Source organism: Nocardia sp. NPDC050412 (genome assembly GCF_044458825.1).
Classification (GTDB): Bacteria; Actinomycetota; Actinomycetes; order Mycobacteriales; family Mycobacteriaceae; genus Nocardia.
The window spans coordinates 623,812-739,154 of sequence record NZ_JBITIJ010000001.1 but is presented as its reverse complement, the minus strand read 5'-3'; the positions used below and the strand labels follow the sequence as shown (position 1 = coordinate 739,154).

The window sequence follows — 115,343 nt, the reverse complement described above, 5'->3', positions numbered from 1 at the left end:
GAAACCAACCCGAGCGCGGGTGTCCACCCAGGATCGGTAAACCGAGTTACGAGGATGTCTCCCTCGCGCAGCTGGTCGATATCGGCCAGCGAAGTGATCACTCGCGCGGTGCCCTCCGCGATGCCGGGACTGCAGCCGAGTCCGGTCAGATCGCCCTCGCCGATCTCGCGAACCGCGCCCACGGTGACTCCGCCGCCGAGCTCATGCGGTGGTACCAGGTCCCGGTAGCCCGCGTACACCGCACGGCGATACACGATCTGCGGTGCGAGCGTCGAGATATCCACCCGCCCGGCCGTGAAATCGCACAGCTCATGGATCGACAGCTGGAACACATCATCGGCCTGCTCGAGCGTGCCGGCCGCAGCCAGGCGTACCCCCGCCTCCACGACATACGCGCGCACGACCGCGTAGCACTGCGACGAGAACTCCCGCATGCGCTCGCGCGCGACGAGATACCGGCGCATCCGCTCGACCTGCTTATCCAAAGCCTTGGCGTGCTTCACCCGTGCGAGCGGCTTGGCCCGTACCCGCGCGCGCACCCCGGCGAGTTCGTCTTCGTAGCGTTTGCGCTGATCCACCAGCGTCACATCCGGATCCGCGGGCGGGTTGCCGTGTTCGAGCATGACCGCGATCATCGAGCGCACCCGCTCGGGCGCCTCCGACCAGCGCGGGCTGGTGAGGTCCAGCTCCGCGTCGGCATGGAAGCCCTGCTCGTCGAGGAAGGCACCGAGCGCCTCAACCCACTCGGGACTGTCGAGGCCGTGATCGCTTGCTACCCGGTGCAATTCGACGATGCCGCGCTGCAACTGCATATGGCTGATATCGGCGAGCCCGCCCATCAGGTCGATGGCCGAGGTGGTCGCGCCGGTCGCGGCATCCACCTTGTCGAGCAGTTGCTTGAAGTCGGTCTGGACGCTGGAGTTGTTGTAGATGGTGGTGAAGTAGGTGCGCTCGGTGGCGGCATGGAAGGTGAGCAGGCAGTCCGCCAGATCCGCGACGAAGGTGGCCTGGTCGGTCTGTGGCAGTTCGCGTACTCGCTCGCGCCACACCGCGTATTTCGCGGGCCATTCCGCTGCGAATGCGTCGACCGCAGCCAGTTGATCCTGGTAGCTCTTCTGCACGGCCAGCGCCGCGGGCAGCGCCCTGGCGATCGTCTTCGCATTCGTCGGGGTGCGGTGCGGACCGTTGGGACCGTAGTCGTTGAGCACACCGAGGTCGTCATCGAAATGCTGTTCGTCGAAGCCGGGGATGCGGAAGAAGCACTTCTTCACCGCACTGACATTCCAGTAGGCGCGGCCGTAGTACATGGCCATCCAGTCCGGTTCCACGCCCGGTTCGGCGAGCTTCAACCGCTCGAAGAACCGCTGCATCGAGTACTGGAAAGCGTTGTCGTACAACGAGAACATCATCGGCGTGCAGACCCGCGCCGAGACGCCGCCATCGCGTAGATCGGCATCGGAGAACTGGTCGATATCGGTACGCCAGGTGATCGCGGTAATGGCCCGCGCCTGCAGCAGCCACAGTTTCCCGTCGCCGTCGATGGCCCATTCGATATCCTGCGGGCGGTGCCGGTGCGCCTGCACCGCGAGCATGAGGGCGGCGAGTTCGGCTGTGGCGGTGGCATTCAGCTCGACATCCTCATCACCCGCCGCCCGCTCGACCACCGCGCCGTCGAACAGTCGCAGTGTGTATCTGGTCGGCGTGACATGTCCGGAGACGAGTCGTTCGCCGAGTCCGCGGCAGGCTTCGACCACCGCGTGGTCCTCGATGCCAGTGAGCGCGTCGATGCTGAAACCGACACCGGCACAACGCGCGTCGACCATACGCTGCACCAGAACGGCGACCGGGGCGCCGGCCTCGTGATAGCCGCGCCTGGCCAGATAGGTGCGAACTCGCTCGTTGTGCACCGACTCTCGGCACTGCTCGATATGTTTGCGCAGGGTCGTGACATCGGTGATATCGAGGTACGACTCGTACTGACCGGCGAAACTCGCGTCATCGAGATCTTCGAGCACACCACTCGAACGCGCGGCGACCGGGAAGCCGCCCAGCGCCCGGACCCAGCCTTTCAGGTCGTCATCGGATACCTCGGCCAGATCGAGATCGGCCGTGACGACGAAGCCGGGCGGCACCTCGAATCCGGCCACGATCAGTTCGTGCAGAGTCCCTGCCTTGCCGCCGGCGTGGTCCGGTGCGAAATCGGCCGCGCCGAGGAACATCGGGGCGAATGGAGCTGCGGTGGGAGTTTCGGACACGGTGGAAGCTCCTGTCGGAAGCAGAACCGGGCGCACATCGTGACGGGCGGCCAGGTCGCGGGCGGCGCGTACGCCTGCCACGGTCAGGCCGCCATAGGACGGACTCGCCGTGCGCGGTTCGAAACCGAGCAGTACGGTTTCGGCCATACACGCGTAGACGACCCCGGCGGGCAGCCCGGTTTCGGGAAACGGGGGTGTCTGGCCCAGCGGCAGCGCCATGCGGCCGCCTGAGACCAGGGTGATATTCGGTTGCTGGGACACCGCGGGTGCCACATCGCCGGGGACCGCGAGATCGACCACGAGCACCGGATGGTCGTCGGCCAGTGCTTCGGCGGTGACCACGGGCACGGCCGAATTCGTGGCGGTGAGGACAATGCGACAGGTACGCAGGGCGGTCAGGTCCTCACTGACCGTCACCACGCCGGGCAGACTCGCGGCCACCCGCTCGAGCCGGGACGCCGACCCGGCACGCCCGACCAGGGTCACCGAATCAGCCAGCGGCACAAGCAGTTCCGCCATCACCGCGCCGATATTGCCGAGCGCACCGAGAACACCGATCCGGCGCTGCCCCGGTTCGAGGCGGGCTAGTTCGGCGCGAACCATTTCGTAGGCACAGGCCGCGGTGAGCGAATTACCAGAAGTCACCTTGACGGCGTCCTCCACGACATCGCGCGAGGCATTGGTGACGATGGAGGTGTACCCACCGAGACCGATTACGCTGGCGCCCAACGTGATTGCATGCTCCACCGCCTCCAGCACCAGATCGCGCAGCCAGGCGCGATGTCCGGCGCGCTGGCATTCGATGATCTGTTCGGCCGAAATCGGCACCGCGATCAGGCATACCTCGACCGCTGCGCCCGTCGGCGACGTGACGATCTGTCTGGTCAGTTCGAAGGGTTCAGCCACCCCGCGCAACCGTTCGAACAGGGCGGCGAATTGGCCGTCGGACCATTCGGACAGTTCCGGTGCGAATCTGCGCAGATCCGCGGCGTCGGGCAGATTGGCCAGGAACACGACCCTGGTCGGGGCGTTCCAGTCGCGGGCGACCTCGTTGGTGCGCCGCCGCGATGGCGACCTGCGTTCCGGCACCGGCCAATTCGTGCTGACCGGTGCGGCCAAGTGTGCGAGCAGTCGGGCGTAGTCGCCGCGGTGCAGCAGTGCGGCGAGATCGTCGAGCGCCGCTGTCAGCCGGTCCAGCTCGGCGGCGGCGAGGAACGCCGAGGGCTGAATGCGCAGTGTGGTCGGCGCGGAAAGTGTTGGCAGCATGCGAATTCGGTGGGCATGCAGCAGATAACCCGCCACCACATACCCGAACATTTCCGGATCGCAGATCTCGCGCAGCAGTGCGGATGTCGGTTCCGGTGGCGACAATTCGATGCCCTGCAACAGCCCGCGCCCCCGCACGGCGACGATCTCCTCGGGCCAGCGCCGCGCCACCGCGTCGAGCCGCGATCGCAGCCGCGCGCCGGTATCGGCGATCCGGAGCTGGTTGTCCCGCAACAGGTCCAGTGCCGCGTCGGCGACCGCGCAGGACAGATCGTCATCGGCGAAGGTCGAGGTGTGGTACCGGCCGAAGTCGGCAATCGAGCGTTGCCGGTCGACCAGCAGGGCGGAGATCTTCACCAGCCCACCGCCCAGCGATTTCGAGAGCAGGTAGTAGTCCGCGCTCACCTGCGACGGTGATGAGGCGAGGAATGTTCCGGTGCGGCCCATGCCCGACTGGATCTCATCGAATACCAAGGCCGCCGTGTGCCGATCGGCCAACTCGCGCAGTGCCAGCAGCGTCGCGGCCGGAACCTCCCGGACACCGCCCTCACCCTGGATCGGCTCGGTGAATACCGCGGCGATCGGCGAGATCGTGGTCCACGATCGCACCGGCCGACCCGCGCCATCGAAGGTAATCCGGCATACCGGCCGCAGTTCCTCGGCGAACGCATTGGCCACCGCGTCCGGGTCCCAGGTGTCGAGCCTGCGCCGCTCCGGGCCGGGCACCACCAGGTCCGCGGGCGTATCGGCCTGCTCGGTCAGGGCGAAGGCACCGGCTGTCTTGCCATGGAAGGCACCGGTCAGCGAGACGAAAACCGGTCCGCACCGCCGCAATTCGTCTATCTCCCGCAGCGATTCGGTGAGAATCTCGGCGACCGAGCGGCCATCGTCGTCGGATCCGTTGTCGGCCGCGGCAATCGGACGAACATCGTGCAGGCCGTCGCGCCGAACCCGGCGCAGGCCGCGCCGCAGTTCGGTCTCCAGATCGTCGAGGGCGCGGGCATGCGCCACCGCCGCGTGCCGGATCGCCGCCTCCACCGCATCGGCGCCGGTGGACCCGAAGGTCACCACGTGCTCGCGACCGCTCTCGGCGGCCACCGCCTCCGAAAGTCTTCGGGCAAGTCGGGCGGCCCCCGGCCGGACACTGCCCTGGGAGACGAACGGCATCTGCTGATTGAGTTGCGCGGTCGCCACCCGCACCAACGCCGGATGGTTGTGCCCGAACAGCGCCGCACCGAAACCGCCGACAAGATCCAGAACCCGGGTCCCATCCGGCCGGATCAGGTAGTCACTTTCGGCGCCCGCGTACACGACATCCAGATGGCAGGCGCGTAGCAGCCGAGCCAGTCCAGGACGGTTGTGCCGGGCGAAGTCATCGAATAATTCGTCTTCGGAAACAATGGCGGAGGAATTTATTTGTTTCGAAAACAGAACGCCTGCCGACACGACTTATGCTCCGATTCCAGAGTTCCGGTCGGCTGCACACTTGGCGACCACACAGTCGATTACGTCGCGCGCGGTATGCAGGGTCGTGGCCTCGGCATCGGAGATCTCGATACCGAACGCACGCTCGAGTTCGATGACGAGTTCCGCTGAGCGGACCGAGTCCAAGCCATAATCCAGCAACGGCGTATTCACATCGATCGACGGCACCTGCAATCCCCGTGAAAAGAGTTCACGCACCCGTGTACCGACATCATGCAACCCGGTCATCGCACGTCCTCCGACGCGCTCGAACCTGCCGCGTACACCCTGCGCGCAACGCGGGTGCAAACCATCGAATCCGTCGCGTTTGCCAGTAATATTCGCTGGTCAGCGCGGAATTCTCGGTCAGCCGAGACTGCGATCACTTGCCCTCCGATACGGCAATCAGGACTGTCACGTCCGATATTTCGTCCATATGCACAACTGTCAGCAATCACAGTGGTGCATGCACACATCTGTACACCGCCGATTTCCGACTGGCAATGTGAATAGCGCCGACTCAGAGCGCGGTCGAACTTTCAGCAACTGTTTCGCTAATTCGGTCATGCGACATGCGAAGCACTCGGCTAGGTCGCCCAAAAATGGGACCCGACGAGGCTGCGTCTGAGACAATACATTCCGCGGTTCACCGTCACAGATAATTCGTCAATTCGCCCACCCGCCGCGGTGCGGAATCATCTGTCAATAAATGCGCTGTTCACACCCGGTTCACCGAGTGGAATGCAGAGTTTCCGAACCGACCCATCGGTACTTTTGTTTTGCACTGGGCTCTAGCACATTTCGCGCGGAATACAAAGTCACGTAACGCCTTTTTTACCTCGGGTAACCGGTCCTGCGTCATGCCCGAACTTCCGGCTAACTTCTGGTCCCGGCGGCAGATGTGACGGCTCTCATTACCGGCCGGTAGCTCCTCTGACGCACTGTGACCGGTCACAAGCGCCCGACCGCCCGGATAGCGCACTCTCACAGAACCATGCGAACCAGTCCACACGCCCCTTCGGGCAGTTAGTGTGAATGCTCCACACAGCTACACCCGTGGCCGAATAGGAGTCGCCAATGCCCGTCGACCACTCGATCAGGCCGACCCTGACCCTTTCGGGCAAGCCGATGTCGTCCCCACTCAAGGATGTCCGCGCGCTGTCCCGACAGATGGTCGGCCACTTCGTGGACAACGTCATCCCCTGCTCGACGATGCCAGGTGATGCCATTACCGGCGATTTCACCGCCAGCACCCGCGTCTGCCTCGAAATCGCGGTCAGCATGCTCGACGGCAAGGACATCCCGGAGAAGGTGCAGCGGCTCGAGGACCATGCCGCGGGCTGGGCCCGCGAAGGCGTGCCCATCGACACCATCCTGCATTCCATCCACGAGGGCTTCCAGATGGGCCTCCAGCTGGTGGTGTCCAGTGCGACGATCAAGGACTACGACAATCTCGTCGACGGCGCCAAGATGGTCATCGAACTGCTCGATAAGCTCACCTCGGCGATCTCGGTGGCCTACATCCGCGAGCTGCGTGCCGTCGTCAGCGAGCACCACACTGCCGTGCACACGCTCACTTCCGCGCTGCTCGGCGGGCACAGCACCTCGACCATGGCCCGCGAATGCGGTATTGCCATCGCGGAGTCGTATGACGTTCTCGCCGTTGCCATTCCAGCGCATCGCGACGAGCACAATCCGATGCTCGACGCCCAGGTGGTGGCCCGGCGCAAGTTACGTCGGCTGCAGGCCGAACTCGCCACGCAATGTGGAGCGAGCGCGCTGTCGCTGCTGAGCGTGGACGGCGGCACCGTGCTGATCCCCTCGGCCCAATTCGACAACGACGAACTCGACGCGGTGGTGGTCAGGCTCGCGCACGCCGCGCAGGTCGGCATTACCGCGACCATGGTCGTGGCCACGCCGGAACAGATTCCGAACGCCGCCGACCAGGCCCACGAACTCCTGGACATGGTGCAGCGGCTGCAGGCGGTGGCCGGGCTCTACCGCTTCGACGAACTCGCCCTCGAATATCAGCTCACCCGGCCGGGCCCAGGCCGCGAATACCTCGGTTCGCTGCTGGACCCCCTGGACGAACACCCCGAACTGCTGGAGACGCTGCAGCGCCACATCGCCAATAACCTCAACCGCCAGCGCACCGCCCGGGTGCTGCACGTGCACACCAATACGGTCGATTACCGGCTCAAGCGCATCGGACAACTCACCGGCTTCGACCCGTCACAGCCGTCCGGGCTGTGGTACCTGCGCTCTGCTCTGGTCGCGCGCACGTACCGCACCTGATAAAGACGCCCGTACACTCGTGATACCGAAAGGCCCGCCGGAGGATCGCCCGGCGGGCCTTTCAGTGTCAGGCGGGTGCGCCGATCACGAAGGTAGGCCGAGCCCCGCGGCCAGCACCGGCCACGAAGTCTTCAGTGCCTCTTGCCAATACCCCCACGAGTGGGTCCCAGTGGGCTGGAAGTCGTAGGTGGCCGGGATGCCCAGTTGATCGAGTCTGGTGCGCAGGTTCTGGGTGCACCAGCTCACCGCGGATTCGATGACACCGCCGATCACCAGCTGATTGAAGAACCCACGCGGCCCGGGCTGCATGTGGGTACCGTCGTAGACGTCGTACATGCCGGGCACGCCCGTACCGGTAGAGATGAACAGGTGGATGCCGCGCAACCGCTCTGCATGCAGGTACGGATCGTTGGCCGCCCACATCGGATCATTCGACGGCCCATACATATTCATCGTATCGCCGCCGCCCCAACCCTCCACCGCGAGCTTCACGAACTGCTGCCCGATCGGATCACTGATCTGCGCACAACCGCTGTAAGCCGCAACCGCCTGGTACAAACCAGGTTTCGCGATCGGCAACTGCAAAACCGAAGTGCCCGAAGTGGACAGCCCCGCGATCGCATTGACGCCGGTGGTATCGAGTTCGGCATCGATCAGCGGCGGCAACTCCTCGGTGAGGAACGTCTTCCACTTGTACAGACCAAGTTTCGGATCCGGCGCACGCCAGTCTGTGTAGTAGCTCCACTTACCACCCACCGGCTGCACCACATTCACGTCTTTGTCGGCGAGAAACCTCAGCACATCGGTGTTCTTCTGCCAGGTCGCACTGTCCTGCCCACCCCCACCCCCATTCAGCAGATACAACGTCGGCCGCGGTGTCGACCGATCCGCCGGACGCAACACCTTCACCATGATGTCCTGTTGCATCGCAGCGGAATACACCCGCAACTGCACCGTACGATCATCCTCAGCCCACGACCCGGTGATCGACGACGGCGCATCAGCATTCGCGACCGACGGCACCACGACCACACCCGCGGCAACGGCAACCACCGCCAGCGCATGCACCCAACGACCACACAGTATTTCCAAGCCGCTCATGGCCGATCGTTCCCACCTGGGTCCCATTGCTTTCCTTCCTGCAGAAGCGCGCTATTCCTCGGCAGCCGCCACTCATGTTGATCAACGGCGCCGAAACTGCGCCAACGCTAGAACCGCAGAACTCCGCGGCAAATGCGGACCGACAGGGTCTGGACACCTCATGACTGGGCTCCGCACTGCTAGGGGTACGACATAACGAGCCGGGACGGCTCTAGCCGCTACGACCAGACCGAAATGTCAGCCACGCCGCACCGAGAACGGGATCTCGAGGCAGTCCGGTTTCAGCGTTCGAGAGGACGGAGTTTCACCACCCTCTACTTCGCGCAGCTCACGGCCCGACAGAGCACACTGGAGCTTTGGTATGCCGAGGATGCGCAACTCACAGTCGGGGACACTCCGTACGTGGGCACGACGGCGATCTTCGAGCAGCTCGTCCGATTCCCGCAGGCTGGGTACAACGTCAACGCGATCGATGTCCAGTCAGACATCGCTTCCTCTACGCTTCTTCGGGCGACTGGAAATCTCATGCTGGACGGAACTCCAGATGCTCGTCCGTTCGAGACATCATTCACGCTGAACAGCTCCTCGATGATCGCCGACCAGACCTTCCAAGGCATCTAGATCGCGATTGGACGATCCCGCCAGACCTTCGTGTCACGCGATGCCACAAATTGGCTTCAGCTGAAGCGTGCGTTCTCAGGTCGCGCGCTTCTGCCCGGCAGGACCGGACATACCGATGCTGATGAAGCTGTCCGGGTACACGGCGGTTCGCAGCCTCGCGGAGTACGCGCGGGTGTCCGATGAAGGTCTCCTGAACTTCCAGGCCGACACCGATCCCGCCGCGCGTCGCCATGGCCGGCGGCCGGGCGAATAGTCCGTGGCCGGAGACGAACATGATGAGCATTGAGACATCTATCCCGTTGTGCGAAGCGGAATTTCATGTCCTGTGCTAGTGGAGTTGGCCCACTGCCGACGCTGTGACCTGGGGTGGACCGTCCTCGATGGCACAACGAGTGCGTGACTTCACCAATGCAGGTAGTCCGTTCGACTTTCCCGTTGTGCGAAGCGGCATTTTATGTCCTCCGCCGCAGGCCAATAACGTCGGATTCATGGAGTGGAATTTTCAGTCGGCCGAAGAGCTTTCAGCTGCCTTGCGTGCCGGTGCGGTGACCTCGGAGGAACTGACCGACGAGGCGATCGCCCGGATCGAGCGCGACGACAAGGCGATCAACGCGATCTGTGTACCGGACTTCGACAATGCGCGGGCCGCCGCACGCGCTGCCGACCAGGCGCGCGCCCGCGGCGAGGACCGGCCGCTGCTCGGCATTCCGGTAACGGTCAAGGAGTCCTACGACATCGCCGGGCTGCCCACGACCTGGGGCATCCCAGCGCAGCGGGACTATATACCGGCCGAGGACGCGGTACAGGTGTCGCGGTTGAAGGCCGCCGGCGCGGTGATCCTCGGTAAGACCAATGTGCCGTTGACGCTGCGAGATATCCAGAGCTTCAACGAGATCTACGGCACCACCAACAATCCGTGGGATCACGGCCGCACGTCGGGTGGGTCGTCCGGCGGTTCGGCGGCGGCCCTGGCGTGCGGATTCGGCGCGCTGTCCATCGGCTCCGACCTCGCCGGTTCGCTGCGCACCCCCGCGCATTTCTGCGGCATCTACGCACACAAGCCGACACTCGGGCTGGCGCCGACCCGCGGCATGGTCGCGCCGCCCGCACCGGCAATGCCGATCGACCTCGACCTCGCCGTCGTCGGCCCGATGGCGCGCACCGCCCGCGACCTGACGCTGCTGTTGGACGTAATGGCCGGACCGGACCCGCTGACCCACGGCGTCGCCTACGACGTCGCACTGCCGCCCGCGCGCCACGAGCGGCTGGCCGACTTCCGTGTCCTGATCATCGAGGACCATCCGCTCATTCCGACCGGATCGGCGGTGCGGGCGGGCGTGAACAGGGTCGCCGAGGCGCTCGTCGACGCGGGCGCCCGCGTCGAACGGCGCAGTCCGCTGCTGCCCGATCCGACCGAAGCGGCGACGCTCTACATGCTGCTGATGCTGTCGAACGCCGCCACAAGTCTTTCCGTCGACGTGTACGAACAGCTGCAGACCCACGCCGCCGCCCTGAGCGCGGACGACCGGAGTCTCGATGCGGCGCGGCTGCGCGGCATGGTGCTCAGCCACCGCGACTGGGTCGAGGCGAACAACCGTCGCGAACTCCACCGCCACGGCTGGCGGCAGCTCTTCGCCGAGTTCGACGCCGTGGTGTGCCCCATCACGCCCACTCCCGCCTTCCCACACGACCACAACGGAGGTCTGGAGAACCGGCACATCGACATCGACGGCGTCGAGTACCCGTACTTCGACCAGCTCGTCTGGGCCGGTGTGGCGACCATGCCCGGCCTGCCCGCCACCGCCATACCCGCGGGCCGGTCCCCCGAGGGGCTGCCGGTGGGCGTGCAGCTCATCGGTCCGATGTTCGAGGACCGCACCCCACTGCGGCTGGCCGAACTACTCGAGCACAAGATCGGCGGCTTCCAGGCACCGAAGTAACCCGCACCACCGGGTGTCCACCCAGGACGAGGCGCCGTAGAAATCGCAACCGACCACGACGACCCGAGAATCGTTGCAGAAGTCGACATCCGCCATTGCCACGGGGCGTTCGCGGCAACGCACGGTATTGCCGCATTCAGGGCGGTTTGCGACACGAAATACACTGCGGTGCAGCATCGATCGCAGATCGACGCACGAACATGGGTATGGCCGCCCGTCCAGGTCGTCGACCGGGATCCCGCCGAGCCCCCGCTTCCGGGTCCGTCATACGGGCTGAACGAGCACAGAGGCCTAGCCGCCCAGCAGGCGGCGGATCTCCTCGTCCGGATACGGGGTGTTCCGGCTCCCCTGCTGGAACGCACGCATGAACGCGGACATCGCCGCGGCGATCGGCGCGTGCCGGGTGAGGACCGTGGCGGCCTCCTCAGGGATGCCCTCCGGCGGCTTGCCCTCGGCGAAGGCGCGCACCATCGTGGCGCGCGCCTCCCGGTCCTCCCTCCGGAGCCCGTACAGGGCGGTGACCAGCCAGTTCACCAGGTAGGTGGCGGTATAGCCGCGGTCGTAGCTCTGGTTCCGGTCGAAGAACGCGGCCTCCTCCGGCGAGAGATCGAACCCCGAGGAGAGCGCGAGGCCGTAGTCGCCGAAGTAGAGGCGTTGACCGTCGGTCAGGATGTTCTCGAAGTGCGCGTCGAGGTGCAGCAGCCCACGGCTGTTCATGAACGCGATGCCAGCGGCCAGTTCCCGCTCCACCACGGCGCAGGCCCGGTCGGTGGCCTCGTCGCCCGCCTCGATCTGGACGTTCAGCCACTCGTGCAGGGTCTGCGGGATGTACTCCAGGAACAGCGCGATGCTCGCCGAAGAGTCTCGGAGGGCCTCGATTCGGTGACGTACCTGCGGTCGGCCGTCCCAGTAGGCGACGACGCGATCGATGTCGGCGAGCTCCTCCGGCAGCGGCGTCGTGTCCGGCAACACCCGCCAGTGATACATCAGCGGGAAGCCCTCGTGTTCGGCGGCGAGCACCCAGTTCGTCGTCATGGTGTGCACGGCGAGCTCGCGCCAAGCCCCGAAGCCCGCCCCGCCGATGAGGCCAACGCCGTAATGGTAGAACAGCGGCACATCGAACAGGTTCGCCGTGGACCGGACATGCTCCGGCTGTCGTTCCAGATCGGTGAGGGGCACTCGCTTCACGAAAACCGGGGTTCCGGCGACCTCCAGCAGCACCGACTTCCCGCCGATACCGACGCCGATCGGCACGGCCGCATCCACGAGCTCACGCAACGCATGATCGCTGTGCAACGCCAGGGCCGTGGAGACAGCGCTGTGAGCGCGCAGGCGCGCCGGGCGCGACATGTCACGGCTCGTCGCCGCGTCGCCGGATATCGCCGCGTCAGGTGAACAGGACGTCACTGCAGCATCGATCACGATACTGGCATACCGGTGACGACGCAGAAGCGCGAAATCGTCGACACCGAGCACCCTCGGCACCTCACGCACCGACACATGGTGACCTCAGTTGCTTGGCGTTACCACCGAGCGTGAGACAGAGTCGAAAGTGGGACAGAGCCGTTGCGTTTACAGTCCCCGCCGTCGTCAGTCGACTCCTCAACGTCAGCATCGAAGCAGCGCGCTTGGCGGAGCGACGAATTCGGAGCGACGTGCGTACGCAGCCGAACCGATAGGGTGGCAATGAGGTGGAGGCGGCGAAATCGGTACCCCGGTTTCGCTGGCAGCCAGGGGGCGAAATGCGATCGATGATGGTACCGGCCGATGACGGGACCTTGCTGCACGTCGGTGTCACTGGACGTGGTCCGGATGTCGTGGTTCTGTCCGGTGGACCCGGTTGTGTCCATTACCTCGAGGATGACGGGCTGGCACCTCGCGGGATGCGGGCGTGGTATCCAGAGCCCAGGGGTGTCGGACGCTCCGAGGGTGGGCCACACGACCTCGGTCGGGCAGTCGCCGATATCGAAGCGGTGCGGCGAGCCGAAGGTATCGACAGCTGGGTAGTGCTCGGCCATTCCTGGGGCTCGGACCTGGCGGTGCGTTATGCGCTGGATCATCCCGACCGAGTCAAATCCGTCATCGGCGTCGCCGGTCACGGATTACACAAGGACCGCACCTGGTCTCAGGCATACGAGTCCGCGCGGCATCTGGAAGCCGACATCGAGATCGACTGGGAACCAGGCGTTCACGCCGCACTGAGCGCGTCGTTCGTGCAGTGGATTCACGAACCCGACCTGCTCCGCCGACTCGCCGACTCCGTCGTCGCCATGACATTCATTTCCCCGCAGCACGACATCCGCCCGTCATGGCCACTGCGGCAACTCGCCGCATTGATCCCGCACGGCAGGTTCGAGGAACTACCCGGAGTTGCCCACAACCTGTGGTCGACCGATCCACGCGTGTGGGTCGACCTCGTCACAACAGCATGCCGCGCCCCCACATGATCACCCGCCTCTGGGTGAAAGGAACGTTTTTGCTCCAGTGCCAACTGCCTATCACCGGTTCGAGCAGTGCTGGCGCCACTAAAAAAACATACGGCCGACCCGGCGGCCTCACGACTGGCAGTAGCTCCGAGGCAACATCGACACCGCGCAACGCAACATTATCCCTTGCAACACAGCACTTTTCCGGGGAACAGCACGAACACGCATGTATCCGGTGTTCGCTCCTGAGACCGGACCCGGCCCAACGAGCCAGGCTCGAAGAGATCCGCGACAACCTCGAAGCCCGCATCATCGAGGCCAAACGCGAGGGCTGGCTCGGCGAAGTCGAGGGCCTCCTGCAAGTCAGCTACAGCGGTGTCGAGGACAAGCTCAGCCAGATCGACGCTTCGCTCCAACGGCGGTCGGCGGGAACCGATCTCGGTATGCCCGCGCTCGGGTCCATTGCTGGAAGGTCTTGTGCACCATGAGAACACAAGAGTTTGTCCGTCGCGGCGGATCAGCGGAATGAACGCACGAAGACAGCGGGCGCGGCCGGTTCCGACGCCGGCGGCGCCGACGCCGGCCCGAGAGGACCCGAACGTGCCGCGCTCGTTACTGCGGCATATCCCCGACCGTCACGTTGGTATCGATGAGTCCGAACACCTCGCCCTGTGGCGCCGCGACCATCGCCATCCGGCCGGCCGGCGAGTCGGAGGCGGGCATCAGGACCCTCGCGCCGAGCTCGGAAGCCCGCGCCACCCCGGCGTCGACGTCGTCGAACTGGAACCAGGTCAGCCAGTAGCTGGGCATGGGATCGCCGGGCATCACGGTGTCGTCGTTCATACCGCCGGCGGGCTGTTCGCCGCCGCGCGGGGTGAACATCGCGTAGATCATGTTCTTACCGTCGCCGATGTCGGCGTAGGTGAAGCCGAAGACGTCGGCGTAGAACTTCTTCGCGGTGTCGAGCTGGCGGGTGTGCAGTTCATTCCAACAGTAGGCACCGTGCTCGTTGTGGACGGCGGCGCCGTTGTGCGCACGCGCCTGCCAGACGCCGAAGGCCGCGCCGACGGTGTCGATTCCGATGAACATGCGCCCGGCGTCGAGCACGTCGAGCGGGGGCATGACCACCTGACCACCGGCCGCGCCCACCTTCTTTGCGATCGCGTCGGCATTGTCGGCGGCGAGGTAGGTCGTCCACACCGAGGGCATCTCGGCCTGCGGTTTCGGGCCGATTCCGGCGACCGCATCCGTGCCCTTCATCCCCATCAGATATCCGCCCGCATCGTCCCCACCGCCGTCGATGGTCCAGCCGAACAGATCGGCGTAGAACTCGCTCGCCTTCACCGGGTCGTCGACCTGGCAATCGACCCAACACGGGGTGCCCTCGGACCAAGGTGTGCTTCGAACAGGCATCGATATCTCCGTTCACTCGTCGGTTGCCACAGGTCGCGGGCGGGCGTACCGAGCCCACCCGAGAAGGTGCCGATCACACTGCCTTCTAGTAGTGAACCAGCATCTCCTTGCCGGTGTCTGGAGTTTGCTGAACGTTTACCGTCACCGCAACGGGTCACGACAACCGAATGCCCACCGGGCCGATTGTGCGGAATCGGCCCGGTGGGCACGCCGCCACGCGCCTGCACCGACCGGGAAACGGAGGCGGGATAGGAATCCGTTTCAACGGGACGGGATCGCGTCGCGGTGGGCGCACCCGCCGAACAGGCTCGGGAGTCGGGGTTCGTCCTGTTCGGCCGCGGTGCACGCCTACTCGGATGTCACAGCTTGCCGCCACCGCCGATCAACCACGGGTTGAAGGCGCAGTCCAGATTCGGATGAGCGGCCGGGTCGAGCGCGTTGAGCGCGATCGACAGCGCGCGCGGCGAGTACATCATCGTCAGGTGATCGGACAGGTCCTGTTCGCAACCGTCCTGCAAGGTGATGTTGTGGACGGTCGAGCCCGGACCCGCCTTCAGGAAAGTCAGGTCGTAGGGGTTGGTGACCTCGTCGTAGCGAGTTCCGACCACGGTGTAGTCGACACCGGGAACGGTGTCGCCGTTCGCGTTGAGCTGGTTCACGAAATCGGAGCCGATGGTCTGCTGGATGCCCGCGTGACCGACGAAGATCTCGATGAAGCCGAGAATGTCGATACCGAAGTTGTTGATGGCCCGGCCCAATGCGCCGATGCCGTCGAGGCTGGTGCCGTGGTGGGTGGCACCGAAGGTGACCAGATTCTTCACCTTGGCCGCACCACCCTCGAACTTGGTGTACCAGTTGGCCAACGAACCGCCCTGCGAGTGGGCGACGATATCGACCTCCGACGCGCCGGTCGCGGCGAGTACTCGATCGACGAAGGCTGCGACCTGTTTGGCCGAATCCTGGATGTAGCCGGTGCCCATCACACCGGGCAGCACCGATCCGAGACCGCCGCCTTCCAGCAGATTCGAACGTCCGTAGTTGAAGGTGAAGACGCAGAAGCCCGCATCCTTCATCGGCTGGCCCATGTAGGCGAACCCGTTGTAGGCGTTCATCCAGGTGCCGTGCAGTGCGACTACTGGGCGCGGATGTTCGGCGGTCGGCTTGCAGTTCCAGTCGTTGGTGCCGGGCGGTGCGACATCGGGATTCAGCAGACCGTAGCCGAACGCGGCCAGCCACGCTGTGCTCGGCGGGCCGTAACCCACTGTGTCACTGGCGTATCCGCCCGATGATCCCGAGCTGCTGCCGGAGCCACCGTAGCAATCACCGGAGCCATTGCCCGATCCCGCACCGCTGCCCGAGGTGCAGGCCGAACCCGAACTGCCCGCGCTGCCGGAGTCGGCCACCGGCGCCGCCTTCCGGCCCGCGGCGATGTAGTCGGCCAGAGTCTGCTCCGTTGGCGCCGGATCGGGATTCGCATTGGCTGCGACCCCGGTCACACTCATGGCGAGCACCGAGACGCCCATCATCACCGCGGCGCTGACCGACCGACCGCATCTACTTCGTTTCATGACATGCCTTCCTGGAGAACGTCAGCGTTCGAGTCGCAGCGCCGAGGTAAGTCGGTCAACGGCACTGAAACTGCGGCAACGCTAAAGCCGGGTGCTGGTGAAACCCATGCGGCGGCAACGTAACTGGACACCTCACCAAACGGCTTTGCCCCTATTAGGGGTGCGGCACAATCGCGGTTTCCGGTGTCGCGGCGACGGCCACAATTCAGACGATCGAATTCGGTGAATTCTCCAGATCACCAACGGATTACGAGGAATTCAGAACATTCGAGAAGACCATGGTTCCACGTTTTCCCCGCCGTCGGCGGCCACCCGACGGCTAATGAGTGGAGCTGCCATGTTCGATCCGATCGAATCCACCGTCCGCTTCGGCCGCGGCATCGCGCGGTTGACCGCGGGGACGCTGCTCGGCGCCGCGACGGTGGCGTCGGCATTGCTGCACAGCCCGCCAGCGGTCGCCGATGCCGGCGGCGCGGCCGAGCAGCCACGGGGGATGCTATTCGGTTGGCCGCCAACCGAACCCGCGCCCTCGACACAGCCGCTCGGCTTCCGCGGACCGCAGACCGCGATCGTGGTGCTCGGCTACGGACTGCTACCCGATGGCGAGATGCGACCGGAATTGGTCAGCCGGCTGCACGCCGGATATGCGCAGGCCCTGCTGGCTCCGCTGTCACCGATCATCGTGACCGGCGGGAATCCGCGCAACGGTGTCACCGAGGCGCAGGCGATGGCGGATTGGCTTATCGGACACGGCATTCCGGCCGAGCGCATCCATATCGAGCCCGAAGCGGTGTCCACCGCGCAGAATGCCGAACGTTCGGCTCGGGTCATGCACGATATCGGCATGCGTGACGCCGTTGTAGTGACCTCCGCCGACCATATCGACCGAGCCGCAGCTCTTTTCGGCGATGCGGGCGTAGCCGTCGTCGCCACGCTCACTCCGGAAAAGGTACCGCCACTCGTTTGGGAGTTCGGGCCCAGATTCTGAACCACAGCAATACAGGAGCGAATATGAACAATGGCGCCGTTGATGCCGCTACAGATCCTGCGGACCAGGCCCGCACGTTACTCGACCATCGATATCGATCCGCCGCCACCTACGAGGTCGGGCGGGAAAAGATCCGCGAATTCGCACGCGCGACAAAGAATTTCCACCCCGCGCATTGGAGTGAGGAGGCGGCCGCGCAGCTCGGCTTCGGCGGGTTGATCGCCCCGCCGACATTCGCCTCGATAATCCTGCTGCGGGCCCACCGCGAAATACTCGATACCCTCATCACCGGGTACGATTCACACCGGATTCTGCATGCGGACCAGGTGCTCGATATCGGCAGGCCGCTGGTCGCCGGTGACCGGATCACCTGTGATGTCTATTTCGAATCATTCCATCATTTCGCCGATTACGACGTGCTCGCGGTCAAGAGCGTACTGACCGATCAGCACGGCGAGGTGGTGCAGACCGGTTCCACGGCCCTGCTGACGCGCGGCCCCCAGAGTGCCGGGTTGGCGCAGCGGGTCGGCCGGATCGCCATGGATTCCCTCGATGCGCCATATACGCCTGAGATCGTTGTTCCGGCCGAAGGCGACGGTCTCGTGGCACCGATCTCATCTCGGATACCTTGCACCACGGTCGATTTCGAATCGCTATCGGTCGGTACGGAGTTACCGGCCCGGGTCGTTCAGCTGTCGCGCGGTGATCTGGTCGATTACGCCGGGGTGACCGGTGATGCCGATCCGGGGTTGTTCACCGAGCAGGCCGCCACCGCGAACGGTCTGCCGACCGTCGTCGTCCCCGGCATGCTCAAACTCGGTCTGGCCGCTGGATATCTCGGCGGCTGGCTCGGCGATCCGGCGGCCGCCAGCCGATTCCGCGCCCAGTTCGCGCATTACACGCACTATCTGCGTATTCCGCCGTGGCAGGCCAGCGCCATCGAATTCCGTGGCCGGATAACTTCACTCGATACGCATCACCGCAAGGCCACCGTCGCACTGGACGCAAGGTCGCATGGCCGTCGGCTTTTCGGCTACGCCGCCGCGGAAGTCCTGTTCCCCGAACGGGGTTGAAGTCCGGTCCCGGTGACGGCAGCCGGCGGGCTGGAGCGCAGCCGCGCGAGTCTGCGATGCGAGTCCAGCCGCGCGGCGCGGTCGTAAGTGCTGGTGTGGACCAGGATTTCGTCCGCGCCGGTGCGCGCGACCAAGGCCGCCAATGCGTCGGCGACCTCGTCCTCGGTGCCGTGGATATGGTCGCGCAGCGCCTCGTCGAAGATCCGTCGTTCCCGGTCGGTGATCGTCATGGATTCGATCTCCGCAGGTGGAATCAGCACCGGAAATTCGCCGCGCGTCCGGGAATACGCGCTCGACCACGCCTCGGGTAGCAATAGCCGATAGGCTTCCTCGGTGGTGTCGGCGATCACGACCGCGCCGGAAACGACGACATACGGTTCGGTTCCCCATGGCGTCGGGCGGAACCCCGCGCGGTAGCGCTCGATCGCCTCGGCCATGCGGTCCGGTCCAGCGATCGAGGCGATAACCAGCGGCAAACCGAAACGCGCTGCCCGTTCCGCGCCGGATCCGGTCGCCAACAGGAATGCGGGTACCCGCAGCCCCTCCGCGGGCCAAGCGTGCACACCCGACTTGCCGCGCGTGAAGTATTCGAGGACATCGGTGAGTTGCTGATCGAAATCGTCGGCATCGCTCTTGCTGTGTCCGAGTGCCCGCCGCACGCCGTCGGTGAAGCCGACCGAGCGGCCGAGCCCCATATCGATCCGTCCCGGATACAGCGATTCCAAGACCCCGAATTGCTCGGCGACGACCAATGGTTGATGGTTCGGCAGCATCACCCCGCCGGTGCCGATCCGGATCCGCGAGGTCGCCGCCGCCGCGGCCGCGGCCAGCACGGTCGGCGCCGAGCCCGCGACCCCGGGCACACTGTGGTGCTCAGAGACCCAGAACCGGTGATATCCCCAGTCCTCGGCCAAGCGCGCGAACTCCACGGTCTCCCGCAGTGCCTCCGGATGGCTCTGACCGCGTCGGACGCGCGAGCGATCCAGGATCGAAAACCGCACCTGATCGAGTTCCGAAGTCATACCTGTGTCAACACCCCGGGCCCCGCCGCATTCCAACGCACGGATGGTTCTGGATGAAAGAATGGAAATCACACCTGCGTAAACTGGTAGCCGGTCCTGCGGTCGTCGACGCGTATCGCGGCTCGGCACGAACGTCGAGCTCGACGTGGAGGCGCGAATGTCGCGGATCGGCCAGTCATTCCAACGTGCGCGCCGTCGCACCACCATCCTGTGGGGCATCACGCTCGCGGCTGTCATCGTATTGGCGGCAACAGCGGTGCTGGTCGCGGTGCGTCACACCGGTCGGGTGGCGAGTGGTGCGTGTCCGGATGATCCGTTGGCGTCGGCTCCCGGCTGGGCGCCGTCGAACGATCGGGTGGACGTGCCGATCGATGTGCATCCGTTCGTCGGCAACGGCTATCTCGGCTTGCGCGTACCGCCGCGCGGCATGGGATACACCGCGACCGATGAGATGACCGGCTGGCCGCTCTACACGCCCGCATACGACGGCGCTTTCGTCGCCGGACTCTATGCGCATACTCCGGGTGTGGCCGATAACCGCGAGGTCGCGGCGGCCATTCCGAACTGGTCCGGATTGTCGGTCGGTGTCGGTACGCACACCTATTCACCCGCCACGCCCGCTGCCCAGATCTCGAACTTCGCACAAACGCTGCACCTGCGTTGTGGACTGGTGCGGACCCGGCTGACCTGGACCGCGCCCGATGGCAAGGCCACCGATCTGGTCTACGACGTACTCACCGACCAGTCGGATCAGCATGTCGGCGCGGTGCACGTCACGTTGGCGCCGCACTGGTCGGGCGAGATGGTCGTCTCCGATCTCGTCGACGGCGCCGGTGCCCGACGAGTCAGCCAGTCCGAGGTGGGCGCTCGCGATGACGACACGATTCGAGTCGGATTCCGTACCGACGGCACCGATGTCGACGGCGATATCGCCTCCGTGCTACGCCCGGGGGCGGGTATCGCTTCGAACGCGATCGAGCCGACACCACCGGGCCGCGATCTCAGTGCGCGCCAGGATGTTCGGTTTCCGGTGCGCGACGGCGGCACGTATCAGGTGACGAAGTTCGTCGGGGTCGACACCACCCGTACCTCGCCTGATCCGGCGGCGACCGCGTTCGAGGCGGCACAGCGCGCCGTGCGGACGGGATGGGCGAACCTGCTCGCGGAAACAGCCGCGGCATGGCGGGTGCGGTGGCGCGGTGATATCGAGGTGCCCGGCCAGCCCGATATGCAGACCTGGGCGCGCGGTGCGTTGTATTCGCTGTACTCCAGCACGAATCCGAAACAGGACAACAGCATTTCGCCCGTCGGGCTCAGCAGCGACAACTATGGCGGCGCGGTGTTCTGGGATGCGGATATCTGGTCGTTCCCCGGATTGCTGCAGCTCGCACCGGAACTGGCGAAATCCGTGGTGGACTACCGCTTTCGGACGTTGCCCGCCGCGCGCGCGAACGCTCAGCGGCTCGGCTACCGCGGTGCGTTCTACCCCTGGACCAGCGCGAGCCGTGGCGATCTCGACGAATGCCACAGCTGGGATCCGCCGCACTGCCTGACCCAGATCCATCTGCAAGGCGATGTGTCCCTGGCGGCCTGGCAGTACTACACGGCTACCGGCGACACCGGCTACCTGCGCGAACGCGGCTGGCCGGTGCTGCGCGCACTCGCCGAATTCTGGGCCTCGCGGGTGACGCGCAACGAGGACGGCAGCTATTCGATTCGCAATGTCGCTGGTCCCGACGAGTACAGCAACGGGGTGAACGACGCGGTCTACACCAATGCCGTCGCTGCCCTGGCCCTGCGCAATGCCGCACATGCGGCTGAGATTCTGGGTGTACCGCGCCCGCCCGAGTGGACCGTTATCGCCGATGGTCTGCGCATGCCGTTCGATGGCAACCAGCGGATATTCGAACAATTCGACGGCTACACCGGCACTCCCATCAAACAGGCCGACACCGTGCTGCTCATCTACCCCCTGGACTGGCCGATGCCGCCGGATGTCGCGGCCAATGTGCTCGAATACTATTCGGAGCGAACGGATCCCGACGGCCCGGCGATGACCGATTCGGTGCATGCTATCGACGCGGCGAAAATCGGCGTCCCCGGTTGCGCCACCGACACCTTCCTCGAACGCGCCGTCCGCCCGTTCGTCCGCGCCCCCTTCGGCCAATTCGCGGAGGCTCGCGGCGCCAAGGTCGGAGCCGAAGACCCGCTCGCCGGTGCGCCCGCCTTCACGTTCGTCACCGCGGCGGGCGGCTTTTTGCAAACCTTCACCAACGGCCTGCTCGGACTGCGCTTCGACACCGACGAAATCCGCATCGCTCCCACGCTTCCACCAGAGCTCCGCGACGGTCTCAGCATCCATGGAATCCATTGGCAGGGCCGAACTTTCGACGCAACCATCGGCGCCGACAAAACCGAACTGACCCTGACCGACGGCCAACCGCTACAAGTCCGAACCGATACCGAAACCCACCGTCTCGATAGCGAACTGACCATCCCGACCCGCCGCCCCGACCGCACCCCCACCGACAACCTCGCCCGCTGCAAACCAGTCACCACCAGCTCCGACGAGCCGGGCAAATACGCCGAAGCCGCCGTCGACGGCACCCCTGCCACCGGCTGGTCCCCCAACGCCCCCACCGCAACCGTCACCGTCGACCTAGGCCAGGAAACTCACGTCGACCGAATCCTCCCCCACTGGACCACCCCCACCCCGACCACCTTCACCACCTCCCCCGACAACCAAACCTGGACACCCATTACCCCCGACCCAACCACCGGTTCCCTCCCCACTCCCCTCTCAACCCGCTACATCCGTCTAGAACTCACCACCCCAACCCCAACCCCCCACCCCATCCTCCAAGAACTCGAAATCACCGGCCCCCGAACCTGACTCGCAACGACCGGTTTTGCGCACCTCACGGCGGGTCGGGCAGGCCGAGCGCCGGTGCGAGCACGCGCCAGGCCCGCGGCAGTTGGGCCTCGAAATCAGGCCAGGTGTGCATGCCCGTCGGGGCGTAATCGACGGTGGCCGGGATATTCAGCTCCGCCAGTCGTGCGGCGAAGCGTTCGGTACACGAGCGCGCCCCGGCTTCGAGGGCCAGACCACCGCCCGCCGTCTTCAGGGCTTCGACAAGCTCCGGGGAGTGCGATACCGCGACGAGGTCGGCGTCGGTCGGCAGGCCGGTCGCCGCGGACAGGTAGATGGTGGTGCCGCGCAACTGCGGAGCGCCGAGCAGGCTGTCATGCGCATTCCACTCCGGTGATCCAGGTGGGCCCCAAAGGTTTTCGACATTGCCGCCGCGCGACGCGACGGTGATCGTGGTGACGGCGCGGCCGAGATCGTCTGCGGTGGAATAACATCCACTCATCCCCGCGACCGCACGGTAGCGCCCTGGATACCGCTGGGCCAGCATCATGGCCGCCTGCGCCCCCATCGACACACCCGCGATCGCCCGCCGCCCATCGGTTTTCAGATACGACTCGATAATCGGCGGCAGCTCGGCGGTGAGAAAAGTTTCCCACCGATTGAGTCCGAGAGTGGCGTCACGCCGCATCCAGTCGCTGTACATGCTCCCGGTACCACCGCTGGTCAACACCACATCGACCGGCTTGTCCGCGAAGAACTCCGCCGCACGCCCCTTGGTCAGCCATCCGGAGACCGCCTCGCCGTCGACGCCATCGAGCAGATACAGCAATGGACGCGGCCCGGAACCGCTGCCGCGCAACACATCCACCGTAATGACCCGACGCATGGCGGCCGAGGCGATGGCGAAACGTTCGTGGCGCGGCCCGACCGTCTCGATGCTGATCGTTCCGGTCCGTGTCATGGCCGGATCAGTGGCGGGCGGCGGATCCGCGAGTGCGGGCACGGACGCCAGCGCGGCGATGAGGGCCATCGCCGCCGCGGTGATCGGTGCTCGAAAACTCATAATACGACGGCGGCTCGCTCTGCCTGTCTGGCCGCGGCGCGGTCGCGCTGCTCCTCGAAACGTGTTGCCTTGATCGCCAACTCGTCGAGAAAGGCGCCGAGTTCGTCGCGGGCGCGTTCGCCGACGTCGGACAGATCGGTGCGTTCGAAGACATTCCAGGCGCGCAGCACCGGCCGCAGCACGACATCCAGGTGCTGGCGTAAGTCGTAGATGCCGTTCTTGGCCAGGATGACCGCATTTCGCCGGAAGTTGGGCTGGGTGAGTCCGGGCATCTGGAACCGCGTGACGATATCGGTTATCGCACGCAGGGCCTCGTCGGGTGCGAGGTCGAGGGCGGCGGCACTGAGGTTGCGGTAGAAGATCATATGCAGGTTCTCGTCGGCGGCAATCCGTTGCAGCATACGCTCTGCGATGGGCTCATCGCAGGCGGCTCCGGTATTTCTGTGACTTATTCTGGTCGCCAGTTCCTGCAGTGTCACATATGCGACCGAGCGAAGGAACTGCGGCCCCTTCTCCGGTTTCTCGACACCCAATGTCATATGCGCCATTCGGGCCTGTTCGAGTGCCACCGGGTCCACCGCGCGGGTGACCACCAGATAATCGCGCATGACGATCGCATGCCGGTTTTCCTCCGCGGTCCAGCGCCCGACCCAGGTGCCCCAGACTCCGTCCAATGAGAACGACTCCGAGATCTCCCGGTGATAGGAGGGCAGATTGTCCTCGGTGAGCAGGTTGGTCACCATGGCGGTCCGCGCGACCTCCGATAGCTTCGATTGTTCCGGATCCCAGTCGAGGCCGCCCATGGCCGCGAAATTCCGGCCGTCATCCCACGGCACATAATCGTGTGGATTCCACGCCTTGGCCTTGTGCAGATGCTCGTCGAGCTGACGTTCGGCGATAGGCTCCAGTTCGCGCAGAATAGCGAGATCGGTCAACGCGTTCGTCACACGTACTCCTTTGTTCACCCCCGAATCGAAGATAGGTGGACTAGTTCAGGCCGAACGAGTGATCAGTCGATCGTTGGGTGAGATGACGACAGGCCGATGACCAGGCTGGAAGCCATCACAACCCGGCAGATCGGCCAGCCGATAGAGCCCCGGCGGGCGCCCCTCGGCGAGGTGCCGGGCGAGCAGTTCCTGCGCCGACCCGGCCAGTTCGGGAATCCGGGCGGTCTCACCGGAGGCCACCACCGCGGTCAGCGGTACCTCAGCGGCATCGCTGACCAGCTCGAGCACATCCGGGGTGAGCGCGAGGGGTGTCATGGCGGATATCTCGTCGATCGGCACCAGGACCGTGCCGCCCTCATCGGACAGCAGCGACAGCGCTCGGGAACCGAGTGGCATCGCCAACGCCGCCTGGACCCGGCGCAGCTTGCGGCGGGCCGCGGACGCAGCACCGAGTCCGGGTCTTCGCTCGTCCGGATGCGCGGGAATCGCGAGGGCGACCACCTGGTAGGACGCGGCGACACTGATACCGGCGCGCCCGGCCAACCGTGCGACGCCATGCCCGCTGAGCAGGGCCGATACCAGGGTTTGCGCGGCGGTCTGCTGTTCCCGAGCGACCTGGCGGTGTTCGTCCAGATAGGCCGTCGACGTCGCCGTCGTCACCATTTCCAGCACGCGCACGATCAATCCCGCCGCGGCCGCCACCTGATCGGCATCCTCGTCCGCCGCCTGTTCGGCGAGAAATTCCAGCCCGACGCGCACCCCGTCGTGATAGGCGTCCAGCACAGTTTCCAGCGCTACCCCCTCACGCGCCCACCGTGCGGCCGATCCGGTGATCATCGCGGGCTGCTCGGCAACCGGAGCCAACTGCGGTTCGAGTACTTGCGCAGCCTCGGCCACGCAGGTCCGTGTGATAGTACCGAGATCTCCGCGCTGCGTGGCTCGGGCCTGAAAAGTCAAATATTCGACCAGTTTCGATTCCAGACTCGTACTTCCCGAGCCAGCCTGTTTGCCCACCATGACTCTGAAAGGCTAGCGGCGTTCGGACGGAAATCGAATGCCTGGTCCGGTAATTAGGAAAGTCATCACACCGCACCGACAAGCTTGGGCGAAATCACAAGCAGCTGAGCGATTCTCATCGGAATATTTCGGTAATTCGGATGATCGGATATGCTCGGTGAGACCGGAGTGCACCCCCGGGACACTGACGTGAGTGCGCCACCCTGGTACGACGGCTGTAACACCGGGCGACAATCCACCGACGGCATCGAGGACAGCCACCGGCGAACCCACAAGCTGTCCCGTGACCAAATTTGAATCCCTGTGCTGCGGGTCGTGTGCCCGATAGCACCGAGCGCCTTGTACCGTTCCGTTCGGTGAACCCGGACAGTGCAAGGCGACGAGTCGAAGGATGGCATCAGACCATATGAGCGGCACGCGAGAAAAGCTGGAGGAACTCCGGGACATCCTGGAGATCGCCGAGGAACCCGCTGGCGAGACCGGTATCGCGAAACGCAAGACCAAGGGCATACCGAGTGCACGCGAGCGCGTACGCATGCTGCTGGACCAGGGCTCCTTTGTGGAAATGGGCGCGCTGGTGCGCCAGCCGGGCAGCACTGAAGGCATGTACGGCGACGGTGTGGTCACCGGCCGCGGTTACATCGACGGCCGGCCGGTCGTCGTGATCGCCCACGACCAGACCGTGTACGGCGGCTCGGTCGGCGAGATGTTCGGCCGAAAGGTCGCCGCCGCAATGGAATTCGCGCAGGAGAACGCCTGCCCGGTGGTGTCGATCAACGATTCCGGCGGCGCCCGTATCCAGGAGGCGGTCACCTCGCTGGCCTGGTACGCATTGATGTGCCGACGCCAGGAGGATCTGTCCGGCTTCGTGCCGATGGTCGCGGTCATGCTCGGCAAATGCGCGGCCGGTTCGGTATACGGCCCGGTCAATATGGATGTGCTGGTCGCGACCGAGAAATCGTATATGTTCGTCACCGGCCCGGAGGTGATCAAGGGCGTGACGGGCGAGGTGGTCAGCGCCGACGATCTCGGCGGCGCCGCCGCCCTGCAGGCCAACGGCACGGTGCACCATGTCGCCGCCGACGAGCAGGCCGCCTTCGATTGGGTCCGCGGCTATCTGAGCTACCTGCCGTCGAGCTGCCTCGAACAGGCTCCGGTGGTGAATCCGGGACTGGAACCGGAGATCACCGCCCACGACCTCGAGTTGAACTCGATCATTCCGGATTCCGACCGGTCCGGTTATGACATGCACGAGGTGCTACTGCGCATCTTCGATGACGGTGATTTCCACGAGATCAGCGCTGGTACCGCCCAGAACCTGATCACCGGATTCGCCAGGGTCGACGGTCGCAGTGTTGGCGTGGTCGCCAATCAGCCGCAGGTACTCGGCGGCGCACTGGACGGACTGTGCTCGGATAAGGCCGCATATTTCATCCGCCTGTGCGATGCCTTCGGCCTGCCGCTGATCTTCGTCGTCGACACCCCCGGTGTGCTGCCCGGTCTCGAAGAGGAACGCAACGGCGTCATCAAGCGCGGCGGCCGGTTCTTCCGCGCGGTGATCGAGGCCACCGTGCCGATCGTCTCGATCGTGACGCGCAAGGCCTACGGCGGCGGCTATGCGGTGATGGGCTGCAAGCCGCTGGGCGCGGACCTGGCTCTGGCCTGGCCGACGGCACAGATCGCGGTCATGGGCGCCGAGAGCATGGTCGGCATCATCGGCCGCAGGCAGCTGGAGGCGACCCCGCCCGAACAGCGCGCCACCGTGCGTCAGCAGATGATCGATTTCTACAATGCCACCGTGGCCACCCCGTGGACGGCAGCCGAACGCGGCTACATCGATGCCGTGGTCGAGCCGTCGCAGACCCGGCTGGAGATCCGCAGGGCGCTGCGCCTGCTGCGCGAGAAGGGCGCGGTCAGGAAGCACAACCCGCGCAAGCACAGCCTCTTCCCCGTCTAGGCCCAGTTTGTGTTGTGTCACAGTGCAAACGTGCATCGGTCGTGTGATATCCGAGGTTCGTTCGCACGCCGCGCGGCCCGATAGCGCTGTGTCCTAACGTCATCCGTGCCCGACCCGTGTTCGCCGCACGACAGCCGGGCGCGCGGCGTGCCCACCGAGAGTGTCCCTACCCATTCCGAGTGGGTGCGCCGCACTTGCGCACTAGGCTTGATCCGGACGTGTCCCGTGATTGCCCCAAATGCGTTCCACCGTGGCCCATTCGGCCTCCCACAACCGGGCCCTGCGTCGGTCGAGCGCGCGGCGCAGCAGTGCATAGCCGCAGCCGAAGCAGACCGCTATCCCGAAGACCATGCCGGTGCTGATCAGCAGTGCCTTGCTCAGTGCCCGGGTATCCGACGGCGGCTCGGTGACCTTGCCCGAACCGTCGAGCCAAATCTTCACCGTGGCACCGGCTTTCATCACTCCGGTGGCCTGGTAGTCACCGGTATGCGTGACACCCTCGGCGTCGCGCCACTGCACCCGGGCCGGGGTGATGGGCGCGTAGAGCGGTGCCTTGCCGACCTCGATCACCGTCGCGTCGACCTCGTGCAACCGTGCCGCTTCGGCCCGCGCGATGCGATCTTCGGTCTGGTAGATCCGGCCGCCGACCGCCATCGACAGCAGCGGAGCGCTGATCAGGAACAACAGCGCGAGCACCGCGGCGACCGCCAGTTGCAGACGATCCTCACGGCGGCGCATCGGATTTCGATCCAGGCCGACCCGGCGACAGGTGCGGCGGACGACGCTCGGTGACCCGGTTGCTGTGGTCATGACGATGACACCTCGCTCTGGAATTCAGCTGTCAGCCCGTGAAGGGTGTCGAAGAATGTGTCGATGAGATCAGGTAATCCGTCGGTGTCGGTGCCCGCGCCCCAGACCTGCAGGGCGGCGATGAGCAGTCCGGTCCCCGCCGCGACGGCTGCCTCCGGGCGCCGATCCACCGCGGGATCGACACCGAGTCTGGCGGCGATGATCCGCACGGATTCGCGCTGCCCGTCGAGTCGGATGCGCTGATAGCCGGCGGCCAGCGTGGGTTCCGCCTCGAAGCGTTGGAACAGCGCCCAGCGCCTGGCCAAGCGCGCCACCTTCGGACCGGTATGTTCGGTGGCCAGCCAGTCGTGCAGGGCATTGCGGTAGGCGACCAGCGGCGACTCGCGCGCGGGGCGGCGGCACAGCGCCTCGTTGAACAGGTGCACGTCCTGATCGATTTCACCGAGTACGGCATCCTCGATGGAAGAGAAATGACGACTGAAGGTCCGCCGGGTGACCCCGGCGCGCTCGGCTATGTCCTCGACGGCCACCGAACCCAACCCGCGCTCGTTGAGCAGGTCGAATGCGGCGCGCGACATTGCCGCGCGACTGCGGAGCGTGCGCAGCCGACGGCCGTCGAGGTCGACTTCGTCGTCGATACCCATACCGGCAGTCTACGCCCTATTGTCCCATCGGGACATTAGTTCGGTGTGATCAGCATCAGGGTTTACGTGCCAGGCCGGTGACAATGAGCTGCTCCCAGACAGTGAGCTCACGGCCGACGGTGCCGACCGATGCCGCGTCGCCCGCGGGCGCATCTGGTCGCCACTGCGCCGATGGGACGATATCGGGCTCCAGGACTTCCAGGTCGCCGAAGAGGCCACGGATCTCCTCGGTGTCGCGCCAGCGGCCGCGCCCGAAGGTGGACTGCAGTTTCTGTTCGGCGGCGGTGGTCTCCGAATTGTGGCCGGAGCGGAAGTGCGTGATGAATACGTGGCTGCCGGACGAAATCTGGTCGTTCCAGAAGCGCACCACGGCGGCTGGATCCTCGTCGTCGTTGAAGTGGTGCAGGATCGAACTGAAGATGACGCCGACGGGCTGCTCGAAATCGATCAGCCGGGCGACATCCGGATGGTCGCGGATCGATTCGGGGGCGCGGGCGTCGGCCTGGATCACTGTGGTGTTCTTATCGGTGACCAGCAGCGCGCGGCCATGTGCGAGCACGATCGGATCGCTGTCGACGTAGACGACCCGGGCGTCGGTGACGTACCGCTTCGCGACCTGATGCACATTGTCGGCGGTCGGCAGGCCGCTGCCGAAGTCGATGAACTGCCGCATACCCGCCCGGGCCATATCGCGCACCCCGCGGATCAGCGCCAGCCTGCTGGTGAAGGCGATCGCCACCGAACCAGGCAGGTTCATCTTGAAGTGATCACCGATCTCCTGGTCGACGAGATAGTTGTCCCTACCGCCGAGCAGATAGTCATAGACCCTGGCGATACTCGGTTTGCTCTGATCGATCTCCCGGTCCAGCCGAGTTGGGGGCGCGGCATCGTCGGTCATTGTCAACACCTTCGTCCACGGGACCTGTGCGGTTCCTATCGTATGAGACCCGGCATCACACCGTACGCACTTGACGAACCCGGCGTCGCACCCGTACCACGCCGAGTTCGGTTGTCCCGCTTATTGTTTTCGGCGTATCAGCGCGAGTCGCCCGGCGCCGCTGGATGATCGACCGTCTCCGGATGCCGTTCACACAGGGCGCGCAGCAATCCAGGGGTGTACTCCGGTGGCGCGGCATGGACCGATAGTTGATTGGCCACCGCGCGATACGCGTCGAGGTCGGCGGTCTTGTCCAGATACAGCGCACTGGTGAGTTGCTGCAGATAGACGATGTCGGGGAGATCGGCTTCGGTGAAGCGCAACATGGTGAACGCACCCTCCGCCAACGCCGGACCGCCGACATGATCGGGCAGCACCTGCACGGTGATATGCGGCTCCTCGGCGATGCGCAGCAAATGCTCGAGTTGGGCACGCCACACCGTCGACCCACCGATCGGCCGGCGCAGCGCCGCCTCCTCGACGATCAACCACAGCTGCGGCGGATGCGGGCGACGCAATATCTCTTGACGGCGCAACCGCAGCGCGACCCGCCGCGCGATCGCCTCCGCCGATTCGGCCGGATGCGCCATGGAAAGCAATGCCCGCGCGTAGTCGGCGGTCTGCAGCAGTTCCGGCACCGCCCTCGGCTCGTAGCCGCGGATCAGCTTGGCGGCCTGCTCGAGTCCGAGATAGGTGTCGAACCACTTCGGCAACCAGTCGCTGTCGCGATGCCACCAGCCAGAGGCGTTGGCCTGACGCGCGAGTTCCTTGAACTCCTCGCGCTCTTGCGGGTCGGTGACCCGGTAGAGCGTAAGCAGATCGAGCAGATCGCGTTCCCGGAAACCAGTGCGGCCCAATTCGAGTCGGCTGATCTTGGAATGCGAACCGCGGATCGCCTCGCCGGCATCCTCGCGGGAGATGCCACAGGCCTCACGCAGCCGTCGCATCCGACTGCCGAGCATCATCCGCAGCACGGTCGGCCCACCGTCGGCAGCAGGGTTCTTGCCGGAAAATGAATGTCGCACTTCCGAAGCACGCATTCGACGAGTCTGCCATGAAATAGCCGCACCGCACTAGAACCAAAATGCCCCATTTCCACAAGCATTCGTACATCTGCAAGTACATTGCGGAACGTCCCCGGTTCAGCGCAGTAGCACCTCCGCGGTTGCCCGACCGAACAGCTTGCGACCGTCGGAGATCGCGGTGAGTGCGATGGTCGCCGCGCGGCGGTCCGGATCCAATGCCTTGACCCGCCCGCGGAATTCGACCTCGCACTGCAGGGTCGCCGAGACGGGGGCGAATCCGGCGAACCGCACACCGTATTCGCTGATCGCGGCCGGATCGCCGAGCCAGTCGGTGAGATAGCTCGCGCCGAGCCCCATGGTCAGCAGGCCGTGCGAGACCACACCGGGCAGTCCCGCGGCAACCGCGACATGCTCGCTGAAGTGGATCGGATTCGAATCACCCGATACCCCGGCATAATTCACCAGATCACCGCGCGAGAGCGGCACGACGCGGACGGGCAGTTCGGTACCGACCCGCAGTTCGTCGAACGCCAGCCCGCACGGCACGCGCACCGGAGTCTGGTCCACACCACCATCGGGCAACACCTCGTCGAAGCATTCGACCATGCCGCCGTCCAACGCATGCCGCGGCAGCCGCCGGGTCGCGTCCTGCCGCTGCGACAGCGCCTCGCCGCTCATGATGACGCCATCGACCGCGGTGACCAGTTCGGTGGCCACCTCAGCGCCGGTGCGGGCCACCACGGTGGTGTGCGCGGTCTGCAGCAGTTCCTTGTACTGGTTGGTCAGCACATTCCGGATGACCATGAAGTCCATATCGCTGAACTGCCGGAACGATTCGACATAGGAGTCGCAACGCAGTTGGTCACCGGCGACGAGTGGCCGGTGCGCCCGGATACTCTGCTCGGTCTGCAGCACCTGGCTGAAGTCGTAACCGCTCAGCACCGAATCGAACATCTTGCGCTGGAGCAGCAGCCAGATGATCGAAGAGAAGGTGGGCGGTGCGATGAGTCCGTCGTAGCCGAGCTCCCATGCCGCCTGCTCCTGCCAGTGCGCGGGGTGGCCGCCCCGAACCGCCCGGGCGAATTCACGAATTTTCTCCCGCCCGACCTCGTAATGGTCGGACATCCGATAGTGGCGCCCCACCATCGCGCTGGCTTGTTCAGATCCACTCAAAACCGTCACGTGTCATAAATCGCTACCCCGATGTCAGGCGCAACACTAATAGCTGATCGCCATGAATCTCTTAACATTCATCGGGCGCGGGGGCGCCCTGCAGGCGCTGATCCAGCCAGATCATCGCCTCCGGATAGCCGAGTGCCCCGGCGATGATGTGTTCACCGAGAACGCTGCGATAAACGGCCGAGACTCCGAGCCCGCACTGCTCCCGGTAGAGGTTGCGCGCGCCCTCGGCCGGAATCCAGAATTCCTGCTCACCGTTGTAGATGTAGAGCGGTGTCGCGGACTTGATGCCCCCCATGCGCGTCACGTCATAAATCTCGGTGGCGACCTCGGAGTGCAGCGGATCCGGAATCTTGGCGGCGATGTCAATCGGCAGCATCAGCAACCCGACCGCACCGAATACGCTGCCACACAGGTCTTTCAGCGGTGACGTAGCCGCCCACTGCGCCAGATTGTTCATACTGGCCAGGACCTCCGGACGCTCCCGGCCGACGCCGAAGGTCGCGGCCAGGAAGACCCCCGAGGCGAGGTTGCCGTTCATGCTGCGCCCAAGGATTTCGTAGTCGGCGGGCACACCACCGAGCGCGGCACCGACGATCGATCCGGCCAATTCCGGCGCGTAGCTGTCGATCAGCTTGACGGCGCCCTTAGTGGCGATGGCGCCGCCGGAGTAGCCGGTCATACCGAATCGGCTGTCGCCGAATTCGTCGGGGCGCAATCCGCGCACCGCGCGAATGGCATCGAGCACGGCGTGTCCGGCGACGTAGGGCTCCGCGTAGGCCATCCACGGTCCCTCGTGGTCCGGGATCAGCACCGCGTATCCACGCAGTGCCGCCAATTGCGTTGTGGGCGGCAAGAAGTCGGTGATGCTGGTATTGCGTGACCAGCCGTGCGAGAAGGTGTAGCTCGGCGTGCAGTCCCGGCCGAGCGCGTCGATCGGCAGGTTGTTCACCACGACCGGCCTGTTACCCGGACCGGGCCATGCGGTGGCCGGAATGATCAGTGTCGCGGTGGCATACGAGGCCGCACCCCGCGAATCGGTGGTGCGGTATTTCAGCAGTAGAGCCTGCCGCATCGGCACCAGCACCAGCGGCGCGGCCGTCACGCTGACATCGCGCACCTCCACGAGCTCACCCGGCGCGTAATCCTCCAGATTCGCCGGCCAGGCGTCGAAGATGGGGTCACCAATGGCGCTCGGCGCCGAGGCTTGACGCAGGGCGGCCAGCGCAGGGGACAGGCTGGTGGCCTCCTGCATCGGACCCGAAAGATGCGTCCCGGCAGCGATCGGTGGCGGCGGGATGACACTATCGATCCACTGCTGCAGATCCGGCAGTATCGAAGCGACATCGGTCGGAATCGGCAAAGCGGGCAGGCCAGGAATCGCGGGCGGCGGTTCGGCCGCCGCCTCCCCCATCGCGACCGGACACACCAGCACTAGCGCGAAAACGATGACACGCAAACAGCTCATTGACACATGCCCCAGGGTGCGACGACGGGTTCCCTGGCGCCCGGGGTTTTATGGTGCCTTCGACCCCGAAATGCCCCTGAGTACCGAGGCCAGAAAGTCAGGCTAACCGAGACGACCGGCCCGGATACCTCACTGTGCCCGAGTTGTGTGTGTCATGTCGCCGAATCGCAACAATCCGAGCCGAATCCGCTTGTCCAGCAACGCTGATCCGGGCTCGGTCACGATCCGGCATCCGCCGGATCGCACCAGTTCGTTCGTGCTCGTTATCAACAGTTGCTCGGCGCGACCTCCCCTCGGAATCGCGCGTCCAACCAGTTCATCGCCGCCGGAATGCCCAGGACCGCGGCGGTGAGGTGGTCGGGAACCGGGATCTGCTCGGACTGCACCCGCGCCCCGGCCGCGCACCAGCGCTTATCGGTATTCACCACCGCATCGACCGGAATGAGTCCATCGATCGGCGAATGCCATTCGAAGATCGGCGTTTTCGGCACGCCGTCGTAGAGTTCGAGGCTGTTCTCCTCGACCACCGCGCGTGCGGAGGCATCATTGATCATCGAGGTCGACTTCGCGAAGTCCAGTGCCCCGCGCCCGGCGCCCGTGGCCAGGATGTCATTGGTGCAGCTGTTGGCGATCGCGGCCCGCGCGGCGAGTCCGCGCTCATTCAGTTGGTCACTGAGCGGGAAGCGGTCCGGATACTCCCGCTCCAGGCCGAGTCCGGCCGCCAAGGCTAGTCCGAAGACCGGATGCGAGTTCAAACCGAGGGTCTCCAGCATGGTCACCAGATTCATCGGCACACCGCCCATCGCGGCTCCGGCGATCTCCAGATCCGGCGCGTACTTCGGCGCCAGGGCGGCTGCCCATGCGGTGGCCATACCGCCGCCCGAATACCCGATCATCGACACCGGGCTCTGCTGCGCCTGCAGTTCGGCGACCTGCTTCACCGCGCGGATACCGTCGAGGGTGATCATGCCGCCCAATTTGGCCGCGCCGTAAGCGAAATTCGGACCGAGGTGGTCCGGCAGCGCGACGCTCCAGCCGCGCGAGAGCAGCACATTCCAGCCCGGCGCCTCCCGGACGATGAGGTTCGGATCGCCGGTGTAGAGCACCCGCGATACCGAGCACTCGGCGCCGAGCCCGTTGATGATGTGCTGGTAGGAGAGCAAGGGGCCGTCCGGGGCGTGCGACTTCGGAGTGAGCACCGTGGTGGTCGCCGCGATCGGCTGACCTTCGGAGCTGGTGGAGCGGAAGCGCACGACGGTCACGGTGGTATCCGGGAAGATCGCCAGCGGCGGCATCACCCGCGTCGCGATCACATCACCGGGTTTCTTATCCGCCAGATCGGGCGGGGTTGCATAGAAGGGGTCGGGATCAGGGGCGGGATACAGGGGTGTGGTGTGGGCGGCGCCTGCGGTCGCCGTCAACACCATCAGCAGACCGATCGTCATGGCCAGCGACTGTTTGCCGGTCGCTCGAATCACACCGTGGAGTGCGCGAATCGGTCTACGTAGGGCCTGTCTCATCGACGTATTGCCTCCGGGAGAGAGTTTGGTCCAACGTTGCGAACATAGTCGACCACGATTGCCGCGAAGGCAAAGGGCAAGCGAAATGTTTTGAGAAATCACAACTCTCGGATGCGCTAACAGTGGTCGACGGTCCGGCGCCTTCGTGACTGTCTCCGATCGCGAGGTGTCGTATCTGTGACATGTCCAGCAGATCGATCGGACCATGTTCGACACCACGGTGCGGGACTTACCGTCACACCTATCGACGCGGCGAGTCGGGTCGGAAGGAGACGGTGGCATGGACGGCACTGTAAAAACTGGAACGGATTACACCGAGCGAAACTCGGCGTATCCGGTGGATATCCAGGATCCACCGACGCGACGGGTCACCGTCCACTTCGACGGTCCGACCCCCGAGGACGCACTCGCTCTCGAGTACGCCGCCACCCGAACCGAGGCGTGGGAATTCACCTCGGCCGCGGTCAACGCCGGACTCACTGTGACGGTCGACAGCAAGGTGCGACCTGGCCTGCGTCGGCTGCCGTGCCGCTCGCTGTGGCACTGACGGCGGCCGTGGCCCCGCTGCCGTAAACCACTGGGCGGCCACATCCCGGTATGGCTGTTGCGCCGCCGCACGATGACTACTCTCGGATGGTGGACACCATGCGGGAGGATCGACGTTGACCCAGCGGAATACCGAACGGGCACGATGGGGGGCCGCCCTGCTGTGCTGCGGCGCGCTGGTCCCGGCCGTGGCGGCGTGCGGCTCCGACGAGACATCCTCGGCCGCGGCGACGACTACGACGACGGCAACTACGGCCGCGCCCGCCCCCACCACTCCCCTTGCCGCGCTGCCGAGCGTCGATCCCTACGCCGGTATGCCGCTCATCGGCCACACCACCTGGACCGAGGGCGTCGACGGCCCCCGCCTGCTGGTCTACCCCACCGAGGCGGGGCGGCGCGAGGCCTTCCCGAATACCGAGGACCGGGCGTGGCAGGAGGTACTCGCGGACTCCCCCGACGCCGATACACCCGGAATGCGTGACCAGTTCGTCTGTCACTGGGTCTGGGCCCGCATGGTGCAGCCCAACAAGGAGAGCTGGAATCTGGAACCGTGGCGGCCGGCGGTCGGCTATGAGGCGACCGTCCAGGCATCGTGTAACCCCGGAGGACCCGAACGCTGACGAAAGGACCCACATGCGCGTTGTCATCGCTGGCGGACACGGAAAGATCGCGCTGCTACTCGGCAAGATACTCACCGGGGGCGGCGACGAAGTCGACAGCCTCATCCGCAATGCCGACCATGCGGACGAGGTCGCGGCTACCGGCGCACGACCGGTTATCTTCGATCTCGAGCACAGCACGGCGGCCGAGCTCGCCGCCGTTGTAAAGGGTTCCGAAGCCGTGATTTTCGCCGCGGGTGCCGGTGCGGGCAGCGGGACGGCCCGCAAGTACACGGTGGACAAGGGCGGTTCGGTGCTGTTGGCCGATGCCGCCGAGGCGGCCGGTGTCCGGCGGTTCGTGCAGATCTCGACCATGGGGGCTGGTAAGCCGCCCGCACCGGGCACCGACGAGGTCTGGGCCGCCTATATCGACGCCAAGACCCAGGCCGAGGACGATCTACGTGCCCGCGATCTCGATTGGACGATCCTGCGCCCCGGGCGGTTGCTCGATACCGCCGCGACCGACCGGGTACTGCTGAGCACGCCACCCCTGCCCTTCGGCAGCATCGCCCGTGCCGACGTGGCCGCCGTCCTCGCCGAAATTCTGCCCGCGTCACAGACCGTGCGCACCACTTTGGAGCTCGTCGCAGGCGACACTTCGGTAACGCGCGCGGTCTCGGATATCGGTAGCCAGTCGGTCGCCGAAGGCGGTGCCCCACTTACCGATTGATATTTTTCGCCGCTAGAGCCGCTAGATTGGAGAACATAACCGTGTTCAGCCGTATCACTTCCATGAAGCTGCGACCTGGATCCCGCGGTGAATTCCTCGATGTGGTCAGCCGCAGTGCCGCCGCATCGGTACGCGAGGAACCTGGTTGCCTGCGATTCGATGTGTGCGCCGACCGCGTTGATCCGCACCGGTTTTTCCTCTACCAGGTCTATATCGATGAGGAGGCCGCCGAAGCGCACCGCTTCACCGAGCATTTCCTCGCCTGGCGCTGCGCGGCCGACCGATATGTGGAGCCGGGCACTCAGGTTCACTACAGCACCGATGTGGTGATCAATGCGAAATGATCGCGCAGAATTCGCTACGCATCCGCGCCGGTTCGCGGATGATTAGCAGGCGCGAAAACCCAACTGCGAACGCATAATCGATCGTGCAGATGTGCTTGCATATGAAAGGCACACCGACCTAAACTCAGTCCCGCAAGGCATTACAGGGGACAACCAGGGGAGGCCGCGTGGGTGAACCGAGGGTCGATGTTGCCAAAGGTTTGCTGCCGCCAGACGTCAGGGGCGTTCGAATGGACCAACCACTTCACGGCGGCCGGCTCGGAATCGCCGAAGCCGCACTGGCCGACCAGCCAGCGAACGGTATAACAACTATGAGCACACCGTCGACCCGAAGCGGACAGCGCAGTACCGCGTACTCGCGAGAAACCGCAGTCGCGTTCGTCATCGATGCCGTCGAGTCAACCGGTGCGGCCACTCGACACGATTTCGATATCGACCGGATCGTCACCACCGCGCATGCGATGGCCGACGACTGGGACCTCGAGGCCCTACAGCCGACGACCTTCTGGCGCATCGCCTCCAGCTTCATCAAGCAGTGATCGGCAAGCACCGACCACTGCATCCAATGATGTAGCAGCGCAACCGAATTGCGTTACACCTCGGGCGGCGATGCCCACTGTGCCGTATATGCCCGCAGTGCGACCTTGGCCTCACGCAACAGATTCGGGTCACCGTCGGGATCGGATCGGAACGCCTCCTGCAGGACGGCATCGCCCATGAGATGGGCTGCGCGGCAGGCGATATCGAGTCCTTCGATATCGGTCACCGCGCCTTGGGCGAGCATGACCTCACGCAGCGTCACCGCCATCCGGCGTTTGTGCTCGCGATCGGCGGCCCGTGCGGCCTCGTTGAAATCCTTGCCGAACCACAGCGCGCGGAAGCCGGGCTCGGCCCGGTAGACCTGGGCGAACGCGTCTATCAGCACGCCGATCGGATCGTCCCAACGCTCGCCGCGCGCGAGCTCGAGCAGCATGGCCGCCTTGGCCTCCAATTGCTCGATATAGGCCGCGGCAAGTGTTTCGATGACCGCATCGCGATCCGGCAGGTACTGATACAGCGAGCCAACCGAAATCCGTGCCTCCGCAGCCACTCTGATCATGGTCAGCGCCTCGACGCCCTCCGTGGCGATCAGTCGATCGGCCACCTCGAGCACCCGCGCCAACCGCTCCCGGCTGCGCGCCTGAATCGGCACGCGACGCAGGCTCGCCTCGGGGAGTGCGTGGATCGGCACGGATTACCTCCGAACGTAATGTGAATCATATTCAGGTTTGGGTAGAGTATCCGGATGACCACCATCGCACCAACCGAACGCGCCCAGGTGGCGGCGGCCTGTCATCGTTTGGCCGCACATGGGTTGCTGATCGGCACCGCGGGCAATGCGAGCCTGCGCTGTGGTGATCTGGTCGCCGTCACGGCTACCGGCGCGGTGCTCGCGGAGGTCACCGTCGAGGACGTCACCGTGGTCGACCTGTCCGGACAGGTGGTCGCGGGGCGCTACGCGCCCACCTCCGAGTTGGGTTTGCATCTCGATATCTATCGCGCCTGCGCCACGCAGGCGGTCGTGCACACCCATGCGCCCAAGGCGACTGCCATCGCGTGCGTGCTCGACGAACTGCCGGTCATCCATTACCAGCAGCTGCTGCTCGGCGGTGCGACAACAGTCGCCCCGTTCCATCCCTTCGGCACCGTCGAGCTCGCGGATGCGGTGCGAACGGCGTTGCAGGGCAAGCAGTCCGCGCTTATGGCCAATCACGGCGCGGTCACCATCGGCGCGTCGCTGGACCAGGCCGTCGAATCCGCACTGCTGCTGGAATGGGCCTGCGCGCTGTATCTGGACGCGATGACGATCGGCCGGCCGCGCGAACTCACCCAGCAACAGCAGGCCGCGGTCGTCGAGGTGGCACTGCGCACCGGATACGGCACCCGCAAACCGCTGGAGAAGGGCACCGAATGAACGTAATCGCTTTGGGCGCACATGTTTTGGATATTTTAGTACGACCCGTCGCGGCCGTACCGGAGGGGCAGCAGACCGCCCTGGTCGAGGACATCCGCATCACCCCGGCGGGTACGGCCGCGGGTACCGCGCTGACACTGGCCAAACTCGGCGCGAGCGTACGAACCGCGGGTGCGATCGGCACGGACACCTCCGGCGATATCCTGCTCGCGCTCCTCGCCAAGGCGGGCATCGATACGAAACTGGTGGTGCGCAAGCAAGATCAGCCCACCTCGTCGTCGGTGCTGCCCGTCCGTCCCAATGGCGAGCGTCCCAGCCTGCATCTGTTGGGCGCCAATCCGTTCTACACCCTCGACGATATCGATTGGGCCGCACTGACCACCGCCGACCATCTGCACCTCGGCGGCCCGGAGCTGATCGGGCCGGCCATTGCCGCGCGAATCCTGCAGCATGCCAAGGACAATGGTGTCAGCACCTCCGTCGATCTGATCGCGCCCGGCGCGCTCGGCAGCCTCGACGCCATCGCCGAGGTCCTCCCGCATACCGACTACTTTCTCCCGAATGACGAACAGGTGCTGGGCTTCACCGGAACCACCGATCTGATTGCGGGCTGCGAAGTGCTCAAGGACGCGGGCGCAGGCATTCTGGCGATCACCCGGGGCGCCGACGGCGCCCTACTCGTCGGTCCGGACAACCATCAGCACATTCCCGCGTTCGCCGTCGACGTGGTCGACACCACCGGCTGCGGCGATGCCTTCTCCGCCGGTTTCATCCGGGCCATCGCACTCGGCCGGAATCTGCGTGCCGCCGCGATACTCGGCAATGCGGTCGCTGCCCTGGTCGCCCGCGGACTCGGCAGTGACCACGGCGATTTCGATCTCGCCGCCGCAGACGCGTTCGCAGCCGAAACGAGCACTATCGACCCGAACGAGCCGGGTCGATAGCGATATCAGGCGTTCTTGGCGTACTCGGCGAGGATCTTCAGCGACTCGCCGGGCGCCTCGGCCTGCACACTCAGCCGGTCCATGACCGAGAGGTACAGTGCCAGATCCTGTTTCCGATCCAGGTACAGCGCACTGGTCAGATGTTCGAGATAGACGATGTCAGGCAGCTCGGTCTCGGCGAAACGCAAGATGCTGAACGAACTACCCGCGGCCGCGTGCTCACCCGCCGAGTACGGTAGGACCTGCACCGTGACGTTAGGTAGCTCCGCCAACTCGATGAGGTGTTCCATCTGCTCGCGATGCACCCGCGAACCACCGACCGGCCGATGCAGCGCGGCCTCATCGATGATCGCCCAGACGATCGGCGGGTCGGCGCGGCGCAACACCTCCTGCCGACGGATGCGAACCTGCACGCGGCGGTCCATATCGGCGTCCTCGTACCCGAGTGACATTACGGCCCTGGCGTATTCGGGCGTCTGCAGCAGCCCGGGCACCAGGTGCGCCTCGTAGGTACGGATCTTGGTCGCGGCCTGCTCCAAGCCGAGGTAGGTGCCGAACCAGGATGGCAGCAGGTCGCTGTAGCGATGCCACCAGCCTGGTTCGTTCGCCTGCCGTGCCAGATCAAGGAAACGCTCCCGCTCCTCGACGTCGGTGACGCCGTACAGGGTCAGCAGGTCGCGGATATCGCGTTCCTTGAAACCGGTGCGACCCAACTCGAGACGACTGATCTTGGCGTGTGAACCGCGGATGGCGTCACCTGCGGCCTCACGGGTGATGCCGTTCTTCACCCGGAGGTCACGCAACTGCCCGCCCAGCGCGATCCGCAATACAGTCGGACCACGTTCCACTACAACCGATTGCACACGACCGTCGTCATCGGGTTCTGCGATCATGAAGTCATCTCCGATACTCGGGTTTGACCACAGTGTGTCACAAATACCACATCCAACACACCGCACCGATCGCCTATGTTACCGCTCAGCTAGTCAGGTCGTCGAACTCCCCGGCCTTCGCGCCGCGCACGAACGCGTCGATCTCCGGTCGAGTGTAGAACAGGATGCCACCTTCCGGGTCGCGTGAATTGCGAACGGCGATAGAACCATCCGACGCCTCCGCGACCTCGACGCAGTTACCGCCCGACGGACCACTGAACGAGCTCTTGCGCCACGCACCTTTGATCTTGGGTGTACCGGTGTCGAACATCTTCCCCACTCCTCGGCTGCTTCCAGTGTGAGATGTACGCTCGAGCGGCTTTGCAGATGTGCGCTCAAACGTTCTTGCATTTGCACCAACATCTGCAAGATAGCACGAAGCTCCGCTATGCGGCACAAAAGAATTCAGACCTGCCGGTTCCCTTCGTGGCCCCTGTTCAACGCGTTACGTCAGTGCTGTCCGCGGCTGTGCGCGACGCACCCGCAATGGGTGATCGACCGCTCGATCCCGCCGGTCTCGTCGGCGCGAATCTTGTACTGTCACAGTGCACATCGGCCGCGCCGACCACTCGCGACACCCGCCGCCTGAGCAGTCCGGTTCACCGTTTATCAGCTCGCCGAGGAGTCCAGCCCCATGTCCGACGATCACACCCCGCTCATCCGGACCGACATCCCCCATTCCGCGCGCATCTGGAACTACTGGATGGGCGGTAAGGACTATTACGAAATCGACCGGATCGCAGGTGATGCCGGCGTCGAGGTGGACCCGGACATCACCACCATGGCCGTGCAGTCGCGCCAGTTCCTCATTCGTGCGGTGCGTTACCTGGCCGGCGAGGAGGGCATCCGCCAGTTCCTCGATATCGGCACCGGCCTGCCGACCATGCAGAACACTCATGAGGTCGCCCAGAGCGTCGCGCCCGAGTCGAAGGTCGTCTACGTCGATAACGATCCACTGGTCCTCACCATGGCGCGCGCGCTGCTCACCAGCACGACCTCCGAGGGCGTAACCACCTATGTCGACTGCGATTACCACGATCCGGAGCAGATCATCGCCGACGCCCGCAACGTACTCAATTTCAATGAGCCGACCGGTGTGATGTTCATGGGCGTGCTCGGCCACGCCAAGTCCTATGACGAGTTGCAGCGCATCGTGCGCACCGTGGTGGCCGCGGTGCCCTCGGGCAGCTTCCTGGTCATGTGGGACGGCACCGACGACAGCAAAGAGTATGTGACGCTGTGTGAGAACTACACCGGCACCGGCGGCGCACCCTATGTTCCCCGCCCGCAGGCCGAAATCCGTGCCGTCTTCGACGGTTTGGAATTGGTCGAGCCCGGATTCGTCTCGATCACCCAGTGGCGCGCCGATGCCGCCGAGGTCGGCCGGATCCGGCCGATCTCCGCCTACGGCGCGGTCGCGCGCAAACCTTAAAGCGCAAGCGGCACAACGGCGGTCATCGGCCACCCGGCCGACGACCGCCGTTCATATTTCTGTTGGTCGTTCGTGCAAATGTACTTGCATCTGTAAGCGCCGACGGCCTAGACTCGGAACCAGAATCGGGGAGGTACGCAGGGAGTTCGCGCCGGCGTCACCACAATCACCTCCCCATCCGGTAGACGCGAGGGGCGATCGAGATGAGTACGCCATTCCGAACTCCGCGCGGGGCCACGATCGCCGGCGGATCCGGGATCAACACCCTGCGGCAATGCTCGGCGCCGGAGTACGCGCCACTCGACTGCGGTGTCGAACCGCGCGGCCTCACCTATCGGCAGGCACGCGAGATCTTGCATCTGCACGAGGTGCACGGCCCGCAGTGCCGCCAGTGGCTCGCCGCTGCGGCCTACCTGTCTGCCGGACTGGACGACGAATAACGTTCGACCCCAACGGGTCCACCAGAACAGCTTCCAAATCGCTTCGCACGCAGTGATGTTCGTGCGGATGTACTTGCATCTGTACGACACACCGCTCTAAACTCGTGCGTGACAAGGGAGTTTCGCATCCGAGAGCCCGTGCCGCTGTCGCCATCGGAATCTCGGCGCCAGAGCCACAGGGGCATTCGCATGAATCCACCACACGCTGCCGGTCGACTCGGGATCGCCGATATCGCCGCGGCCTACGGCACCGAGGCATTGCAGCGGCGCATCGCCGAACTACACGCCAGCGGCCAGCACTACGCCGCCATCGCAATAGAACGCGAAATCCGTAGCGGCGCAGCGGTAGCTGATTCAGAGCTGCGGAATCGGCAAGGCGCAGCTTAGATCCCGCTGCCCGCCGATGAGCCAGGGGTGAAGGTGCACACCGAATTCGGATGTACGGGAACGACGACGCGGGCGAACCGCGCGCAAACGCCGACCCCGAGGCTGACGTCAAGACGGCTGGTCATGAATTTTCGACAATCCGCGCCGGAGCGCTGGAGCGTCCCACCACCGCACATGGCACGCATGTGGGCAATCCACAACGTTGCCGCGCCGCAATAGATTTCGCGTAGTCTTCCCTGGTTCATAACCATTTCGTATAGTGATGTAACGATTCGGGCGCAGATCTATCACGTCCGATGTGGCACTGGAAGCGACGCGTATGACCTTCTCCGCGCTGGATCTGTCCGTCGAGCCGACGGAACCCGTCCTCGAGATCGGCGGCCAGCCCGCGTCGATTCCCCTACTCAATACCGACCGCGTCGCCTCGCGCATGGTCGGCTACTTCGCGACGTGTATGGCGCCTTGTCGCACACTGCCCGGGGAGCAGTTGCGCGGCGATGTCACCAAGCTGACCCGCAGCTGCCTGGCACTGGCCGCCGAAATGTTCGACAAGCGTACGGTTCCCGGTGAGGAACAGCTGGGCGAGGTCAGGGAGGCAGCGGCGCAATGGGCCCGTGAGGCGGTGCCGCTGGGCACCATCCTGCGCGCCTACCACGAGGGCCTGCGCATCGCGTTCGGACTGGTGACCGCGCGCGCGAAGGCCGACGATATCGATGAACTGCTGGTCGCCACCGACCTCATGCTCGAATTGCTGGAAGCGATCACCGCGGCGGTTTCGGATGCCTACGTCGAAGAACAGCATCTCGTCGCGCGCGAACACCAGACCGCGACGCAGACACTGGCGTCGGCGCTGCTGAGCGGTCGGGGCAGCTCCGCACTCGCCCGCCAGGCCGGCATCCCCATCGCCGACTCGTATCAGGTGGTCGCGCTATCGATTCCTGAGCATCCGGACGAGCGTGATCCGCGGGTCGACAGCCATGTGGCCGCCCGCAGGAAGCTGCGCCGACTGCAATCGGAACTGGCCACCGCCTTCGAATCCCGGGGGCTCGCCTTGCTGAGCACCAAGGGCGGCACGCTGCTGGTCCCGATCGAGGACGACGCACCGGTCCTGACCGCCGAAACGCTGCGACTGCTCGCCGAATCCGCCGAGGTCGCGCTGACCGCCACGCTGGTCACCAGCGAGACCGATCAGATACCCGATGCAGCCGAACAGGCCCACGAACTACTCAATCTGGTGCGGGTCGGCGGACGCAATCCGGGCCTGTACCAGATGGCCGACCTAGCCGTGGAGTACCAGCTCACCCGCGGCGGTCCCGCCACCCGACGCATCGCGACCATTCTCGATCCGCTCGATGCCCACCCCGAACTGTCCGACACCATGCGCGCCTACCTGGGCAACGATATGAACCGCCAGCTCACCGCGCGCCAGCTCTATGTCCACCCGAATACCGTCGATTACCGACTGCGCCGCATCGCTCAGCTGACCTCGATCGATCTGGCCACCTCGGCCGGCATCTCACAGGCCGCTATCGCATTGCTGGCGCGCGATTTGGACCGCAGCGTGGCCCGACGGCTGTAAATTGCAGCCTGATGCGGATTTGTGCTGGTCACGAGATCACAAAGGCGTCATCCTGGTAGTGCCGCGACCTCTGGATGGTGGATTATGCGAATAGCGGAAATCTTGCACAGCAAGGGCAGCGACGTGGCGACCGTCGCGCCCGAGACCACGGTACGGAACCTGCTCGGCACGCTCGCCGAGCGCAATATCGGGGCGGTGGTGGTATCGCCGGACGGCAACCGGATCGCCGGCATTGTCTCCGAGCGCGATGTGGTGCGCAACCTGCACACGCGCGGCGCCGCGCTGCTCGATACGCCCGTCTCGGAGATCATGACCGTCGATGTGCGCACCTGCGCGCCCGACGACCGGGTCGACGGACTGCGCGGCACCATGACCGAGCACCGCATCCGACACCTGCCCGTGGTACGCGACGGCCGGCTGATCGGCATAGTCAGCATCGGCGATGTGGTCAAGAGCGCGATCTCCGAACTGGCGACCGAACGCCAGCATCTGGTCGAGTATGTACAGGGGCAGTACTGACCCGTCGTGGATATCCGCGACAGGGCCCTTGCTAGTTGCGCTTGTCGAAAGCCGTTGGCTACGAGAAAACTTCGAAGTCGCCCGGGAAAGTGCGTATCGTTGGTGACGTCCAGCGCGGTTCTCGGAGGGAGCGACACCTTGCGGTCACCTGCGTCCAGGACACACCTAGCCCGATCGATCACCACTCGGATACCGGCACCATCGCCCCTCGCCACCGTGCGTGAACTTTTTCCGGCGCTGGCAGAATCCACGGAGACCTATCTGGACAGTGCGGCCACCACGCAGAAGCCACTGCCGGTCATCGAGACCATCCACCGCTATCACACCTCGCGCACCGCCAACGCCGGTCGCGGCACCTATCCGTGGGCCACCGAACTGACCACGCGTCTGGCCCGCGTCCGCGATCGCATGGCGACCTTCATCGGCGCCGAATCGTCCGCGGAGGTGGTGTTCACCGGCGGTGCGACCGCGGCACTCAATGCCGTCGCACTGTCCTGGGGGCTGGCCGAACTCGATGACGGCGACGAAATCCTTTACAACCCACGCGATCACGCCTCGAATGTGCACCCGTGGCACCACCTGCGCCAGGTGCTCGCCCGCTTCGGCCGGCGGATCGAACTGGTCCCCTACCGGATGACCGAACTCGGCGAAGCCGATACCGACGACATCCTGGCCAAGGTCGGCCCGCGGACCCGGCTGATCACCACCAGCCATCTGCACCATGTCTTCGGCGGACTCACCACGCTGGAGGAGTTGCGCGGCAAACTCGATCCCCGGATTCTGCTGTGCTTCGACTGCAGTCAGAGCGGAGGGCATATGCCGCTGGACGTGACCGAACTCGGCGCGGACTTCGCGAGCTTCGCCGCGCACAAGATGTTCGGAGCGCCCGGTACCGGAATCCTCTACTGCCACCGTAGAGTTCACGATCGGCTACTGCCGTTCCTGCCCGGCGGGAATACCGGGGTCGAGCTCACCGATACAGGATTGACCTCGACCGGCATGCCGGCACTGCTCGAGGGCGGCACCCAGAACATTCCGGGCATCCTGGCCCTCGGCAGCGCGCTGGAGGTACTGGAATCGCTGGATATCGGGGCGATCGCCGCGCACAATCGCGCACTGACGCTGCGGCTCATCGACAATCTGCGTCCGATACCCGGGCTGGAATTCCTACCCGGTCCGGCACATGCACCGTGCGCAATCGGCTACGGCATCGCGTCCTTCACCCTCGCAGGCATTTCCGCGACCGATCTCGGATTCGTGTTGAGCGAGTTGGGTTTTCTGGTCCGCACCGGCTTACACTGCTCACCCCGGGCTGGCGAGGACGCCACGGACTCGGTACGGGTCAGCACGCACATCTACAACACCGTCGAGGAGATCGACCGGTTCGCGTCCTGCGTCAAGACGATTGCCGAGGAGGTCACATGAGAATGGACGACACCCCGCGCTATGACCGGCGGGCGGCGTCCCGGGTATTGGCCGGCCTGGCCCAACCCGGATTGTTCGCCACTCCCATCGCGGTCCCGTCGAATCGAGATATCGAATACACCTGTGCCGCACTGCGTCCCGAGCCCGGCAGTCACCTCACGTATTCACAGCGGCTGTACCTGCAGCAGTTCATGCGGCCCTGCCAGCCCGCGCAGGTCACCAGCGCGACGCACCGCATCGCCTGGACCGATAGCGACGGTGTCCCCAATACCGGCCACTTCCGCGCCGACGGCCTCGGCCCGCTGGTGCCCATCGCCATGCGCGAAACCGTGTTGGTGCTGTGGCATGCGCTTGCCGCGAATTCCGCACTGACACAACGGGTCGACAGCCTCGGCCCACGCGAGCACGCGGTTCTCGACGGCACCACCACCGATCACGATCCGTTCGAAATCTTCCGCGTCGGTATCGAGGCCACCGGGCGGGCACTGGCCCAGCACGCACTGCTCGCGCGGCAGACGCCGTATCGCAGTGCGGCCGAATTCGCCAGGGGCATCCACGATTCCGGGATCTTCTCAGCGGTCGCCACCCGCTGGTTCTGGGAACTGCAGGCATCCACCTACCGGCGCGGCATGATCCCGGTGACGCTGGCCGCCCAACCCGACGGCACGGTACGCTACACCGCCGATACGGTGGCGACACTGCGCGCGATGAAGGACGCGACGATCGAGGACGCGCACACGGTGATGCGGCGCGCGACCCGCGTCGAGGGACTGAGTATCGACGCGGCCATCGCCAAATATCACGACGACCTCGATCTCATCTCCCGCCAATACGCGCTGCTGCCCGACAATACTCGACCCGCATGCCTGGCCGCCATGCCACATCATCTCGGCGGCGGGCACTACACACTGTTGCCCCTGGTGGTGGACAAGTTCGTCGAGATCTTCGAACAGCTCGCCGGGCGGATCCGGATCACCGAGGTGAGTGCCGAGCTCGACGAACTCACCGCCGACGCGCCCGCCAGCGCCGAGGATCGGATCTTCTACGTGCCGGATATGAGCTGTCAGCACTGTGTCCGGACGATCACCGGGGTACTGGAAACGATGGGCATCAAGGTGATCGAGATCGATCTGCCCAGTAAACGTGTAGTCGCCGAATTCCGCAGTCCGCGCAATCGGGCCCGCGCCTTCGAGTCGATCCGCGACGGCGGCTACAACCCGGTGACCGAGAAGCCGGCGCGAACAGCATTGGCGCCCACGCAGTCCCAGCCGACGGAATCCGCCGTATGACGGCACCGCTCCCGGCGCTACCCGCGAAGATCCATCCGCTGGTGCGCGCCTTTCTCGATACCCGCGACGGGGTCGAAGAGACGCTGATTCGCTTCGGATCCCCGATCCACCTGGTGTTTCCGCAGGTCTACGCCGAGAACCTGAAACGGTTGCGCGCCGTACTCGACGGCAAGGGCGCGCGCTACCGAATCTGCTACGCGCACAAGGTGAATCAGTCGCGCGCCCTGGTGCGCACCGCCGAACAAGCCGGCATCGCCATCGATGTGGCATCCCCGCAGGAGTTGGCCAGTGCCATCGGAGCCGGATTCGGCCCGGCTCGGATCGAGGTTACCGGGCCGAAAGGTGAAGCGTTTCTGCGTGACCTGATCGATTGTGGCGTCACCATCAATGTCGACAATCTGTGGGAGCTGCGGCGGATCACCGAATTGGCCGGGGACGGCGCGAGAGTTCCGGTGCTGCTGCGGGTTTCCGGTTTCGACGAGGCGGCGGTGAGCCGGTTCGGTGTGCCGCTGGCCCATGTGGACGAGGCCTTGGATCTGCTGTCGGCCAACCGTCAGCGAATCGCGTTCCTCGGCTTCGCCTTTCATATCGACTCCGGTGATGCTGCCGAACGCATCCGGGCCATCGACGCCTGCCTCGAGCTGGTCGAGCGCGCCTACGCCTATGGACTCGACCCTTCGGTGCTGAATATCGGCGGCGGCTTCCGGCAGGTGTTCACCGACGACGCGGACCGCTTCGACGGGTATGTGCGTGCACTGCGCGAATCACTGCTCGGCCGTGGCGAATTGATGAGCTGGTCGAACAATACCTTCGGCTATCACGTTGATGACGGTGCGGTGCATGGCATTCCGGTCTTCCACAAGTACGCGAACACCGTGCCGGCCACACGGATGTTGGACGATCTGCTCGGCGCGTCGCTGGAGCGGCACGGTGGCCGCAGCGTGGCCCAGGTGGCCGGGGACAATATGCTCGATATCTGGTTGGAGCCCGGTAAGGCGCTGGTCGATCATGCGGGGGTGACGGTGTCGCGGGTGGAGTTCGTCAAGGAACTCGCCGATGGCACGGTGCTGGTGAATCTGGATCTGAGCCGGGATCAGGTGACTCCAGCGGATCAGGAGGTCATGGTCGATCCGGTGGTCCTGCCCGGTGTCGCGCAGATGCCGAGCACCGCACCCGTTCGGGGCGATGGTGTGACCCCGCTGCGCAGCGCCGCCGACACCATGCCGACATCGCGTCCGGCGGTCGAATCCGGGGCGGTCGGTGTGTATTTCGCCGGACGCCTGTGCTTGGAGCGCGATCTGATCACCAATCACAAGGTGTGGCTGCCCGAGTGCCCGCGCCAAGGTGATCTGGTGATTTTCCCGAATACCGGCGCCTATCACATGGATCTGTCCGCGGCCTCGGCATCGATGCACGCATTGCCCGCGAAACTCGCTATCGTGCATCGCGGGGACAGTTTCCAGGTCTATCGCGATACCGATTACGAACCGCTCATACCCGTCGGTCTGCCGCCACCGCCCCGCACTCCCCCGCGCGGACCGCGCCGATCGCCACTGCCGCGCCGACCCTCCGGAGCGCCGTAATGCGCTACGACCACATCACCGAGCTGATCGGCAACACGCCGCTGCTGCGGTTGGATCCGGCGGTGCACGGCCTGACCAATGTCGAGCTGTACGCGAAACTGGAGTCGCACAATCCCTTCGGCTCGGTCAAGGACCGGGTGGCCTGGGGCATGATCCGCGACGATCTGGACGAGATCCGTGCGAGCGGGCAGACGCTCATCGAGGCTTCCAGCGGCAATACCGCCAAGGCGCTGCGTATTCTCGGCGCGATACACGGCATCGGCCTGCGAGCGGTGACCAATCGGATCAAGGTTGCCGAGGTGCGGGAACTGTTGCAGCTTTTCGGCACCGAGATCGTCGAGTTGCCCGGGCTGTCCGAATGTCCGGATCCGACCACTCCGAACGATGTGTATTCGGTGATCGAGGCGACCATGAGCAAGGATCCGGGCGCCTACTATCACGCCTCGCAGTACACCAATGAGAAGAATATCGAAGCACATCACCATGGCACCGGCCGTGAGATCCATGAGGATCTGGCCGCCGACGGCATCACCCGCATCGACTATCTGATCGGTGGACTCGGCACCACCGGCTCCACTCGCGGCACCGCCACCTATCTGCGCAAGCACAATCCCGAATTACGCTGCATCGCTGTGGTTTCCGATCGTTCGGATTTCATACCGGGGATCCGCTCCGAGAGCGAGATGTGGGATGTGGGGCTGTTCCAACCCGATTTCTACGACCGCATCGTGACCATCGATTCCACGCGCGCGGTGGACGCCACCCTCGAACTGGCCACCGGGTACGGCATCCTGGCCGGACCGACCAGCGGCGCGAGCTATGCCGCGGCGCTGGAAACCCTTCGCGAGCAGGCGGTTTCGTCGAACGAACCGGTGGTCGCGGTCGTCATCGTCTGTGATCGACTCGAGCCGTACCTGTCCTATATCAAGAAGCGCAGACCGGAACTCTTCGACCGCGCCGATCGCCGCCGCACACCCACCGCGGCCCAACTCGCCGCGACAGCGTCCGTGTCGCCGGATGAACTGGCCGAACTGGACCGCACCGCCCGCCCGACCATCGTGGACACCCGCGGTGCGATGGCCTACCGCATCGGCCATGTGCCGGGCTCGATCAATATCCGCGACGACCAACTCGACGATATGTTCACCCAAGGCATCCCCTTCTCCCGATCACGCCCCTTGGTCTTCGTCTGTCCGGTCGGGGAACTATCCCTGCGTTTCGCCGCGATCGCCCGCCAGGACGGTTTCGATGCCAGCAGCCTCGGCGGCGGAATCGTCGCCTGGCGCGATTCCGGATTCGCACTCGAACGCGGCGGCTGAACCGTCCCACGGCCCGCGCGCGAAGACCCGATGCGGTGTGCCCAGATGCGGGGTGCCCAGATGCGGTGCGTACAGCCCTGATCTCGTCCCGACCGGCAGGCATTAGTGTGGGCGGGTGCAGAAAGGCCAGGAATCAGCTGACGATGCCGGTCCGCGGATCTGGGGCGGTACAACGCTCACCGAACGTCGGGAGGCGCGCCGCGCCGCGCTACTCGAGGCCGCGCTCGACCTGATCGGGGAATCGGGTGCGGGCGGTGTGACCATGCGCGCGGTATGTCGGCGCGCCAATCTCACCGACCGGTACTTCTATGAGAGCTTCGCAAGCCGAGACGAACTGCTGGATGTGCTCTACCGGCAGATCGCCGAAGAATTCCTGGAACCGATGACGGCCTTCGCTGCCGCCGATCCCTCCCGCGACCGCGTACTATCGGAGATCCTGGTCGACAAGGTGCTCGCCGATCCGCGCAAGTCCCGACTGTTCCTGGTCGAACCGTATTCGAGTACCGGCCTCGGCCAGACCACCATCGCGGTCATGCCGGTCTTCACCAAGGTTCTGCAGGACCACCTGTTCGCCCATATCGATGATCCGGTGCGCCGCAGATTGGCCGCGCTCACCATGGCCAGCGGTAATGCGGGCATGTTCTCCGCCTGGTTGAACGGATCGCTGCGCGCCACCCGCGAGCAGGTGATCGACCACTGTGTCGCGACGCTGGCCGCCTATCGCTCGCTGTACCAGTCCTGATTCGATTCGCATTCGACTCGCGCGCCGCGGGATTGAACGTTGCGCTGGGCCAGCCGCTGGCCCGCGAGAACATCAGCCCCTGCCTGCCTCGGCTACCCGCCGGACCGGGCACGCCAGTATTCCAGGTTGCTGTGGGTGAGCAGGGTGTGCGGATGGTCGGGCCCGAGGACGCGGATCTGATCGGCGAGCAGCGGCTCGAATTCGGCAATGGCGACGCCGACGTCACCAGCCTCGCCGTGGCACCCAGCCAGGCAATTGCGGGTGTGCAGCGTATCCGGATGATCCGGCCCGAGGATGCGCAACTGATCCGTCAAGAGGGCGGCGTATTCGGTAATGGCCCTCGCGGTTTCGCCGCTCTCCCGGCGCCAGCGCGCGACGCTGATGCGGGTGCGCAGAGTCTGGGCATCATCCGGCCCGAGGATACGGACCTGGTCGACGAGCAGCAGTTCGAATTCGGTGAAGGCGCGGGCCAGCTCGCCCGCCATGGCGCGGGAACGCGCGAGATGCAGTCGGGTGCGCAGGGTTTGCGGGTCTACCGGCCCGAGTATGCGCTCCTGATCGGCGATCAGCTGTTCGAATTCGATGACCGCGCGGCGCAGGCTGCCGCGTTCACTGCGCCAATAGGCCAAGCTGTTTCGCGCGCGCAGTGTCCACGGGTGATCGGTGCCGAGGACGCGAGCGTGGTCGATGACGAGTCGTTCGAAATCCGCGACTGTCCGCTCGAGCTGGCCCATATGGCCGCGCCAATCCGCGATGTCGTAGCGAGTGGTGACGGTGTCGAGATCATCCGCGCCGAGTACCCGGGTCTGATCGCGAGCCAACTCTTCCAATTCGGTGACGGCGGTGGCGAATTCGCCGCTGCGGCCACGGCAGTTCGCGAGATGATTGCGAACCAACAGCGTGACGCGATGATCCGGCCCCATGGCGGCGGTGAAACTCGGTAGCCAGGCGGCCCACAGATCTCGATTGTCCACCACGCGTGTGGTTTCCAGCGATTCGAGATAGCCGAAGGCCGCAGCCGCGGCGCCATAGGCCAGGTAGTGGCGCACCGCCGCGCCACGGGCATAGTCGGCCACGCGCTCGGTCGTGCCCGCCTCGATGGCCGCGATCACCGCGCGGTGCGCATCCTCGCTGTGCACGCCGAGCCGATCGCATTCATCGGTCAGTCCGGGGAGCAGGGCGGCGTGGGCGATACCGAGCGATTCATCGGCCGTCCCGGGACGGCTGCGCGAAACCAGTACACCCAAACCCACTGTGAGATCGCGGATTCCGGCAATGCTCACTTCGGCCCCGAGTTCACGCATCGCCGCGTCAAGCAGCTCCAGCGGCAGCACCGGACCGACACCAGCCGCGACGAGCACACCGAGCACCGCGCCGATCCCCCAGGCATCGGCGATATTCGGTGCGATATCCGGTCCATCGTCGGCCGCGGCCCGAATGGCCGCGCCCACCCGCAGCGCTACCAGACCATCGACCCCGATGTCCTCGGCAACCACCCGATCGGTGACCTCGGTGGCGATCTCGGCCAGTAATCCGGCCAGCAACCAACCTGCTGCGGCTGCGGGGTAATCGGCACGCGCTGTTGGTGTTTCGGCCAACCGGGCATCGATCCAGCCGACCCATTCCTGCTCGTCGACGGCGGCGCGTTCATATCCGGCCGATTCCACAATCGCGGCGATATCCTCGGCCACCGGCTCGGCGACCACGATCCGATGCATATGCCGCAGCTCCGGGTCGTTCTCGAAGCCGAGCCCCTCTCGTATTCCCACGATCACCCGGACGTGCGCGAGCTCAGGTCTGCGGGTCAACTCCGCGACCGCAGCCACCAGCAGTCGCTGGGTGCCCTGCTCCGGTTCGTTCAGCCCGTCCACGACGATGGTGACCCGGCGACCCCATCCGCCCAAGTCCGCGAGCGGTTGGCGCACCTCGACGTCGAAGACATCGGGTGGCGTGACACTGTGTCGGGCCAGGCTCCGCGCCGCCCGGACCGCAGCACGGAAGCCAGGCAGTCGGGTGCTCAATTGTGCGGACAGTTCCGCGGCGACCGCCTCGACCGAACTTCTGACCGTCAAAAATACTGCGGCCGTGATGTATTCGGGTGCGACAGGCAGGGTATCGACGAGGCTCGGCCGGATGAGCATTGCCAGCAGTGTCGATTTTCCGACGCCGGGAGGTCCGATCACCCCGCGCAACCGGTAGCTGCCGGATCCGACGATGTCGTCGAGGGTCTCGCGCACAGCCGGTGTCAGCAGCAGCCTGCGGGTGAGTTGATCGACGAAACCCGCTGCCGGACGACCGGTTACGGCATCGCGGCGGCGAGCGATATTCGGCACCAGCCACAGGCCTGGGTCACCGCTCTCGGCCGCGGATACCGTGCCCGAGGTGAACGACAGATGCTCCGGCTGCTGCCGGGTGCACGCCGCGGCGATCGGATCGACCAGATCCGACGGCAGCAGATTCTCCCCGCGCGAGGGCAGTCCGGCCGCGAAGGTGGACAGCAGCGTTCGGGTGAAGCAGCCGGCATACGCGGGCCCGTCACCGGCGGCGACCAGCAACTCCATCCGACCCGCCGCCCGCGACAGCAGGTCGGTCCAGCGGCGGGCCGCGCCGAGAACGCCCTGTTCGGTCTCACATGCGTCGACGAGAACCACCAGCCCGTCCAGCGCCGATCGGTTCAAACGCTCGCGAATCTCCTGTGTCAGATGGAAGGCGGTATGCGAGTTCGGCACCGCGGGCGAATCTTGACCGAGCAGAAAGAAATCCTCCGCGCTGGTCGCGGTGCCGTGCCCGACGAATCCGATCAGCAGCGTCGCCTGCTCCCGTGCCGCCGCGTCGAATGCCACGTCGACCGCCGTAACCAGCTGTGCCACCGTCGGATTCAGCACCGGACCCGGCACCTCCGTCGCCGCCCGCCAGCCGCCGAATTCGGTCAAGGTTCCATACAGACCGGTAGCCAATTCACCGGTGAACCCCAGTTCCCCCAGTGCCGCACACTCGGACCCGACCACCAGGGCGAGCCTTCCTCCCATATCAGCACCACCATTTCCCGCCGTCGACTCCCCTACGACCTCGACACCCCGACAACGGGCCGCAGCGACTGTTTGCAGGTCCCTCGAAAGGATCAGCCCTGCGTGGTAGGAAGGTACCCGAACACACATCGGGGCAAGTGACAACGGGGGCGGCTGATGGCGGCGATCATCTTGGTGCACGGGATCGCGCAGGAGCAGTACGGCGCGGATCTGTTGGAAGCGCAATGGCTTCCGGCGCTGGCAGCCGGAGTTCGCACGGCCGGATTCGGCGAACTCGCGGATCAACTGTGGCGCGGCCAGCGCCCGGGTGTGCTCGAGGTGCGGATGGCGTTCTACGGCAATGCCTTTCTCGATCCCGGCGCCCAAGGCGGCGGCGGACCGGTCGGTACGGAAGACGACGAACTCACCGAGCGGATCGCCGAGGCGTGGTTGGCCACGGCAGCCGAGCAGGCGGCCGAGCGGCGCGATCGACAGGAAGCGCAACGCTATCTGGACAATTCCGCACTCGGCACCGAGGGCGCACAGGGCTTCGGCCGCAAGGCCAGACCGGCGGCGAATGCGCTGACCAAGCTGAAATGGTTCGCGCCCTTCGGTTTCGGGATGGCCGGCAAATTCGTCAACCGGTCGCTGGCCCAGGTCAGCAGATATCTGTCCGACGAGCAAGTGCGTACTTTTGCGCAGCAACAGGTGCTCGACCTGATCGGTCCGCAGACCCGGCTGGTCATCGGACATTCGCTCGGCTCGGTGGTCGCCTACGAGGCGCTACACCGGACCCAGCAGCCCGCGACGCTGGTTACGCTGGGTTCGCCGTTGGCGCTGCAGTCCATCATCTATCCGCTGCTACGCCCGCAACCGCCCACGGTGCCCGCCGCGCTCACACGTTGGGAGAATTTGGCCGATCGCGACGATATCGTCGCGGCGCATCTGGATCTGGCACCGTATTTCCCGTCCGCGCCCGGACGCGATGTGGTGCCGACGACCCACCCCGAACTCGACAATGGTTCCAGTCCGCACGATGCCGCGCACTATCTCACCAAGAAATCGGTCGGGCGCATCATCGCCGAGTCCCTCTCGTAACCGGAGCCATTGGCGAATCGCGCGTACGCTGACAACTCTGGCACCGAGTGCGAGGAGTTCATCGCGATGACCGACCCCGTGCAAGGTTTGACGGGTACGCTCACCTCGCCGATCCGGGGTCCCGGAATGCTCGGCGAAGTATTGGTTGCGATTCGCGGGGGCACGGAGATATATATCGCGCGGGCGGCCGAGTCGATCTCGGCCGGAGAAACCGTCTTGATCATCGCGGTACAGCCGGGCCGCATCGTCGATGTGGTGCCGTGGATTCCGCTGGAACCGGTCCCGGTCGACGACATCTGACACCGCGACCGAAGTAATGAACTGCTAGGGAGGCACAGTGCTGGGTTATCACGTTCCGGATCCTGACGAAGCAATGCTGGTCAGCGGCGGTAAGAGCAAGGACAACGCGCCCTTCGGCGTCGTCATCGGACGCGGCAAATGGGTGATGCCGTTCTTCCGCAAAGTGAGCTATCTGTCGCTGGCCATGTTCGAGGCCGAGATCAAGGAGCGCTGCGTCACCAAGCAGGCCATCCAGCTCGAGGTGCGCGCGGTGATCGCGTTCAAGGTCGCCAACGACACCCAGTCGATCGTCAATGCGGCCCAACGCTTTCTGTCCGAACAGGAGCGGGAGATGTCGGTGCTGACCGGGCGCATCTTCTCCGGACACCTGCGCTCGATCGTCGGCTCGATGACGGTCGAGGAGATCATCCGCGAACGCCAGCGGCTGGCCGACGAGGTGCTGGTGGCCTCCAAGGTGGAGATGAGCAACATCGGGCTGTGGGTGGATTCGTTCCAAATCCAATCCATCGATGACGGCAATCTGGGATACATCACCGCACTGGCCGCACCGCACAACGCGGCGGTACAGCGCGATGCGCAGATCGCCCAATCACAGGCAGCCCAGCATGCCGCCGAGGCCGAACAGGAATCGCTGCGCCGCCGAGCCGAATATCAGCGCGAGACCGCCATTCTCCAGGCGCAGTATCAGCAGGATATCGATAAGGCCAATGCCGAGGCGGCACAGGCCGGCCCGCTGGCCGAGGCCAAGGCGATGCAGGAGGTGCTCACCGCACAGGCCGAACAGGCGCGCAAAGAGGCCGAGTTGCGCGAGCAGCAGTTGCAGGCCGAAGTCGTGAAACCCGCTCAGGCCGAAGCGGAACGGGTGCGCATCCTCGCCGTGGCCGAGGCCGATCGGACCCGGATCCAGGCCGAGGCGGCGGCCTCGAACAACCGGATCGCCTTGGACCAGTTGCTGATCGAGCAGCTGCCGGAAATCGTCAAGCAGGCCTCCAACGGCCTGGCGAACGCCAACCTGACGGTGCTCAACGGACCCGACGGTGTCGGCGAATTGGTCAACGGAATGGTCGGTCAGGGCCTGACTGTATTCAACTCGTTACAAAAGGCGCTTTCATCCAACGACGGAGAAAATGCGGGCTAAAGTGGCCGAGTAGCGACGGCGCGAGGAGCGGGTGTTGGTGTCCATCGGGAAATTGGTGTCGTTCGACAGTTCGCGGGGATTCGGGTTCATTCGGCCCGACGATGGTGGCCCGGATGTGTTCGTTCATGTGAACGACATCGGACTGGACGAGGACGAACTGCGCCAGGGGCGGGTGTTCGAATTCGATGTGACCGAGGGTGATCGTGGTCCGAAGGCCGTCAACCTCGCCGTGGTCGGCGGTCAACCGCTACCACCCGCTCCTCGGCACAAGAAAGACAAGTCCGGCTCCGGCCAGCTGACCGCCACCGAACACAAACGCCTGATCACCGAGCTGCTATTGGACGCCAGCCCCGCCCTCACCGCCGGTGAGATCCTCACCATCCGCGACCGACTTACCGCCTTCGCCGATCAGCACGGCTGGCTGGAATAGCGCGCAAGCTCCCCATCTTCTCGGCACTTCGGGCGATCCAGGCGAGGTTCACGACCTTGTCGGACCGGGGTTCTACGATCAAGCCACAACCCCGGCCGCACCGATGAATCTGCGTCGACTGCGACGTCGATAAGGGTGAGAGCACGGACCCCGAGGAGGATGCTGTGGACTTACCCGTGATGCCGCCCGTCAGGCCGATGCTGGCGAAAACGGCGCCCTCGGTGCCGCACGAGCCGGGCCTGAGTTACGAACCGAAATGGGACGGCTTTCGCTGTGTGGTGTTCCGCGACGGCGACGAAGTAGAACTCGGTTCCCGCAACGACCGCCCCCTCACCCGCTATTTTCCGGAGGTCGCCGAACTGCTGAAGGCGGCGCTGCCGGATAAATGCGTGGTGGACGGTGAAATCGTGGTGGTCACCGATCAGGGACTCGATTTCGACACCCTGCAGAACCGGTTGCATCCGGCGGCCTCCCGGGTCAACAAGTTGGCCAAGGAAACACCTGCCAGTTTCGTCGCCTTCGATCTGCTCGCCCTCGGCGATAAGGATCTGACCGGTGAACCGTTCGCCGAACGCCGACGGCTGCTGGAGACCATTCTCGATACCGAACTCGCCAGGGTGCATCTGACCCCGATCACCCAGGATCCCGCCGTCGCCGAGGACTGGTTCACCCGCTTCGAGGGTGCGGGTTTCGACGGCGTGATGGTCAAGTCGAACGAGCTGGCGTATCTGCAGGACAAGCGGGTGATGCTCAAGGTCAAACACGAGCGCACCGCCGACTGCGTGGTGGCCGGTTTCCGCTGGCACAAGGACGGCGAAGGCGTCGGATCCCTGCTGCTCGGACTCTTCGACGACGCGGGCAATATGCATCATGTCGGGGTGGCGAGCAGTTTCACCGCAGCCAAACGCAAGTCGCTGGTGGATGAGCTGAAACCGTTGCGGGAGAACGCATTGGCGAATCATCCGTGGCGGGAATGGGCCGATGCGGCGGCGCAGGCGAAGGCCGATGGCAAGATGCCGGGCGGGGTGAGCCGGTGGACCGGCGGTAAGGATCTGTCCTGGGAGGCGCTGCGTCCGGAGTTGGTCGCCGAGGTCCGCTACGAACATGTGCAGTCGGGCCGCTTGCGGCACGGCGGCAGGCTGGTTCGCTTCCGGTCCGATCGCACACCCGAATCGTGTACCTATGCCCAGCTCGACGAGGTCGCGCCGGCCGAATTGAGCGCCATCTTCACCGAAGCCCGGGGGAAATGATGAGCGAGTCGGTCGATATCGAGGTCGACGGCAGAACCGTCACCATCAGCAATCCGAACAAGGTCTATTTCACCAAACGCGGTGAGACGAAACTCGATCTGGTGCGCTACTACCAGGCCGTGGCCGAGCCGTTCCTACAAGTGGTGCGCGATCGGCCGCTGCTGCTGGAGCGGTATCCCGATGGGGCCTCCGGTAAGTCGTGGTTCCAGAAGCGGGTGCCGAAATCCGCGCCGGACTGGCTGCACACCGTCGAGGTCGCCACACCCAATGGCACCACCAGCGATGCCCTTGTCGCCCATGATCTCGCGCACATTCTGTGGGCGGTGAACCAGGGCTGCCTCGGCTTCCACGTCTGGCCCAATCACGTCGACGATCTGAATATCGCCGATGAGCTGCGCATCGACCTGGATCCTTCCCCCGGCATCACCTTCGACGATCTCAAACACGCCGCGGTACTCACCCGCGAGCTGTTCACCGAACTCGGCATCGACTCCCGCATCAAGACCTCGGGCTCGCGCGGATTGCACATTTACGTTGCGCTGGAACCGAAATGGGACGGCTACCAGGTGCGCGCAGCCGCCGTCGCGCTGGCTCGGGAGCTGCAGCGACGGCATCCGGATGAGATCACCGCACAGTGGTGGAAAGAGGAGCGCGGCAACCGCGTCTTCGTCGACTTCAACCAGAATGCCCCGCACAAAACGGTTTTCGGCGCGTGGTGCGCGCGCCCGAAGGTCGGCGCGCAGGTCTCCACGCCGATCGCCTGGTCCGATCTGGAGACCGTGGTCCCAGAGGAATTGACCATTGCCACCGTCCCCGCGCGGCTGGCCGAATCCGGTGACCCGTGGGCGCAGCGACCGGCCCAATCCATCGAGCCGCTGCTGAAAATGTCGGAGCGCGATATGGCATCCGGACTCATGGACGCACCGTGGCCACCGCAATATCCCAAGATGCCGAACGAGCCGCCCCGGGTACAACCGAGCCGGGCCAAGAAGCCGGAAATGGAAGGCTAGCTACCTGAAGGCTATTGCGGCCCGGACCGCTATTCGGTCCACAGCACCCACACCTTGCTCTCACAGGTAACCGCGCGCCCGTCCGCCGTGCGAGCACTCTTGCTCGAACCGTCGCATTTGGTTCCGGGCTCCGCGACGGTACCGCCCACGGTGTACGGACCGTTCCACTGGTAGACACCGCCACTGGCCAGGCACAGCAGAGTGGTGCCGTCGGCCCCCGTACCGATGCGACCCGGCTCGGTGCACACCGTGCCCTTCTTCGGGGTCACCTGGCTCGTCGACGTGGGCGGAGGTGTGATGACGGTCGGCGCGACCGAGGGCTGCACGACGGCGGTCTGGGAGATGGTGGAGGGCAGCGCGACACTCGATACGACGGGGGTCCGGTTCATCCCGGACAGCGCGTCGGAGAAGTTGCCGCCGGACAGCACGACATATCCGGCGATACCGACCACCTCGATCACGCCGAGCAGCAGCGCGCAGACCGCCATGGTCTTACCGCGCGGATGGCTGAACGCGATGAACCCGAACACGATCGCGACCGGGAAGAGGCCGAGCAGCGCGGCCACCAAGGCGACGATCGCATACGGGTTGACGATGGGCGGAACCTCGACCCGTAGTCGACCGGCCCGGGGAGCCCGCCGGGTCGGCGGCTCCACCTCCGGCCAGCGGTCGTTCGGATCGGTATCCGGCCACCGACCGATCGCTCCGGTCTCCGCCTCGTACTCCTCCGGCTGCGCCTCCGGCCAGCGCTCGCGCTCACGGTTATCCGTCCGTGCCATCCAGGTCCCTCTTCCACACCACAAAACCGCGCAGGAACCTCGAACTGCCCGGACCCGCCCCGATACCGACAAAGGATAGGGGCCGACGGCCGCAACATCATCCGAAACGGCCGATCGATCGTCATCAAACCGTAATCGCGAAAGCCGCCATGTCAACTCACCTGTCCTCGTCAGCGGGGTGAACGGTTTCGGTACGGTGCGGTTCGAGCAGTGGAGTAACAAACCGGCAAACACCACTCGCGCGCTACGCCATAGAGGTACATGCTGGTCCCGGAACCTATCTATGCGGCGATTTCGGCACAGGAGGCAGCCATGCGCGGTGGCTCCGGTTCGAGAGGAAAACAATCGCGCCCTTGGCATTCCCACGCGGGCGATCTACTCGGTGACGACTACAACGTTCCCGGCATCATTCTGTGCTTGCTCGGCGTCGTCGCCATGGCGTGCACCCTCACCGCCGCTGGCTACGGTTTCATCGGCTGGACCCAGATCGGCGCGATAGTGACGGCCGCACTGTGGATCACCGGAGTGGGCGCACTGCTGGTCGAGCATCGCCGCGAGGAAGTGATCGAGCTGAAGTACGGTCGCACCGGGCACGCGCCGGGCCATATGCGGCCCGTCCGCTACAGCGCCACCGAACGCAGGCTCGCGCCCGGTGAAAGCCTTTCGGAATTGCCGAAATAGCCCGCGCCGCAACGTCAGCGCCCCGGATCCACCTTCGGCATGGTCTCGGTCACCAATGTCATAAGCATGTCGGCCAGCAGCACGTGCACCTGCCCGCGAGTGAGGGTGCCGCGGGTGATCCATTCCCGGCCCGCGACTTTCACCAGACCACCGAATGCGCGGACCATGGCACGCAATTGCGCACTGTGTGCCGATTCCGCGCGCCCGACCATCAGCAGCATCCGCTCGGCGGCCGCGTCATCGGCCTGATCCAGGATCTGTTGCACCTCCGGATCGTCGCCGACGCCCTCATGGCTGGTCACCTTGACCCAGGTGCTGCCGTGTTCGGAGATCACATCCAGCAGCCAGTGCACGCTCGCCTCGACACGTTCCCGGTCGGTGCCGGTCGGTGCGACCATATCGTCCAGGCGCGGCAGGGTGACCATCCGGCGCACGACCGCGAGATACAGGTCGCGCTTATTGCCGAAGTAATGGTTGATCAGCCCGCGCGCGACCCCGGCGCGCTGCGCGAGCTCCGCGGTGGAGACCGCCGCGTAGGGCCGCTCGCCGAACATGTCGATCGCGCACTCCAGGATCTGTGCGCGTCGCTCGTCCGGTTCCAGCCTGCGCCTGCGTGGCTGCGCCTCGGTGTTGTTTCGAGCGACCCGCGAGCGATCGCTAGCGGTGAACTCAGAGTGACCTGGCAATGAGATCCTTCATTACCTCGTTGCTGCCCGCGAGGATGCGCAGCACTCGGGCACCGGTGTAGAGCTGGGAAATCGGATACTCCGTCATGTAGCCGTAGCCGCCGAACAGTTGCAGGCAGCGATCGACCACAATACCGAGTTGATCGGTGAGCCAGTACTTCGACATCGCAGCGGTGGGAATATCGAGTTCGCCGCGCAGATGTTTGCTGATGCAATCGTCGAGGAAGATTCGGCTCACCTTGGCGATGGTCGCGCATTCGGCCATCTCGAATTTGGTGTTCTGCATAGCGAACAACGGCTTGCCGAAGGCCTCGCGCCCCTTGGTGTATTCGACGGTCAGGTCAACCGCCTGCTCCATCATGGCGACCGCGAGGATGCCGGTGACCAGTCGCTCCTGGGCCAGCATCTGCATCATCTGATAGAAACCCTGCCCTTCGGCTTCGCCGAGCAGATTCGACGCGGGCACGCGTAGCCCGTCGAAGAACAGCTCAGCGGTGTCCTGGGCCTTGCCACCGATCTTGTTCAGGATGCGGCCGCGTTTGAAGCCCGGGGTATCGTCGCCGACCTCGGCGAAGATCAGCGAGACGCCCGCCGCGCCCTTGCTCGGATCGGTCTTGGCGGCGATGAGAATGCCGTCGCAGAGCCAGCCATTGGTGATGAAGATCTTCGAGCCGGTGATGACGTACTCGTCGCCCTCGCGGACCGCGCGGGTCTTGATGTTCTGCAGATCCGAGCCGGTGCCCGGTTCGGTCATGCCGATCGACAACACCATCTCCCCGGTCGCGGCCTTGGGCAGCACCCGCTGCTTGAGGTCTTCGGTGCCGAAGTGGTGAATGTACGGCGCGATGATCGAGGTGTGCACGGCCATGCCCATGGAGCCGTCACCCGCGAAGGCCTGTTCCTCGATGATGGCGGCCTCGTGCGCGAAAGTGCCACCACCGCCGCCGTATTCGGTCGGGATCGCGGTGCAGAGCAGGCCGAGCTCACCGGCCCGGTTGTACAGCGCGCGATCGGGATGCCCCTGTGCGACGAACTTCTCCTCATGCGGGACGACTTCCTTCTCGAAGAAGTTTCGCGCCAGCTCCCGGACCGCCTCGACCTCGTTGTCACTCCATGCCGCGCGTGCCATCGCAGAAATCCTTTGCTCGGTGTCAAATTTGCGGCACTCGCGGGGCCCTACGTGGTCACGCAAGCTATCGCCTTCGGGCCGGTCGCTCCTGCCGCGGGCGCGGGCCTGTCGCACCCGCGTCTCGACATCAGATTGGCGAACTATTGGCACAATGTCAACAAAGCGGATACGCCGCAGGTCGAGTTGGCTTTACGAGGGCGCGGAATGCGATTCAGCCGGTCGGCCGCCGGGCTCGGTTGACGGCCGCGAGCGAGGTGAAGCTCGGGAAATCCGGATCGGCCGAGATGCCCTGACGGCGCAGGAATCCGTCGATCAGCCGCCAGACGAATTCGGTTGCCTGCTCGACGAATTCGTCGGTGCCGTCGGGACGGCGGGCATCCGCATCACCCAGCCACATAGCCCATCGTGGTTTCGTCCCATTGATTCGGGTAATGCGTACTGTCAGTATCGGATCACGTACCGGCGGTACACACGCAGCATTCAGCGCATCGATCGAGGCAAGCAGATGACCGAACCGCTCGACTCCCCCGACCCGACCGGCATTCAACGTCCATACCGCCGGTCCACGGTGCTCGGCGCGAATAGCGAGCTGGCCGTCTTCGAATGGGGCGAGCGCAGTGCGGAACCCCTCGTCTTGGTGCACGGCCTGTCCGATACCCATCTGGTCTGGTCCGCGGTGGCGACGCTGCTGGCCGACGGCTTCCGAGTCATCGCCTATGACGTGCGCGGACACGGTGAATCGGCGAAACCCGCTGTGCCGCAGGACTACCGACTCGATCAACTGGCCGATGATTTCTTCGCGCTGATCGATGCGGTCAGCCCGAAGCGGCCGGTGCACGTCTGCGGACACGGCTGGGGTGCGGTGCAAGTCTGGGAGGCGGTCTGCGACCCGCGTGCCAATACCCGGATCGCCTCGTTCACTGCCGTAGCGGGTCCGAATCTCGATCACGTCGGCATGACACTGCGCGAATTGGCAGGCCAACCACGCCGAGCGCTGGAGCTGATCGCCGACCGGAAATTCTGGCGGCACGGCGTCGGAACGGCCCAGACCGCAGCGCGACGGATCGCCTATCCACCGCGGGTGCGCACCTGGTTGATCGAATGGCTCGGCGGCGTCGCCCGCACGTACGCGCCGATCGCCCCGACCTGGCGCGCGGATCTGGCCGCGGGCGCACGGATCGCCGTGGCCAATCTGCCGCATCATCTGCTGCGGCCGCGTGAGCGCAGCACCGCGGTGCCGGTGCAGTTGGTTGTGGACACCACCGATGTGTTGGTGCCGCCGTTCCTCTACTACGGCAGCGCACGGTGGGTGGATCGGTTGTGGCGCTGCCCGATTCCGGCCGATCACTGGTTGCCGGTGACCGAACCGCTGCTCGTCGCCGAGGCCATCGCGAACTTCGTCGAGGATCTGCACGCCGCGAACGCCAGCATCCCGCAGTGATCGCAGATGCCCGCCAACGGTGGGTGGCCGGGAAATCCGACGGGGTGGTACTTTGCGCGCATGACCGGACCGGGGGAACAACAGAATCAGCCCAACGACGCATGGTGGGCGCAGCAACAGCCGCAGCAGGGACCGCAGTATTCGCAATCGGATCCCACGATGGTCGGGCAGCCGGGTTATCAGTTGCCATCGCAGCCCGCGGTTCCGGTCGTGGGACCGCAAGGCGATGCCGGACCGCAGAGCCCGGCGGAGCAGCAACCCGCTGATCCGACGATGGTGCGGCAGCCATTCGATCAGCCGGTGACCGCGCCCGCCGGATCGGGGACCGGATATCCGCAACCGGGATACCAACAGTCCTCACCCGGATATCCGCAGCCGGGGACACCGCAGGCCGCACCCGGATACCAGCAGAGTGGGGCCCCGCAAGCCACACCCCCCGGCCACCAGTCGGGGACCGGATATCAGCAACCGGCATATCACCAGTCCTCACCCGGATATCCGCAGCCGGGAACACCGCAGGCCGCACCCGGATACCCGCAAGCCGGTTTCCAACAACCCGGATTCGAGCAGCCCCTGTCCGGATTCCCGCAGGCTGCACCGGGTTTCCAACAGCCCGGATACCCGCAACCCGCACCCGGATATCAACAGCCGCCCAAACCCGGCGGCAAAGGCTGGCTTTGGGCGCTCGGCGCGGTCGTCGTCACCTCCGCGGTGTGGGCGGGTGCGATGTTCGCGATCGGCGCGTTCGACGCGGGCAAGGCCGATATCAGCAAGGATGCCGATCTGCGCGGCTACAAGTATGTCGCCAATCTCTGCGATCTCACCGACACCTCGCCCTACACCAGCGCGGGCTTCACGCTGTCGAAGACCGATTCCTCAGGCAATACCTATCCGAAGCACGAGGGCTCCAAGCACGCCGCGGTCGATTCGATGGGGTGCGATGTCCGCTTCACTCCGTCCGGCTCGACTGAGAAGTACGACTACGCCGCCATCTACACCAGCGCGCAGGTGCACAAGCAGACCAATCCGGGACCTGAATTCACCGCGTCGTACGAGACCTGGACCCAGAGCGCATACGGCAAGGACGCGAAGGTCGACAAGATCTCCGGACTCGGCGACGAGGCGTATGTGATCACCGGCAAGCACAAGTCCGACGATCCGACGGCCGATATCTCGTTGGCCATGCGCGACGGCTGGACCACCTACCACATCAGCTGGTCGCAGTATTCGTCCAGTTCGTCGAAGTCCCCGGGCAAGATCCTCAGCGCGTCCGAGGTCACCGATCTGCTGAAGAAGACGGCCACCTCCACAATGAGCAAGCTGCGCAAATAGGTGGCATCCGGTCGGTGCGGACCGCCCGCGCCGACCGGTCCGCATTCGAATGCGACAATGACTGGGTCAACCTCCCAGTTCACGAAGGATAAACCCGCATTCCGATGGTCGAGAACACCGCGTCGACGTCTACCGCACCAACGCCGAGCGGCACCGCCATCGACCCCGATGAGCTGGCGATCTGCCTGCGGGTGCTGGAGCAGGCCGGGCAGTTGGACAAGGACGATCCGGCTTCGGTCACGGTGCAGCGCGCCGTCGGCCATATGTTCAAGAAATTGAAGCAGCGCAAGCGAACCGTGGCCAGGGATTCGGTCGCCGAGGCGGACCGTGCGGTGGTCGCGGCGACCGCGACCGGTTCACCCAATCGCATCGATGACGAAACCGCCGGCATCCCGCTGACCTCGAATGCGGCGGGCGCGAGCGCGGGCACGCTGATCCGGCCGCGGCCCTGCTATGTCTGCAAACAGCGGTATACCCGGGTCGATGCGTTCTACCACCAGCTGTGCCCGGACTGCGCGGCCACCAGCCACGCGAAACGGGACGCCCGTACCGATCTCACCGGACGGCGCGCCCTGCTGACCGGCGGTCGCGCCAAGATCGGCATGTATATAGCGCTGCGACTGCTGCGCGACGGTGCGCACACCACCATCACCACCCGCTTCCCGAACGATGCGATCCGCCGCTTCGCCGCCATGGACGACAGCGCCGACTGGTTGCACCGGCTGCGCATCGTCGGTATCGATCTGCGGGATCCGGCCCAGGTGGTCGCGCTCGCTGATGATGTCGCGGCACAGGGGCCGCTGGATATTCTGATCAACAATGCCGCCCAGACCGTGCGCCGCTCCCCTGGCGCGTACAGCGCGCTGGTCGAGGCCGAATCCGATCCGCTGCCTGCGGGTGTGCTGCCGGATGTGGTGACCTTCGGCAAGACCATGCAGGCGCACCCCACCGCACTCACCGCATCACTGACGCCGTCGCTGTCCTCAGCTGACGTGGCGGAACTGGCCTTGGTCGCGGGATCGGCCACACCGGAACGCATTTCGCGCGGTATCGCCATCGATGCCGGTGGTCTGGTGCCGGATCTGGCGCACACCAACAGCTGGGTGCAGACCGTTGCCGAGGTGGACCCGACCGAACTGCTCGAGGTCCAGCTGTGCAATTCGGTGGCGCCGTTCATTCTGGTTTCGCGGCTGCGCCCGGCAATGGCCGCCGCCGCGGCCAGCCGCAAATACGTCGTGAACGTCTCCGCCATGGAGGGCCAGTTCTCCCGCGCGTACAAGGGTGCCGGCCACCCCCATACGAATATGGCCAAGGCCGCGCTGAATATGTTGACCCGCACCAGCGCCCGCGAAATGTTCGAACAGGACGCCATCCTCATGACCGCCGTCGACACCGGCTGGATCACCGACGAACGCCCGCATTACACCAAACTCCGCCTCGCCGAAGAGGGCTTCCACGCCCCCCTGGACTTGGTGGACGGCGCCGCCCGCGTCTATGACCCCATCGTCCAAGGCGAAGCCGGCACCGACCTCTACGGCTGCTTCCTCAAGGACTACCAGCCCTCACCCTGGTAATCGACGCAGTGCCCAGGGTTACGCTGGGCATATGGTGTATCGGCTGCTGGCTGATGCCACCGCCGCGGTGCATTTCGTATTCGTGGTGTACGTGGTGGTCGGCGGGTTCGTGGCGTGGCGGTGGCCGCGCACCATCTGGCTGCATCTGATCGCATTCGGCTGGGGATTCAGCACGGTGCTGTTCGGATTCGATTGTCCGCTCACGTATTTAGAGAATTGGGCGCGACATCGGGCCGGGATGGCGGGGCTGCCGCCGAGCGGGTTCATCGACCATTATCTGACCGGGGTGATCTACCCGCAGAGTGCGCTGGGTTTGGTGCGTGGGCTGGTCGCGGTGTGCGTGGTGGTGTCGTGGGTGGGCTATGCCTGGAGGGTGCGGACGATGAGGTCGGCGACCTCGGAGACCTTGTCGTCGAGGTAGAAGTGACCGCCGGGGAAGACCGTGCGGTCGAAGGAACCGGTGGTGTGTTCGCGCCATTCCTCGGCCTGCTCCGGCGTCATCGTCGGATCTTCAGTGCTGACCAGGGCCGACACAGCGCAGGACAGCGAGGCGCCCTCGCGATAGCGGTAGGTCTCGATGGCCTGGTAGTCGCTGCGCACCGCGGGCAGTACCAGTTCGGCGAGACTCGGTTCGTCGCGCAGGATCTGGACGGACGCGGGATCGGTTGCCAGGCGCTCCAGATCACCGATCAGATCGTCGTCGGAGCCGAGATGCAGGCGGCCCGGCTCTACGAAAGTCGGTGCCGGACGGCCGGATACGAACAGCGCGATGAGCGACTGCCCCTTGCGTTCCAGGCGGCGTGCGGTTTCGAAGGCCACGGTCGCGCCCATGCTGTGACCGAACAGCGAAAGTTGTTCCACCGGGCCCTGATTCAGCACTTCGTCCACGATCCGATCGACGAGGGTGTCCATATCGCCGATGGTGGGCTCATCGAGCCGGTCCTGCCGACCCGGATACTGCACAGCCGCGACGGCGGTCCCATTGTCGAACCGTTCGGCCAGTGCCCGATACGCCGTGACCGCTCCCCCACCGGGCGGGAAACACAGCAGTTGCCGGCTCGGCGCGGGATGTGCGCGCAACACCCGCAGCCAGTCCGTGGCGGCGATGGCCTTGCCCACGTCGATCTCCTTCACCGTCGGAATTTCACCCGAGATATGTGCCGTACCAATCCAGGACCCGCTGCCACGCTTCAGCGGCGGCGGTCGGGTCGTAGCGAGGTCCGGTGTCGTTGAAGAAGGCGTGGTCCGCATTCGGTGCGACGTATATCTCGTGGACGAGACCTGCCCGGTCAAGAGCCGCCTCCGCGGTTGGACGCGAGGCGATCACCCGCTCATCCTTGGCGGCGTAGATCCCGAGTACCGCTGCCTTCGAACCGGACAGATCCCCGTTCTCCGGGAAGGGTCCGTAAAACGGTGTCGCCGCAGCGAGTTCCGGCGTACCCGAGGCCAGCAGCAACCAGACCAGACCGCCGCCGAAGCAGAAGCCGGTGGCACCGATCTTCTGCTCCGGCACCCGCCGTTCCAGCTCGGCGATTCCAGCCCGCAGATCGCCGATGAACTGCTCCGGTGCGATCTTGCCGAGTTCGGCGGTGGCCGCCGCCGGATCGGTGAAGGCGGCGGTACCGCCGCGTTCGGACAGTAGGTCCACGGCGAGTGCGGAGTATCCGGCTCCCGCGAAACGTGCTGTCACCGAACGGATGTGGTCGGTGAGTCCCTTGTTCTCGTGGATGACGAGCACGCCGCCGCGCGGCTGTGGCGCGGCCGCCCATGCGGCTTGTAGCTGGCGACCGCCCGGTCCGGGAAAGGTGATCGAGGTGGCCGGGACCGCGCCGCTGGTACCCGGTGGGGCCGAGGACGCCCCGGGTTTCGAGCCCGTCGACGCGGAATTCGCCTGGTCGCCGCTGCTGGAGCACGCGGCGAGCAATGCGACCGCGGCGGTGGCGCCGACGCCGAGCATTCCTAGTCGGCGCAGTGCTTCCCGGCGACCGATCAATCCGTCGGCATGGTCGGTGGCTATCTCTTCGGCGATATAACGCTGCAGCGGCGTCATGGCCACGACCCTACTACTGCGGCACAACAACTACTCTCGATCTCGTGATTGCGCACGAACAGCTGGTCCGCGACTACGAGGCCGGAATCGGTGTACCGGCCTCCGGCATCGTACCCGCCGACGATCCGGGCAGCTGTTTGGCTGCGACGCTACCGGTTTGGGCGCTGGCCGCCGGATCGGTGGCCGTGGTGACGGCCGCGGCGAACCGAATCCGCGACGCACACCATCTCAATCCGGTGCTGCACCGGCTGGACCCGGTACGGATCACCGCCGCCTTCTCCAGTGAACGCCTGCTGCGCGTCGGCGGTGCGCCCGCCAAGATATTCGCGGATCTGTCCGGATTCTTTCCCACCTTCGACGGCTGGGTCCGCACCCATGTCAACTATCCGCATCACCGCGCGCGATTGCTCGCCTCGCTCGGCCTGCCCGACGACGCCCCCGTCGATCTTGCGGTCGCGCAGATGGCGATGAGCCGGGCCAGCGATATCGAGGAACATGCGGCCGCGCACGGCGCCATCGCGGTCCAGGTGCGTTCCGAGCAGGAGTGGGCGCAGAGTCCGCAGGGCCAGGCCGCCGCATCGGGTCCAGTGGTGGCGATCGACACCCGAATCGACCAGGGCGAGCTCGGCCTGCCGATCGGCGCATCGCCGTTGCAGCCGTTGCGTGGGGTCCGGGTACTCGATCTCACGCGCGTGATCGCCGGACCTGTCGCGACCAGAACCCTTGCGCTGCTCGGCGCCGAGGTGATGCGGATCGACCCGCCGCACCTATCGGAGATCCCATGGCAGTACCACGACACCTGCCAGGGCAAACGCTCCACACTGCTCGATCTGCACCGGCACCTGCCGCAGGTCAACGAGCTGCTCGCCGCCGCCGATGTGCTGATCACCGGATATCGACCGGGCGCGCTGGAAAACGCCGGACTCACCGCCGCCCGTCGACCCGGCCTCGTGCACGGTCGGATATCGGCGTGGGGCGAATCCGGCCCGTGGGGTCGGCGGCGCGGTTTCGACAGCATCGTGCAGGCCGCCGCCGGAATTTCGATCGTCGAGGGTGCACCCGCGGTACCGGGGACGCTCCCCGCGCAGGCGCTCGACCACGCCTCCGGCTATCTGCTCGCGGCCGGTGTGATCGACGCACTGGTCGCCCGCGCACATGACGGCATCGGGCGCGATGTCCGAGTCGCATTGGCGCGCACCGCATCCTGGCTCCTCAATGCGCCCGGCCGCGCCCCGCGTCATCCGCAGGCCGCGCCGCCGAGTCCGATGGCGGCGGTCACCCACGGCAATGTCACCACCGCCGCGCCGGCGCTCGCCGAGTATCCGGATTACGCGTGGCCCGCACCGCGGTACGGTGCTGACCGGCCGGTGTGGCCGCTGCACACCCGGTAGAACTCGCGCTGGTCGATGCCCTCAGGACTCACCGGCCAGGGCCGCGATGGCCTTGGCCAGCCGCGCGCCGTCAGGCAGGTTCCCGCCGTGGGTAATCGTCCACAGGATGCCGAGTCCCTGGGTCAGCACGAAGTACAGTTCGGCGATCGCCAGGGCGGTGTCCGCGTCCAGATCCGGACGGGATTCCCGTAAAGCTCGGGCGATGTCCTCGTATGCACCGTTGAGGCTTTCGTCCATGTACGTCCGTGATTCCGGCGTCCGCGCGACGCGCACCAGATTCTCCAGACTGGCCAGCATGCCGTCCCGGTTGTCCTCGAAGACCTGCGGCATCGCGTTCCACATCTGCGTGAACGCCTCCAGGGGCGGCTGCCCGCTGCCCGCGCGGACCAGCGCCTCCATCCGGTCGCCGATATCGTTGCCGAGCGCCTCCGCGAGCGCTTCGGTGATCAGCCGATCCTTCGAACCGAAGTGGTAGCCGATCGCGGCCAGGCTCACACCCGCCGCCGCCGCTATATCGCGCGCGGTCGTCTTCGCCACGCCACGTTCGATGATGGCCTTACGCGCTCCCGCCAATAGGTCTTCTCGGTTTCCCATGACCTCAGCTTACACACCGCTAAGACATTTGTACTAGACATTCGTGCCAACCACGTGTTAGACATATGTCTGACACACTCGTTCGAGCGATTGGCCCGATAATGAGCACCAACTCCCTCCACATCCTCATCAGCGGCGGCGGCATCGCGGGCAACGCGCTCGCACTGCAGTTGCTGCGAGCAGGCATCCGAACCACCGTCGTCGAGCGCGCACCCAAGCCGCGCCCCGGCGGACAGGCAGTAGACCTGCGCGGACCGAGCCGCGAGATCGCCGAGCGGATGGGACTCATGCCGGGCATTCGCAAGTACCAGCTCGACGAGCGCGGCATGGCCTACGTCGACGAAAACGGCCGGGAGTTCGCCCGGATGCCCGCGGAGATGTTCGACGGCAAGGGTCCGGTGGCCGAAATCGAAATCACCCGAGGCGATTTGAATCAGGTCCTGCTCACCGAACTCGCCAGCACGGCGGGCGAACTCGATTACCGCTACGGGGAATGGATCGCGGCGCTGCGCCAGGACGACACGGGTGTCGAGGTCGACTTCGCATCCGGGCGCACCGAGCGTTTCGATCTGGTCGTCGGTGCGGACGGTGTGCACTCGGCGACCCGACAGCTGGCCTTCGGACCGGAGGAGCGGTTCGTCACCTATCTCGGCGGCTACATGTCGTTCTTCACCATCCCGACCCCAGCCGGAACCGAGCCGGGCTGGTTCAAGATGCATACGGTGCCCAGCGCCGCGGTCGCGATTCGGCCGGATGCCGATCCGGCCACCTCCAAGGCCATCATCACCCTGCGCACCGAGGCCGATCCGGCGCTGCGCCGCGACGTTGCCGCGCAGCAGCGGCTCATCCACGACATGCTGGCCGAGGCGGGATGGGAGACACCGGCGGTACTCGACGCGATGACCACAACCCCGGACTTCTATTTCGACATGCTGGCCCGTGTCGATATGCCTTCGCTGTCGACCGGGCGAGTCACGCTGCTCGGCGACTCCGGCTTCTGCGGCTCCCCGATGACCGGTATGGGTACTGCCATGGCCATTGTCGGCGCCTACGTCCTGGCCGGTGAAATCGCAGCCGCGCCAGATGATCTCGCGACAGCACTGACCCGCTATGAGCAGATCGTCGAACCGTTCGTCGACAAGGCCAAGGAGCTGCCCGGTGGCGGCATCAAGATGATGCTGCCCACTTCCCGCCTCGGCACACGGATGGCCCGCACGAGCATGAAGGTCATGACCTCACGGGTCATGCGTCCGGTAATGCTGCGGATGATGTCGAGTACCGACGACTACGTGCTGCCCACCTACTGAGCCGCCCGGGCCCGCTCGCTACGCTCGACTGGTGCGGCAGAAGATCGTCATGGACGTCGATACCGGGATCGATGATTCACTCGCGCTGCTCTACCTGCTCGCCTCCCCGGAGGCCGAGATCGTGGGAATCGCCGCCACCGCGGGCAATGTGCCCGCACCGCAGGTGGCGGCGAACAATCTCGCCTGGCTGGATGTGTGCGGAGCACCCCATATCGAGGTCGCGCTGGGCGCCGCGGACCCGCTCGCGATCCCGCTGCGCACCACCGAGGACACACATGGGCCGCAGGGTGTCGGTTATGCGCAACTGCCGCCATCGGCCCGGCCGATCTCGTCCCGGTCGGCGGCCCAGATGTGGGTCGATCTGGTGCGCGGGGCTCCCGGCGAGATCATCGGACTCTGCACTGGACCGCTGACGAATCTGGCGCTCGCAGTCCGCCTCGAACCACGGCTACCGCTGCTGCTGCGGCGGCTGGTGATCATGGGCGGAGCCTTCAATCACCCCGGCAACACCACCCCGACCAATGAATGGAATGTGCACGTGGATCCGGAGGCGGCCAAGGAGGTCTTCGATGCCTTCTCCGCCGCCCCCGCCGACCGGCGGCCGATCGTGTGCGCGCTCGATATCACCGAGAGAATCGAGATGCGGCCCAAACATGTGGCGCAACTCGCCGAACGCGCGGGCAGCCTGCCCGTGGAGATGGTTTCGGAGACCGACCCGCCGGAGGCCAGGTCGGCCACGAGCAATCCGATCGTGCGGTACTTCACCGATGCGGTCCGGTTCTACTTCGACTTCCACAAGCTCTACGACCAGGGCTACCTCGCGCATATGCATGATCCGTTCGCGGCGGCGGTCGCGCTGGATCCGGCGCTTGCCATTACTCGACCGGCCACCGTCGATGTCGAACTCGTCGGCGCCATCACCCGGGCAACCACCGTGGCGGACTGGGTGGGCATGTGGGGCCGAGAACCCAACGCCGACATCGTGGTCGGCACCGACCCGGAGGTGTTCTTCGAACGATTGATCACCAGGGTCGGTGACTTCGCCCGCTCGGTCTACCCGCAGGAGGCTGCTCCATGATCGGCGACAGCGACGACAATACCTACCTGACCGATTTCCGCACCCGGCTCGAACTGCCCGGAATCATCGACGTCCATACGCATTTCATGCCGGAGCAGGTCATGGCCAAGGTGTGGGCATACTTCGATTCGGCCGGTCCGCTGGTCGGCCGGGAGTGGCCGATCGCCTACCGCGATGATGAGCAGGTCCGGTTGAAGACATTGCGCGACTTCGGTGTTCGCGCGTTCACCGCACTGGTGTATCCGCACAAGCCGGATATGGCGGCGTGGCTCAACGAATGGACCGCCGACTTCGCCGAACGCACCCCGGACTGCCTGCACACGGCGACGTTCTATCCCGAACATTACGCCGACAGTTACGTCGAGGCGGCGATCGAGCGGGGTGCCCGGGTGTTCAAGGTGCATGTGCAGGTCGGCGACTTCCATCCCGGTGATCCGCTGCTGAATCCGGTGTGGGGCATGATCGAGGACGCCGGAATACCGGTGCTGATCCACTGCGGCTCCGGACCCGTGCCCGGCGAGTACACCGGACCGGAGCCCATTGCCGGTCTGCTGCAACGCTATCCGCGGTTGAAGCTGATCATCGCGCATATGGGCACGCCCGAGTATTCCGAATTCCTGGATCTGGCAGAGGAATATCCGGGCGTGCACCTGGACACGACCATGGTGTGGACCGATTTCACCGAGGCCACGGCCCCTTTTCCGGTCGCCGAGCACGACAGGCTGCATTCTTTGAGCGAGCGCATTTTGTTCGGTAGCGATTTTCCGAACATCCCCTACTCGTACGGACATTCGATCTTCGCACTGGAACGCTTGGAGCTGGGTGATTCTTGGCTGCAGCAGGTGTGCTATCGAAATGCCGCAGGGCTCTTCGGAATCGCGTGATGCTCACATCGAGACGACGGTGAATCTGATCTGCCGGTGCGCGGGCCACTCTGCCGCGTCGAGCAACGCGACGGCGAAATCCGCCATGGAAATCGCTGAGACGCCGTCGGCATTCGTCAGCAGTTCGTCCAGGCCGAGCCCGGTAGGTGCCGATTCGCCGACCCGGCACGAGTTCGGCGGGCGGGCTCGAGTACGTCCAGTCGGCGGCGATTTCGACGCGCCAGATGGCGAGTTGATCGAACGCGGCCTCGTCACTCGCGACCACCCTGCGCACCCTCCTCGAGGCCCACGGCCATTCGGTGTGACGCGCTGGGCAGTGATGAACCCGCAGCGGCGTTGCCGCGAGCTCAGCCGTCGAAGGCGTCGAGAAGCTGCTCGGCGGCTAATGCGGCGGTCAATGTACCGTCGCGTACCTGCTTTTCCACTTGCGCGCGAATGGCTTTGACGTTCGGGTTCTCCGCGAGGCGGCGCAGTAGTTGGTCGTGCACCATGGTCCAGGTCCAGTCGACCTGTTGGCGGCGGCGCTTTTCGGCGAATTCACCCGCCTCGGTGAGTACCCGGCGGTGTTGGAGTACGGTGTCCCAGAACTTGTCCAGCCCATGGCCTTCGAGGCCGCTCATAGTGAGCACCGGTGGGCGCCAGAGCGCGTCGTGCGGATGGATGAGGCGCAGTGCCCCGGCCAATTCGCGGGCCGCGGACTTGGCCTCGATCTCGTGCTTGCCGTCGGCTTTGTTCACCGCGACCAGGTCGGCGAGTTCCAGGACGCCTTTCTTGATGCCCTGCAGCTGATCCCCGGTGCGGGCCAGGGTCAGGAAGCAGAATACGTCGACCATATTCGCGACCGTCACTTCGGACTGGCCGACGCCGACGGTCTCCACCAGGATCACGTCGTAGCCCGCGGCCTCCAGCAGCACGATGGTCTCACGGGTCGCCTTGGCGACACCCCCGAGGGTGCCCGCCGTCGGCGAGGGACGGATATAGGCGTTGCGCTCCAATGCCAGTCGCGCCATGCGCGTCTTGTCACCGAGGATGGAGCCGCCGGTTCGGGTGGAGGACGGGTCGACGGCCAGCACCGCGACCCGATGCCCCTTGCCGATCAGATCCATGCCGAGCGCATCGATGAACGTCGACTTGCCGACGCCGGGAACACCGGTGATGCCGACACGATTCGAGGTGACCGTATCGGTGGGCGGGGTCAGTTTCAGCAGCAGTTGCTGCGCCAGCTCCCGATGATCGGCCCTGGTCGACTCGACCAGAGTGATGGCCCGCGCCAAGGCGGCCCGCTCCTGGGAGCGAACCGCCTGCGCGAGTGCGTCTACATCGATTACACGCTGACGCCCGCCCGTCGCCCGACCACCACCCGCCATGGGATCGCTGCGCGATGCTGAAGTCATTGGCTGCTGCCGCCACCGATCTCATGACCGAGCTCGCCGGCCAACTTCTTCAGCAGATCGATCGCGGCATCGGCGATCACTGTGCCGGGCGGGAAGATCGCCGCCGCACCCGCCGCATACAGCTCCTCGAAGTCACCCGGCGGGATGACGCCACCGACGATGACCATGATGTCGGGACGTCCGACATCGGCCAGTGCCTGCCGCAGCGCGGGCACCAGCGTGAGGTGGCCGGCCGCCAGTGAGGACACACCGACGACGTGCACGTCGTTGTCGGCCGCCTGCTGCGCCACCTCTTCCGGGGTCTGGAACAGCGGGCCCACATCGACGTCGAACCCGAGGTCGGCGAAGGCCGTGGCGATCACCTTCTGACCTCGGTCGTGCCCGTCCTGGCCCATCTTGGCGACCAGGATGCGCGGCCGCCGCCCCTCCGCGTCGGCGAATTCTTCGACGAGTTCGATCGCCTTGCTGATATTGGTCACCTTTCCGGCCTCGTCGCGGTACACACCGGCGAGCGTACGGATCTCGGCCTGGTGGCGGCCGTACACCTTTTCCAGTGCATCGGAGATCTCACCGACGGTGGCCTTGGCGCGCGCCGCATTGATGGCCAGCGCGAGCAGGTTGTTCGCCATGCCACCCTCGGAAGAGCCTGCGGCACGGGTCAATTCGGCCAGTGCCCGCTCCACCTCGGCCGAATCACGTTCGGCGCGAAGCCGGTTCAGCTTCTCGATCTGCTCGGCGCGCACCCGCGAATTCTCGACCTTGAGGACCTCGACCTGCTGATCCTCTTCGACCTGGTACTTGTTCACGCCGATCACCGGTTGCTGGCCGGTGTCGATGCGCGCCTGGGTGCGGGCGGCGGCCTCCTCGATGCGCAGCTTCGGGATGCCCTCGCCGATCGCCTGCGCCATACCACCGTGCGCCTCGACCTCGGCGATATGCGCGCGGGCGCGGTTGGCCAGCTGATGGGTGAGCCATTCCACGTAATACGAACCGCCCCATGGGTCGATCGGCCGCGTGGTGTTGGACTCCTGCTGGATCAGCAGCTGGGTATTGCGGGCGATGCGCGCGGAGAAGTCCGTCGGCAGAGCCAGCGCCTCGTCGAGGGCGTTGGTGTGCAGCGACTGGGTGTGGCCCTGAGTGGCGGCCATCGCCTCGATGCAGGTGCGCGCCACGTTGTTGTACGCGTCCTGCGCGGTCAGCGACCAACCGGAGGTCTGCGAATGCGTTCGCAGCGATAGCGATTTCGCGCTCTTGGGCTCGAACTTCGCCACCAGCTCGCTCCAGAGCAGCCGTCCCGCACGGAGTTTGGCGACCTCCATGAAGAAGTTCATGCCGATGGCCCAGAAGAACGACAGGCGTGGCGCGAACTTGTCGACCTCCATACCCGCGGCGATACCCGCGCGGATGTACTCGACACCGTCGGCGAGGGTGTAGGCCAACTCCAGATCGGCCGTGGCTCCGGCCTCCTGGATGTGGTAGCCGGAGATGGAGATCGAGTTGAACTTCGGCATCTTCGCGCTGGTGTAGGCGAAGATATCGGAGATGATCCGCATCGAGGGCTTGGGCGGGTAGATGTAGGTGTTACGGACCATGAACTCCTTCAGAATGTCGTTCTGAATGGTTCCGGCCAGCTGTTCCGGTGCGACGCCCTGCTCCTCGGCCGCGACCACATACAGCGCGAGGATCGGCAGCACCGCACCGTTCATGGTCATCGACACCGAGACCTGATCCAGCGGAATGTGATCGAAGAGCTGACGCATGTCGAGGATGGAATCGATAGCGACACCGGCCATCCCGACATCACCCTGGACGCGCGGGTGGTCGGAGTCGTAGCCGCGGTGCGTGGCCAGGTCGAAGGCGACCGACAGACCCTTCTGGCCCGCCTGCAGGTTGCGGCGATAGAAGGCATTCGAATCCGCGGCGGTGGAGAAACCCGCGTACTGGCGAATGGTCCACGGCTGGTTCACATACATCGTCGGGTACGGACCACGCAGGAACGGCGCGACGCCGGGCACGCTGTCGAGCGGATAGCCTTCGGCCGCAATGGCATCGCGGTCGGCCTTGGTGAAAACCGGTCGCACGTCGATACCTTCGGGCGTCGACCACACCAACTGTTCGGGGGTGTAGTTGTTCGCCTCGGCCGCGGCACGCACGAAGGCGTCGACCTGTGCTGAGTCGACGGCGGCGGATTCGGCCGGACGTTCGGACAGCGGCACCTCGGCGAAACTGCCGATCCGGTGCTCGATGCCGCCGGGTTCGTCGATTTCGCCCGGCTTGTCGATATGACTCAATGTCATCAGGCTCCCACCTTCTCCAGCAGGTCGGACAGTGCGGCCACCGCATCGATGCGGGCCGCGAGATAACCGTCGGGGCGCTGCGCGTCGCTCAGGTCGGCGACGGCCTTTTCCGCACCGGCCAGCAGCACCGTCCCGATCCCGGCGGCACGCAACTGCTCGACCGCCGGGCCCGCCTGCTCGGCGTAACGCTTGTCCGAACCACATAATACGGCGATCGCGGCACCGGATTCGGTTGCCGCCGTACCGATTCCGGCCACTTCCAGGGGACCGGGGTTGATCGACTCGATACCGCCCGAGGCCAACAGGTTCGCGATGAAAGTGACTCGAACATTGTGTTCGGCCACCGTGCCGAGCGGCACCAGCAGCGCACGTGGTCGCGCACCCTTGGCCGCGAGGTAGGCGTCCGAGCGGTTGCGCAGCGTCTCGAAGGCGGCGCCGTAGCGCACCACCTCTCCGGGCTGACGCGCGGCCTCCGATAGCGGCTGTTCGGCCAGGTTCGGGAACTCGTTGACACCGGTGACCGCCGTCTTGCGGTGTGCCACATCGGCGTCCCGGGCCGACCGGGTCGCGGCGATCCGCTCGGCGAGCAGGCCGGTGTCCAACGCGGCCGGATAACCGCCCGCGGCCTCGAGCTCCTGCATGAACTCCCACGCCTTGGCGGCGAGCGCGGCGGTGAGATCCTCGATGTACCAGGAACCGGCACCCGGATCCTGCACATGCCCCAGATGCGACTCCTCGAGCAGCAGCAGCTGCGTATTGCGAGCCATGCGGTTCGCGAACGACTTCGACACGCCGAGCTCGCCGGGCGGCAGCGCAGAATCGAAGGGCAGCACCGTAACCGTGTCCGCTCCACCGACTCCCGCGCCGAAAGCCGCGAGAGTGGTGCGCAGCATATTCACCCATGGGTCGCGCTGGGTCATCATCGCCGCGGAGGTCACCGCATGCTGCGGTGCGTCACCGAATGCGGGTGCGCCGCACACATGCGCTACGCGGGCCCAGAGCTGGCGGGCCGCGCGGAATTTCGCGATGGTGGCGAACTGGTCGTCGGTCGCGGCGAAGCGGAACTCCAACTGCTCGAAGGCATCCGCGATGTCCTGGCCGTCTTCGGTGAGTGCGCGCAGGTAGGCCAGACCGGCCGCCACCGCCGCACCGAGCTCCTGCGCGTCCGAGGCACCCGCATCGTGAAAGACGGTGCCGTCCACCGTGATGGCGCGCACGGTCTCGGGTCGCTGCACCGCCTGACCGGCCAGGGCGATCGCCTCCGCCAGTTCGACATCGGCGGTTCCGGCGAAGCGACTGGTGAGCGGGGCCGCACCCAGCGCGACTCGAATTTCGGTCCGGTCCGCTACCTGGTAACCGTCGAGTTGTGCGAAGACCTGTTGTGCCGCTGCGGAAACCGCATCACCAGCGGCGAGTGTCAGCGGTGCGAGTTCGAACAGCAGACCCGAGAGTGCCGCGGGCAGTTCGGCCACCGGCACACCGCGCTCGCCTGCACCGAGCCACAGTGCACTGATCCCGTTCTCCAGCGTGGCCAAGATCTCGCGATTTGCCGCAGCGCCATCGGCCGCGCCGATGAAAGTGCTGACATACCAGCCGCGCCGCACATCCCTGGTGGCGTCCCGGCCACGGACGAACGGACATTCGCCCGGTAGCGGCAGTTCGGGCCGCTCATCCCCGCGGGTGTACAGCGGGGCGATGGTCAGACCGTCATAGGTCTGTTCCTCGAGCAGCTTTTCTGGCTCCTCCGGAAGTTCGGCGACGTCGACCCTGCGGGCCTTCGCCAGTACCCCCGCCACGCCCTTGCGCCATGCGGCGTAATCAGGCACCGGCTCTGAAGCAATCGGCATAGCTGCTGTTCCTCTTCTCCTCGACGCACACCCTCGTGTGCGCCCGAAACCGTTGCATTCGCCCAGCTCAGCGAGCACATCGGTTAACGAGCATTCGTGCCGTTCCTTCGATGCTAGCGGCAGCTGCGCAGGCGGTTGTCCGTGGCCGCCACTACCAACCGGTAACCTGGCGCGGTGCTCAGGCTCATTCGGGACCCACGCATCCTCGCCCTGCTCGTCGGCGGCGCGGTGCTGTTCATCGCGGCCATGCTGGTCCCGCTGCCGACACCGCAGCAGATGCAGGACTGGGCCACCTCGGTCGGCCCGATCTTCCCGCTGCTGTTCTTCGTGGTCCACGCGCTGGTCACGGTGGCTCCGGTCCCGCGGACCGTACTGACGGTCAGCGCGGGCGTCCTGTTCGGACCCGCACTCGGCATTGTCCTGGCCGCCTCGGCAACCACGGTCAGCGCGGCCCTGGCGATTCTGCTCGTCCGCGCGCTGGACCGAGAGCGCGTCGCCGCCCATCTCACCCATCCGGCGGTGCGCTCCATCGATGAACGCCTCGAACGCCGGGGCTGGCTCGCGGTCGGATCGCTGCGCCTGATCGCCTTCGCCCCGTTCTCGGTGATCAATTACTGCTGCGCCCTCTCCTCGATCCGCTTCTGGCCCTATCTGATCGCCACCGTCATCGGCATCCTCCCGGGAACCGTCGGCACCGTCATCCTGGGCGATGCCCTCACCGGACGTACCCACCCCGGCATGCTCGTAGTCTCCGGGGTACTCATCGCCATCGGCATCATCGGTTTGATCGTCGACGCGCGCTGGTCGCAAACCCACGAAGCGGATCTCGAGACCGCCCAGGTCGCCGTGTCCGACTGACGCACCGGCGTTGCCTGGGCAGCGCATGCACGCCGTGCGTCGATTCCGGTTTGCGGTTGCGTGCGGAGGGCTAATCCGCAACAGCAACGACCGCTCGAAGGGAGGTGACGAACGATGGTGGTACACGCAGTCGAACCAGGGCCGAACGGCAATAACCACGACAACTGGAATCAAGACCCCCGCGAAGATCTAGCCGACGACGTCATCCGACCGTGGGGCCGCTGACAAGCTAATCGACGGTCAACTCGATCGGGATGGCGAAGACATCGACCATCGCGCCGTTGCGCAATACCGTCACCGGCATCGAGACCCCGATGGCGTCGCCGAAGAGTTGGCGTTGTATACCTTGGGCGTCGGCCACTTGCGAGCGGGCGACGCTGAGTACGAGGTCGCCGCGGCGCAGCCCCGCGTGATCGGCGGGGCCGCCGCGGACGACCTCGACAATGCGGACACCGGCATGTTGGCCGGTGCGGGCGGCGACGGCTGCGGGCAGTGGGGCCGGAACGCCGACCAGGCCGAGGTAGGCGCGGCGCACGCGGCCGTCTTTCAGCAGGGTATTGATGATGCGGCGAGTGGTGGCATTGATCGGGATCGCGAGACCGAGTCCGACGCCCGCGACCGCCGTATTGACACCGACTACCCGTCCCGATGAATCGGCAAGTGCGCCACCGGAATTGCCCGGGTTCAGGGCGGCATCGGTTTGGATCACATCCTCGATCACGCGACCGGCTCGGCGAGAGGCGACCGGGACAGCTCGCCCCAGCGCGCTCACCACGCCCGCGGTTACGGAGCCCGCCAACCCCAGCGGGCTCCCGACCGCCACCACCAGTTGGCCGACCACCAGCTTGTCGGCATCGCCGAGTACCACCGCACCCGGCGCACCGGCACGGGCGCGCAGCACGGCGAGATCGGAGAGCGGATCGATGCCGACGACGTCGATGCGTGATTCCACACCGTCCGCGAACACCACATCGCCGCTGCTCGTCGAGCCGACCACATGCGCATTGGTGAGCAGGAATCCGTCATCGGTGAAGACCACCGCGGATCCGCTCCCCCGCCGGGTTCGCACACTCGCAACATGCGGGGTGACCGACGCCGCCACGGCGATGACCGAACGTGAGTACGCGTCCATCGCCGACTCATCGAGATCGTGTCGCCGTGTGGCGTCTTCCGGACCCGACAACGGGATCGACTCGTCGTCCACGCTGACCACCATCCTGCTCATCAGGCGCGCACTCGATATCTAGGCCGCCCTCTCCAGCATCCTCCGCTGGGCCCTCCGCTGCAGGGTGTTCGCCGCAGGCGCAACCGGATTCATCCGACGTTCACCAACGCCGAGGCAGCGCGTTCATGCGGATCCGCACATAGGCCTACCCAAGTCGCCTGAGACGGTCTCGCGGCAGTGTCGCGCACCCACGGCATAGAGCCCATCGAGGCGCGCTGGGACCCGAGCAGACTGCGCGAGCACAATTGTTGCCGCCCGCGCACAGTGTCAACGGACGGACCTCCCCTGCTACGAATTCGCCTACGCCCCCGGTACGCGATCCAGGAAGCCGTGCACACCGATGATCCGTCCGTCCTCGGCGAGGGTGATCACATCCGTCCCGGCGACCGGCGCGCTCCCGTCGGCCGCGACCAGCTCCCAAGAGAACCGGGCGGTGTCGTGGTGTCCGTCGACCGCACCGAGCTGCCGGAATTCGAAGCCGGGGAACTGCTGGTGCACGCCCCCGATGGCGGCGCTGAGTTGCTCGTGCCCGGCGACATCGGCCAGCGGATCGGTGTAGAAACCGTCCTCGCGCCATGCCGCGGCCACCGCCTTCGCCCGCGCCTCGTCATCGATGGCATTCCACGCCGTGAAGTAGCGCCGTACCGCGTCCTCATACTGAGACATAGCGAATCATCCTCTGCTGGAAGGTATTTCGGCCCTCCGCCGGAAAGCTCCGGCGGATACCTCAACCTTGCCCGCTACCGATCGCGGAGTCGATTACGCGCGAGGTAAGGATCATCGTGCGAACCACCGCGGCCACTGGTGGCCGCGTTCCCACACCGTGTCCCCGGCGACCACGACCAGGTCACAGATCTCCGTGACCGCGCGCCGCGACGCCCAGATGTGCTCTCTGCTCGGCACGATGACCGCATGCGCACCGCAGCGCACGATGGCCGCGAGCAGCCGTGCGACCGGATCACCCTGCGGACCCACCTTCATCGAGACCAACTCGTATCCCATACGAGCCGCGCAGGTGCGGGTGGCCCGCAGATCGTGATCCACCATCGATCCCGAAATATCCCACCGTACGAACCCGATCGCCCAAGGTTTGATCGCCACCCCGTTGCCAAGTGACCCCGTTTCGCTTGCCAACCGCCCGACGCCCTCCCATGGTTCCGACCTGCTCATGTCACCAACCCTGTCTGCCAGCACCCACCCAGAACAGTAGAAAAGCGGCCCGGCGCGGCACCATGGTTTTGCGGGGATTTGCGGAAGTTGTTGACCCATATGGCGCTGACCGGTGACGATTGTGTGCAGCCAGCGCAATGCCCACGCGAGACGAGGCCACTCTGATGCGTATACAACTGCTCGGCGGACCCACCAACAACACCGGCTCGCCCCGGCTCTGGATCGATGAGGATCGACATCTGTATCTCGTGCAGGGCTACCGGGTAGCCCATGACGCAAACCGCGTCGAAATACCGCATATGCTGCTCGGCTGGCTGCAGCCCGGCACGTATATCGGCGCTCCGCTGCTCGATTCGGGGCACGGTTCCTTCACTCTCGCCGGACAGCCGATCACCGATCCGGATGCCCTGGCGCACATGCGGATTCCCGAGCACGAGACCGCAGTCGCGGTCCCGGTCGGACAGAGCCCGTGGGAATGGTAATGCAATGCTCTTCTACACCATCGAGGAAACCAACGATCTCATCCGCGAAACCCGCGGCGACGCTTTCCATCTCGAGGTGTCCGATGATCACTCCCAGGTCTCCGACGAGACCGAACCGATGCGGCGCGTGCTCGCAGGCCTACCGCCGTTCGAGCAGGAGTCCTATCCGCCGTCGTGGCGGGCCTGGGAGGAGCTCACCAGCGAGGTCGCCGGACGCGGCGTGCCGATCCGGCGCGTGCGGGTGGTCTCGGAGCCGCTCACCGACTACGTTCGATTCCTGCACGCGCTCACCGATCGCAATCAGCGCTACGGCGAGGATATCCGCTGGCTGCCAAGGCATCTCGCCGATCCCGCAGAATACACCGCTGACGAATGGTGGCTGCTCGACGCGACGGTCGCCTTTACGATCTTCACCAAGACCGGCGATCTGGCGGGGGCCGCGGTGACTACCGACCCCGTGCTGGTCGCACGCTGTACGACAGTACGAGATACACTGTGGAACAAAGCAATTCCGCACCACGACTACATGCCCGGCGGGCGGAGTGGATGACCGGTGTCGAGCAGTCCCGGCAAGCCTTCGGGGCACGCTTACGTGAACTGCGCAAGGCCGCACATCTGACCGGTGTGCAGCTCGCCGCCGAAGCGGGCTGGCATTCGGCCAAGGTGTCGCGCATCGAACACGGTAAACAAACGCCGAGCGATAGCGATCTGGCCCAGTGGTGCCGACTGTGCGGCGCCGAACTGCTGCTGCCGGACCTGCGTGCGGCACTGGCGAATATCGAGGCGCTCTGGCAGGAGTGGCGGCGCATCGCGGCGACCGGGCATGCCCAGCAGCAGCGCCGCCGCATCGAGTTGGAGGCACGCGCCACCACCATCCGCAATTACGAGAACGCGGTCGTTCCCGGCCTATTGCAGACCGAACCCTATGCCAGGGCGGTACTCGAGTCCTGTATCGATTTCGTCGGCGGTATCGACGATATCGACCGCGCGGTAGCGGCACGAATTGCGCGCCAACGGATTCTGCACCACGGCACCCATCGGATCAGCATCCTGCTGGCCGAACAGGCGCTCTACACCACTGTCGGCGATAACGAGGTGATGGCCGGTCAGCTCGAACGGCTCATCGATCTGATGCCGCTGCCCCGACTCGGGCTCGGCATAATTCCTCGGACGGCGGATTTCCTTTACACCACAACATGTTTCGTATTGCTCGACAAACGCATCGCGGAGGTCGAGACCATCTCAGCGGGTCTCACCATCACCCAACCGCGGGAACTCGCGTATTACGAGAAGACCTGGGCGGCGCTGCACCGACAGGCTCGGTACGGTGAAGCCGCCCGAGCCATCATCACCGATGCGCTGAAACTGCGGTTGACGCAGCTGTAGTCGACGGTAGTCACAGTGCCGCACGGAGTTTTGCGGCATTCTCGTAATCGCGCTGCCATTCGGGGCCGGTCGGGGCGAGGATGACGCGTTCGACACCGGCGTCCCGGTGCGCGGCGAGCAGCTCGACGGCGGCCGAATGATCAGTGGGCAGTACCGGCGCGACCACGGTAACCGCGGGCACAGGTCGATCGAATTGTGCTGCCAGTGTGCGCAATTCGTCGAAATCAGCCGTCAACTGGGCCAGGCCGGGCTGCAGCGTGATCCAGCCGTCGGCGTATTCGGCCGCCCGCCGCCGCGCCCGAGTCCCATTGCCCGCCACCAGGACCGGTGGCATCGCCGATCCGGGGGCCAGCGCCACATCGACGCCGTTGACCGTGGCCGTCGCACCGGTGACGAGGTCGGGCAGCACCCGCAGTGCCTCATCGGTGCGCCGACCACGGTTCTCGAACGTCGTACCGGCCGCGCGCCAACCGATATCGCCGTGTGCCGGATTCCCGGTGCCGACGCCGAGCAGCAGCCGGTTGTCCGATACGTACTGCAGTGTGCTGATCTGCTTGGCTGCCCAAGCCACCGGGCGCAGTGCGAGCAGCATGACGTTGTAGCCGACTCGAATCCGGTCGGTGACGGCGGCCGCGGTTGCGAGCGTCACGGTGCTGTCCAACATGGGCGCGCTCGCCACGAGATGGTCGGTGGACCATACCGATTCGAGGTCGAGTTGTTCGGCGATGCGGGCGGCGGCCCGCACATCGCCGAGGATCGGGTGGGCCGGATCGGGAGTGGAGGTCGGAAGGATCACGCCGATGTCGAAGGTCATGGGCACAACGTTAGGAACAAATCGTGAGCATTCCAATGGCTCGATCGCTCACCCCCATGCCCGCAACGCTCATTCCGTCGTGGCCGCCTCGGCGGGTTTGCGATGCAAGCCCTTTCGGTCGTAGTACAGAGTCACCACCGCGCCGACAACGAGGCCGATACCCAAACCGAGCACCGCCATCCAGCTACCGCGCGCGAGCCCGGCGGCACCGCTGGCATTGAAGTAGAGGATGGCGCGCACCCCGAGAAAGACCTGGTGCATGGGTTCGAAGGTGGCCAGCCATTCGAAGTACGTCGGCGTCGCCTCGATGGGCACGCTACCTCCCGAGGAGGGCAGGCCGAGCACGATGAACAGGATCAAATTGACCAGCAGACCCGCGGTGCCGAGCGCGGCCAGCACCGACAGCGCGGTCACCCCGACCGCGACGATCGCGAGCACGCAATACAGGAACAGTGCGAGCGGATGATCGAGCGGCACATCCAATGCCGCTGCGACACCGAGGAATACCGCGGAGACGATCGGGGCGGTGACGATGAGGATGGCCCACTTCAACAGCAGGGTACGGAAGCGGGAGATCGGCGCGGTCGGATAGTGCACGTACCACGGGCCGTACTCGGTGGGGGCGAAACCGAGGGCGGAATCGGTCATCGCGTGGATGATCATCGCACCGGTGAATCCGGCGAGCAGCACCATGATCGTATAGAAGAACGCGGACAAACCCTGTCCAGTTCCGTCGGGCAGCGGCCGATACGGATCGACCACCACCTGGATCGGATGGGCGAGCATCAATTGGCTGGCACCGGCAAGCTGTGGCGCCTGGCCGCCCCCGGCAGGTTGCAGCTGGGTCTGCACGGTGTCGGTGAGTTGTTTGCCGACGGTCTCCTGGACGCGAAGCAGCGCCTGATCGGCAATCCGTTGCATGACCCCGGTGGCGAAACTGCCGGCCCGGGGGTTCGTGTGCACCGTGATGATCGGCTGTTCGACCTTGCCCGGCACCACACCGGCCGCGCCGAGGATGGCCAGCCGCTTGGTGAAGTCACTGGGGATGACGATCGCGCCGTAGACCTTGCCCTGGCGCAGTTGCCGTTGCGCCTCGGCGAATCCGAGGATCCGCAGGTCGATCTTATCGGCGGGCAGGTTCGCGACGAGTGCGTCGGTGATCTGATTGCCGACATTCGTGGGCTTGCCGCCCAGGGTATCGCCGTCGTCCTGATTGACCAGCGCGACAGGGAAATCGTGCAAATTCTTGCTCGGATTGACTACGTACGCCAAATACATCGTGGCCAGTAGCGACATGAGCAGGGTGACCACGGCGATCGGGGCGATCCAGGCCCGTGGCCGCAGATGGCGGGCGGCGGTTGCGGCAGTCGTCATGGGCGCACGGTAATCCGTCGCGGCGGTATTTCGGTACCGATCCGGCGCGGGTCGGTGGCTGCTCACACCACGGGACCGGCACCCATCACCGAGACCGCGGTCACAATCTCGGCGCAGCCAGCCTTTGCGTTCGATGTAGACCAGCGGGTTCACCGCGGCCACCAAGGTCATCAGTGTGGCGGCGAGAAAGCCGTGCTCCCATTCCAATTCGGGCAATGCTTCCGTACGTCCAGTGGCCGCGCTCGCCACGATGCACTGGCGAGCGCCTTTTGGCGGGGCATCCCGCTGACTACATGCGTTCGGGGGCGGCGATGCCCAGGAGGCCAAGTCCGTGCGCTAGCGTCCGGGCGGTCGAATCGCACAGTGCGAGACGGTTTTTCCGTACCTGGTCGGGCGCGGTGAGGACGGGGCAGGTCTCGTAGAAAGACGTGAAGTCGCGTGCGAGAGCATAGAGGTAGCCACACAATCGATGAGGTTCGAGAATGGCCGCAACCTCGACGACAACCGTGCCGTAGGCGTCGAGTTCGAGCGCCAGTGCCCGCTCCGCGGGTGCGAGTGCGACGGTCGGATCGATCCGCACATCGCGATCGTGCGCTTTGCGCAGGATGGACCGGATCCTGGCGTGCGCGTATTGCAGATAGACGCTGGTATTGCCGTTCAATGCGACCATGCGGTCCAGGTCGAAGGTGTAGTCCTTGACCCGGGATGTGGACAAGTCGGCGTATTTGACCGCGCCGATTCCGGTCGGTTCGGCGATCGCGTCGAGTTCGGCGGCTGACAGTTCCGGATTCCGTTCGGCGACAACGGCTCTGGCCTTCACCACCGCCTCGTTGAGGAGGTCGGTCAGTCGGACCGTGCCGCCCGCACGGGTTTTGAATGGCCGCCCATCCGGACCGAGCACAGTGCCGTATGCGATGTGTTCGGCCTCGGTGCCACCGGTCGACCAACCGGCCCGCCGGGCAGCTTCGAAGATCAGCCGAAAGTGCAAGGCCTGACGGGAATCGGTGACATACAGCAGCCGTTCGGCACGCAGGGTCTGCACCCGGTACCGGATAGTCGCCAAATCCGTTGTGTCGTAGCCATATCCGCCGCCCCGCTTGCGCACCATCAGCGGCACCGGCTGGCCGTCAGGGCCATCGACCTCTTCGGAGAATACGACCAGAGCGCCGTCGCTCTCGACGGCGATCCCCTTCTCGACCAGTTCGGCAATGATGTCGGCCAGCATCGGGTTGTAGAACGACTCGCCGACATAATCGTCCGCCGTCAGCAGCACACCGAGCCGATCGTAGATCTCACCGAACGCCCGCTCCGATTCAGCGACGATCTCCCGCCACCGCCGCAAGGTTGCCTCATCGCCGGATTGCAGCGCCACCACCCGAGCCCTGGCCCGCTCCGCGAATGCCGGATCACCGTCGAACTCGGTCCGCGCCGCCTTGTATAGCCGGTCCAATGCCGAAACCGCCGACGAATCGCCGCTCAGCTCATCATGCCGCCAGCGCACCTCCGGATGCTCATCCAGATATTGGATCAGCATCCCGAACTGAGTCCCCCAGTCCCCCAGGTGATTCTGCCGAATCACCGCCGCCCCGAGAAAGGCCAGCACCCGCGCGATGCAGTCGCCGATAACCGTCGTGCGCAGATGCCCGACATGCATTTCCTTGGCGATATTAGGGGCCGAATAGTCGACCACTGTCCGCCGACCGCGCTCGAAATCCGGTACGCCCAAGCGATCGCCAGCTAGACGCGCCGAAACCTGTTCCCACACAGCATGGTCCGACACCGCGAGGTTGAGGAATCCCGGACCGGAGACCGTCACCGCGTCGAGCAGCGCATCATCCGAATCCAATGCCGCGACCAATTCAGCTGCGAACTCAGCGGGCCGCACCCGCACCCGGTTCGCCACCGCAAGCGCGACGTTCGACTGGAAATCCGCACGCTCGGAGCGTCGCACCACCGGATCGGTCCCCACCAGCTCCGGACGAGCGCGACCGATCGCCTCCGCCACGGCCCCGGCAACCCGATCGAGCAGCGGCAACACCCCAGAATCAGCCACGCGCAATCCCTCCTGTCCTTGTGGACCGTGAGTATTGCAGCGCACCCGGTGCCAGGCCGAACCATTTTTCCGCCGCGGACAACGGCACCATCGTCTGGCGCGTCCAAAACCATTCCCACACAACAACACCCGACCCCTGCGCCATCGCGCTCCAACTGGCAACGCTCACCATCGATCTCGCGCCGTAGCCAGCGAATAAATCACCCCGGACCTCGACAAAAGATCCGGGGTGTTCACGGTTTACTGCGACGGCGGCTGCCAGGACTGTCCCTGCGGCCCGTCCGGGCGGAATGGGGGCTGGTGCGGTGGAGTCTGCTGCGGCGGGATCTCCTGCCGTGCTGGCATTACCGGCTGGTGCGGGTAGGGCTGGGTTCGGGTGACCGGAGTCGCCACGCCCTCCACCGATGCCCGCGCATCGGCCTCCGCGGCACGCACCGCCTGTTCGATGGCCGGATCGCGGGCCGTATCGAACCAGCCCTCGACATCGGAATCGTCCTCCGGCTTACTCTCCACATCGTCGGCCGGGGCGGGCTCGTAGCGGAATACGCCGTCCTCGCCCTTGGTCGCGAAGTTCTGGGCGAAGCCCTCGAGCGCCTTGCCGAAATCGCTCGGCACCAGCCACACCTTATTGGAGTCACCACGCGCGACCAGCGGCAGGGTCTGCATGTACTGGTAGGCAAGCAGTTCCGGCGTCGGCTTACCGGATTTGATTGCGGCGAAAACCTTTTCGATGGCCTTGGCCTGTCCCTGCGCGTTCAGGTAGGCCGCGGCACGCTCACCCTGGGCGCGTAGAATCCGGCTCTGCCGTTCACCCTCGGCCGCCAGGATCGAGGACTGCTTGGCACCCTCGGCGGACAGGATCTGCGCCTGCTTGGCGCCCTCGGCCGTCTTGATCTGCGATTCGCGGGTGCCCTCCGCGGTGAGGATCATGGCGCGCTTCTCGCGGTCGGCCTTCATCTGCTTCTCCATCGACTCCTGGATCGATGGCGGCGGGTCGATGCTCTTGAGCTCGACCCGGGCGACGCGCAGTCCCCACCGTCCGGTCGCCTCGTCGAGCACCCCGCGCAGCTGACCATTGATCTGATCGCGGGAGGTCAGCGTCTGCTCCAAGGTCATACCACCGACCACATTGCGCAGGGTGGTCACGGTGAGCTGCTCGACGGCCGCGATGTAGTTGCTGATCTCGTAGACCGCCGCCTGCGGGCTCGTCACCTGGAAGTACACGACGGTGTCGATATGCAGGGTCAGATTGTCCTCGGTGATCACCGGCTGCGGTGGGAAGGACACCACCCGCTCGCGCAGGTCGACCTTCGCCCGAATCCGGTCGGCGAAGGGCACCAGGAACGTCAACTGACCCGAGACGGTGCGCGAATATCGTCCGAGTCGCTCGATGACGGCCGCCTCCGCCTGTGGCACCAGGGCGATCGATTTGAAGACCACCACCACGACCAACAGCACCAGCACGGCGGCAACGATGAGCACAGCCATTTACGGCTCCTTCCAGACGACGGCCGTCGCGCCGTCGATCTTCATGACGTACACCGTGGTTCCCTTCGGATACTCGATCGTCGAATCGAATGGCCGCGCGGTCCACTCTTCGCCACCGATTTTGACCAGGCCGCTGTGCGCGCCGACCGATTCCAACACCAGCGCCTGCTTACCCGGCAGCGCGTCGACATTCGTCGGGATCGGCGGCGGAGTTCCGAAGCGGCGCCGCAGAACTGGCCGCACCCCGAGCAGTAGCACCAGCGCCAGCACCGCGAAGATCACCGCGTCGGCGACCAGCCCGGTATCGGCCACGGCACTGACACCCGCGGTTCCGAGCGCGGCGACGCCCAACATCAGCAGCGTGAGGTCCCCGGTGAGCATCTCCGCGGCCGCGAGCAGCAGGCCCGCGACCAGCCAAACGATTGCGGTCACAGACACACTGTAGTGGCCCGAACCACTTCTGTGGCGCGACAGACCCAAGATCAGCGGCGGCAGTTCGGCGCGCCCCATGGCGCACTCCCCAGCCGTCTGAATCGAAACGACTGTGCGTCCGCTGATTTCGATTGCAATCGGGACACCACCACGATCCGCTGAACCAAACCGGCTGCGCACGCAACAACATCGCGTACGAAGGACGAGAAACCTGGCATGTTATCGATCCGGACGCGCCGATGGCCCGTACCGTCGTCCGCGACCGCCGCAACCACAGGCTCGACCTGCGCGAATTCAGCGCGTGCGGCCCATCCCTCGTCGTGCACACCGGCACGAATACAGCGCATGATCGACGAAACCGGATTGGACGCCCGGGCGATCGCGGACGACACCATCGTCTATCGAGTGCGCGACGGAGCCTCTGGTCCGTTGTCTGGTCAACGAGCTCATCGCACGTTCCGGGGACGAATACGATCCGATCGATGCGACCACGGACGTACCCGGCGCGATCTGCCAGCGGCTCAATCGCCGCGGCGATACCGATAAGCAGGTCGAGCACAGCTGCTATGTCACCTATAAGCGCTATGTCGCGAACGTCAACAGCGATAACGGAGCCGATGTTCGGCAGAAGGTGGCGGCGCAATACGCGCTGTTCGCCCACAGTCTGTAACCGGCACGCCAACTCGCTTGCGCCGCAACCCGAACCGGCGGTGCTAGCTTCGAGCAGGTGAGTGGGCGTGACTTATATGGCGGAGACATCTTCTCCGGACATTCGCGATCGAAGAAGCGAAGCGTGCCGACGGTCGTGGCCGAACGCGATCTCGTGGTGGAGGATGCGGCGACCGGATTCTGTGGTGCCGTGATCGGATTCGATCGCAGCTATGACGGCGAATTCGTCAAGTTGGAGGATGCGCGCGGTGCGGTGCGGTTGTTCGCATTGCGCGAGGCGGCGTTCCTGATCGACGGTGCGCCCGTCACTCTGGTCCGGCCCGAAGCCGCGGCACCCAAGAAGCCGACCAGGTCGGCGTCGGGTTCGACTCGGGTGGATGGGCTGCGCGCGCAGGTCGCGAAGACGAGCCGGATCTGGGTGGAGGGCGTCCACGATGCCGCGCTGGTGGAGCGGGTCTGGGGACACGATCTGCGGGTCGAGGGCGTGGTTGTCGAACATCTCGAGGGTTTGGACAATCTGGCCGAGCGGCTGACCGAGTTCGCGCCCGGACCGGGGCGGCGCGTCGGTGTGCTGGTCGACCATCTGGTCACCGGTTCGAAAGAAACCCAGCTGACCACCGGTCTCGGCAAGTATGTGCTGGTCACCGGGCATCCGTATATCGACGTGTGGCAGGCCGTGCGCCCGGCCGCGATCGGCATCGCGGCGTGGCCGGAGGTGCCGCGCGGCGAGGATTGGAAGACCGGCATCTGCCGTCGGCTCGGCTGGGGCACACCGCAGCAGGGATGGCGCCGGGTCTACAACGCCGTCGAATCCTTCCGCGATCTGGAATCCCCCCTGATCGGCGCGGTGGAGCGACTCATCGACTTCGTCACCGAACCGGAGTGATCATCGTTATCGGGTCCAATCGCTGAAATCATGTCCCACTCCGCGGAATTCGGCCTGCACGCCCACGACCGCGGCGCACTCGCTGTTCCAGTACTCGCGGTACCAGGCGGCGGATCGATGCGCGCAGCTCACCGGGCTATCCGGCATGGACGCCCCCGAGCCGCGACCCTCCTTTATGCTCGATAATTATGTGCTCTCCTAGTGCCACGCTGACGGTGTGGGCCGGCTCCTGGCTGGCCGGTTGCAGCGCGCCCGACGACATCCTCGAGGCGTTGTACGCCTGGGCACCGCGGCACACCATCGCCGCGGGCGATCCACTGACCGGCGGTCGCGACGACCTGCCGTGGTCCTCCCGCGACAATCTGTCCGGCACCGGAGTCATGGCGCTGCTCAAGGTGATTCGCGAGGCGATGGCACAACCCGGTGCGCAGTTGCGCTTGGTGCTGCCGGTGCCCGGCGATGTGCGCGGACTGCCCACCGGAACCGCCTTCGGCGCGGATGCGATCGAGGCGGGCGAGGGACTGCTGTTCGGTGTGCCAGGCGAGGAGGGCACGGGACTGATCCCGCAGTGGGCCGATGACGACACCCTGCAGTGGACCGTCTACAGCACCCAGATTCCGGCCGCGCCCGGCCCGGATATGTCGCTCGGCGAGGCGGAATACACGATGCGCGAAGCGGTGCGCGATGCCGCCGACGCCCTCATGCGCCTGCACACCACCGCCGCTGGCGCGACCATCGACGCCGACCCACGCGAACTCATCGAGGCCGAGCTCGCGGATTACTCCCGCCACGACTATCCGGATTCGATCCCGTTGCGCGCCAGGCGAATCCTCGACAGCGCCGACCACGTCGCCGCGATCCTCACTGTTGCCCAACGCGAACCGGCATCCTCCCCCACCTCCGCCACCGCTACCGGCGCCCAGGAGGACCTCCTGCGCCCACTGTGGGATGCGATCCGCGCTGCCCGGTTGGTGGCAGTGCACGCCGCCGCCCGAGGCAATTCGTAAGGCACTTCGTTCGACGCATAAGGCGGCCGGCGGACCGCGAAGGCGCCATAACACCGGCATCCTCTGGTTGAATAGTCCGAGCGATCGCCTAAATAAACCGGGAGGCGGCATGTTTCGCATATCTCGCATCGCTGCGGCCGTGACCGCCACATTCATCATCGGTCTCGGCGCGCCCGTCGTTCCCGCCACGGCGATCGTGGGTGGAAATACCATCGAGGCGAGCGCCTACCCGTGGCTCGCCGCCGTCGGCAGCCCGTTGTACTTCCTCCGGCCATCCGGGCAATTCTGCGGCGGTGCGCTCATCGCACCCGATCGGGTTGTGACATCGGCGCATTGCGTCGAGTTGGCCCGGCTGCTGCCGCAGGGGATCACCGTCACCTTCGGCCGCACCGACCTGCGCTCGCACGATGGAGTCACCGTGGGGGTCAAGGAGATTCGCATCCACCCGGATTTCCGGGAAACCGATTTCGAGGGCGAGACCGTGCACCACAACGATCTCGCGATCCTCATCCTCGACGAGGCGAGACCCGGGCCGTTCCTGGAAATTGCCACGCCACAGGGCGATCCGCGCGCATACGGCAACACCGGCACCATCGTCGGCTGGGGCGCGACCTCCGAGCACGACACCTCGAATACGCTCCTGCGATCCGCCGCCGTCCCGATCGTCCTCAACGTCACGTGCGCCGCCGCCTATGGCTCCGCCTTCGACCCCGCCGATATGCTCTGCGCCGGATCCCCCGACGCCGATACCGCCGAATACGACAGCGGCGATCCACTGCTGGTCGCGGGCCGCCTGATCGGCCTCACCTCATGGGGCAAGGGCAGCGCCCGCCCAGGGTTCCCCGGCGTCTACGCCTACGTCACCACCGTTGGTTTCTGACCAAACACGGCGGACCAGTCGGTATACTCATCTCATGGCGGATGACGAGTCATCCATCGAATTTCCCGAGGCGCCGGTTCTCGTGGTGCAGACAAGGGAACGCGTCTATCGGCTACGTGCTGGGACGGCATATAACGTCGGTCGCGATCCGGCATCCGACGTTATCGTGACCGATCCGCGCGCATCTTCGTTGCACGCCGTGCTGGAGCGGGGTGCGGACGGTTGGGAAATCGAGGACGCGGGCAGCCTCAACGGCACCTTTTTCGACGGTCACCGGGTCGATCGGATGCTGATCGACCATGACGAGACGTTCCAGCTCGGGCACGCCGTGGACGGCGAGCAATTGGCCGTTTCCATCGAGGGGCAAGAAGGACAAACCGGCCAGGAGTCCGATGCCGATATCGGGGGAGACACGATGATCGTCTCCGATCCGGGCTACAACCTCGCGGACGAAGCTACGGTCACGAAGTTCCACGCGGGTCTGCCCAGGCGAGTTTCGCGATCGGCACCCTCAGGGGCCCGCCCCAGCGCGGTCGTCCGGATCACCTCGCCGACGCTTCGGATCGGACGCGCGCCAGACAACGACATCGTCGCGCACGACCTCATGCTCTCCCGCCATCACGCCGAGCTGCGCACGATCGGCGACGGCAGGTACCGGATCGTCGACCTCGACAGCCACAACGGCACCTACGTCAACGGCCACCGGATCGACGCCACGGACCTATCCGAATCCGATTTGATCGGCATGGGGCATACCACGTTCCGGCTGGTCGGCGACGAGCTGCGCGAGTTCGTCGACACCGGTGACGTGTCGGTCTCGGTGCAGAACCTCACCGTGCGGACCCCTGAGGGCAAGGTGCTCCTCGACGCAGTGGGCTTCCCCATCTCGCAGCGTTCGCTTGTCGGGGTCATCGGGCCCAGCGGGGCGGGCAAGTCGACGCTACTCGGCGCGGTCACCGGGTTGCGGCCCGCGACGGAGGGGACGGTCCGCTACGACGGACGCGACCTGTACACCAATTACGACGAACTCCGACACCGGATCGGGCTGGTCCCGCAGGAGGACATCCTGCACAACCAGCTTCCGACGCGGCGCGCGCTCCTCTACGCGGCCGAGCTGCGCTTCCCCGGTGACACACGCAGCGAGGAGCGCGAGCAGCGGGTCGACGAGGTCCTAGAAGAACTCGGCTTGACGCGGCACGCCGAAACCCGCATCGACAAGCTCTCTGGCGGGCAGCGCAAACGTGTCAGCGTCGCAGTGGAGTTGCTGACCAAACCGTCCCTGTTGTTTCTCGACGAACCGACCTCCGGCCTCGACCCGGGCCTGGATAAGACGGTCATGGAAATGCTGTCCGAACTGGCGCACGACGGGCGGACCGTCATCGTCGTTACGCACAGTGTGGCCAATCTTGATTCCTGCGACCGCCTGCTGGTCCTGGTGCCCGGCGGTCGGCTGGCCTATTACGGGCCGCCCGAGGAGGGGCTGCAGCAGTTCGCACAGCGCACTTGGGCCGAGGTTTTCCAGGCATTCGACCGCGAGGAAGACCGCGACTGGGCCGGTGAGTTCCAGAGGTCTTCACGCTTCGAGAACTACGTGGCGGTCGGACTGACCGACGATGTCGGCCCAGCGCAAGTGCGCCCACCGGCGCCGCCGCCCGCGCAGCAGTCCAAGCTTGCCCAGCTCAGTACGTTGTGCCGGCGATATCTGGCGGTGATTGCCTCGGACCGAAGCTATATGGCGCTGCTCGGGGTGATGCCCATACTCCTAGGTGGCTTGATCGCCGCAGTGCCATCGGGCGAGGGCTTCGCCGGGCCGCCGGGATCCAACGTCGACGCCCCGACCAAGCTCATGGTTTTGGCGTTCGCGGCCTGCTTCGTCGGCACCGGCAACTCGATTCGCGAGATCGTCAAGGAGCAGACGATCTACCGCAGAGAACGCGCGGCAGGCCTGTCAGCAGGGGTCTATCTGATGTCGAAACTGCTGGTCCTGGGCGTGATCACCACCCTTCAGGCGGCGGTGTTGGTCCTGATCGGCACCATCGGTGTGGACATGCCACCCAAGGGGCTTTTCACGATGGTCGAGCTGGAGCTGATCCTGGCGATGGCGCTGCTCGGCATCGCATCGCTGGCATTGGGCTTACTGGTATCGGTGTCGGTGAACACCTCGGAGAAGACACTGCCGCTGCTGATTGTGCTATCGATGGCACAACTGGTGCTCACCGGCGGGCTGGTGCGGCTCCCCGGCACACTCGGCCTGGAACAACTGGCCTACCTATCGCCGTCGCGCTGGGGGTTCGGCGCGGGAGCCGCCACCCTCGACCTGGACACTCTCACACCGCACACGGGCGCAGCCGATCCGCTCTGGAAACACACCATGGGCACGTGGCTGCTCGATATGGGAGTCGTCGCCGGGTTGGGGGCAGTCTTCCTCGCGCTGGCCTGGTATCGCCTGTATCAACTGCGCCCACGGCGCCGCGGTGCCCGCAAGGCGACGCTTTGACGCCCAGTAACGCAAACCGGCGGCTGGTTGCCGTCGACGTCTAGGTTGCGGCGGCAGGGCGTCGCGGCGGGGTGCAGCAGTCGATTGCACAGGGGGCGCCGTTAACGGTGCAGCCGTAGCCTGGAATGTCGCCGAGTCGGCGTGGCGATTTACCGGCCAGTTGCTCGTCGATCAGTTCGACGACCAACTGGGCGAAGCGGGGATCGGTGCCGGGAGTGGCGGCCCTGGCGAACGCCATGCCGAGTTCGGCGGCCTTCTCCCTGGCTTCGTTGTCCAGATCCCAGATGACTTCGAGGTGATCGGAGACGAATCCGACCGGGCACACGACGACCGCATCCACACCCTTGCCCGACAGATCCTCGAGATGATCGACGATATCCGGATCCAGCCACGGAATCCGCGGCGGGCCGGAACGGGACTGCCACACCACGTCGTAATCGGTGAATCCCGTCGCGGCGGCGCACAATCGCGCCGCCTCGGCGACCTGACGACTGTACAGCCGCCCACCATCCGCGCGCGGTCCCGCGGCAATATCGGCCGATACCGGTATCGAGTGCGCGGTGAAAACCAGTCGGGCACCATCGCGACGCTCGGCTGGAAGCGAATCCACCGCAGCACGAATCGCGGCAGCGAAGGCCTCGATCAACAGCGGATGATCGAAGTACTGCCGCAATTTCACCAGCTCCGGCGCGTCCGCCCCGAAAGCCGCACGCGCCCTTGCGATGTCCTCGTCGTACTGCAGACACCCCGAGTATCCACCCCACGCCGAGGTCGGGAATACCAAGGCCGACCGCACACCGTCGGCCGCCATACGCGCGACGGTGTCCTCGACCATCGGATCCCAGTTGCGGTTACCGAAATACACCGGCAATTCGATTCCTGCACCGGCTAATTCGCGATGTACCGCGGCGATGATGTCGCGATTGAGCGCATTGATCGGGGAGACACCGCCGAAATGCATGTAGTGCTGCGCGACCTCCTCGAGACGTTCGCGCGGCACGCCCCGCCCCCGAGTGACGTTCTCCAGGAACGGCATAACGTCCTCGGGCCGCTCGGGACCGCCGAACGACAGCAGCAGTAGGGCGTCGGCGGCCCGAACCACGGTGTCTCCCTTCGGATTACCTCAGTTGATCGACATGTTCTCCGGGAACCAGGTGTTGTGGCTGGCCCCGCCGTCGACGTAGATGATCGAACCGGTGGTGCCGGGCAGCCAGTCCGAGAGCAGCGTGACGATCGACTTCGCCACCACGGTCGGATCGTCGACATCCCAGCCGATCGGCGACGCTCCATCCCAGTAGGTGTTGAGCTGGTTGAGCTTGGCGGCATCGTCGGTCGCGGTGCCCGCGATGGCCTTGGCCGCGAGGGTCTTGATCGGGCCCGCGGCGATCAGGTTCGAGCGAATGCGCTTGGCGGTGCCGACCTCGCGCGCCACATAGCGGTTCACCGACTCCAGCGCGGCCTTGGCCACACCCATCCAGTTGTAGAACGGCATCGCGGTGCGCGGATCGAAATCCATACCGACGAGCGAACCGCCCTCGTTCATCACCGGCAGCACAGCGCGGGCCAGCGAGGCGTAGCTCCACGCCGAGATCTCGAACGCCTTGGCCGCATCCGGACCGGGACCGTCCAGGAACGGACGTGCCTCCGGACCCATCAGCGTGCGCGGCGCGAAAGCGATCGAGTGCAGCACACCGTCGAGGCCGTCCGGCGCGAGCTCACGGACCTTATCGGCCAGTACGACCAGATCGTCCTCGTTGGTGACATCGAGCGGGATGGCCGGGGCGACCTCTTGCGGCAGCCGCTTGGCGATCCGATCGATCAGCCGCAGCCGCTCCGGAATGCCGGTGATGATCACCTTCGCGCCCTGCTCCTGCGCGACCGCCGCCGCATGGAACGCGATCGAGGAATCGGTGATGATGCCGGTGATCAGGATGGTCTTGCCTTCGAGCAATCCGCCCATGGGTTTTCGGTTCTCCTGTAGTCGAAGTTCAACTGGTTACGCGACCGCCGAACACGTCGGCTTTCGGTTGGGTCAGTGGCCCATGCCCATGCCGCCATCGACCGGGATCACCGCGCCGGACACGTAGGCAGAATCATCGGAGGCCAGGAAGCTGATCACGGCGGCGACGTCTTCCGGCTGGCCCAGGCGCTGCAGCGGAATGAACTTCTTCGCTGTGTCACGCAGATCGTCGGGCAGTTCAGCCGTCATATCGGTCTCGATAAAGCCCGGCGCGACCACATTCGCGGTGATCGAGCGCGAGCCGAGTTCACGGGTGATGGAACGCGCCAGACCGATGACGCCGGCCTTCGACGAGGCGTAGTTGATCTGGCCGGGACCACCGCCGAGGCCGACGACCGAGCCGAGGAAGATCATCCGACCCCAACGTGCCCGCAGCATCGCGCGGTTCGCACGCTTGGCGCAGCGGAATGCACCGGTCAGGTTCGCATCGATGACCTTGGTGAACTGCTCCTCGGTCATACGCATCAGCAGGGTGTCGTCGGTGATGCCCGCATTGGCGACCAACACCTCGACCGGCCCCTGATGCTGCTCCACCTCGGTGAAGGCGGCATCGACCGAATCACTATCCGTCACATCGCATTTCACACCGAACAGTCCGTCCGGAACCCCCGACCCACGATGCGTGACGGCCACCTTGTGCCCGTCGGCAAGCAGACGCTGCGCGACCGCGAGTCCGATACCGCGGTTGCCACCGGTCACCAGGACCGACCGGGATGTGATGTTCGACATGAGGACCAACCTATCTGTTCGGGTTCGTGCGCCACGTCCGGGCCACACATAGTGCTTCTATGTAGAACCGGGCGCGTCGCGACGGCAGGCATTGACGACTACGGCAGGCGTTGACGATAGAGCAAGCCGGTAACTACACCGGCAGCGACGACGAGCATGCCGAGCAAAAGCCATGGTCTGCTGGCATCGCCCCTGGTCATCTCGTAACCGATCTGCTCTTCGAGCGTGTCGTAGACCGCGGTCAACTCGGTCAGGCTCGAAGCGGTATAGAAATCGCCACCGGAGAGTTTGGCGATCTCGCGCAGCGCATCATCGTCGACAGGCACCTTGACGCGTTGCGCGCCTCTACCGTCCTGGTCCGGAATTTCCACCGTGCCCCACGAGGTTCCGAACGAAATCGTCGATACCGGAACGCTTTTGTTCTTCGCAAGGCGAGCCGCGGTGAAACCGTGCCGTGGATTGTCGACGTCCTTGTCGTCGGGCACCGTCTGCTTACCGTCGGACATCAGCACGATGCGCGCGGGCGGCGGCGTTTCCGCACCACCGAGCACAGTGGCAATGGTGTCGATCGACTGCAGCGCGGTGAGAATGCCCTCACCGGTGGCGGTGCGCTCGGCGAGTTTGATGTTGTCGATGGCCGCCTTGACGGCCTCGCGGTTCGTCGTGGGCGGCACCATTACCGAGGCGGTGCCCGCGAAAGTGACGAAGCCGAGGTTGATACCCGGCGGCAACCCGTCGACGAATTCCTTACCGGCCTTCTGCGCCACCTTCAGTCGCGACGGCGGCACATCGGTCGCCTCCATGGACAGCGAAACATCCATCACCAGAACGACTGTCGCGCGATTGCGCGGCACTTTCTTGACCGCCGTCGGCCCCGCGGCCGCGATGGTGAGGAACACCAGACCGACCAACATCAGCGCGATCGGCACATGCCGCATCGGACTCGGTCGCGACGGGGCGACCTTCTCCAGCAGCTCCATATTGGTGAACTGCAGCATGTGCCGGTGACGGCTGCGCTGAACGAGGATGTAGCCCAACGCGATCAGCACGACAACAGCGAGGAAGCCGAGCCAGACCAGCGCGGTGAAATGCGAAATACTCACTGGCGCGGCGCCCGTCCGCTCGGGGCGCCGAATGCGTGGCGCCGGGTGGACACGAACCGGACCACATCGGAGATCCAGTCCCGGTCGGTCTGCAGGGTGAGCACCGGTGCACCGCAACTGCGGAGGGCCTGTTCGACCTGAACGCGATGACGCTCGGCGGCGGTTGCGAAATCGGCACGCAGCGAAGGCGTCACGCTGAATTCGCGGGTGCGCCCGGTCTCGGGATCGTGCAGCACCACATCACCCACATCGGGCAGCGACAGATCGCGCGGGTCGAGCACCTCGACCGCGAGTAGATCGTGGCGCGCGGAAATGGCGCGCAGCGAGCGCTGCCAGTTGATATCACCGAGGAAGTCGCTGATGACGACCGCGAGTCCGCGCTTGCGCTGCGGGCGACGCAGCGATTCGATCGCCTCGCGCAGATCGCCGCGCACACCGTCGCGGGCGTGCGGGGTCGTCGCGATCTCGCGCAGCATCGACTGCGCGTGCACCCGGCCGCTGCGCGCGGGAATGCGGGTCAACCGCTCACCGGTCGCGACGACCGCGCCGATCCGATTACCGCCGCCGCTGGTGAGGTGGGTGATCGCCGCCGCGGCCGCGACCGCGAGATCGCGCTTCTGACATAGCGCGGTGCCGAAGTCGAGGCTGGCCGACAGATCGACCACCATCCAGGTCTCGAGTTCCCGGTCGGCGATCATCTGCCGTACATGCGGATGGGTGGTGCGGGCGGTGACCGACCAATCCATCTGTCGCACATCGTCGCCCGGCTGGTAGGTCCTGGCCTCGCCCGGCTCCGAGCCGGGGCCCGGAATCAAGCCGAGGTGATCGCCGTGCAGCACACCGTCGAGCCGACGACGGACGGTCAGTTCCAACGTTCTGAGCGCCGCCGTCAGCTTCGGATCCGACAGTTCGCCCGATCGGAAAGACGGTGGTGCATGTGGAGACATCGGCACTGGTGGAACCGGATCCGATGCCGAGGTCACTTCGGCTGGTTATTGCCGGCGGCCGGAGACATCTGCGCGACCGACGGCTGCGGCACCGCGTCCTGAGGTGCGGGCGGCTGCGGGATCGGCGGCTGCCCGCCGTGCGGTCCCATGGCGGGCGGTGCGGCCGGCACGGGTGCGGACTGACCACCCGGGGCGACCGCCTGCGGTGCGACCTGCGGCAGGCCGACGGTCTGCAGCACGCGCTTGATCACATCGTCGGGGGTGATCTCATCGGCGAGTGCGTCGTAGGACAGTACAAGGCGGTGGCGCAGCACATCCGGAATCACCTCAACGACATCCTGCGGCACCACATAGTCGCGGCCGCGGATCAGCGCCACGGCGCGGGCCGCGGCGATGATGCCGAGGCTGGCGCGCGGCGAGGCGCCGTAGGCGATCCAGCTCGCCACGTCCTGCATGCCGAACTCGCCGGGCTTGCGGGTCGCCGCGATCACCCGGACCACATAATCGACCAGCGCATGGTGCACGAACGTATTCGCGGCCACGCGCTGCAAGCGGATCAGTTCGGTCGGGTCGAGGATCGGCTTGGCCTCCGGCGGGGTGACGCCCATTCGGTAGATGATCTCGCGCTCTTCCTCCACCGACGGGTAGTCGACGACCACCTTGAACAGGAAGCGGTCGCGCTGCGCCTCGGGCAGCGGGTACACGCCCTCGCTCTCGATCGGGTTCTGGGTCGCCATGACCAGGAACGGATCGGGCATCGGGTAGGTCTTGCCGCCGATCGACACATGCCGCTCGGCCATCACCTCGAGCAGTGCGGACTGGACCTTGGCCGGCGCGCGGTTGATCTCGTCGGCAAGCACGAAGTTCGCCACGACCGGGCCGAGTTCGGTATCGAATTCCTCGCGGCCCTGGCGGTAGATGCGGGTACCGATCAGGTCGGTGGGCACCAGGTCGGGGGTGAACTGGACGCGGGCGAACGAACCACCGACCACCTTGGCGAAGGTCTCCACCGCAAGGGTTTTGGCGATACCTGGCACACCCTCGAGCAGTACGTGGCCGCGTGCGAGCACCCCGACGAGCAGCCGTTCGACGAGCCGATCCTGGCCGACGATAACGCGCTTGACCTCGTATATCGCCTTCTCCAGGGTCTGGACGTCACGCTCCAGGGTGCTGGGTGCGGGAGCAGCGGCCTCTTTCGCCAAACTTGCCCCGCTCACACCGTCCGTCGAAGTCACCAACATCCCCGCTTTCGCTTTGGTCCTGTGCGTGCTGCCACAACTATTCCAGGTAATGGCCGCATATGCCGCAACCGGACCCGAGATCACGGCAAATCAACAGGTTCGCGGTCGGGTTCGCGGCGCGGCCCAGCCTAGGGTTACCAGACGAGCCTAGGGGTCAGGTGACGATCCGCACCGCGTACGGCATGATGCCGCCCTCGCGCACCGGAGAAACCCGTACCACCTCGCCGGATTGCGGCGCCTCCACCATCTTCCCGTTTCCGAGGTAGAGCGCGACATGTTCGCTGCCGTTCGGGCCCCAGAACAGCATGTCACCGCGGCTGCGCTCGGCGACGGGCACTCTGGTGCCCGCGTTGTATTGATACCCGCTGTAGTGCGGCAGTGAGACGCCGATACCAGCGAAGGCATAGATCATCAGACCCGAGCAGTCGAAGCCGACCTTGTTGTAATCGCCGAAGCTGTCGGCGACACCGCCGTCGTGGATGCCGAGGGTCGGCCCGTCCTCATCGCCACCGCCCCAGGCATAGACGACACCGATCTGCGACATGGCCCGGTCGACCACGGTTTCGATCGCCTGCGAGCCGGTGACCGACGGCATGGTCGGGCCGGTGGCGCGCGGGCGGGTTTGGCGCGGCGGCGAATCCTGCATCTGGATATGCGGCCGCTTGCCCTCGCCCGCCTGCGCCGCGCGGTCCTTGGCGGCCTGATCCTGGGCCGCACGTGCGGCGGCGGCCGCGGCCGCCGCGCGGATGGCGGCCTCCTCGGCCTTGCGCTGTTCGTCCCAGGCCAGATAGGCCTCGCGTTGCCCTTGCAGCCCGGCCACATTCGCGCGCGCCTGGTCGAGGCGGCCCTGCGCCGCCGTGCGCTCGCGTAGTAGGCCCTCCCGCTGCGCCGCCTGCTGATCCTGTTCGGCCCGCACCGCGGCGACGGCGTTTTCCGCGTCGGTCTTTTTCTGTTCGGCCACCGCGGCGGCCGCGTCGGCGGCCGATTTCGCTTGGCGCGCACTGGCATTCCTATTGCCTTGTGCGATCTGGGCGCGGCGCAGCGAGTCGAGCACCGACTGCTGATTCTTCGATACCAGCGTGAACACCTGGGCGCGGTTGAGCGCGACATCCGGGGTGGCCGAGGACAGATAGGTGACGATGGAGCTCGCCGCGGGCCGGGTGTATGCCTGCACCGCGAACTGGTCGAAGTTGCGCCTGGCCTGGTCGACCTGAGTTCCGGCCTCACTCAGTTCGCGCTGGGTCTGCACCACCGCGGCCGCGGCGGCGTCGGCTGCGTCGCGGGCGTCCTGCAGATCGACCAGCGCCTTGTTGACCTCCTCGCGCTTCTGCGCAATGGCGGCGTCGAGTTCCCGCAGCTTTTGATCCGTCGCCGCGACCTGGTTGACCAGCGCGCCGACCTCGGTCACTCTGGCGTCGGCTTGCGCGCCGGCGTCGGCGATCTGGCTATCGCTCGGGTTGGGTGGAGCAGGCGGCACCGCGGCGACCGGCCCTGCCGTGACGAACACGGCGACAGTGACCAGCAACCCCAGAGCGACCGACAGCGGACGCCGAGAACCGGCAACGCCGTTGTTGCGCATCGCACCTCCCAAGGACCCGACCAGGCTTAACCTCACGAGCCCCCTGCGACCCATCGCGCTCAGTGGTGCACAGATAGCTCTCTGAACACTCTTTCCCCATCAGTAAACATTCGAACCGTACGACACATCATTCACCAAAGAAACTCTGACAACAGAACTACAGGCGTGTAATTCGGCCGTTGCCGAGAAATAGCCGTATAGGTACGGAGATCCGGCCGGAAAAAACAAACCGGCCGGCACGAAAAGTAGCTGAGCGGATACTCGCTACGAGATGAGATCCCGGTCGTCGCCACGAGCCGAAACCCCTACCGGCACAGCCCGCTCGGCAGAACGGCGCGACTTCACCCAATAGAGACCACCGACCACCGCCGCCGTGCCGACAAGCAACACGCTGGTGATCGCAGTCCAGGAGACCTTCTCCGGCTGCTCGAGCCGATCGATGAAAATCTGCGCCGCCTGCGCCGAATGACCCTGGGTGCTCTTGGACGCGTCCTCAGCCCACTCCAGCTTCACCCGGCTGATCGAATCGCTGTAGGTGCCGACCCAGTCGTCACTGAGCGCAACCACGGTTCCATGCTCGGTGGTGCCGACCTCGGTTGCCAGGTCACGTAGATTGGAGTCGTGGCCTGGATTACCGGGAATCACCACGATGCTGAGTTCGATGCCGTGGGCTCGGGCATCGGCGACGACCGCCTCGAGCGCGTCCTGGTCCTTACCCTTCGGCGTGGCCACATGGTTGTCGGCCACATCCTCCTTGATCTGGGTCAACGTCTTGTCGTCGATACCAGGGGGGAGTTCCGCGCGCAGGGGCGTGAACACCGAGGTGTGCGAGACGGTCATCTTCCATCCGGTCTGTCGAGCCGCATCGGTACGCGAGGCGACGGGCATCCAACACTGCAGGGTGAACCGGTGCAGGCCCACCGGTCACTCCGAACAACTCGAAAGCACAGTACGCGACGGAGTGTCGGACCACCTTCCGACGGCGCACCCAACGGCACCCGCGCGTTTCACAGGACAAGCGTACTGTTAGGCTCGAAGCCGCGAGGAGCCAGTACGTTCCAGCGCTGGAACCCTCCGAACACGTAACCGTAGCGACCGCTTGCAGGTCGCTCGAAAACCAGCCGCGGGCACAGCCCCGCCCGCGGCCACCCTCACAGACGAGTGGAGCTGACGTGACGACAAGTATCGATACTTTCGGCGCAAAGGGCACCCTCGAGGTCGGAAGCAACTCCTACGAGATCTTCCGTCTCTCGGCCGTGCCCGGCACCGAAAAACTCCCCTACGCACTGAAGGTCCTCGCGGAGAATCTGCTCCGCACCGAGGACGGCGCCAATATCACCGCCGATCACATCCGCGCCATCGCGAGCTGGGATCCATCGGCTCAGCCGAACACCGAGATCCAGTTCACCCCGGCCCGCGTGATCATGCAGGACTTCACCGGCGTGCCCTGCATCGTCGACCTGGCCACGATGCGCGAGGCCGTCACTACCCTCGGCGGCGACCCGAGCAAGGTCAACCCGCTCTCCCCCGCCGACATGGTCATCGACCACTCGGTCATCCTGGACGTGTTCGGCCGCGCCGACGCCCTCGAGCGCAACGTCGACCTGGAATACCAGCGCAACGGCGAGCGCTACCAGTTCCTGCGCTGGGGCCAGGGCGCCTTCGACGATTTCAAGGTCGTCCCGCCGGGCGTCGGCATCGTGCACCAGGTCAACATCGAATACCTGGCCCCCACGGTCATGGTCCGCAACGGCCAGGCCTATCCCGACACCTGCGTTGGCACCGACTCGCACACCACCATGGTCAACGGCCTGGGCGTACTGGGTTGGGGCGTCGGCGGTATCGAGGCCGAGGCGGCCATGCTCGGGCAGCCGGTCTCCATGCTCATCCCGCGCGTCGTCGGCTTCAAGCTGACCGGTGAGATCAAGCCGGGCGTGACCGCCACCGACGTGGTGCTCACCGTCACCGAAATGCTGCGCAAGCACGGTGTGGTCGGCAAGTTCGTCGAGTTCTACGGCAAGGGCGTCGCCGAGGTGCCGCTGGCCAACCGGGCCACCCTGGGCAACATGAGCCCCGAATTCGGTTCCACCGCAGCGATCTTCCCGATCGACGGCGAGACCATCAACTACCTGCGCCTCACCGGCCGCACCGACGAGCAGCTCGCGCTGGTCGAGGCGTACGCCAAGGAACAGGGCCTGTGGCACGACGCCGACAACGAGCCCGCCTACTCGGAGTACCTCGAGCTGGACCTGAGCACCGTGGTGCCGTCCATCGCCGGCCCGAAGCGTCCGCAGGACCGAATCCTCTTGTCGGACTCCAAGACCGCGTTCCGCAAGGACATCCACAACTACACCAACGACGCGGAGTCCGGCCCGGCCGCCGCCACCCCGCACACGCATCTGGATGAGGCCATCGAGGAGTCCTTCCCGGCCTCAGATCCGGCCGTGCTGTCCTTCGCCGACGACGACGCGATCCTGCCGTCCGCCGCCAACGGCAGTGTCGGCCGTCCGTCCAAGCCGGTCAAGGTCTCCGATCCGGAGCGCGGTGACTTCGTGCTCGATCACGGCGCGGTCGTGGTCGCGGGTATCACCTCCTGTACCAACACCTCCAACCCGTCGGTCATGCTGGGCGCGGCCCTGCTGGCTCGTAACGCGGTCGAGAAGGGCCTGTCCTCCAAGCCGTGGGTCAAGACCAACATGGCCCCGGGCTCGCAGGTCGTCTCCGACTACTACGAGAAGGCCGGTCTGTGGCCGTACCTGGAGAAGCTGGGCTTCTACGTGGGCGGTTACGGCTGCACCACCTGCATCGGTAACACCGGTCCGCTGCCGGAGGAGATCTCCAAGGCGATCAACGACAACGATCTGTCGGTCACCGCGGTGCTTTCCGGTAACCGCAACTTCGAGGGTCGTATCTCCCCCGACGTGAAGATGAACTACCTGGCCTCGCCACCGCTGGTCATCGCGTACGCGCTCGCGGGCACCATGGACTTCGACTTCGAGACCGACGCTCTGGGCAAGGACACCGACGGCAACGACGTCTTCCTGAAGGACATCTGGCCGTCCCCGCAGGAGATCGACGACACCATCAAGTCGGCGATCAGCCGGGATATGTTCACCAAGTCCTACGCCACCGTCTTCCAGGGCGACGAGCGCTGGCAGGGCCTGAGCACCCCTGAGGGCGACACCTTCGCGTGGGACCAGAACTCGACCTACGTCCGCAAGGCGCCGTACTTCGACGGCATGGATATGGAGCCGGCTCCGGTCGAGGACATCAAGGGCGCGCGCGTACTCGCGCTGCTCGGTGACTCGGTCACCACCGACCACATCTCCCCGGCCGGTCCGATCAAGCCGGGCACCCCGGCCGCGCAGTACCTCGACTCGCACGGCGTGGAGCGCAAGGACTACAACTCCCTGGGCTCGCGTCGCGGTAACCATGAGGTGATGATCCGCGGCACCTTCGCCAACATCCGGCTGCGCAACCAGCTGCTCGTCGATGTCTCGGGCGGCTACACCCGTGACTTCACCCAGGACGGCGGCCCGCAGGCGTTCATCTACGATGCCTCGCAGAACTACCAGGCCGCGGGCATCCCGCTGGTCGTGCTGGGCGGTAAAGAGTACGGTTCAGGTTCCTCGCGTGACTGGGCCGCCAAGGGCACCTCGCTGCTGGGTGTGAAGGCCGTCATCACCGAGTCCTTCGAGCGCATCCACCGCTCGAACCTCATTGGTATGGGCGTCATTCCGCTGCAGTTCCCGGCCGGTGAGTCGGCCGCGTCGCTGAAGCTGGACGGCACCGAAACCTTCGACATCGAGGGCATCACCAAGCTGAACGAGGGTGTGACTCCGAAGACCTTGAAGGTCACCGCCACCAAGGAGAACGGCGATGTGGTCACCTTCGACGCGGTGGTCCGGATCGACACCCCCGGTGAGGCCGACTACTACCGCAACGGTGGCATCCTGCAGTACGTGCTGCGCAACATGATTCGCGGCTGAACGACTGTGCTGTAGTAGGTCCGCGCACCGCGTCACCCGCGGTGCGCGGACCTCTTCACATTGCATTGCCCGCTTCGCTCGGAGGAGCCCGCCGAAATGCCCAAAGTCAGTGATGATCACCTCGCCGCCCGGCGTAGTCAGATTCTGGACGGGGCGCGGGCCTGTTTCGCCGAATACGGGTACGACGGTGCGACCGTGCGCCGTCTGGAAGAGGCCATCGGCCTGTCCCGCGGCGCGATTTTCCACCACTTCCGGGACAAGGACGCCCTTTTCCTCGCCCTGGCCCAAGAAGACGCCGACCGCATGGCCGATGTAGCGGCCAATCAGGGTCTGGTGCAGGTCATGCGCGATATGCTCGCCCACCCGGAGCAATTCAATTGGCTCGGAACCCGTTTGGAGATCGCGCGCCGCCTGCGCACCGATCCGGAATTCCGCGCGAGTTGGACCCAGCGTTCTGCCGAACTCACCGCCGCCACCCTGGCCCGCCTGGAACGCCGCAAGGCCGCGGGTGCCCTCCGCGACGACGTTCCCACCGACGTCCTCCTCGGATATCTGGACCTCGTGCTGGACGGTCTCATCGCCCGCATCGCGTCCGGGCACACCAACGAAAACCTTTCGGCGGTATTGGATCTCGTCGAAGCATCGGTGCGCCGCAAGGAATGAAATCGTATGCACCCGACCCCCTCCGCCGACGGCCGACTGCCCTCTAATACACGACTATGTGGTGCTCCGTGCCCGTGTGCTTTTCGAGGAACCGAACTGACCCGGGGCCGGGCTTTTCCGGCGCTCGACGGTTGCGCCGGCCGTTGAAATCTGGAGGGTCGGCGCTTGCCTCAGCGTGGCGCTGCCGGCGTGGCGGCCCACTCGCCGAGTGTGAAATTTGTTCCTGCGCGGCGGATTTCCACCGCTCCTGAGCCGCCGAGATGCGCGGGAATCACCAATTGCCGTTGGTCCGCGGCTTGTTCGAGGATTCGGCGCCTGGTGGTTGCGGCCCGGTGTGGGTCGAGACAAAGGCAGCTGCTGCAGGACGGGTGGAGCAGTTGGATCGGGCTGTGCACCAGGTCACCGACGAAGATCGCGCGATCGGTGCCGGATTCCAGGTGCAGGACCGAGGATCCGGGGGTGTGGCCGGGTGCGGATTCCAGGGTCAGATTGTCATCGATGCGGTAGGTGTCGTCCCATAGGACGGCCTGGTCAGCGCGATGTATCGGTGTGATGCTGTCCTCGTAGATGAGCCGGTCGTCGGGGCGGCGACCGCCGGCGTAGCCGCCTGTGGGGCCGAAGTAGGTGTCGTCGGCGGTCGGGATGAGATACTGCGCGTTGGGGAATGTCGGCATCCACTGGCCATCGACGTCGTGCGTGTTCCAGCCCACGTGATCGCCGTGCAGGTGGGTGTTGACCACGAGATCGACAGCCTGCGGGTGCACACCGGCTTGCGTAAGACGGTTCAGGAAGTCGCCGTGGCGGTGGTGAAACAACGCGCGGCTGGGGCGTTCGCGGCCGTTGCCGACGCCGGTATCGATCAGGATCGTGCGACCGCCGCTGCGGAGCACCCAGGTTTGGATCGCTCCCACGACCAGTCCGGTGTCGGGTTCCCAATGATCTGGCTCGAGCCAGTCCGTATTGTCCCGCCAGGTCTGATCGGTGGTGTCGGGCAGCAGGTCGGTGCCCGGCATCAGGGTGCCCTGCCATTCGACGACACGGAAGATTTCGACGTCGCCCAGCACGATGCTCTGTGAACTTTCCATACCGCCGAGCCTATGGACGCGGATGCGAGTCGATCAATGGGTACTGCGCTCACAAAGATACCCAATCGACTCAGTAGTGAGTGTTCTCAGTAACATCGGCTTATGGATGTGCTGAGCGACGCGATCGCTTCCATACGCCTGGGGCAACCGTCGTCGAGCCGGCTGTATACGCACCAGCGCGACTGGTGCACCCGCCTCGCCCCGCACTTCGGGGCAGGGTTCCATATCGTCCTGCGGGGCAACTGCTGGGTGCTGCCCGATCAGGGGGATCCAGTGATGCTGGGAACAGGTGACGCAGTCTTGCTGCCACACGGAACCGGGCATGTCCTCTCCGATCGGTCCATCGACGCGCAAACTGTGGCGCAGGCCGTTCCGTTCGAGCAATGGCGTGCCGAGCAAGTATCCGAAAGGTCCTCGGACACAGTCGGGTTCGAAGCGTTGTGCGGCAAGTACCGGCTCGACCGACGCGGGCAACACCCCCTTGTGGCGGAGCTGCCGGCGGTCATCCACCTACCAGCCCGCACGGGCGATCACCGCGAACTCCGCGCCGCCATCGACCTACTAGCGCTGGAAGCCGACGAGCGCCGCCCCGGTTCCTGTATCGCCGTTCCGAGCCTGCTCGATTTGCTGCTGGTCTACATGGTCCGCGCGTGGATGACCGAGAGCAGGACAGGTATCTGGTCGGCCGCGCTCACCGATCCGGTCACTGCCAACGCGCTGCGGGCGCTGCACACCGACCCGGCCGCGTCCTGGAGCAACGACCGCTTGGCCACCGAAGCTGGTGTCTCCCGCGCCACCCTGACCCGCCGATTCGCCACACTGGTGGGCCAGCCGCCGATGGGATATCTGGCCTGGTGGCGCCTGACGCGGGCCGCCGCGCTGCTCCGCGACACCACCGATCCCCTTTCCGCCATTGCCGACCAGGTCGGATACGCCACCGCCTATGCCTTTTCCAACGCGTTCAAGAAACAGTTCGGCACCTCACCCGGCCGCTACCGCCACCACGGCTCCACTGTTGCCGGGCCAGTCGACACCCCAGATTCCCCCCAGAGCTCCGAGGAATTCCATCATCTGCTGGATCGCGTGATCACGTCCGACACCGTCGACTGAGGACCATAATCATCGACATGGAACTGAACGGAGCCCGTGTCCTGGTCACCGGCGCGACCGGCGGGATCGGGAGCGCGATCGTCGCCGCGGTCGCGGCACGAGGGGCGAGTGTGGTGCTCTCCGGTCGCCGCGCCGAGGCACTGGACCAGGCCGCGACCAAGTTCGGAGCACGCGCAATCGTCGCGGACCTCGCGGTGCCGGGTGGTGCCGAGAAGCTGCTCGCGGAGGCCGGTGACCTCGATGTCGTCATCGCCAATGCCGCATTGCCCGGTTCTGGCGACCTGCTCGACTACTCGCTGACCGAGATCGATCGAGCACTGGAGGTCAATCTGCGCGCCCCCATCGTGCTCGCCCGCCTCGCCGGTGCGCAGATGGCCGAACGCGGCAAGGGGCATCTGGTCTTCATCAACTCTCTGTCCGGCAAGGCTGCATCCGGTAAGGCGGCGATGTACAACGCCACCAAATTCGGACTGCGCGGCTTCGCTTTGGCCTTGCGCGAGGACCTGCAAAGCCGCGGCATCGGTGTCTCCTCGATCTACCCCGGATTCGTCAGGGACGCGGGCATGTTCATCAAATCCGGCGCGGCCCTACCACAGGGCGTCGGCACCCGAAGCCCGGAAGACGTCGCGAACGCCGTGGTCCGAGCGATCGAACGGAACATCGCCGAAACCGACGTAGCCCCCCTCCCGGTCCGCCTCGGCGCGATATTGGCCCTGATCGCCCCCAATCTCTCAACCCGCGTCCAGCGTCTCTTCGGCGCCGACAAGGTAATGACCGAACTAGCCGCTGGTCACCGCGACATGCGCTGAGCCCTACAACGGGATGCGACGCATTTCCCGCAATACACCGTCGCCTCGATCTTCCTCTGCCGCGGCGGTCGTCGACGCAAACGAGCTGGTCAGTGGTGGGGCAGGCGGCTGAATATAATGCTGGCGCTGGTGAATCCGACGGTGGCGAGGATGGCGCACCAGAGGAGGGCGAGGGGGGCGTTGCGGGTGGTGTCGAGGGCGTTCAGGAGTCCGCGCACGGTTTCGATGATCGGGGTGGCGGGTTGATAGTCGGCGAAGCCGCGCAGCCAGTGGGGCATGGTGGCTGTTTGGACGAAGGCGCTGCTGATGTAGGGGATGAACATGATGGCGTAGGTGAGGCCGCCGGCGGCTTCCGGATTCTTGGCGACCAGGCCGAGGGCGACGGCGATCCAGGAGATGGCGGTGACGAACAGGGTGATGACCGTGAGGGCCGCGAGCCACCCGAGTGGACCGGCCTGGGGGCGGTAGCCGAGTGCCAGCGCCACAGTGACGGCGATCGCGATGGCCGCGAGATTGCGGACAACGCCCTCGGCGACGTGGCCTGCGAGTACCGCCTGACGGAACATCGGCAGCGTGCGGAAGCGGTCGATGCTGCCCCGGGTCATATCGGCGGAGACGGCGGTGGCGGTGATCGATGAGCCGAAACCCGTGCACAGCAACATGATTCCGGGCACCACATAGTCTAGATAGGGCCCACCCACATCGATGGCTCCGCCGAAGACGTAGGTGAACAGCAGCATCACCAGAATCGGCATGAGCAGCGAAATGATGAGGGTGTCGCGGCTGCGCAGCGTGTGCCGGACACAGCGGCGGAACATGACGAGGGTATCGGCGAAGACGTCGGTCATCGGGCGGCGGCTTCGATGATGTCGGCGGTGCGGGCGGCGGCGTCCTCGCGACTCAGCGTCTTCGCGAATTCCGCTGCGCGGGAGCGGCGTTCGGATGTCAGCAGCGACGCGACGCCTTTTTCCAATCGAGCTTCGGTCAGTCGCGTGAACGGCAGATGCGCACCCACACCGAGACGCTCGACCTGCCCGCCCCACATCGGCTGCTCGAACGACACCGAGCACACCAGCGTCGGCAGTCCGGCGCGCAAACTCTCGAACAGCGTCCCGATACCGCCGTGATGCACCGCCGCAGCGCAGTACGGAAAAACCAGATCGTGCGCGAACGGACCGACAACCTTCACATTCGGTCCCGCCTGCGCATCGGCAATATCGAGATCACTCCAACCCGCACTCACCAACGCCCGCACACCCAGACGAGCAGACACCTCGGTAACCATCGCAAGCACCGCGGCCGTATCCCGAATGGGCATGCTGCCGAATCCGAAGAACACCGGCGGTTCCCCCGCCTCGATCCACGACAGAATTCCCGCATGGTCACCCGCCAAATCGCCTACGGCCGCACGGGCAGCATGATCGAGCGTCAGGAATCCGGTGAACGGCCTGCGCTCATCCCATTCTTCCGGCAATCCGGGAACCAATGCCGGATCATAGATCTGCACTTCGGGAACATGCGCACGCGCCAATACCGCTGCGGTACTCGCCCGCGATTTCGGCAACCCGAGGATCGCGCGTAGATCGTTGAGATAGCGCATGAATACCACGCGGCGCAGATTCTCCGCGGCCGCCCACGTCGCCCTGTTTACGGCCGCAGGCGGATTCCACCGCGGCGGTAGCGCACCCGGAAACGGATATGCGCCATTGCTCCGGCAGGGGAAATAATGCAGGCTGACCAGCGGAACCCCCATTGCCTCCGCAACCGAACTGGCCCGGTCCTCGGTAACGGTGCTCGCCACGATCAGATCCGCGCCCGTGCAAACGTCGATGACCTCCCGATTCATCTGCTGGGCATAATCGGCCATCTGCCGAGCGACCAATTGCATGAGCCGCAGGGTGTTGCCTGCCGCCAGCGCCCGCTGTCCGGCGTCGGAACTGTAGAGCTGCTGCACATCCGGTCCGCAGGCGACGGCGGCAAGTCCGGTGGCCGTGGCGAATTCGACCAGATTCGGCGGCGCACCGAGCAGCACATCATGGCCGCGACGGCGCAGCTCGAGTCCCAAAGCCACGACGGGCTGGACATCACCGCGGGTTCCGGTGAGCGGAATCGCTATTTTCACGGCACTCTTTCGTATCGGGGCCCTGACGGCCGACCGAATAGTCCACAGAATTAAGGGCTCCGCACGGCGGCGATGTGTCAGTACAGTGCCATTGTGCACATAGCGATGTTCGTGGACTACCACCCGGCCACCCTCGGCGGAGTCCAGACCGCGGTCGCTTCGCTGTGCCGTGGACTCGAACGCGCAGGTCACCGCGTCACGCTGTTCGTCGCGCCGCAGCCGGGCGCCGACGAGCTCCCGAATGTGGTGCCGCTGCGCGCCGCAGGTGGTCTCGTTGTCAACGGATTCCCGGTCGTGCTGCCGACCAAGGGCAATGCCGAACTCATCGATGCCGCCTTCGCCGCGCGGGGCCCGATCGACCTCGTGCACACCCACACCACCTACGGCGTAGCCAT

At 65.5% G+C, this 115,343-nt stretch carries 106 protein-coding genes (2 of these 106 only partly in view); 55 read left to right on the top strand and 51 right to left on the bottom strand.

Annotated features, from left to right (window positions below; all coding sequences use genetic code 11):
- Positions 1–4,967 carry the 5' portion of an aminotransferase class III-fold pyridoxal phosphate-dependent enzyme gene (locus ACIBI6_RS03465; RefSeq protein ID WP_364340626.1) on the bottom strand. 1,033 nt of this gene lie to the left of the window's left edge, so 4,967 of the gene's 6,000 nt are visible here — the first part of the coding sequence; its start codon is at positions 4,965–4,967; its stop codon lies beyond the left edge, outside the window.
- Between the two features lie 3 nt (positions 4,968–4,970).
- Positions 4,971–5,234 (bottom strand): acyl carrier protein, encoded by a 264-nt coding sequence (locus ACIBI6_RS03460; RefSeq protein WP_364340624.1) that lies wholly within the window; start codon positions 5,232–5,234, stop codon positions 4,971–4,973.
- 828 nt (positions 5,235–6,062) lie between these two features.
- Between ACIBI6_RS03460 and ACIBI6_RS03455 the strand changes: the two genes are divergently transcribed.
- The gene (locus ACIBI6_RS03455; protein ID WP_364340622.1) at positions 6,063–7,280 is read left to right on the top strand and encodes a helix-turn-helix domain-containing protein; all 1,218 of its coding nucleotides are present in this window, start codon (positions 6,063–6,065) and stop codon (positions 7,278–7,280) included.
- An 84-nt stretch (positions 7,281–7,364) separates the two neighbouring features.
- Here ACIBI6_RS03455 and ACIBI6_RS03450 read toward each other — a convergent pair whose 3' ends face one another.
- Positions 7,365–8,381, bottom strand: coding sequence for an alpha/beta hydrolase family protein (locus tag ACIBI6_RS03450; RefSeq protein ID WP_364340620.1), 1,017 nt, complete (start codon positions 8,379–8,381; stop codon positions 7,365–7,367).
- Between the two features lie 234 nt (positions 8,382–8,615).
- On the opposite strand from ACIBI6_RS03450, the gene ACIBI6_RS03445 reads away from it, so the two are divergent.
- The 3 genes from ACIBI6_RS03445 to ACIBI6_RS03435 all read left to right on the top strand — a co-directional run bounded on the left by ACIBI6_RS03445 (position 8,616) and on the right by ACIBI6_RS03435 (position 10,942).
- A complete protein-coding gene (locus ACIBI6_RS03445; protein WP_364340618.1) occupies positions 8,616–9,002 on the top strand; it encodes a ketosteroid isomerase family protein in 387 nt (128 codons plus the stop codon).
- A 115-nt stretch (positions 9,003–9,117) separates the two neighbouring features.
- A complete protein-coding gene (locus ACIBI6_RS03440; RefSeq protein WP_364340616.1) occupies positions 9,118–9,255 on the top strand; it encodes a hypothetical protein in 138 nt (45 codons plus the stop codon).
- A 235-nt stretch (positions 9,256–9,490) separates the two neighbouring features.
- A complete protein-coding gene (locus ACIBI6_RS03435) occupies positions 9,491–10,942 on the top strand; it encodes an amidase (RefSeq protein ID WP_364340614.1) in 1,452 nt (483 codons plus the stop codon).
- 291 nt (positions 10,943–11,233) lie between these two features.
- Here ACIBI6_RS03435 and ACIBI6_RS03430 read toward each other — a convergent pair whose 3' ends face one another.
- Entirely contained in the window at positions 11,234–12,442 is a 1,209-nt protein-coding gene (locus tag ACIBI6_RS03430; RefSeq protein ID WP_396955158.1) for a protein kinase family protein, read from the bottom strand.
- Between the two features lie 242 nt (positions 12,443–12,684).
- Between ACIBI6_RS03430 and ACIBI6_RS03425 the strand changes: the two genes are divergently transcribed.
- Complete coding sequence (locus ACIBI6_RS03425; protein WP_396955157.1) at positions 12,685–13,389, top strand: alpha/beta fold hydrolase; 705 nt, start codon at positions 12,685–12,687, stop codon at positions 13,387–13,389.
- Positions 13,386–13,856 (top strand): hypothetical protein, encoded by a 471-nt coding sequence (locus tag ACIBI6_RS03420; RefSeq protein WP_396955156.1) that lies wholly within the window; start codon positions 13,386–13,388, stop codon positions 13,854–13,856. Before ACIBI6_RS03425 ends, ACIBI6_RS03420 begins: the two co-directional genes overlap by 4 nt.
- A gap of 124 nt (positions 13,857–13,980) precedes the next feature.
- Here the strand turns inward: ACIBI6_RS03420 and ACIBI6_RS03415 are convergent, their stop codons facing one another.
- Positions 13,981–14,781, bottom strand: coding sequence for a VOC family protein (locus ACIBI6_RS03415; protein ID WP_364340608.1), 801 nt, complete (start codon positions 14,779–14,781; stop codon positions 13,981–13,983).
- Between the two features lie 359 nt (positions 14,782–15,140).
- Complete coding sequence (locus ACIBI6_RS03410; RefSeq protein ID WP_364340606.1) at positions 15,141–16,349, bottom strand: alpha/beta fold hydrolase; 1,209 nt, start codon at positions 16,347–16,349, stop codon at positions 15,141–15,143.
- A 337-nt stretch (positions 16,350–16,686) separates the two neighbouring features.
- Here ACIBI6_RS03410 and ACIBI6_RS03405 point away from each other — a divergent pair, with 337 nt between their 5' ends.
- Both ACIBI6_RS03405 and ACIBI6_RS03400 read left to right on the top strand, forming a co-directional pair.
- A complete protein-coding gene (locus ACIBI6_RS03405; RefSeq protein ID WP_396955155.1) occupies positions 16,687–17,337 on the top strand; it encodes a YdcF family protein in 651 nt (216 codons plus the stop codon).
- 23 nt (positions 17,338–17,360) lie between these two features.
- The gene (locus tag ACIBI6_RS03400) at positions 17,361–18,410 is read left to right on the top strand and encodes a fused (3R)-hydroxyacyl-ACP dehydratase subunits HadA/HadB (protein ID WP_396955154.1); all 1,050 of its coding nucleotides are present in this window, start codon (positions 17,361–17,363) and stop codon (positions 18,408–18,410) included.
- On the opposite strand, the gene ACIBI6_RS03395 is transcribed toward ACIBI6_RS03400, so the two are convergent.
- Positions 18,371–19,432: an LLM class flavin-dependent oxidoreductase gene (locus ACIBI6_RS03395; protein WP_396955153.1), complete on the bottom strand. Its 1,062-nt coding sequence runs from the start codon at positions 19,430–19,432 to the stop codon at positions 18,371–18,373. The genes ACIBI6_RS03400 and ACIBI6_RS03395 overlap by 40 nt on opposite strands.
- A gap of 157 nt (positions 19,433–19,589) precedes the next feature.
- Between ACIBI6_RS03395 and ACIBI6_RS03390 the strand changes: the two genes are divergently transcribed.
- A complete protein-coding gene (locus tag ACIBI6_RS03390; RefSeq protein ID WP_396955152.1) occupies positions 19,590–22,325 on the top strand; it encodes a discoidin domain-containing protein in 2,736 nt (911 codons plus the stop codon).
- 25 nt (positions 22,326–22,350) lie between these two features.
- On the opposite strand, the gene ACIBI6_RS03385 is transcribed toward ACIBI6_RS03390, so the two are convergent.
- The 3 genes from ACIBI6_RS03385 to ACIBI6_RS03375 are packed head-to-tail and all read right to left on the bottom strand — an operon-like array spanning position 22,351 to position 25,208.
- The gene (locus tag ACIBI6_RS03385) at positions 22,351–23,364 is read right to left on the bottom strand and encodes an alpha/beta hydrolase family protein (RefSeq protein ID WP_364340596.1); all 1,014 of its coding nucleotides are present in this window, start codon (positions 23,362–23,364) and stop codon (positions 22,351–22,353) included.
- A complete protein-coding gene (locus ACIBI6_RS03380; protein ID WP_364340594.1) occupies positions 23,361–24,311 on the bottom strand; it encodes an acyl-ACP desaturase in 951 nt (316 codons plus the stop codon). The genes ACIBI6_RS03385 and ACIBI6_RS03380 overlap by 4 nt, the downstream gene beginning before the upstream one ends.
- A gap of 45 nt (positions 24,312–24,356) precedes the next feature.
- On the bottom strand, positions 24,357–25,208 hold the full coding sequence (locus ACIBI6_RS03375; protein ID WP_364340592.1) for a transcriptional regulator: 852 nt from the start codon (positions 25,206–25,208) through the stop codon (positions 24,357–24,359).
- 526 nt (positions 25,209–25,734) lie between these two features.
- Here ACIBI6_RS03375 and ACIBI6_RS03370 point away from each other — a divergent pair.
- The gene (locus ACIBI6_RS03370; RefSeq protein ID WP_364340590.1) at positions 25,735–27,285 is read left to right on the top strand and encodes an acyl-CoA carboxylase subunit beta; all 1,551 of its coding nucleotides are present in this window, start codon (positions 25,735–25,737) and stop codon (positions 27,283–27,285) included.
- A 201-nt stretch (positions 27,286–27,486) separates the two neighbouring features.
- Here the strand turns inward: ACIBI6_RS03370 and ACIBI6_RS03365 are convergent, their stop codons facing one another.
- The 7 genes from ACIBI6_RS03365 to ACIBI6_RS03335 form a co-directional block, all read right to left on the bottom strand.
- Entirely contained in the window at positions 27,487–28,095 is a 609-nt protein-coding gene (locus tag ACIBI6_RS03365; RefSeq protein WP_364340588.1) for a hypothetical protein, read from the bottom strand.
- Positions 28,092–28,739 (bottom strand): TetR/AcrR family transcriptional regulator, encoded by a 648-nt coding sequence (locus tag ACIBI6_RS03360; protein WP_396955151.1) that lies wholly within the window; start codon positions 28,737–28,739, stop codon positions 28,092–28,094. The genes ACIBI6_RS03365 and ACIBI6_RS03360 overlap by 4 nt, the downstream gene beginning before the upstream one ends.
- Positions 28,740–28,794: 55 nt before the next feature.
- Positions 28,795–29,637, bottom strand: a complete 843-nt coding sequence (locus tag ACIBI6_RS03355) for an SAM-dependent methyltransferase (RefSeq protein WP_364340584.1) — start codon at positions 29,635–29,637, stop codon at positions 28,795–28,797.
- Between the two features lie 137 nt (positions 29,638–29,774).
- Entirely contained in the window at positions 29,775–30,716 is a 942-nt protein-coding gene (locus tag ACIBI6_RS03350; RefSeq protein ID WP_364340582.1) for a helix-turn-helix transcriptional regulator, read from the bottom strand.
- 102 nt (positions 30,717–30,818) lie between these two features.
- Positions 30,819–31,883: a fused (3R)-hydroxyacyl-ACP dehydratase subunits HadA/HadB gene (locus tag ACIBI6_RS03345; RefSeq protein ID WP_396955150.1), complete on the bottom strand. Its 1,065-nt coding sequence runs from the start codon at positions 31,881–31,883 to the stop codon at positions 30,819–30,821.
- 61 nt (positions 31,884–31,944) lie between these two features.
- Positions 31,945–33,348 carry a lipase family protein gene (locus ACIBI6_RS03340; protein WP_396955262.1) on the bottom strand — a complete coding sequence of 468 codons (1,404 nt, stop codon included), beginning with the start codon at positions 33,346–33,348 and terminating at the stop codon, positions 31,945–31,947.
- A gap of 266 nt (positions 33,349–33,614) precedes the next feature.
- Positions 33,615–34,793, bottom strand: a complete 1,179-nt coding sequence (locus ACIBI6_RS03335) for a lipase family protein (RefSeq protein ID WP_396955261.1) — start codon at positions 34,791–34,793, stop codon at positions 33,615–33,617.
- A gap of 355 nt (positions 34,794–35,148) precedes the next feature.
- Here ACIBI6_RS03335 and ACIBI6_RS03330 point away from each other — a divergent pair, with 355 nt between their 5' ends.
- The 5 genes from ACIBI6_RS03330 to ACIBI6_RS03310 all read left to right on the top strand — a co-directional run bounded on the left by ACIBI6_RS03330 (position 35,149) and on the right by ACIBI6_RS03310 (position 37,626).
- Complete coding sequence (locus ACIBI6_RS03330) at positions 35,149–35,415, top strand: hypothetical protein (protein ID WP_396955149.1); 267 nt, start codon at positions 35,149–35,151, stop codon at positions 35,413–35,415.
- 115 nt (positions 35,416–35,530) lie between these two features.
- Complete coding sequence (locus tag ACIBI6_RS03325) at positions 35,531–36,034, top strand: DUF2599 domain-containing protein (RefSeq protein ID WP_364340576.1); 504 nt, start codon at positions 35,531–35,533, stop codon at positions 36,032–36,034.
- Positions 36,035–36,047: 13 nt separating this feature from the next.
- A complete protein-coding gene (locus tag ACIBI6_RS03320) occupies positions 36,048–36,743 on the top strand; it encodes an NAD(P)H-binding protein (protein WP_364340574.1) in 696 nt (231 codons plus the stop codon).
- A 62-nt stretch (positions 36,744–36,805) separates the two neighbouring features.
- On the top strand, positions 36,806–37,087 hold the full coding sequence (locus ACIBI6_RS03315) for a putative quinol monooxygenase (protein ID WP_364340571.1): 282 nt from the start codon (positions 36,806–36,808) through the stop codon (positions 37,085–37,087).
- 311 nt (positions 37,088–37,398) lie between these two features.
- Positions 37,399–37,626, top strand: a complete 228-nt coding sequence (locus tag ACIBI6_RS03310) for a hypothetical protein (RefSeq protein ID WP_364340569.1) — start codon at positions 37,399–37,401, stop codon at positions 37,624–37,626.
- 53 nt (positions 37,627–37,679) lie between these two features.
- Here ACIBI6_RS03310 and ACIBI6_RS03305 read toward each other — a convergent pair whose 3' ends face one another.
- Positions 37,680–38,318 (bottom strand): TetR family transcriptional regulator, encoded by a 639-nt coding sequence (locus tag ACIBI6_RS03305; RefSeq protein ID WP_364340567.1) that lies wholly within the window; start codon positions 38,316–38,318, stop codon positions 37,680–37,682.
- 54 nt (positions 38,319–38,372) lie between these two features.
- Here ACIBI6_RS03305 and ACIBI6_RS03300 point away from each other — a divergent pair, with 54 nt between their 5' ends.
- Both ACIBI6_RS03300 and ACIBI6_RS03295 read left to right on the top strand, forming a co-directional pair.
- On the top strand, positions 38,373–39,041 hold the full coding sequence (locus tag ACIBI6_RS03300) for a class II aldolase/adducin family protein (RefSeq protein ID WP_364340565.1): 669 nt from the start codon (positions 38,373–38,375) through the stop codon (positions 39,039–39,041).
- Positions 39,038–39,985: a carbohydrate kinase family protein gene (locus ACIBI6_RS03295; RefSeq protein ID WP_396955148.1), complete on the top strand. Its 948-nt coding sequence runs from the start codon at positions 39,038–39,040 to the stop codon at positions 39,983–39,985. The genes ACIBI6_RS03300 and ACIBI6_RS03295 overlap by 4 nt, the downstream gene beginning before the upstream one ends.
- A 5-nt stretch (positions 39,986–39,990) precedes the next feature.
- Here ACIBI6_RS03295 and ACIBI6_RS03290 read toward each other — a convergent pair whose 3' ends face one another.
- Both ACIBI6_RS03290 and ACIBI6_RS03285 read right to left on the bottom strand, forming a co-directional pair.
- Positions 39,991–40,878 carry a helix-turn-helix transcriptional regulator gene (locus tag ACIBI6_RS03290; protein ID WP_364340561.1) on the bottom strand — a complete coding sequence of 296 codons (888 nt, stop codon included), beginning with the start codon at positions 40,876–40,878 and terminating at the stop codon, positions 39,991–39,993.
- Positions 40,879–40,963: 85 nt separating this feature from the next.
- Complete coding sequence (locus ACIBI6_RS03285) at positions 40,964–41,188, bottom strand: DUF397 domain-containing protein (protein WP_085998535.1); 225 nt, start codon at positions 41,186–41,188, stop codon at positions 40,964–40,966.
- A 363-nt stretch (positions 41,189–41,551) separates the two neighbouring features.
- On the opposite strand from ACIBI6_RS03285, the gene ACIBI6_RS03280 reads away from it, so the two are divergent.
- From ACIBI6_RS03280 to ACIBI6_RS03235, 10 genes are all read left to right on the top strand, one after another.
- A complete protein-coding gene (locus ACIBI6_RS03280; protein WP_396955147.1) occupies positions 41,552–42,349 on the top strand; it encodes an SAM-dependent methyltransferase in 798 nt (265 codons plus the stop codon).
- 203 nt (positions 42,350–42,552) lie between these two features.
- A complete protein-coding gene (locus tag ACIBI6_RS03275; protein ID WP_364340556.1) occupies positions 42,553–42,789 on the top strand; it encodes a hypothetical protein in 237 nt (78 codons plus the stop codon).
- 189 nt (positions 42,790–42,978) lie between these two features.
- The gene (locus ACIBI6_RS03270) at positions 42,979–43,176 is read left to right on the top strand and encodes a hypothetical protein (RefSeq protein WP_364340554.1); all 198 of its coding nucleotides are present in this window, start codon (positions 42,979–42,981) and stop codon (positions 43,174–43,176) included.
- A gap of 298 nt (positions 43,177–43,474) precedes the next feature.
- Positions 43,475–44,755 carry a PucR family transcriptional regulator gene (locus ACIBI6_RS03265; RefSeq protein WP_396955146.1) on the top strand — a complete coding sequence of 427 codons (1,281 nt, stop codon included), beginning with the start codon at positions 43,475–43,477 and terminating at the stop codon, positions 44,753–44,755.
- An 84-nt stretch (positions 44,756–44,839) separates the two neighbouring features.
- On the top strand, positions 44,840–45,274 hold the full coding sequence (locus ACIBI6_RS03260) for a CBS domain-containing protein (protein WP_364340550.1): 435 nt from the start codon (positions 44,840–44,842) through the stop codon (positions 45,272–45,274).
- A 216-nt stretch (positions 45,275–45,490) separates the two neighbouring features.
- Positions 45,491–46,699, top strand: coding sequence for an aminotransferase class V-fold PLP-dependent enzyme (locus ACIBI6_RS03255; protein WP_396955145.1), 1,209 nt, complete (start codon positions 45,491–45,493; stop codon positions 46,697–46,699).
- Entirely contained in the window at positions 46,696–47,988 is a 1,293-nt protein-coding gene (locus ACIBI6_RS03250; RefSeq protein ID WP_396955144.1) for a heavy-metal-associated domain-containing protein, read from the top strand. Before ACIBI6_RS03255 ends, ACIBI6_RS03250 begins: the two co-directional genes overlap by 4 nt.
- Positions 47,985–49,571, top strand: coding sequence for an alanine racemase (locus ACIBI6_RS03245; RefSeq protein ID WP_396955143.1), 1,587 nt, complete (start codon positions 47,985–47,987; stop codon positions 49,569–49,571). The genes ACIBI6_RS03250 and ACIBI6_RS03245 overlap by 4 nt, the downstream gene beginning before the upstream one ends.
- Complete coding sequence (locus ACIBI6_RS03240) at positions 49,571–50,890, top strand: pyridoxal-phosphate dependent enzyme (protein ID WP_364340540.1); 1,320 nt, start codon at positions 49,571–49,573, stop codon at positions 50,888–50,890. The genes ACIBI6_RS03245 and ACIBI6_RS03240 overlap by 1 nt, the downstream gene beginning before the upstream one ends.
- Positions 50,891–51,005: 115 nt before the next feature.
- Complete coding sequence (locus tag ACIBI6_RS03235; protein ID WP_364340538.1) at positions 51,006–51,632, top strand: TetR/AcrR family transcriptional regulator; 627 nt, start codon at positions 51,006–51,008, stop codon at positions 51,630–51,632.
- 92 nt (positions 51,633–51,724) lie between these two features.
- On the opposite strand, the gene ACIBI6_RS03230 is transcribed toward ACIBI6_RS03235, so the two are convergent.
- Complete coding sequence (locus ACIBI6_RS03230) at positions 51,725–54,661, bottom strand: tetratricopeptide repeat protein (RefSeq protein ID WP_396955141.1); 2,937 nt, start codon at positions 54,659–54,661, stop codon at positions 51,725–51,727.
- A gap of 156 nt (positions 54,662–54,817) precedes the next feature.
- Here ACIBI6_RS03230 and ACIBI6_RS03225 point away from each other — a divergent pair, with 156 nt between their 5' ends.
- From ACIBI6_RS03225 to ligD, 6 genes are all read left to right on the top strand, one after another.
- Entirely contained in the window at positions 54,818–55,738 is a 921-nt protein-coding gene (locus ACIBI6_RS03225) for a hypothetical protein (RefSeq protein WP_364340534.1), read from the top strand.
- A 66-nt stretch (positions 55,739–55,804) separates the two neighbouring features.
- Positions 55,805–56,038 (top strand): hypothetical protein, encoded by a 234-nt coding sequence (locus ACIBI6_RS03220; RefSeq protein ID WP_364340532.1) that lies wholly within the window; start codon positions 55,805–55,807, stop codon positions 56,036–56,038.
- Between the two features lie 37 nt (positions 56,039–56,075).
- On the top strand, positions 56,076–57,176 hold the full coding sequence (locus ACIBI6_RS03215) for an SPFH domain-containing protein (RefSeq protein ID WP_364340530.1): 1,101 nt from the start codon (positions 56,076–56,078) through the stop codon (positions 57,174–57,176).
- Positions 57,177–57,207: 31 nt separating this feature from the next.
- Positions 57,208–57,606: a cold shock domain-containing protein gene (locus ACIBI6_RS03210; protein ID WP_364340528.1), complete on the top strand. Its 399-nt coding sequence runs from the start codon at positions 57,208–57,210 to the stop codon at positions 57,604–57,606.
- Between the two features lie 164 nt (positions 57,607–57,770).
- Positions 57,771–58,856 (top strand): ATP-dependent DNA ligase, encoded by a 1,086-nt coding sequence (locus tag ACIBI6_RS03205; protein ID WP_364340526.1) that lies wholly within the window; start codon positions 57,771–57,773, stop codon positions 58,854–58,856.
- Positions 58,856–59,866 carry a non-homologous end-joining DNA ligase gene (ligD, locus tag ACIBI6_RS03200; RefSeq protein WP_396955140.1) on the top strand — a complete coding sequence of 337 codons (1,011 nt, stop codon included), beginning with the start codon at positions 58,856–58,858 and terminating at the stop codon, positions 59,864–59,866. The genes ACIBI6_RS03205 and ligD overlap by 1 nt, the downstream gene beginning before the upstream one ends.
- A gap of 29 nt (positions 59,867–59,895) precedes the next feature.
- Here ligD and ACIBI6_RS03195 read toward each other — a convergent pair whose 3' ends face one another.
- Positions 59,896–60,645 (bottom strand): DUF4190 domain-containing protein, encoded by a 750-nt coding sequence (locus ACIBI6_RS03195; protein ID WP_364340523.1) that lies wholly within the window; start codon positions 60,643–60,645, stop codon positions 59,896–59,898.
- Between the two features lie 312 nt (positions 60,646–60,957).
- Between ACIBI6_RS03195 and ACIBI6_RS03190 the strand changes: the two genes are divergently transcribed.
- Positions 60,958–61,326: a hypothetical protein gene (locus ACIBI6_RS03190; RefSeq protein WP_396955139.1), complete on the top strand. Its 369-nt coding sequence runs from the start codon at positions 60,958–60,960 to the stop codon at positions 61,324–61,326.
- 14 nt (positions 61,327–61,340) lie between these two features.
- Here the strand turns inward: ACIBI6_RS03190 and ACIBI6_RS03185 are convergent, their stop codons facing one another.
- The 3 genes from ACIBI6_RS03185 to ACIBI6_RS03175 form a co-directional block, all read right to left on the bottom strand.
- Positions 61,341–62,012 (bottom strand): TetR/AcrR family transcriptional regulator, encoded by a 672-nt coding sequence (locus ACIBI6_RS03185; protein ID WP_396955138.1) that lies wholly within the window; start codon positions 62,010–62,012, stop codon positions 61,341–61,343.
- The gene (locus tag ACIBI6_RS03180; RefSeq protein ID WP_396955137.1) at positions 61,996–63,141 is read right to left on the bottom strand and encodes an acyl-CoA dehydrogenase family protein; all 1,146 of its coding nucleotides are present in this window, start codon (positions 63,139–63,141) and stop codon (positions 61,996–61,998) included. The genes ACIBI6_RS03185 and ACIBI6_RS03180 overlap by 17 nt, the downstream gene beginning before the upstream one ends.
- Before the next feature lie 211 nt (positions 63,142–63,352).
- Entirely contained in the window at positions 63,353–63,538 is a 186-nt protein-coding gene (locus tag ACIBI6_RS03175; RefSeq protein WP_396955136.1) for a hypothetical protein, read from the bottom strand.
- A gap of 108 nt (positions 63,539–63,646) precedes the next feature.
- Between ACIBI6_RS03175 and ACIBI6_RS03170 the strand changes: the two genes are divergently transcribed.
- The 4 genes from ACIBI6_RS03170 (at position 63,647) to ACIBI6_RS03155 (ending at position 67,909) form a co-directional block, all read left to right on the top strand.
- Entirely contained in the window at positions 63,647–64,582 is a 936-nt protein-coding gene (locus tag ACIBI6_RS03170; protein ID WP_364340512.1) for an alpha/beta fold hydrolase, read from the top strand.
- Between the two features lie 60 nt (positions 64,583–64,642).
- On the top strand, positions 64,643–65,914 hold the full coding sequence (locus ACIBI6_RS03165; RefSeq protein ID WP_364340510.1) for a hypothetical protein: 1,272 nt from the start codon (positions 64,643–64,645) through the stop codon (positions 65,912–65,914).
- Positions 65,915–66,018: 104 nt separating this feature from the next.
- Complete coding sequence (locus tag ACIBI6_RS03160) at positions 66,019–67,488, top strand: SDR family NAD(P)-dependent oxidoreductase (protein ID WP_364340508.1); 1,470 nt, start codon at positions 66,019–66,021, stop codon at positions 67,486–67,488.
- 31 nt (positions 67,489–67,519) lie between these two features.
- A complete protein-coding gene (locus tag ACIBI6_RS03155; protein WP_364340506.1) occupies positions 67,520–67,909 on the top strand; it encodes a DUF2784 domain-containing protein in 390 nt (129 codons plus the stop codon).
- Here the strand turns inward: ACIBI6_RS03155 and ACIBI6_RS03150 are convergent.
- Positions 67,849–68,622 (bottom strand): thioesterase II family protein, encoded by a 774-nt coding sequence (locus ACIBI6_RS03150; RefSeq protein ID WP_396955135.1) that lies wholly within the window; start codon positions 68,620–68,622, stop codon positions 67,849–67,851. The two genes, ACIBI6_RS03155 and ACIBI6_RS03150, sit on opposite strands and share 61 nt — an antisense overlap.
- 10 nt (positions 68,623–68,632) lie before the next feature.
- Positions 68,633–69,538 carry a dienelactone hydrolase family protein gene (locus ACIBI6_RS03145; RefSeq protein ID WP_364340502.1) on the bottom strand — a complete coding sequence of 302 codons (906 nt, stop codon included), beginning with the start codon at positions 69,536–69,538 and terminating at the stop codon, positions 68,633–68,635.
- Positions 69,539–69,582: 44 nt separating this feature from the next.
- Here ACIBI6_RS03145 and ACIBI6_RS03140 point away from each other — a divergent pair, with 44 nt between their 5' ends.
- The gene (locus ACIBI6_RS03140; protein ID WP_396955134.1) at positions 69,583–70,929 is read left to right on the top strand and encodes a CoA transferase; all 1,347 of its coding nucleotides are present in this window, start codon (positions 69,583–69,585) and stop codon (positions 70,927–70,929) included.
- A gap of 21 nt (positions 70,930–70,950) precedes the next feature.
- Here ACIBI6_RS03140 and ACIBI6_RS03135 read toward each other — a convergent pair whose 3' ends face one another.
- Positions 70,951–71,523 (bottom strand): TetR/AcrR family transcriptional regulator, encoded by a 573-nt coding sequence (locus tag ACIBI6_RS03135; protein ID WP_364340498.1) that lies wholly within the window; start codon positions 71,521–71,523, stop codon positions 70,951–70,953.
- A gap of 101 nt (positions 71,524–71,624) precedes the next feature.
- Between ACIBI6_RS03135 and ACIBI6_RS03130 the strand changes: the two genes are divergently transcribed.
- The 3 genes from ACIBI6_RS03130 to ACIBI6_RS03120 are packed head-to-tail and all read left to right on the top strand — an operon-like array spanning position 71,625 to position 74,792.
- On the top strand, positions 71,625–72,830 hold the full coding sequence (locus ACIBI6_RS03130; protein WP_396955133.1) for an FAD-dependent monooxygenase: 1,206 nt from the start codon (positions 71,625–71,627) through the stop codon (positions 72,828–72,830).
- Positions 72,831–72,879: 49 nt separating this feature from the next.
- Entirely contained in the window at positions 72,880–73,908 is a 1,029-nt protein-coding gene (locus ACIBI6_RS03125; protein ID WP_396955260.1) for a nucleoside hydrolase, read from the top strand.
- Positions 73,905–74,792: an amidohydrolase family protein gene (locus tag ACIBI6_RS03120; protein ID WP_396955132.1), complete on the top strand. Its 888-nt coding sequence runs from the start codon at positions 73,905–73,907 to the stop codon at positions 74,790–74,792. Before ACIBI6_RS03125 ends, ACIBI6_RS03120 begins: the two co-directional genes overlap by 4 nt.
- A 3-nt stretch (positions 74,793–74,795) precedes the next feature.
- Here the strand turns inward: ACIBI6_RS03120 and ACIBI6_RS03115 are convergent, their stop codons facing one another.
- The 4 genes from ACIBI6_RS03115 to ACIBI6_RS03100 form a co-directional block, all read right to left on the bottom strand.
- On the bottom strand, positions 74,796–75,047 hold the full coding sequence (locus tag ACIBI6_RS03115) for a hypothetical protein (RefSeq protein ID WP_396955131.1): 252 nt from the start codon (positions 75,045–75,047) through the stop codon (positions 74,796–74,798).
- A gap of 92 nt (positions 75,048–75,139) precedes the next feature.
- Positions 75,140–76,159: a methylmalonyl Co-A mutase-associated GTPase MeaB gene (gene meaB, locus ACIBI6_RS03110; protein WP_396955259.1), complete on the bottom strand. Its 1,020-nt coding sequence runs from the start codon at positions 76,157–76,159 to the stop codon at positions 75,140–75,142.
- A 23-nt stretch (positions 76,160–76,182) separates the two neighbouring features.
- A complete protein-coding gene (scpA, locus tag ACIBI6_RS03105; protein WP_364340489.1) occupies positions 76,183–78,483 on the bottom strand; it encodes a methylmalonyl-CoA mutase in 2,301 nt (766 codons plus the stop codon).
- Positions 78,483–80,330, bottom strand: coding sequence for a methylmalonyl-CoA mutase family protein (locus ACIBI6_RS03100; protein ID WP_396955130.1), 1,848 nt, complete (start codon positions 80,328–80,330; stop codon positions 78,483–78,485). The genes scpA and ACIBI6_RS03100 overlap by 1 nt, the downstream gene beginning before the upstream one ends.
- 174 nt (positions 80,331–80,504) lie before the next feature.
- Between ACIBI6_RS03100 and ACIBI6_RS03095 the strand changes: the two genes are divergently transcribed.
- Positions 80,505–81,188, top strand: a complete 684-nt coding sequence (locus tag ACIBI6_RS03095; RefSeq protein WP_396955129.1) for a TVP38/TMEM64 family protein — start codon at positions 80,505–80,507, stop codon at positions 81,186–81,188.
- 229 nt (positions 81,189–81,417) lie between these two features.
- Here the strand turns inward: ACIBI6_RS03095 and ACIBI6_RS03090 are convergent, their stop codons facing one another.
- The 3 genes from ACIBI6_RS03090 to ACIBI6_RS03080 all read right to left on the bottom strand — a co-directional run bounded on the left by ACIBI6_RS03090 (position 81,418) and on the right by ACIBI6_RS03080 (position 83,583).
- The gene (locus ACIBI6_RS03090) at positions 81,418–82,320 is read right to left on the bottom strand and encodes a trypsin-like peptidase domain-containing protein (protein ID WP_364340728.1); all 903 of its coding nucleotides are present in this window, start codon (positions 82,318–82,320) and stop codon (positions 81,418–81,420) included.
- 393 nt (positions 82,321–82,713) lie between these two features.
- The gene (locus ACIBI6_RS03085) at positions 82,714–83,079 is read right to left on the bottom strand and encodes a nuclear transport factor 2 family protein (protein WP_396955128.1); all 366 of its coding nucleotides are present in this window, start codon (positions 83,077–83,079) and stop codon (positions 82,714–82,716) included.
- A gap of 111 nt (positions 83,080–83,190) precedes the next feature.
- On the bottom strand, positions 83,191–83,583 hold the full coding sequence (locus tag ACIBI6_RS03080; protein WP_364340480.1) for a hypothetical protein: 393 nt from the start codon (positions 83,581–83,583) through the stop codon (positions 83,191–83,193).
- 164 nt (positions 83,584–83,747) lie between these two features.
- On the opposite strand from ACIBI6_RS03080, the gene ACIBI6_RS03075 reads away from it, so the two are divergent.
- The 3 genes from ACIBI6_RS03075 to ACIBI6_RS03065 are packed head-to-tail and all read left to right on the top strand — an operon-like array spanning position 83,748 to position 85,451.
- Positions 83,748–84,065, top strand: coding sequence for a hypothetical protein (locus tag ACIBI6_RS03075; protein ID WP_040691888.1), 318 nt, complete (start codon positions 83,748–83,750; stop codon positions 84,063–84,065).
- Positions 84,066–84,069: 4 nt separating this feature from the next.
- Positions 84,070–84,615 carry a DUF6879 family protein gene (locus ACIBI6_RS03070; RefSeq protein ID WP_364340477.1) on the top strand — a complete coding sequence of 182 codons (546 nt, stop codon included), beginning with the start codon at positions 84,070–84,072 and terminating at the stop codon, positions 84,613–84,615.
- Entirely contained in the window at positions 84,612–85,451 is an 840-nt protein-coding gene (locus ACIBI6_RS03065; protein ID WP_364340475.1) for a helix-turn-helix transcriptional regulator, read from the top strand. Before ACIBI6_RS03070 ends, ACIBI6_RS03065 begins: the two co-directional genes overlap by 4 nt.
- A gap of 10 nt (positions 85,452–85,461) precedes the next feature.
- On the opposite strand, the gene ACIBI6_RS03060 is transcribed toward ACIBI6_RS03065, so the two are convergent.
- From ACIBI6_RS03060 to ACIBI6_RS03040, 5 genes are all read right to left on the bottom strand, one after another.
- The gene (locus ACIBI6_RS03060) at positions 85,462–86,265 is read right to left on the bottom strand and encodes an LLM class flavin-dependent oxidoreductase (RefSeq protein ID WP_396955127.1); all 804 of its coding nucleotides are present in this window, start codon (positions 86,263–86,265) and stop codon (positions 85,462–85,464) included.
- 69 nt (positions 86,266–86,334) lie between these two features.
- Positions 86,335–87,639, bottom strand: coding sequence for a DUF3533 domain-containing protein (locus tag ACIBI6_RS03055; RefSeq protein ID WP_364340471.1), 1,305 nt, complete (start codon positions 87,637–87,639; stop codon positions 86,335–86,337).
- Positions 87,640–87,928: 289 nt separating this feature from the next.
- Positions 87,929–89,692: an arginine--tRNA ligase gene (gene argS, locus ACIBI6_RS03050; protein WP_364340469.1), complete on the bottom strand. Its 1,764-nt coding sequence runs from the start codon at positions 89,690–89,692 to the stop codon at positions 87,929–87,931.
- A 240-nt stretch (positions 89,693–89,932) separates the two neighbouring features.
- Complete coding sequence (locus ACIBI6_RS03045; protein ID WP_364340467.1) at positions 89,933–91,180, bottom strand: SPFH domain-containing protein; 1,248 nt, start codon at positions 91,178–91,180, stop codon at positions 89,933–89,935.
- Positions 91,181–91,612, bottom strand: a complete 432-nt coding sequence (locus ACIBI6_RS03040) for an NfeD family protein (protein ID WP_364340465.1) — start codon at positions 91,610–91,612, stop codon at positions 91,181–91,183.
- A gap of 727 nt (positions 91,613–92,339) precedes the next feature.
- Here ACIBI6_RS03040 and ACIBI6_RS03035 point away from each other — a divergent pair.
- The 4 genes from ACIBI6_RS03035 (at position 92,340) to ACIBI6_RS03020 (ending at position 97,551) form a co-directional block, all read left to right on the top strand.
- The gene (locus tag ACIBI6_RS03035; protein ID WP_364340463.1) at positions 92,340–93,167 is read left to right on the top strand and encodes a DUF3097 domain-containing protein; all 828 of its coding nucleotides are present in this window, start codon (positions 92,340–92,342) and stop codon (positions 93,165–93,167) included.
- Positions 93,168–93,355: 188 nt separating this feature from the next.
- Positions 93,356–94,174, top strand: coding sequence for a hypothetical protein (locus tag ACIBI6_RS03030; protein WP_364340461.1), 819 nt, complete (start codon positions 93,356–93,358; stop codon positions 94,172–94,174).
- A 109-nt stretch (positions 94,175–94,283) separates the two neighbouring features.
- Positions 94,284–95,054: a S1 family peptidase gene (locus ACIBI6_RS03025; protein WP_396955125.1), complete on the top strand. Its 771-nt coding sequence runs from the start codon at positions 94,284–94,286 to the stop codon at positions 95,052–95,054.
- Positions 95,055–95,088: 34 nt separating this feature from the next.
- A complete protein-coding gene (locus tag ACIBI6_RS03020) occupies positions 95,089–97,551 on the top strand; it encodes an FHA domain-containing protein (RefSeq protein WP_396955124.1) in 2,463 nt (820 codons plus the stop codon).
- A gap of 40 nt (positions 97,552–97,591) precedes the next feature.
- On the opposite strand, the gene ACIBI6_RS03015 is transcribed toward ACIBI6_RS03020, so the two are convergent.
- From ACIBI6_RS03015 to ACIBI6_RS02980, 8 genes are all read right to left on the bottom strand, one after another.
- On the bottom strand, positions 97,592–98,653 hold the full coding sequence (locus tag ACIBI6_RS03015; protein ID WP_396955123.1) for a ferrochelatase: 1,062 nt from the start codon (positions 98,651–98,653) through the stop codon (positions 97,592–97,594).
- Positions 98,654–98,674: 21 nt separating this feature from the next.
- The gene (gene inhA / locus ACIBI6_RS03010) at positions 98,675–99,511 is read right to left on the bottom strand and encodes an NADH-dependent enoyl-ACP reductase InhA (RefSeq protein WP_364340453.1); all 837 of its coding nucleotides are present in this window, start codon (positions 99,509–99,511) and stop codon (positions 98,675–98,677) included.
- A 72-nt stretch (positions 99,512–99,583) separates the two neighbouring features.
- Complete coding sequence (gene fabG1 / locus ACIBI6_RS03005) at positions 99,584–100,300, bottom strand: 3-oxoacyl-ACP reductase FabG1 (RefSeq protein WP_364340451.1); 717 nt, start codon at positions 100,298–100,300, stop codon at positions 99,584–99,586.
- A 98-nt stretch (positions 100,301–100,398) separates the two neighbouring features.
- The gene (locus ACIBI6_RS03000) at positions 100,399–101,403 is read right to left on the bottom strand and encodes a VWA domain-containing protein (RefSeq protein WP_364340449.1); all 1,005 of its coding nucleotides are present in this window, start codon (positions 101,401–101,403) and stop codon (positions 100,399–100,401) included.
- Entirely contained in the window at positions 101,400–102,350 is a 951-nt protein-coding gene (locus ACIBI6_RS02995; protein WP_364340447.1) for a DUF58 domain-containing protein, read from the bottom strand. Before ACIBI6_RS02995 ends, ACIBI6_RS03000 begins: the two co-directional genes overlap by 4 nt.
- Before the next feature lie 32 nt (positions 102,351–102,382).
- A complete protein-coding gene (locus ACIBI6_RS02990; RefSeq protein ID WP_364340445.1) occupies positions 102,383–103,591 on the bottom strand; it encodes a MoxR family ATPase in 1,209 nt (402 codons plus the stop codon).
- A gap of 154 nt (positions 103,592–103,745) precedes the next feature.
- Positions 103,746–105,170 carry an NlpC/P60 family protein gene (locus tag ACIBI6_RS02985; protein WP_396955122.1) on the bottom strand — a complete coding sequence of 475 codons (1,425 nt, stop codon included), beginning with the start codon at positions 105,168–105,170 and terminating at the stop codon, positions 103,746–103,748.
- Between the two features lie 264 nt (positions 105,171–105,434).
- Complete coding sequence (locus ACIBI6_RS02980) at positions 105,435–106,091, bottom strand: DUF6676 family protein (RefSeq protein WP_396955121.1); 657 nt, start codon at positions 106,089–106,091, stop codon at positions 105,435–105,437.
- A 251-nt stretch (positions 106,092–106,342) separates the two neighbouring features.
- Here ACIBI6_RS02980 and ACIBI6_RS02975 point away from each other — a divergent pair, with 251 nt between their 5' ends.
- Positions 106,343–109,159, top strand: coding sequence for an aconitate hydratase (locus ACIBI6_RS02975; RefSeq protein WP_396955120.1), 2,817 nt, complete (start codon positions 106,343–106,345; stop codon positions 109,157–109,159).
- A gap of 96 nt (positions 109,160–109,255) precedes the next feature.
- Positions 109,256–109,822, top strand: a complete 567-nt coding sequence (locus tag ACIBI6_RS02970) for a TetR/AcrR family transcriptional regulator (protein ID WP_040691943.1) — start codon at positions 109,256–109,258, stop codon at positions 109,820–109,822.
- 170 nt (positions 109,823–109,992) lie between these two features.
- Here ACIBI6_RS02970 and ACIBI6_RS02965 read toward each other — a convergent pair whose 3' ends face one another.
- Positions 109,993–110,907, bottom strand: coding sequence for an MBL fold metallo-hydrolase (locus tag ACIBI6_RS02965; protein WP_396955119.1), 915 nt, complete (start codon positions 110,905–110,907; stop codon positions 109,993–109,995).
- 102 nt (positions 110,908–111,009) lie between these two features.
- Between ACIBI6_RS02965 and ACIBI6_RS02960 the strand changes: the two genes are divergently transcribed.
- A complete protein-coding gene (locus ACIBI6_RS02960) occupies positions 111,010–112,017 on the top strand; it encodes an AraC family transcriptional regulator (RefSeq protein ID WP_396955118.1) in 1,008 nt (335 codons plus the stop codon).
- A gap of 17 nt (positions 112,018–112,034) precedes the next feature.
- Positions 112,035–112,826, top strand: a complete 792-nt coding sequence (locus ACIBI6_RS02955) for an SDR family NAD(P)-dependent oxidoreductase (RefSeq protein ID WP_364340431.1) — start codon at positions 112,035–112,037, stop codon at positions 112,824–112,826.
- Positions 112,827–112,915: 89 nt separating this feature from the next.
- Here the strand turns inward: ACIBI6_RS02955 and ACIBI6_RS02950 are convergent, their stop codons facing one another.
- Both ACIBI6_RS02950 and ACIBI6_RS02945 read right to left on the bottom strand, forming a co-directional pair.
- The gene (locus tag ACIBI6_RS02950) at positions 112,916–113,674 is read right to left on the bottom strand and encodes an ABC transporter permease (RefSeq protein ID WP_396955117.1); all 759 of its coding nucleotides are present in this window, start codon (positions 113,672–113,674) and stop codon (positions 112,916–112,918) included.
- On the bottom strand, positions 113,671–114,948 hold the full coding sequence (locus ACIBI6_RS02945) for a glycosyltransferase (protein ID WP_364340427.1): 1,278 nt from the start codon (positions 114,946–114,948) through the stop codon (positions 113,671–113,673). Before ACIBI6_RS02945 ends, ACIBI6_RS02950 begins: the two co-directional genes overlap by 4 nt.
- Before the next feature lie 93 nt (positions 114,949–115,041).
- Here ACIBI6_RS02945 and ACIBI6_RS02940 point away from each other — a divergent pair, with 93 nt between their 5' ends.
- Positions 115,042–115,343, top strand: the 5' portion of a protein-coding gene (locus ACIBI6_RS02940; RefSeq protein WP_396955116.1) for a cytochrome P450. The gene runs 2,263 nt beyond the window's last position; 302 of the gene's 2,565 nt are visible here — the first part of the coding sequence; it begins with the start codon at positions 115,042–115,044; the stop codon falls past the right edge of the window.

Bases quoted from the DNA above. Each gene is read 5' to 3' on its own strand.
- ACIBI6_RS03460 (WP_364340624.1), bottom strand. From the start codon at position 5,234: ATGACCGGGTTGCATGATGTCGGTACACGGGTGCGTGAACTCTTTTCA.
- ACIBI6_RS03455 (WP_364340622.1), top strand. From the start codon at position 6,063: ATGCCCGTCGACCACTCGATCAGGCCGACCCTGACCCTTTCGGGCAAG.
- ACIBI6_RS03450 (WP_364340620.1), bottom strand. From the start codon at position 8,381: ATGAGCGGCTTGGAAATACTGTGTGGTCGTTGGGTGCATGCGCTGGCG.
- ACIBI6_RS03445 (WP_364340618.1), top strand. From the start codon at position 8,616: ATGTCAGCCACGCCGCACCGAGAACGGGATCTCGAGGCAGTCCGGTTT.
- ACIBI6_RS03440 (WP_364340616.1), top strand. From the start codon at position 9,118: ATGCTGATGAAGCTGTCCGGGTACACGGCGGTTCGCAGCCTCGCGGAG.
- ACIBI6_RS03435 (WP_364340614.1), top strand. From the start codon at position 9,491: ATGGAGTGGAATTTTCAGTCGGCCGAAGAGCTTTCAGCTGCCTTGCGT.
- ACIBI6_RS03425 (WP_396955157.1), top strand. From the start codon at position 12,685: ATGCGATCGATGATGGTACCGGCCGATGACGGGACCTTGCTGCACGTC.
- ACIBI6_RS03420 (WP_396955156.1), top strand. From the start codon at position 13,386: ATGATCACCCGCCTCTGGGTGAAAGGAACGTTTTTGCTCCAGTGCCAA.
- ACIBI6_RS03415 (WP_364340608.1), bottom strand. From the start codon at position 14,781: ATGCCTGTTCGAAGCACACCTTGGTCCGAGGGCACCCCGTGTTGGGTC.
- ACIBI6_RS03410 (WP_364340606.1), bottom strand. From the start codon at position 16,349: ATGAAACGAAGTAGATGCGGTCGGTCGGTCAGCGCCGCGGTGATGATG.
- ACIBI6_RS03405 (WP_396955155.1), top strand. From the start codon at position 16,687: ATGTTCGATCCGATCGAATCCACCGTCCGCTTCGGCCGCGGCATCGCG.
- ACIBI6_RS03400 (WP_396955154.1), top strand. From the start codon at position 17,361: ATGAACAATGGCGCCGTTGATGCCGCTACAGATCCTGCGGACCAGGCC.
- ACIBI6_RS03395 (WP_396955153.1), bottom strand. From the start codon at position 19,432: ATGACTTCGGAACTCGATCAGGTGCGGTTTTCGATCCTGGATCGCTCG.
- ACIBI6_RS03390 (WP_396955152.1), top strand. From the start codon at position 19,590: ATGTCGCGGATCGGCCAGTCATTCCAACGTGCGCGCCGTCGCACCACC.
- ACIBI6_RS03385 (WP_364340596.1), bottom strand. From the start codon at position 23,364: ATGAGTTTTCGAGCACCGATCACCGCGGCGGCGATGGCCCTCATCGCC.
- ACIBI6_RS03370 (WP_364340590.1), top strand. From the start codon at position 25,735: ATGAGCGGCACGCGAGAAAAGCTGGAGGAACTCCGGGACATCCTGGAG.
- ACIBI6_RS03365 (WP_364340588.1), bottom strand. From the start codon at position 28,095: ATGACCACAGCAACCGGGTCACCGAGCGTCGTCCGCCGCACCTGTCGC.
- ACIBI6_RS03360 (WP_396955151.1), bottom strand. From the start codon at position 28,739: ATGGGTATCGACGACGAAGTCGACCTCGACGGCCGTCGGCTGCGCACG.
- ACIBI6_RS03355 (WP_364340584.1), bottom strand. From the start codon at position 29,637: ATGACCGACGATGCCGCGCCCCCAACTCGGCTGGACCGGGAGATCGAT.
- ACIBI6_RS03350 (WP_364340582.1), bottom strand. From the start codon at position 30,716: ATGCGTGCTTCGGAAGTGCGACATTCATTTTCCGGCAAGAACCCTGCT.
- ACIBI6_RS03340 (WP_396955262.1), bottom strand. From the start codon at position 33,348: ATGAGCTGTTTGCGTGTCATCGTTTTCGCGCTAGTGCTGGTGTGTCCG.
- ACIBI6_RS03335 (WP_396955261.1), bottom strand. From the start codon at position 34,793: ATGACGATCGGTCTGCTGATGGTGTTGACGGCGACCGCAGGCGCCGCC.
- ACIBI6_RS03330 (WP_396955149.1), top strand. From the start codon at position 35,149: ATGGACGGCACTGTAAAAACTGGAACGGATTACACCGAGCGAAACTCG.
- ACIBI6_RS03320 (WP_364340574.1), top strand. From the start codon at position 36,048: ATGCGCGTTGTCATCGCTGGCGGACACGGAAAGATCGCGCTGCTACTC.
- ACIBI6_RS03315 (WP_364340571.1), top strand. From the start codon at position 36,806: ATGAAGCTGCGACCTGGATCCCGCGGTGAATTCCTCGATGTGGTCAGC.
- ACIBI6_RS03310 (WP_364340569.1), top strand. From the start codon at position 37,399: ATGAGCACACCGTCGACCCGAAGCGGACAGCGCAGTACCGCGTACTCG.
- ACIBI6_RS03300 (WP_364340565.1), top strand. From the start codon at position 38,373: ATGACCACCATCGCACCAACCGAACGCGCCCAGGTGGCGGCGGCCTGT.
- ACIBI6_RS03295 (WP_396955148.1), top strand. From the start codon at position 39,038: ATGAACGTAATCGCTTTGGGCGCACATGTTTTGGATATTTTAGTACGA.
- ACIBI6_RS03290 (WP_364340561.1), bottom strand. From the start codon at position 40,878: ATGATCGCAGAACCCGATGACGACGGTCGTGTGCAATCGGTTGTAGTG.
- ACIBI6_RS03285 (WP_085998535.1), bottom strand. From the start codon at position 41,188: ATGTTCGACACCGGTACACCCAAGATCAAAGGTGCGTGGCGCAAGAGC.
- ACIBI6_RS03280 (WP_396955147.1), top strand. From the start codon at position 41,552: ATGTCCGACGATCACACCCCGCTCATCCGGACCGACATCCCCCATTCC.
- ACIBI6_RS03275 (WP_364340556.1), top strand. From the start codon at position 42,553: ATGAGTACGCCATTCCGAACTCCGCGCGGGGCCACGATCGCCGGCGGA.
- ACIBI6_RS03270 (WP_364340554.1), top strand. From the start codon at position 42,979: ATGAATCCACCACACGCTGCCGGTCGACTCGGGATCGCCGATATCGCC.
- ACIBI6_RS03260 (WP_364340550.1), top strand. From the start codon at position 44,840: ATGCGAATAGCGGAAATCTTGCACAGCAAGGGCAGCGACGTGGCGACC.
- ACIBI6_RS03250 (WP_396955144.1), top strand. From the start codon at position 46,696: ATGAGAATGGACGACACCCCGCGCTATGACCGGCGGGCGGCGTCCCGG.
- ACIBI6_RS03245 (WP_396955143.1), top strand. From the start codon at position 47,985: ATGACGGCACCGCTCCCGGCGCTACCCGCGAAGATCCATCCGCTGGTG.
- ACIBI6_RS03240 (WP_364340540.1), top strand. From the start codon at position 49,571: ATGCGCTACGACCACATCACCGAGCTGATCGGCAACACGCCGCTGCTG.
- ACIBI6_RS03230 (WP_396955141.1), bottom strand. From the start codon at position 54,661: ATGGGAGGAAGGCTCGCCCTGGTGGTCGGGTCCGAGTGTGCGGCACTG.
- ACIBI6_RS03225 (WP_364340534.1), top strand. From the start codon at position 54,818: ATGGCGGCGATCATCTTGGTGCACGGGATCGCGCAGGAGCAGTACGGC.
- ACIBI6_RS03220 (WP_364340532.1), top strand. From the start codon at position 55,805: ATGACCGACCCCGTGCAAGGTTTGACGGGTACGCTCACCTCGCCGATC.
- ligD (WP_396955140.1), top strand. From the start codon at position 58,856: ATGAGCGAGTCGGTCGATATCGAGGTCGACGGCAGAACCGTCACCATC.
- ACIBI6_RS03195 (WP_364340523.1), bottom strand. From the start codon at position 60,645: ATGGCACGGACGGATAACCGTGAGCGCGAGCGCTGGCCGGAGGCGCAG.
- ACIBI6_RS03190 (WP_396955139.1), top strand. From the start codon at position 60,958: ATGCGCGGTGGCTCCGGTTCGAGAGGAAAACAATCGCGCCCTTGGCAT.
- ACIBI6_RS03180 (WP_396955137.1), bottom strand. From the start codon at position 63,141: ATGGCACGCGCGGCATGGAGTGACAACGAGGTCGAGGCGGTCCGGGAG.
- ACIBI6_RS03175 (WP_396955136.1), bottom strand. From the start codon at position 63,538: ATGTGGCTGGGTGATGCGGATGCCCGCCGTCCCGACGGCACCGACGAA.
- ACIBI6_RS03170 (WP_364340512.1), top strand. From the start codon at position 63,647: ATGACCGAACCGCTCGACTCCCCCGACCCGACCGGCATTCAACGTCCA.
- ACIBI6_RS03165 (WP_364340510.1), top strand. From the start codon at position 64,643: ATGACCGGACCGGGGGAACAACAGAATCAGCCCAACGACGCATGGTGG.
- ACIBI6_RS03160 (WP_364340508.1), top strand. From the start codon at position 66,019: ATGGTCGAGAACACCGCGTCGACGTCTACCGCACCAACGCCGAGCGGC.
- ACIBI6_RS03155 (WP_364340506.1), top strand. From the start codon at position 67,520: ATGGTGTATCGGCTGCTGGCTGATGCCACCGCCGCGGTGCATTTCGTA.
- ACIBI6_RS03145 (WP_364340502.1), bottom strand. From the start codon at position 69,538: ATGACGCCGCTGCAGCGTTATATCGCCGAAGAGATAGCCACCGACCAT.
- ACIBI6_RS03135 (WP_364340498.1), bottom strand. From the start codon at position 71,523: ATGGGAAACCGAGAAGACCTATTGGCGGGAGCGCGTAAGGCCATCATC.
- ACIBI6_RS03130 (WP_396955133.1), top strand. From the start codon at position 71,625: ATGAGCACCAACTCCCTCCACATCCTCATCAGCGGCGGCGGCATCGCG.
- ACIBI6_RS03125 (WP_396955260.1), top strand. From the start codon at position 72,880: ATGGACGTCGATACCGGGATCGATGATTCACTCGCGCTGCTCTACCTG.
- ACIBI6_RS03120 (WP_396955132.1), top strand. From the start codon at position 73,905: ATGATCGGCGACAGCGACGACAATACCTACCTGACCGATTTCCGCACC.
- meaB (WP_396955259.1), bottom strand. From the start codon at position 76,159: ATGGCGGGTGGTGGTCGGGCGACGGGCGGGCGTCAGCGTGTAATCGAT.
- scpA (WP_364340489.1), bottom strand. From the start codon at position 78,483: ATGACATTGAGTCATATCGACAAGCCGGGCGAAATCGACGAACCCGGC.
- ACIBI6_RS03100 (WP_396955130.1), bottom strand. From the start codon at position 80,330: ATGCCGATTGCTTCAGAGCCGGTGCCTGATTACGCCGCATGGCGCAAG.
- ACIBI6_RS03090 (WP_364340728.1), bottom strand. From the start codon at position 82,320: ATGGACGCGTACTCACGTTCGGTCATCGCCGTGGCGGCGTCGGTCACC.
- ACIBI6_RS03085 (WP_396955128.1), bottom strand. From the start codon at position 83,079: ATGTCTCAGTATGAGGACGCGGTACGGCGCTACTTCACGGCGTGGAAT.
- ACIBI6_RS03080 (WP_364340480.1), bottom strand. From the start codon at position 83,583: ATGAGCAGGTCGGAACCATGGGAGGGCGTCGGGCGGTTGGCAAGCGAA.
- ACIBI6_RS03075 (WP_040691888.1), top strand. From the start codon at position 83,748: ATGCGTATACAACTGCTCGGCGGACCCACCAACAACACCGGCTCGCCC.
- ACIBI6_RS03070 (WP_364340477.1), top strand. From the start codon at position 84,070: ATGCTCTTCTACACCATCGAGGAAACCAACGATCTCATCCGCGAAACC.
- ACIBI6_RS03065 (WP_364340475.1), top strand. From the start codon at position 84,612: ATGACCGGTGTCGAGCAGTCCCGGCAAGCCTTCGGGGCACGCTTACGT.
- ACIBI6_RS03060 (WP_396955127.1), bottom strand. From the start codon at position 86,265: ATGACCTTCGACATCGGCGTGATCCTTCCGACCTCCACTCCCGATCCG.
- ACIBI6_RS03055 (WP_364340471.1), bottom strand. From the start codon at position 87,639: ATGACGACTGCCGCAACCGCCGCCCGCCATCTGCGGCCACGGGCCTGG.
- ACIBI6_RS03045 (WP_364340467.1), bottom strand. From the start codon at position 91,180: ATGGCTGTGCTCATCGTTGCCGCCGTGCTGGTGCTGTTGGTCGTGGTG.
- ACIBI6_RS03030 (WP_364340461.1), top strand. From the start codon at position 93,356: ATGTGCTCTCCTAGTGCCACGCTGACGGTGTGGGCCGGCTCCTGGCTG.
- ACIBI6_RS03025 (WP_396955125.1), top strand. From the start codon at position 94,284: ATGTTTCGCATATCTCGCATCGCTGCGGCCGTGACCGCCACATTCATC.
- ACIBI6_RS03020 (WP_396955124.1), top strand. From the start codon at position 95,089: ATGGCGGATGACGAGTCATCCATCGAATTTCCCGAGGCGCCGGTTCTC.
- inhA (WP_364340453.1), bottom strand. From the start codon at position 99,511: ATGGGCGGATTGCTCGAAGGCAAGACCATCCTGATCACCGGCATCATC.
- fabG1 (WP_364340451.1), bottom strand. From the start codon at position 100,300: ATGTCGAACATCACATCCCGGTCGGTCCTGGTGACCGGTGGCAACCGC.
- ACIBI6_RS02995 (WP_364340447.1), bottom strand. From the start codon at position 102,350: ATGTCTCCACATGCACCACCGTCTTTCCGATCGGGCGAACTGTCGGAT.
- ACIBI6_RS02990 (WP_364340445.1), bottom strand. From the start codon at position 103,591: ATGTTGGTGACTTCGACGGACGGTGTGAGCGGGGCAAGTTTGGCGAAA.
- ACIBI6_RS02985 (WP_396955122.1), bottom strand. From the start codon at position 105,170: ATGCGCAACAACGGCGTTGCCGGTTCTCGGCGTCCGCTGTCGGTCGCT.
- ACIBI6_RS02970 (WP_040691943.1), top strand. From the start codon at position 109,256: ATGCCCAAAGTCAGTGATGATCACCTCGCCGCCCGGCGTAGTCAGATT.
- ACIBI6_RS02965 (WP_396955119.1), bottom strand. From the start codon at position 110,907: ATGGAAAGTTCACAGAGCATCGTGCTGGGCGACGTCGAAATCTTCCGT.
- ACIBI6_RS02960 (WP_396955118.1), top strand. From the start codon at position 111,010: ATGGATGTGCTGAGCGACGCGATCGCTTCCATACGCCTGGGGCAACCG.
- ACIBI6_RS02955 (WP_364340431.1), top strand. From the start codon at position 112,035: ATGGAACTGAACGGAGCCCGTGTCCTGGTCACCGGCGCGACCGGCGGG.
- ACIBI6_RS02950 (WP_396955117.1), bottom strand. From the start codon at position 113,674: ATGACCGACGTCTTCGCCGATACCCTCGTCATGTTCCGCCGCTGTGTC.